The following is a 111144-nucleotide window of genomic DNA, read 5'->3' as shown; positions in this document are numbered from 1 at the left end:
ACCCTGGTGCAGATGGTGGATAACGGCCTGGGCGTCACCCTGCTGCCCGAACTGGCGCTGAGCGCCGGCATCCTGCGCGGCACCGATGTGATCACCCGCCCGGTTGGCAGCAGCCAGGCGCCGCCATCGCGGCAGATCGGCCTGGTCTGGCGTCGTGGCACACAACGCGCTAAGGAATTCCGTCTGTTTGGCGAATCATTGCTCGCCGCCCTCCCCAGCAAAGGCAAGACCGCCGCATGAGCATCCGTGAGTATCGCAGCATCATCCGCACTGCCACCGCCGCCGATGCCGGCGCCATTGTCATGCTGGTGCAGGCCCTGGCGGCCTATGAGCATGAGCCGCCGGAAAGTGTGAAACTGACCGAGGCCGATGTGCTGCGCGACGGCTTCTCGGAGCCGCGCCGCTTTGAGGCCTTGATCGCTGAACTGGACGGCGCGCCTGTCGGCTTTGCGCTGTATTTCCACAATTACTCAACCTGGGAAGGCCGCGCCGGCATCTATATCGAAGACCTGTTTGTGCTGGAAAGCGCGCGCGGCCATGGCATCGGCCGCCAGTTGATCACCGCGGTGGCCGCGATTGCGCATCAGCGCGGCTGCCCGCGGGTGGACCTGAACGTGTTGGACTGGAATCCGACGCGGGAATTTTACCACCGGCTCGACATCACCCATATGCAGGATGAACGCCAGGCCTGGCTGCCCTACCGTATGCGCCGCCCGGCCATCGCCACTTTGGCCGCCGAAGCCGACCCGGCCTGGTTCAAAAGCTAGAGTCCGACTCTAAACCTGCAAATCCGGGATATCGGCCAGGCGGCGGCGCAGCCGGCCAAGCGCCTGGTGTTCCAACTGGCGCACCCGCTCCTTGCTGATGCCGAGCCGCAGCCCAAGCCGTTCGAGTGTCACTTCGCCCTCGCCGAGAAAGCGCGCGCTGACAATGATGCGTTCGCGCTCCGGCAGGCTTTGCAAAGCCGCACCAAGCCAGGCGGCGCGGCGTTTGCTGTCATGGCGCTGGCTGGTGGCCTGTTCCGGATTGGGCCGGTCATCCACCAGCAAATCCTGCCAGTCGGTATCCGCCTCTTCGCCCACCGGGGCGTTGAGTGACCGGTCGCCCGCCGCCAGCCGGCTTTCCATATGCAGCACATCGGCCTCGCTGACCTTCATTTCAGTGGCCAGGCGCTTGCGCCCATCGGGGCTCAGGCTTTCGCGGCCGCCGCCTTCGATCCGCGCCCGCAGCCGGCGCAGATTGAAAAACAGCGATTTATGCGCCGCCGTGGTGCCGGTGCGCACAATCGACCAGTTGCGCAGCACAAAATCCTGGATTGCCGCCCTGATCCACCAGGTGGCATAGGTGGAAAAGCGCACACCGCGCGACGGTTCAAAGCGCGCTGCCGCCTGCATCAGGCCGATATTCCCTTCCTGGATCAGATCATTCAGCGCCAGGCCGTAATGCCGGAACCGCACCGCTGCCGAGATCACCAGCCGCATATGCGGCGCCACCAGGCGGTGCAAGGCGGTCTGGTCCTGGGTCTCGCGCCATTTCTGCGCCAGTTCAATTTCCAGCTCGGGGGTCAGCAAGGGCTGTTTCATCGCCCGTCGCACAAAGGCGCGATCCGCCGCCTCGCCGCCGCCTTGGCTGCTGCGCGGCGCGGCAATCGAAAAGGAACCGGCGCTGTTCTGTGGCATGATCCAATCCCCGCTGCTGTATGCTGCATTTACGCAGCCGGGCGCCGAGTGGATCATCGCCGATGCGAATCAACCTTGCGGATTGCTGGTCAACCTTGCGGATTGCTGGCCGGCGGGCGCCAGGCACCCGGCACATTGCCCACCAGGAAACGGCAGACCTCGCCCTCGGCATTGCCCAGCGGTAGCACCAGGCGGCGCCAGTCGCGCACCGAAACCCGCAGCGGCGGCTCGTGATGGCTGTAGACCGGCCGCCGGCTGAGCCAGGCGGCCCGATATAACGCGCGGAAAAACAGCGAGATGTAATTGCCGTTATCAATCTCGCTGAGCAGCCGGCCGGTCATGTCGCAGCCATACATCTCGGCCACCTTGGTGCCGTAAAGCCGGAAGCGGCCATCCCAGCCCTGCTCCAGCACGTCAATCAGCAGGATGTAGCCCAAGGCCGGGCGCATCTCCAGCGGCGAGATCGCGCTGGCCGGCGGGATGCCATCGGCCGGCTTCAGGCTCTGCCAGTATTGCAGCAGAAAGCGCAGCGGGGTATCCGGGATCTGGGCCGGCTCGGGCTGCCAATGCAAGGCGGCCAGACGGGCGCCATGCTGCACCAGATAGGCATTCAGCGCGGCATGCCGGCCGGCCATGAAATTTGCCGCCAAATCCTCGCGGACTTGGTTCTGCCCCTGCTGCTCCGCCCCCACTTCGCTCATTGCGTGTGGTTATACAGCAAAACTCTCCGCAACAGTACCATCTAAAGTGAAACAGGCCACATTCAGTGGCCCGCCAAAACCGGCACCGCCATCCAGGCAGGCGGTGAAGGCGCCCAGATGCGGCCCTTCACCTTGCGGGTTGGCGCCCGCCACCACGCGGCGGAAACCGGCATAGGGCGCCGCCAGGGCGCGGAAAGCCGGCGAACCCCACCAGAGATGGTCGCCCTGGGCCGGTAGAGGCTGCGCCGGATCGATGCCAGCATGCACAAACAGCAATTCGCCGCCCTGGGTGAAAGCAGCGCGGCGCTGGGCGGCAAACAATTCGTCATGCCCGGGATGCTGGCGGATCGTGGCCCGCAGCCCGTTGGTCCAGCGGCTGATCCGGCTGGCGCCTTCGCGCAGCAGGCCAGGCACCTTGTCGGGGTCTTCACCATAGGCGCGCAAGGTGGCATCCAGGCCGTGGCGCCGCATCCAGTCAAATACCCCGGCCGGGCCAGCGGCAAACTGGATTTGCAGCAGTTTGCGCCACATCTCCTCCTGCGCGCCTTTGAGATAGGCGATATCCTCCGGCATGGCGCCGGGCAGGCAGAGAAAATCGCGCCGGAAAATCACCAGCTCGTCGAGCGTGGCAAGCGCGGCTTCGCCATAGCCGATCATGTTGCCGAGATAGACCAAGCGATCCCCCGGCACCAGCCGGATGGCGAGTTCCTGATGTGCCTCACGCAGCCGATCAATATCGGCACGGATCGCCGCAATCGCCCATACCCGGCGCGCGCCACGCAGCACGGCAAAGGCCTCGGCGCCCGGTATGGCGCCTGACACAGCGCTGAAGCCAACAGCCGGCCCGGCCAGCATCGCCGGCCCGCCCGGCGAACGTGCAGTAAGCCCGCTCGCACCGGCCATGCGGGGCGCGTCGCTCACAGCGCGGTCACGCCGCCTTGAGGTACTTGTCCAGCTTCTTGGCCGCCGAATCCTCGTCGATCCGCTCCACCGCAGCCAGTTCACGCACCAGGCGGTCAAGCGCGCTTTCGTAAATCTGGCGCTCGGAATAGCTCTGGTCGGGCTGGCCGGCATTGCGATGCAGGTCGCGCACCACTTCGGCGATCTGCACCGGATCACCGGAATTGATCTTGGCCTCGTATTCCTGGGCGCGGCGGCTCCACATCGCCCGTTTGATGCGGGCGCGTCCCTTCAAGGTATCCAGCGCGGTACGCATTTTCAGCGGCGTGCTGAGCTTGCGGATGCCAACCGACTGCACCTTGGTGAGCGGGATGCGCACCGTCATTTTGTCGCGTTCAAATTCCACCACCATCAAATCCAGCTCAAAGCCGGCAATCGACTGGCGCTCAATGCGTAACACCTTACCCACACCATGGGTGGGGTAAACAACATGGTCTCCGGCACTAAAATCCACTTTTACCTTCGCTGGAACAGTTTTGGGTTGAACGATCTTGCTCTGCGCGGCAGGCCGGTGATCCACCGGCTTGATCGGCTGCGGCAAGGGCCGTGTCGGCGCGGCGGAAACCGCGAGCGGGCGCACCGGCGCCTTGGCGGCGGCGGCTTTGCTCTCGGTTTTGGCTTCCGGCTTAACGGCTTCGGGTTTTGCGTTCTCGGGCTTGCTGCTGGCCACTTTCGCTTCAGCCGGCTTCTTGGCGGCGGGCGGTGTGGCCGGCTTTGTTGTCACTACGGCCGGTACCTTGGCAACCGGCTTGGCTGCAGGGGTCTTGCCCGGCGCGGATTTGGCTGAAGCTGGCGCCTTGGCGGCAGGCTTGGCAGCAGCCGATTTGGCAGAAGCCGATTTATCCATGCCCGGCTTGGCGGCTGATGTCTTGGCGACAGGGGGTTTGGCGGGTGCCGCCGGCTTCTTCGCAACCGGTTTCTTGGCAGCGGCAGCGGGTTTTTTGGCCGCCGGCTTCACCGGGGCAGTTTTTTTGGCCGGCTTCTTGGCTGCCGCAGCCGTTGCCGCCTTCTTGTCCTTGGCTTTCTTCAAGCTCCACCTCGCATCAACAACCAGCCCCTCATTCTCGGATCGGCCATCCCGGTTCGGACCAGTCTGTTGCCAGATTGGCTGCCCGAACGGCCCCGGCAGGCGGCCAAAGCAGGCGGCCGCCCAGGGACCGGAAACGGGTAAGCGGGAGAATGAAACCCGGCACTTTCCAGCAGAATCCCTGAAAAGCGTTGTTATCCGGTTACAATTATACCACAGCAGCACGGCGATGGACAGAACCCATCACGGCCGCTTTGTCGGTAAATGCCTATTTCTGGTAGTGTTGATGAGTGGGAAACTATCTTGATACTAGCCTTTGCCCGGATTGGGATCGAGCAGGGCCAGTTTGCCCGGCTTGCCCTTCCAGTCATCGGCATCGGCCGGCGCTTCACCCTTCTTGGTGATATTGGGCCATTTGGCCGAATAGTCGCGGTTCAGTTCGAGCCACGCCACCGCCTTGTCGTCGGAATCCGGCAGGATCGCTTCGGCCGGGCATTCCGGCTCGCAGACACCGCAATCAATACATTCGTCGGGATTGATCACCAGCATGTTCTCGCCGACATAAAAGCAGTCGACAGGGCAGACTTCGACGCAATCCATATACTTGCACTTGATGCAATTCTCGGTGACGACATAGGTCATGCGGCTTTATCCTCGGCGGGGGCGGGCATCCGGTAGCATAGTGGTACGGGTCGGTCAATCCCGCCATGGCCAGGACCAGCAGCAAGTCTAGGGTCCGGACCCGTTCTTAATGGGTCCGGGATTGGTCCAGGCAGGCCGCCGGCTAGGAGCAAATCGCAGCGCGTAGTGGGGCTACGGGCAAGATTTGCGACAACGTCCGGCGGCCTGCCTGGGCCAACCCCTGCGGGGCGGTGTGCTTTTCTTGCCTGGCGGCGTCGACAAGCCTCACCGATGTCCCACATCGCTTTCGGCTTGCCTCCTGGCCAGGCAAGAAAATCACGCCGTCACGGACCCACTAATAACGGGTCCGGACCCTAATCCATGCCGCCTCCATCTGGCGCGGCTAGGCCGCCAGGCAAGACCTCGGCATAGCCGGCCTGGGCCTCGGGCGCCGGGCCGCGCCGCTCGGGCAGGCTGAGCAGCCGCAGCACCCGCACCCCGCTGCGCAACGGCAGGGTCAGCACATCACCCACCCGCACCAGCGCATGCGGCTTGTCAACCACGCGGCCATTGATGCGGATGCGGCTTTTCTGGATCATCTGCTGCGCCAGGGCGCGGGTCTTGCAGAAGCGGGCAAAATGCAGCCATTTGTCGAGCCGCAGGCTGGCTTCGCTCATGCCAGCCTCGCATCATGGCAAAAAAATTTCAGGCCAGAAAAAAGGCGCCCACCGCAATGGACGCCTTGTTCTATCGTTACGGTCGCCCGCAGCTTGCGCCTGCCTACTTGGCCTGGGCCGGCTTGGTTTCCACCGCATCATCCGGCTTGGCAGCCATGCTGACGCTGGGCGCGGTCGGCTTCTGCGAGGTCGGGCGGTTCTTGATTTCGTCGGCGCGGCGCTGGCGGTAGATGGTGCGCAGGCTGGCATAAAAATCGAGCGAGGTGCGCTCCAGCGCATCCAGCGAACCGCCCAACTCGTCGCGCGTATCCAGCACGGTAAGGCCCTGGCGCACATAGATGAAGGTGTCTTCATCGATATTGCGGGCATACCAGTTGAACGGATCGGCGGCGGAATCCACCGCCAGGCCGAGCAGGTCACGCGGATTGGACGGGCCAAGCAGCGGCAACATCAGGAACGGGCCTTCGCCGGCACCCCAGGTCGCCATGGTCTGGCCAAAATCCTCGGTATGGCCGGGAATGCCGAACCAGATATCGGCCGGATCCCAGATGCCGAGCAGGCCAACCGTGGAATTGATCGCAAAGCGCGCCGCCGTATTGCCGGCGCGGCCGGTTTCGCCCTGAAGCAGATCATTGGCGAAAATCACCGGCGCCTTCAGATTGAGCAGCGCATTATGCACGCCATCGCGGATCGGCGGCGGCACCAGCTGATAGGTCAGCAAAGCCGGCTTGAGCAGGAAATGATCAACAACCTTGTTGAATTCCAGCACGGCGCGGTTGATCGGCTCCAGCGGGTCGTTGACGGTATCAACCGGCGCGGCAGACGTGGCAGGGCCTTCCGCCGAACCGGAAGCGCAGCCCGCGAGCAGGCCGATTGAACAAACGCTGACCAGGACGAACTTCTTCATCCGGTCCAAAGTTGGGGCTGCGCGCATGTGTCTTACGACCTCTTACTGCTCTCTAGCCTGGAGTTATCCGGCATTCGGCGGGACGAGGCAAGACCATTCGCCACACCAGGATAGGCTGTGGCGGATTTCACCCCGCGTCTTTATCCTTTTTGCCGCCTCTGGTGCAAAAAAGCAACAGTTTACCGGTAAGGTTTTCAAACACTTAATGCAATGTAGGGTCGCGTGCGAAGTCTTCCGCATCGGGATCATCCTGCTCCACCGCCGGAATCGCGTAACCACCGGACAACCAGCGGTGTAAATCCACATCCTTGCAGCGCGGCGAGCAAAAAGGCGCCGATTGCGCCGGGGCTTCGGCGGTGATCACTTTGGCGCAGATCGGGCAGCGTCGCTCAGTCATCTCGGCGTATTGGGCATTTCAGGCCACCCGGTCGATATCAAACACTTCGCGCCGGCGGCCACTTTCCGGCCGCACCGCAATCTGGGCGCCGATGCGGTGCTGCAACTGCCCGAGCAAGGCGCTGTCAAACAGCGCCGCAACATCGGGGGCGCAGCGGATCTCAAACCGGCTGCCGCGCGGGCTTGCGGCGGCTTCCTGCACGGCGCGGCGGATCAGTTCGGCCTGCACCGCCGGCAGCGATGGGATGCGGCCATCGCCATCGCAGGTCGGGCAGGCTTCAAACAGGCGGGCCGAAAGCGGCTCGCCGATGCGCTTGCGCGTCATCTCGACCAGGCCGAGCGCCGACATGCCCAGCACCTTCACCGGCGCCGGATCGCGCGCCAAAGCGCGCCGCAGCGCATTCACCGCCTGGGCGCGGAAGGCCGACGAGGCCATATGCAGGAAATCGATCACCACGATGCCGCCGATGCCGCGCAGCCTTAGCTGGCGTGCAATTTCCTCGGCCGCTTCCAGATTGATACGCAAGGCCAGTTCGTCAAAATCATTGCCGCGCCGCGCCGCCTTGGCCATATCCACGTCAATCGCGGTCAGCGCATCGGTCTCGCCAAACAGCAGCGCGCCACCCGAGGGCAGCACCACCCGGCGCGACAAGGCACTGTCGATATCGCTTTCGATCTCGAACAATTCAAACAGCGGGCCGGGATCGTCATAGCGTTCCAGCTTGCCGACCAGTTCCGGCGCATGTTCAAACAGCCAGGCCCGGGCCTCGGCAAAACCGCGCGCGTCATTCACCCGGATGGTATCCAGCCTAGCGCCGACATGGTTGCGCAGGGCGCGGCCCACCGGACCCATCTCACGCCACAATTCAGCCGGGGCCTGACCCTGGGCCTGCGCCTTGCTGCGGCGCTCCTCGATGGCGATCCAGCGCGCCCGCAGCCGCTGCAAATCGGCCGCCAGCGCCTCCTGTTCGGCCTTTTCGGCGGCGCTATCCACCAGGCAGCCCATCGGCTTGCGCTTGTCATCCTGGCGCCGCTCGGCCAGGCCGGATGCCAGCATCGATAGCGGCGCCTGGCCAACCCGGCGCTCGCCCATGCGGCGCTGCATGCGGGTGCTGACCTGCACCGGGGTCTTGTCACCCAAAGCCAGCAGGCTCTGCATCACGGCGGCCAGCCGCATACGCTCGGCATCCTCGATGATGCGGCGCGACACCCGCACCCGGTCGTCAAACGGGGTCAGCGACAGGAAACGGCCCGGCAGGCTGGGCCGCGCGGTGAGCTTGACGCCCTTCTCGCCGACCGGATCGCGGATCACCTGCACCAGCAGGGCATCGCCCTCGGCCAGGCGCTGCTCAATCGGCCGCGCCGGCTCGCCGTCATGATCCGGTGCCAGATCGGTGGCATTGAGGAAACCGTCACGCGCCAGGCCGATATCGATATAGGCGGCCTGCAAGCCTGGCTCGATCAGCCGCACGCGACCGAGGAAAATTGCCCCGAGCGCGGAATCGCGGTCGGGCCGTTCCAGGTCGAGATGCACCAGCCGGTCTTCCTCGACCAGCGCCACGCGGGTTTCGGTCAGGCCAACATCGATCAGCAATTCATTCGCCATGCCGATCCTATATAACCGGCTGCGCCCACAAGGAATAGCCGAAACCGGCAAGCAGCCCGGCGGTATCCTGCAACGGCAAGCCGACCACGTTGGAATAACTGCCCTGCAACTGGCTGACAAACTGGTCGGCGCGGCCCTGGATGGCATAGCCGCCGGCCTTGCCGATGCCTTCGCCGGCGGCGACATAGCCGGCTATCTCGGCCGCCGACAGGCGCTTGAACTGCACCGCGGTCTGCACCACGCGCAAAGCCTGGCGGCCGCTGGCGCCATGGATCAGGCACAAACCGGTCAGCACGCGGTGGCGGCGGCCGGAAAGTAATTCCAGGCAGGCGGCCACCTCGGCGCCGGTTTCGGCTTTGGGCAGGATACGACGGCCAAGCCCGACCACGGTATCGGCGGCCAGCACCAGATGATCGGGGTGTGTTGCGGCCACGGCCTGGGCCTTGGCAGCGGCCAGCCGGCGCGCCAGCAGGCGCGGGATTTCCCCCGCCAGCGGGGTTTCATCGAGTTCGGCCGGCAATACCAGGGCCGGCACCACGCCGATCTGCCGCAGCAGCGCCAGCCGCCTGGGCGAAGCCGAGGCCAGCAGCAGCGGCGGCATCAGATTTTACTTGAAGCGGAAGGTGATGCGGCCCTTGGACAGGTCGTAGGGGGTCATTTCCACCATAACCTTGTCGCCAGCCAGCACACGGATGCGGTTCTTGCGCATCTTGCCCGACACCTGGGCGAGCAATTCGTGGTCATTTTCAAGCTTCACCCGAAACATCGCATTGGGCAGCAATTCCAACACAACGCCGGGGAATTCCAGCAATTCTTCCTTGGCCATCAGCCCTCTTTTCGATCCGAAATCCGTTGCGCGCCCAGGGACGGATGCCGGCAAATAAGGCCGGCGCAGCGCGAACGGGCCAGAACATGCGTCCAAAGCCCCGGAAAATCAAGCCGTGCCGGCAAGATGGCTCAGCCCTGCGGCAGGCTGATGCTGACTTTGGTGCCTTCGCCAAGGACACTTTCGATCTCCAGCTTGCCGCCATGCAATGCCATCAGGCGCTTGGAAATCGCCAGGCCCAGGCCGCTGCCCTCGGCACGGCGCGCCAGCACCGGGCCGCTCTGATAGAACGGCTCGCCCAGCCGGCGCAGATCTTCGGGCGCGATGCCGGCGCCGGTATCGGCAATACAAAGCCTGATCATGCCGGCCTCGGCAGCACCGCTGACCTGCACCTTGCCGCCCGACGGGGTGAATTTCAGCGCATTGCCGACCAGATTGAGCAACACCTGGCGCAGAGCGGCGCGGTCGCCCTGCACCTCGCCCAATGCCGCCAGGTCCGGCGCCGCCTCCAGCGCCACGCCAGCGCTATCGGCCTGCACCCGTACCAGCGCCAGCACTGCCGCCACTTCTTCGGCCAGCGACAAAGGCTGGCGCTCGATCTTGAAATGGCCGGCCTCGATGCGGCTCATATCCAGAATGGCGTTAATCACTTCCAGCAGATGCCGGCCACCCTCCACAATCATGCCGGCATAATGTTTGTACCGTTCCGAGCCGAGCGGGCCAAAACTTTCGGCGCTGAGCAATTCGCCAAAGCCGATCACGGCATTCAGCGGTGTGCGTAATTCATGGCTCATGAAGGCGAGGAAGTTGGTCTTGGCGCGATTGGCATATTCGGCTTCGCGGCGCGCCTGCTCGGCTTCGTGGCGGGCGCGGTCGAGCAGCAGCGCATCCAGCGCCAAAGCCGCCAAGTCTTGCAGCACGGCGCGTTCAGTGTCACTCAAAACCCGCGGCTGGCGGTCGATGACACAAAGTGTGCCCAGCGCATAACCCTGCGGATCGAGCAAAGTCGCGCCGGCATAAAAGCGGATTTGCGGATCACCCAGCACCAGCGGATTATCGGCAAAACGGGTATCCGCCGTGGCATCCGGCACTTCCAGGAAGGCACCATCGGCAATGGCATGCGAGCAGAAAGACGCATCGCGCGGCGATTCGCGCACGGCCAAGCCATAATGCGCCTTGAACCATTGCCGCTCGGCATCCACCAGGCTGACCAGGGCAATCGGCATGCCCAGCATGCGCGCAGCCAAGGCGGCGATACGGTCGAAACGGGCATCCTCGGGTGTGTCGAGCACGCCATAATCATGCAGAGCGGCCAGACGGGCAGCCTCGTTCGGCGGAAGCGGCGCTGTGATCACGGCGGCCTCTTTATAGTTCGCTCTGGCTTGGCCCGCATTATAGGCTATCCTGACACACAACCCAGATTTTTATAGCGAAAAAAATGCCGCCATGGCTGCGGCCAGCTTTGCCGCCACCGCCGGATCGACATCCGGGGCGGTGACCAGCCCCAATTGGCGCTGCAAATCCAGGCCCTGTACCGGCAAAACCAGCAAGCCCGGATGCTGCACTGCAAGCAGCTGGGGTGCCAGGGTGAGGCCCAGTCCGCCTGCAACCAAAGCGAGAGCCGCCTCATCGCGCCGCACCTGAGCCACCACGCGCACCGCCAGCTTGGCGGCTGCCAGCCTGCGCCCGGCCATGGCGGCCAGTTCACACTGCCGGCGCAGCACAAAATCCTGACCATGCAGATCGGCCAGCGCCAGCCGGCGGCGCCCGGCAAATACATGCTCCCGCCCCACCAGCGCCACATAAGGCTCCGGCGGCAATGGCAAAAGCCGGGCGCCCGGCGGCACGGCGGCAATCTCGGCCGGGCCGACCACATTCAGCGCCGCCTCCAGCCGGCCCTGGCTCAGCAGCCGGGCAAGGCGTTCGGGGCTTTCCTCGCGGCATAACAGCGCCAGCCCGGGCAGGTCGCGGCGCAATCGGGCCAGGAAGGGCGGCAGCCTGGCCGCATGCAGGCTGGGCAGCAGGCCAAGCCGCAGCACGGGCTTGGCCGCAGCATCGGGCTGCACAGCCAGGCTGGCCGCCGCCACGGCGCGCAGCACTGCTTCGGCATGCGGCAGCAGGTCGCGCCCGGCCGTGCTCAGCGCCAGGCCGCCCTGGCGGCGCAGGAACAGTGTCTGGCCAAGCTGGTCTTCCAACGCCTTGAGCATCGCCGATACCGCCGGCTGGCTGCGCCCGAGCCGCGCAGCGGCGCGGGTGACCGAGCCTTCCTCGGCGAGAATGAGAAAGACCTTTAGCTGCCGGCTATCCATAGATAATCCTGATCTTAGAGACCAGGATTATCCATCTTTCTTATGCCACCGCCAATGCCGACCGCGCCCTATTTCAACCGCGCATCGCCATCAACACTGAGCGAAATGGTCTGGCTGCCGGGTTCGGCCACCGGGGCGGCCATCGCCACTTTGGCCGACATCGCCATCTGCATCATGCGCGGCTGCGGCATCGGGCCACTGCCGACCCGCACCTGCTGCCAGCCATCAAAACTCTGGCCGAGCGCCGTGGCGGCCAGCTCGGCGCGGATTTTCAGCCGCGCCAGGGCTTCCTTGGTGAGTTCGTCTTCCAGGCTGCGGCGCAATTCACGCGACACTTCAAAGCCCAGGCCCTGCATCAGCAGGCCATCCTGTTGCAGGCTGCCGGCGGCTTCCAGCAGTTTGCTGCTGTCCTTGGAACTGACGGTAAGCTGCGCATTGGCACGCCAGCGGGCCGGACCTGTGGGTTTGCCATCATTGCCGCGCGGCTGGTCTTCCCAGGTATTGTAGCCGCCGGTGGCAACAGCCAGCCCGGCAGCCTTCAGCTTGGCCACGGCCTTTTCCAGCGCGGCATTGACCTGACCTTGCGCCTTGGCCGGGCTGTCGGCGCTGGCTTCGACGGCAAAACGGGCGCGCAGCAGATCGGGCGTCACCTCACGCTCGGCGGTTTCGCTCAAGGAAAGAATGGTGGCGCGATTTTCATAGCCATGATGGGCGCCATGCATGGCGTGATTTGGCGCCGGCTGGGCCTGGGCCACAAGCGGGCCGGCGGCAAGCAGCAGGGCAAACGGAATGGCGGCAAGGCGCATGATGATTGATCTCCTTCGTTACCCGGCAGGGATATTAGCCAAAGATGGCGGCAATATGGAAAGCCTGTGGCTTTCTCCGCACCCCAGGCTTCAGCCGCCTTGCGTGCCGAAACGCGGAAAACGTTCGCGGATGCGGCGCTGCAACGTATCGCGCACATCACGATAGGCTTGCAGCTTCTGTTCCCGGCTGCCTTCGATCATCGAGGGGTCGAAGGTGTTCCAGAATTCCACGTCGCAGGCCATGGTGCGGGTCATTTCCAACGCCCGGTGATGCGCTTCCGGCGACAGGGTGATGATCAGATCGAAGGAAGAATCCTCCAGATCGTCAAAACTTTTTGGCCGATGCTTGGTGATATCCAGGCCGATCTCGTCCAGCACCTCGGCGGCCAGCGGGTCACGTTCGCCCTTGCGCAGGCCAACGGAATCAACAAACACCTGGCGCGGATACAGGCTTTTCAGGATGGCTTCGGCCATCGGGGAGCGGATGCTGTTCATGGTGCAACAGAACAGCACGCTGCCAGGCAGGGCACCCACCGCCTCAGCCCCGGATATGCAATACGCAGATCAGGGTGAAGAGCCGGCGGGCGGTATCAAAATCGGTTTCGATCTTGCCCTTGAGCCGCTCCATCAGCAGGGTTGAACCTTCGTTATGCACACCGCGCCGCGCCATATCGATGGTTTCGATCTTGGATGGCGTGGCGGTGCGGATCGCGGCGAAATAACTTTCGCAGATCTCAAAATAATCCTTCACGATGCGGCGGAACGGCGACAGGGCCAGGATGATCTTGCCCAGCGGCTGGGTGTCGCCATCGCGGATATCAAACACCAGACGGTTTTCCTCAATGCCGAGGAATAGCGCAAACGGGCCCTGCTGTTCATGCGCGCCGATCGGCGAGAACAGATTCTGTTCCAGCAGATCAAAGATCGCCACCTTGCGCTCATGCTCCACATCGGGGCTGCGGCGCACCAGACTGCGCTCGTCGAGCTGCACATCGACAAGGCGGTGATTGGCGGGCAAGGGCTTCTGGGTCATCGCTCACCGAAGGGGCTGCGCAGCCTGCCGGTGCGGCAGCCTGCCAATTACGGCAATCTGATCGTCACGGAAAGGCCATGCGCATGCAAGCCCTCGGCCGCCGCCAGTTTGGCCGCGGCCGGGCCGATGCGGGCCAGCGAGGCTGCGTCGCATTCGACCAAGGTGGTACGCTTCATGAAATCAAGCAGATTGAGGCCCGAGGCGAAGCGCGCCGCGCCGGCAGTGGGCAGCACATGGTTCGGCCCGGCAACATAATCGCCGATGGCTTCCGGGGTGTGGCGGCCCAGGAAGATGGCGCCGGCATGGCGCACGGCACGTGCCAGGTCATGCGGCGCCGCCACGGCCAGTTCCAGATGCTCGGGCGCGATGCGATCAATCAGCGCCGGGGCTTCGGCCAGGCTTGGCACGGTGATGATGGCGCCGAAATTGGCCCAGGAAGCGGCGGCGATATTGCCGCGCGGCATATGGGCCAGCTGATCGGCCACCGCCTGGCGCACCCGGGCGGCAAAATCGGCATCGTCGGTGATCAGCACCGATTGCGCCACTTCGTCATGCTCGGCCTGGCTCAGCAGATCGGCGGCGATCCAGGCCGGATCGTTGGCATTATCGGCCACCACCAGGATTTCCGACGGGCCGGCCGGATTGTCGATGCCGACCTGGCCAAAGACCTGGCGCTTGGCCGCCGCCACATAGGCATTGCCCGGGCCGGTGATCTTGTCCACCGGCGCAATGCTTTCGGTGCCATAGGCCAAAGCCGCCACGGCCTGGGCACCGCCCAGGCGATAGGCTTCCGTGATGCCGCACAGTTTGAGCGCCGCCATCACCAGCGGATTAAGTTCGCCGCCCGGGGTGGGGACGCAGACCACGATGCGGCGCACGCCGGCCACCACGGCGGGCAAAGCGTTCATCAGCACCGAGGAGGGATAGGCCGCCTTGCCGCCCGGCACATAGAGGCCGACGGCATCCAGCGCGGTCCAGCGATGGCCGAGCTTGACGCCCTGATCGTCGGTGAAAAAATCATCCGCCGGCATCTGGCGAGCATGGAAGGCACGAATGCGCGCCGCAGCGGTTTCCAGCGCCGCCAGGGTATCCGGCGCCACCTGCGCGGCGGCGGCATCAATCTCGGCGGCCGAGATGCGCAAGCCAAGCCGGGCAGAATCCACCTTGTCGAACTTGGCGTTCAGTTCATGCAAAGCCACGTCGCCGCGTTTGCGCACATCGGCGATGATGCCGGCGGCAATGGCGCCGACATCGGCTTCGGCATCGCGCTTGGCCATCACCAGGGCATTGAAGCGCGCGGCAAAATCCGCATCGCTGTAATTCAGTTCAACCGGCATCGACCACCTCGCGGATACGCTCGATCCAGCCGCCCACTTCGATGGGCCGGGTTTTCAGCGCCGCCCGGTTCACCACCAGGCGCGAGGTGACCTGGGCAATCACTTCAACCTCGACCAGACCATTGGCCTGCAAGGTGGCGCCGGTGGAAACCAGGTCCACGATGCGCCGGCACAGGCCAAGCGTGGGCGCCAATTCCATGGCGCCGTTCAGCTTGATACATTCCGCCTGCACGCCGCGCTTGGCGAAATAATCATGTGTCACATGCGGGTATTTCGTCGCCACGCGCACATGGCTCCAGCGCCGCGGATCGTCGGCCTGGCTCAATTCCGCCGGCTCGGCCACACTGAGCCGGCAATGCCCAATGCCCAGATCAAGCGGCGCGTAGATTTCGGGATAGTCGAATTCCATCAGCACATCATTGCCGGCCACGCCAAGCTGGGCGGCGCCGAAGGCAACAAAGGTGGCGACATCGAAGCTGCGCACCCGGATCAGTTCCAGCCCCGGATGGTTGGTGGCAAAACGCAGCTTGCGCGAATTATCGTCGTGAAATTCGGCCTCCGGGATGATGCCGGCGCGCTTCAGCAGCGGCAGCACTTCCTTGAGGATGCGGCCCTTGGGCAGGGCCATGACGAGGATGGCATCGTTTGGCGGGGTCATGACTCTGCTGCGTCGTCGGTACGGTGTTTCGGAACCCGGCGCACCGGGTAGGGCAAGCCGATATCCTGCAATTCGGCGGCAATGCATTCCACATCCAGGCGGATCGCGCCACCCCCGGCGAAAATCAGCGTCAGGCTGGCGGCCGGGTCATCGGCGGCGGCTGCCGGCTGGGCCGGCTCGGCCAGCACCGACAGCAATTCCAGCATCTGGGCGCTGTTGCGCTGATCCAGATTCAGCCGCTGCACCCGCAGCACGCCATCAAAATGCAAGCCGGCCTGGCTGCGGAAATGCGGCTTGGCGCCCAGTTTGCGCAGGCCGCGCAGGGTTTCCTGGGCTTCATCCTCCCAGCGGAACCGCCGCAGCAGCAGGGTAAAGCGGCGCTGGCGCGGCTGCCAGGCGATATCGGCCAGGCTCAGCGTGGCATCCTGCAAACAGGCCGATAATACCGTGATATCCTCGGCATCCTCGGCGCGCAGGCGCAGCGGCGCAAGTTTGGCCTTCATCCCTTGAGCCGCTCGATATCGGCGCCGCAGGCGGCCAGTTTGTCTTCCAGCCGCTCATAGCCGCGATCCAGGTGGTAAACGCGGTTGACCACGGTTTCGCCCTGTGCCGCCAGGCCAGCCAGCACCAGCGACACCGAGGCGCGCAGATCGGTGGCCATCACCGGCGCACCGGTCAGCTGGCCAACGCCGCGTACCAGCGCCGACGAGCCATGCACCACAATATTGGCGCCCATGCGGGTCAGTTCCGGCACATGCATGAAGCGGTTTTCAAAGATCGTCTCGGTGATCATCGCGGCGCCATCGGCCACCGCCATGATCGACATCACCTGGGCCTGCATGTCGGTGGGGAAACCGGGATAAGGCTGGGTGAGGAAATCCACGCCGCGCAGCCGGCTGCCATTACGCTTCACCAGCATGCCGCGCGCCGTCGGCGTGATCTGGCAGCCGGCTTCCACCAGCTTGTCATTCACCGCCTCGGTCAGCGAGGGCTTGGCGCCGACCAGTTCCACTTCGCCGCCGGTGATCGCCACCGCAGCGGCATAGGTGCCGGTTTCGATGCGATCCGGCAGAATGGCATGGCGGGCGCCGTGCAGCGAGGTCTGGCCCTGCACCACCAGGCGTTCCGTGTCGATGCCGTCAATCTCGGCGCCCATCGCCACCAGGCAGCGTGCCAGGTCGCCGATTTCCGGCTCGCGGGCGGCATTTTCCAGCACCGTGATACCCTCGGCCAGGCAGGCCGCCATCAGGATATTCTCGGTGGCGCCCACCGATACCATCGGGAAACGCACCACGGCGCCCTTCAGCCCCTTGGGCGCGCGGGCCTTGATATAACCATTGGCAATATCGATTTCGGCACCCATCTCGCGCAAAGCGGCGATATGCAGGTCCACCGGCCGGGTGCCGATGGCGCAGCCGCCGGGCAGGCTCACTTCGGCCTCGCCGCAGCGCGCCAGCAGCGGCCCCAGCACCAGCACCGAGGCGCGCATCTTGCGCACCAGATCATAGGGCGCCAGCGTTGAGGCGATATGGCCGGCGGTGAGATGGATGGTGCGGCCCTCGGCGGTACCGCGGTCTGCATAGCCCGGGCCGCCATCCATCGCCACATCCACACCATGCTGTTGCAGCAGATGCGCCATGGTGGCGATATCGGCCAGATGCGGCACATTGGACAGTGACAGGGTTTCCGTGGTGAGCAGGCTGGCTGCCATCAGCGGCAAAGCCGCATTCTTGGCGCCGCCAATGGCGATGGTGCCGAAAAGCGGCTTGCCGCCGCGCAACCGAATACGATCCATGGAAAAACTACCCGGGAGGCCGCCCGGAAACGATGCCCGGCACGACACAGAGAATGGAGGATTTAAGGCGGTTTTACCGCATCCCCCCCGGCTTTGCCATGCTTCCCGGCATCAGACTCCGACTGGGGGGCCGGCAGGCCCGGGTATCGCCGGGGATTCCGGCAGATTTGCGGCAAAGCTGCGCGTAATGGCGCAGAAACGCTGAAAATTCTTCGGGTTCGCCCGGTAGTATTTGGTGCGGCCGATATAATCGAGCAGGCTTTCCAGCCCCACCTGGCCGGCTGGCGCCGGCGGTACCGGCTGGCCGTCCAGCGTCACCGGCTCGCCGCGCAGCCAGGCCTTGACGGTGGTGGGGGCGCCGAACTGATTGCAATACAGCGCCAGCGCCACCTGGCCTGCCGGCGACAGCGCATGCCCGGCCTCGGCCGCCGCCGCTGTCGCGCCATCCACCATGGCGCAGACCTCGGCCAGCTGGGCCTGGTCCATGGCATTGATCTGCGGCCGCGACTGGGCATGGCCGAGCGCCTGGTTGATGGCCCGGATCGTGGCGCCGCCATCCTGGAACGGATCACGCGGATTGGGCTTGCCGATCAGGGCCGCGAATACAGCAGCTTGCCGCGCCGCACTGAAACCGGTGACATCGCCACGCTGGCCCAGAATTTTGCGGAAAACCGGCTTGCAGGCAGCATTGGTGTTGAGATCGCCCTGGGTGGCGCCAAACGACGCGCCACTCTGGCCCTTGGCGGCAAAACTGAGCCGATAGGGCAGCTCGGCATCGCCGCCGATTTCATGCTCCAGCAGCAGATGGGTGATGCTGTCCTGCAACGCGGCATCCATGGCGCCCCCGATCCCGCCCTATGGGGGCGGTTTAGGGCCATGATACACCATATACGTCTATTTACAGATGGATTTTCGCCATTCAGAGCTTGGGCAAAGTCACGCCGCGCTGGCCCATATATTTGCCGGCGCGATCGGCATAGCTGGTTTCGCAGGGCTGATCGCCTTTGAGGAACAGGAACTGGCAGGCGCCTTCATTGGCGTAGATTTTGGCCGGCAGCGGTGTGGTGTTGGAGAATTCCAGCGTCACATGGCCTTCCCATTCCGGCTCCAGCGGCGTGACATTGACGATGATGCCGCAGCGCGCATAGGTGCTCTTGCCGAGGCAGATCACCAGCACATCGCGCGGGATGCGGAAATATTCCACCGTGCGCGCCAGGGCGAAGGAATTCGGCGGGATGACACAAACATCGGTGTCGCGATCCACAAAGGAAGCCGGCGAGAATTGTTTGGGATCGACCACGGCGCTGTCGACATTGGTGAAAATCTTGAATTCGCGCGCCACGCGGGCATCGTAGCCATAGGAGGACAGGCCGTAGGAGATGGTGCCTTCGCGCTTCTGCGCCTCCACAAACGGCTCGATCATGTTGTGCCGGCGCGCCATGTCGCGGATCCAGATATCGCTCATCACCGTCATCAGCGGGTTTCCTCCCTGGCATCCTGGGCCACATCCTGCGCCGGCTGCTGGGCTTCGCGGCTGCGGCCCTGCTGCTTGCGGCGCGCCAAATTGGCGCGTAATTGCGCTGCCAGCCGGTCGCGCCGTTCTTCCTGTCTGGCCTGTGTCTGCTCGGTCAGATGCGTCATGCGCCGGTTATACTCATTTCAGCAGGGCGTCGATATAGGTTTGCAATTCGGCATCCACCGCTGCCGGGCCGGCCGGGGCGGCAGCCAGGGCGGCATTGCGATAGGCCGGATCGTTGGTCACTTCGGCGCCGAGCCAGGGCGGCAGGTCAAGCGGGCGGTCGGCGCGGTCCAGTTCAATCTCGGCCAACCACAGGCCGGCATGGTCGCCGTGGAACTGGTCGATCTCCCAGAACAGCCCGGCATGGCCCTGTTCGGCGCGCAGCCGGTAGCGGGTTTTTTCAATCTTGTGCCGGCTCGGGCAGCCGGCCAGCAGGCGGCGCGCCAGGGCGGGTGGAATCTCAGTTTCATATTCCTGGCGCGCGATGCCGGGGGCGTCGCTTTTCACTGTCACCCAGGCTTGTTCCTGCCCGGCCTGGGCTGCCAGCCGGATGCGCAGATGGAACGCGCCGATGGCGCCGAAATAGCCTTGCAGCAATTGCCGGCCGCCCAGGCCGGCAACAATGCCGGGATCGGCCACCAGGAATTTCCGTTCGATTTCAAGCTTTGCCGCCACGCCACAAACCCCATCACACCGATACTGATACGCTTTTGTCCTTTGGCATCCCCTGGATAACGCCTTGTTTCGCCGGGTCAAGCGGCGGCGGTGCCTTTTCGCCGCCGGGGTGCTTGCATCCCGCAAAAGCCTGTGGCACTTTCCGCGCCGTTTTCAGCCGGCACGCTGCCGTAGCTCAGTGGTAGAGCACGTCATTGGTAATGACGAGGTCGACAGTTCAATCCTGTCCGGCAGCACCAGCGGCCCCTTCCCGGGGCGGCCTCTCATAAGAGACGTTTCGCGCATGGCCTGGGAACCACCCTCCACCTTTGAAGAAAAACTCAAATACAGCCTGATCCCGGGCAGCCTCTATATCCGCTATCGGGTGTGGAAGGAGCTGCGGCGTGGCGAACGCGAACTGGCCCTGGTGCCGTTCCTGGTCGATCCGGTCCGCGCCGCGCTGGATGTTGGCGCCAACAAGGGCGTGTGGACCTGGATGCTGGCGCAGCATTGCCGCCAGGTTTTTGCCCTGGAACCAAATCCCAAGCCGTTTCGTGTGCTGCAACGCTGCAAGCCGCAGAATGCCGAAGCCTGGCAGGTCGCGGCCTCCAACGCCACCGGCACCGCCGAATTGCGTATCCCGCTGGGCCGCAAGGGTTATTCCAACCAGGGCGGCTCGCTCAATGCCGCCAAGGTGGGCGCCAGTTATGGCAGTGTCAGCGTGCCTGCCAAGCGGCTGGATGATTGTGGCCTGCCGCCGGTCGGTTTCATCAAGATCGATGTGGAAGGTTTTGAGGCCGAAGTGCTGGCCGGTGCGGCCGACCTGATCCGGCGCGACCGCCCGGTGCTGGTGATCGAGATGGAAGAGGCGCATACGCGCAAGCCGATTGAGACCATGGTGGCCGAGGTGGAAGCGCTGGGTTATGCCGCCTATGCGTTGCGCAAGGGCCAATTGACCCATTTTGCCCGGCTGGACCCCGAAACCAACCATCGCGCGCCGCCGAGCCGGGCGGATTATGTATTCAATTTCATATTCTTGCCGCTCTGAATGGCAACCCGTCAAATTTTTGCATACAATTAACCATGCTTTAGTCACATTGTGTCAAATTCCCCCTGGACGCCGGCCAAAACAGGTCTAGGATGTCCACACGTCCCGCATACCGGGAGGGATCATGCCGCAGAAATATCCATTCGCGAACTTCCAGATTGACGGCAAAGTTGTCACCTTGATCATGGTGGCCGAAGCCGGCATTGCCACGTCCGAGATGGCGCAGCGCTCGATGAGCGCCTTCCAGCAGAAACTCGGCCGGGCTGATCTGGTGCTGGTGGCCCAGGGGGTTAATCTGTCGCCGGTCTATATCGGCGCCAAACCCTTTGTCGAAAAGCTGAAGAACATGCCGCTGGGCAAGGTGGCCTGGCAGCATTTTGAGGCCTGACGGCCCGCCGGCTCATGGCGCTGGCAGCAATGCCAGCACACCGAGAATGATATCGATCTGGTTGCCATCGGTCGCCAGCGGTACTTCTAATGCCTCGAAGCCCAGATAACCCTGGCCGGAAAATTCCATATTGCCAAACGAGCGCAACGGCCGGCGCTCGGCCACGATCCAGCGGAAACTGGCCGAGAAATCCGCCAGCAGCCAGGCCGGATAGACATCCTCAAAAAACCGCCCGGTGACATCACGCCCGGTGCGCTGGGTGATTGCGGTGCCGATCAGGCGATAGCGGAAACGCAGCGCATCGGGCAGGCGCAGCACATCCACCATGTAGAGATCCTGCAACAGATCGCGCATCTCCAGCGGCTCAAAATCGGCCCGGCCCGGCAAGGCGCCACGCACCGCCGCCTTGGCCTGCCACCAATGATGCAAAGCTGCCAGCCGTGCATCGCTGTAATGCAGGCCGGGGTCAAGCCGCACCGTCACGGCCGCCTCAGCGCCGCGACTGCATGCCGGTGCAGTTGATCAATTCGGCACCGGCAAGATTGACCTTGGCGAAAGTGCTGCTGCTGAAATCCACCCCCTCCACCATGGCGCCGCGCAGATCGGCGCCGCTCAGGTCGCTGCCGTCAAAGCGTGGGAACAGCACCTTGCCGGTGCGCTGATTCTGCGCGTTATAGATCGGCACGCCGATCAGCCTGGTGGCGCGAAACAGCGCCCCACCCAGATTGGCGCCGGAGAAATTGGTGCCGCCGCAATCCGCCTGGTCAAAATTGGCCTTGCGCAGATCGGCGCCGATAAAGCTGGTGAACAAAAGCTGGCTGCGGGTGAAAAACGCACCGGCCAGGTTGGTGTCGTGAAACACGGCGGCGCGCAGGTCGCAACTGGAAAAATCCAGCCCCTGCAATTTCATCTGGCTGAACACGGCGCGTTCGCCCTCGGCGCCATTGGACACGATCCAGCGGCCATGCGCCTTGAGCCGGGCTTCCACTTCAGGCGGCAATTGCGCCGAGGCGCCGCGATGGATGGCGCCTTGCAGATTGGCGCCGGTGGTATCGGCCTGACTGAGATCAACACTGCGCAGATTGGCGCCACGCAGATCGGCATTGGTGAAGCGCGCGCCATCCAGCTTGGCGCCAACCAGGGTGGCTTCCTTCAGTTTGGCGCCGGCAAAATCGGCATTGGTCAGGTCGGCCCCGGTCAGGTTGACCGCAAACAGGCTGGCCGAGGCAAAGCTGGCGCCCACCGCCTTGGTATTGCTCAGATTGGCCTGATCCAGATAGGCGCTTTTGAGATTGGCCTCTTCCAGATTGGCGCCGCTCATATTCACCGGCACGTTTTCAGCGGTTTGTTTGCCGGCCGGATCGGCGCGCAGGATCTGGCCCGGGCGCAGATCGGCCTGGCGGAACGAGGTCTGGCGCAGCACCGACATGAGGAAATTGGCGCCACGCAGATCGGCCTTGTCAAACATGGTGCGGGTCAGGTCGGCGCGGGTGAAATCGGCGCTGAACAGGTCGGCGCGCACAAACTGGGCCGAATTGAGCGAACTGTCGGTGAACAGGCAGCCGGACAGGATGGCATCATCGAGGATGGCGCCGCCGAGATCGAGGCCGGAGAAATCCTCATTGCGTCGTTGCAGCCGTTCGCCGCCCTGGCGCCCGGCAAGGAAGGCTGTGTGGCGGGATAGCGCCCAAACAACGGGTTGCGGCGGCAGCCGGGCGGTCATGGCGTCTCGCATGTTACTCTTGCGTGAATAATAGGCAAAGCGCCGCTCGGGCGCCACAGCTTTACCAACGCAGCCAACAAGAAGTCTTTCACAATCGGTGGCGCATGTTTTACTCTGCTGCCAATATTGTTACGGGTATTCGTGGGGCAATCGGCATGGCCGGCAAGGCAGAGCAGCAGCAGGCGTCCAATCGGCGCCGCTTCGAGAGGCGCGACACCACCATCGCCGCCCGCCTGGAACATGCCGGCACGCTATATCCCGGCAGCATCGACAACCTGTCGCTGACCGGCTTCCTGTTCAACCCGCCGCCCGACCTGCCGGCCGGCAGCAAGATCAAGCTGTGGCTGGAGGGCCGCGCCAAGCCGTTGGCTGCCAGTGTGGTGGGCGCCAGCCCGCGCGGCCTGCATGGCAAGCTGCATGTGGCGGCGCCCAAACTGGCGCAGCTTTCGGTGGAAGTGGATGATGTGGCTTTGCTGCTGATCGGCGCCACCCGCCCGCCAGAGGCCAAGCCGGCCGCCGCCAAAAAGTCCGCGCCGAAGAAAACGACTAAAAAAGCCGCCGCCAGAAAAGCTGCTGGCTGAACCGCCTCAGCCGCGAATCTTGGCGATGAAGGCGGCCACCTGGCGCGCCAGGGCGCCGGACTGGCTTTGCAGGCCGGCCGCGCCGCTGGACACTTCCTGCGCCACTTCGCCGCTGCGCTCGATGGTCTGGGCGATATCCTGGATATTGGCGGCAACACTTTCGGTGCCGGCTGCGGCGGACTGGATGTTGTTGGAAATATCGGCGGTGGCGCTGGCCTGCTCCTGCACCGACTCGGCGATATTGCCAACCCGCTCGTCGAGCATCGCCGATTGCTGCTGGATCACCTCGATGGAACGCACGGTGAGCGCCGAAGCGGCCTGGATGGCGCTGATCTGCTGCGCAATATCCTTGGCCGCTTCCGCCGTCTTCTGCGCCAGGCTGCGCACTTCCTGCGCCACCACGGCAAAACCCTTGCCGGCCTCGCCGGCGCGGGCCGCTTCCACGGAAGCATTCAGCGCCAGCAGGTTGGTCTGGAACGCCACGGAGCGGATGAATTCCACCACTTCGTCGATCTTGCGGTTGGCGCTTTCAAGCTGATGCACCGCATCGGTGGCGCGCGAGGCTTCGCTGGCCACACTCTGGCTGGATGCGCGTGATTCACGCACCTGGCGTGTCACCTCGGCCACACTGGCGCTGAGCTGCTCGGCGGCGGCGGCAATCGCCTGGGTGTTGTTGGTGGCCTGCTGCGCCGCCTGGGTGACAATGACCGAGGCTTCGGCGGCGGTGCGGGTATCGCCGGCCAGCTGCACGGCATTGTCCGACAGTGTGTCGCTGGTCAACTTGACCGCTTCGACCACGCCCATCACTTCGGCCTGGAACTGGTCGGCCAGCCGGTTGCGCTCCGCCTTGGCCCGCGCCGCGCTGGCTTCACGCTCGGCGGCCACTTCGGCTTCCAGCCGGGTGGCCTGTTCGGCCTTTTGCCGCATGGCGCCGCGCGCCGCATTGATCTCCATCGCGCCATGGCGGAAATCACCGGCCATGCCGCGCAGCAGGAAGGGGCGGAAAAACTTGCCCTGCGCCGCAAAATGCAGCGAGGCCGAGGATTCACGCACATAGGCATCAACCAGATCCAGTGCACGGTTGAGCGCGATCAGCGTCGGGCCGACATCGCCGTAACGATCGGTATGGATCACGCGCGCTGAAAGGTCGCCCTGCGCGGCGCGTTTGCAGACGTCGTTGATCTCGTTGCATGCGGCTTCCATCTGCCGCTGGCGCTTGGAAAAAAACATCACCACCCCCACAGGATCATACTAGTCGCCGCGCTCAATTTTCCGGCGTGATGCTGAAAACAAATTCATCATACGAGACGCCGGCCTTGGCGAGATGCTGCATCAGCATGGCATAGCCGGCATCCACCGCCGCCTTGCGATCAGCATGGCGCGCTTCCTCTTGCAGCAGGGCGCGATAGATCGGCTCGATCTGCGCCAGGGCGCTGCGATGCGGCGCGCGGCGATTGGAATGATAGCCGGTGATCTGCCGGCCCGGCCCGAAGCTGGGCGTGACATGGGCAAACACCCAGTAATATTCGCCGGTCTTGGCCAGGTTCTTCACATAGGCGAAGATTTCCTCGCCGGCCTTGATCCGCTCCCATAGCAGCCGGAACACCGCGCGCGGCATATCAGGATGGCGCAGGATCGAATGCGGCTTGCCGATCAGTTCTTCCACTGTGAAGGCGCCGATCTTGCAGAACACATCATTGGCATAGGTGATCTTGCCGGCCGGATCGGTCTTGCTGACAATGATCTCGTCCTCGCCAAAATGGCGTTCGCGATCAACTGGTGTAGGCCTTTGCATCCTGCTCTCCTGCAACAAGGCATCCCGCGATAAGTAAGCAGCAGCTTATTTATTATGCGGCGATGGCGGCTTGATCAAAATCAAGCCGCGCGGCAGTTTCGCCTCGGCAGCCATGTCAGGTCAAGAATGCAAACTTGCCGGTGCTGGCAAAGCTTGCGGTTAAAAATATATATCAGGCTGCAATCAGCGCTTGACTGGCAGCCGGATCACGCCGGGTGGCCACCAGCAGATCAAGATCAAGCACCGAGATCATACGGTCGGCGCGGGTCAGCAGGGCGGTGATGAAATTATTCTCGGCGGCAATGCCGGTGGCCGGCACCGGTTGCAGATCAACGCCATCGGCCGAGACAATATCCGACACCGCATCGGCCAGCAGGCCATATTGCGCATTGGTGGCTTCCACCACGATCACCACATTGGTGGCGCTGGGATTGTGCGGTGCAGCGCCGAGGCGGGCACGCAGATCATAGATCGGCACCACCAGGCCGCGCAGGTTGATCACACCGCGCACCGAAGCCGGGCAATTCGGCAGCGGCGTTTCCGGCACCCAGCCGCGAATTTCGCGCACACTCAGAATGTCGATGGCATAATCCTGGCCGGCCACGGTGAGGGTGAGAAATTCATGCGCCAGATTCAAGGCGTCGGATTTCTGGATCGGATCAGTCATAAGAAACACTCCCGGATACGGCAGGGCGACGGCCTGAGGTTGTGGCGCCATCCTGCCTTCTGGCGTCGTCATGGCAAAATTAGCTTTTGCTAACAGCGCCGCCAATAAGCGAAAGCTCACAGCCCGATTGTTTCAAGCCAGCGGCAACGTGACGACAAAGCGGGCGCCGCCCAGCTTTTCGGCGGCGGCGGCATGGATATGGCCGCCATGCGCCTCAACAATGGAGCGGCAGATCGGCAGCCCCATGCCCATGCCGCCCGGCTTGGTGCTGTAGAAACTTTCAAACAACTGCTCGCGCTGCGCTGCGGCAATGCCCGGGCCACTATCCTCGATGCCGAGCTGCACTTCGCCGGCCCGCGGCTGGCGCAGGCTGATATTGATGACGCGCAGCGCACCGGCTTGCTGCTGCATCGCCTGGATCGCGTTGAGCGCCAGATTCACCACCACCTGCTGCAACTGGGTGCGGTCGCCCAGCAAAGCCGGCAGATCGGGTGCCAGATCAAGATTGAGCCGCACGCCCTGGGCCTGCAATTCATGGCGCAGGAACAAGGCGGTTTCCTGCACCACCTCGGCCAGCGCCAGCGACGCCTTCTCGGTCTGCTGCCGGGTTGCCATGCCGCGGATGCGGGCAATGATATCGGCGGCGCGGCGCGCATCGGCCACCATGCGGCGGGTCAGTTGCCGCACTTCGTCGATATCCGGCACGTCGCGCGCCAGCCAGCGCAAGCCGGCCTCGCCATTGGTGGCGATGGCCGCCAGCGGCTGGTTCACCTCATGCGCCAGCGAGGCGGTCAATTCACCCAGCATGGAGATACGCGCCGCATGCGCCATATCGGCCTGCAGGCGGTGCAAAGCCGCCTGTGCCTGCTTGCGCGCCGAGATATCGATCACCCCCACCAGCAGGATGCCCTTGGCTAATGAATCCGGCGGGAAGCAGGCGGTGAACAGGGCATCAAATTCGCTGCCATCCAGTCGGCGCAGCCGGGTTTCGGCGGCATAGCTGGCTTTGCGCGATACCGCTGCCAGCACACTTTCGGCATAGACCATTTCGCTCGCTTCGGGCCAGAACAGGCCAACATGATCGAGCAGCGGCGCCTTGGCGCCTTGGCCGAACAACGCCACGGTCTGATCGTTCACATCGATCACCCTGGTGGCCTGCATCATGGCGCGGATCAGGCCCGGCTGGGCAGCGAAATGCTGCCGCAGATCGGTGATGCCGGCCTGGCGCAGATCGCGCAGCATGGTGCCCACCGGGGCAAAATCCAGTTCCCAGAAGGATGCCGCCATGGCCTGAAACAGGTTGCGGTAGCGGTATTCGCTGATCCGCAGGGCTTCTGCCGTATTGTCCGGTTGGGGCATGGCAGGGGCGGCGTCTTGGGTCATGACAGGTCCGGCAGGGTTATGGCCGGGTCAGTTGGCCAGGGCGCGGTCGATACAGGCAATCAGCATATCCGCCTCGAACGGCTTTTTCAGCAGGCAAAGCGCGCCGCTGGCCTGGGCCTTTTCCGCCAGGCCGGGATCGCTGCGCGCCGTGATCAGGATCGCCGGCAGCCGGTAATGCCGCTCTGTCAGCAAATGCTTCAATTCGATGCCGCTGAGGCCGGGCATCTGGATATCGCTGATCAGGCAGTCATAGCCGGCAATGTCGCCAGCCGCCAGGAAGGCTTCGGCGCTGGCAAAGCCGGCGGCGCGATGGCCCAGCGAACGCACAAAACCTTCCAGCGCCTGGCGCAGGGATTCGTCGTCATCAATAATGGCAATCAGTGACATGATCGACACACGCATTCCTTGTCTGGCGCCCAGACCAGAACCTGGACGGGCGCTCCTGACCCTCTATATGGGCCGCGCCGCCAACCAGTGACATTATACGGAGATATGATTGCCCAGCGGCAGCTTGCCGCAGGTCTTCATGCCCTACATCGCCAGGGCCTCGGCCAACCGCACCAGATCGGCCAGGGTGCGGGCACCCATCTTGCGCATCAGGGTGCCACGATGGATTTTCACTGTGATCTCGCTGAGGCCGAGATCGCCGGCCACCTGCTTGTTCATCTTGCCGGCGCAGACCAGCGCCATCACCTGCTTCTCGCGTGTGGTCAGCGTGGCATACAGCGCCTTGAGCCGGTCATTGCCGGCTTCCTGCTGGCGCCGCGCCTGATCGCGCCCGATGGCGGTGCTGACCGCATCCAGCATGTCCTGGTCGCGGAACGGCTTGGTCAGGAAATCCACCGCGCCGGCCTTCATCGCCCGCACCGTCATCGGAATATCGCCATGGCCGGTCATCAGCACCGCCGGCAGGCGGATACCCAGTTCGGCAAATTGCGCCTGGAAATCCAGCCCGCTCAGGCCCGGCAGGCGCACATCCAGGATCAGGCAGCCGGGCACATCCGGCAGCTTGGCGGCGAGGAATTCCGCCACCGAGGCATATTGCCGGGTTTCCCGCCCCACCGATCGGAACAGGCTATCGAGCGCGGCGCGCAATGAAGCGTCGTCGTCAATGATATGCACCAGGCCGGCATCGCTCATGCCATTGAGCCTAGTAGGTGTATTCTGGGTTGACAAGGCGAGCATCTGCATGCCGGGCAGCGTGCCATGGCTGCGACAGGCTGTCGCCTATACCTGTGTATGGTTTTCGTACCAGCCCCGGCTGGCATTGACGATATAGACCACGCTCAGCATCACCGGCACTTCGATCAGCACCCCCACCACGGTGGCGAGCGCCGCGCCGGATTGCAGGCCGAACAGGCTGATAGCAGCCGCCACGGCAAGCTCAAAGAAATTGCTGGCGCCGATCAAAGCAGAGGGGCCGGCGACACAATGCGCCACGCCGAAACGGCGGTTGAGCCAATAAGCCAGGCCGGCGTTAAAATACACCTGAATCAGGATCGGCACCGCCAGCAGCGCAATCACCAGCGGATGCGCCACGATCTGGCCGCCCTGGAAGGCAAACAGCAGCACCAGGGTGGCCAGCAAGGCCAGCAGCGAAACCGGACCAAGCCGCGCCTGCACAAGCTGCAAAGCGGCTTCACCCTGGCGCAATAGGCGGCGGCGCCAGAGTTGCGCCAGCAGCACCGGCACCAGGATGTAGAGGCCCACCGACAAAAGCAGCGTATCCCACGGCACGGTGATGGCGGAAATGCCGAGTAGCAGGCCAACCAGCGGCGCGAAGGCCACCACCATGATGGCATCGTTCAGCGCCACCTGGCTGAGAGTGAAATGTGGCTCGCCGCGCACTAGGTTGCTCCACACAAACACCATCGCAGTGCAGGGCGCCGCTGCCAGCAGGATCAGGCCGGCAATGTAGGACTGGATTTGATCCTGCGGCAGATAGGGCCGCAGCAGCCAGCCGATAAACAGCCAGCCCAGCAGGGCCATGGAAAACGGCTTCACCGCCCAGTTGATGAACAGCGTGACCCCGATGCCACGCCAATGCTGGCCGACCTGGCCCAAAGCGGCAAAATCGATCTTCAGCAGCATCGGCACGATCATCAGCCAGATCAGGGCGGCCACCGGCAAGTTGACCTGGGCGATTTCGGCGGCGGCGATGACCTGGAACAGCCCGGGCAGCCAATGGCCCAGCGCGATGCCAACCACAATGCACAGCGCCACCCAGAGCGTGAGATAGCGCTCAAAATTATTCACGGCCGATCTCGTTCAGGCGGTTTTGCAGGCTCAGTTCGTCCAGGCTGCGCAGCGGCAGGCTGGCGAAGATGCGGATGCGGTTGCTGAGCAGGCGGAAGGTTTCGGCAAAGGCCAGGCGCTGCGCCACTTCATCGCCTTCCACCGCCGCCGGATCGGGCAGGCCCCAATGCGCCGTCATCGGCTGGCCGGGCCAGATCGGGCAGACTTCATTGGCGGCGTTGTCGCAGACGGTGAAGACAAAATCCATTTTCGGCGCATCGGCAGCGGCAAATTCATCCCAGGATTTGGAACGCAGGCCGGCCACCGGCAGGCCGCTTTTGCGGATCAGGTCGATGGCCATCGGATGCGGTTCGCCCTTCGGCATGCTGCCGGCGCTGTAGGCATGGAAACGGCCGGCGCCGAGATCGTTCATGATCGCTTCGGCCAGGATGCTGCGCGCCGAATTGCCGGTGCACAGGAACAATACATTAAACGACTTTTCGGCGGCGCTGGGCTGGCTCATCGGTTTTTTCCTTGGTCATCGGGCGGCAGAGTTCGGGCTGGCCGCCACAGCAATGGTTGTTGAGAAAGCCGATCACGGCATTCATGCGGTCGATATCGATGCTGTAGATCAGCGAGCGGCTGTCGCGGCGTTGCCGGATCAGCCCGGCCTGGCGCAGATGCGCCAGATGGAACGACAACGTGGTGGCCGGCACACCAAGCCCGGCGGCAATCTCGCCGGCGGCAAGCCCGGCTGTGCCATGGCCCACCAGCAGGCGGTAGATCGCCAGCCGGGTTTCCTGCGCCAGGGCGGCGAAGGCGGCCAAGGCCGTATCGTCGTTGATCATTTCCATATTTCGAGGATTATAGAAATGATGGCCCGACGTCACGTTATTGTTTTGTGACACGCCACCTCAGGATGCCGCCGGATCCGCTGGCGGCGGCATGCGCAGCAACAGCATGGCGACAAAGCCGGCCAGGCAGAGGGCGCTGGAAAACAGCAGCACATGGCTGCCGAAGCGTTCCAGCAGGAAGGCAAACACAAACGGCGAGGCAGCCTGGCCGAAGCGCGCCGGGGCCACCAGCCAGCCCTGGCGCCGGCCATAACCCTGCGGCCCGAACAAGGCCAGCGGCAGGGTGCCTTTGGCGATGGTCATCACGCCATTGCCGGCGCCATGCAGCAGGGTGAACAGATAGGCCAGCGGCCCGCCGAACAGCAGCAGCAAGGCCACGCCGAGCGGATGGGTGATAGAAGCCAGCCGCGCCGAAAGCAGCGGATGAAAGCGCTGCAACACGCTGTATTCCAGAAAACGTGCCGCCACCTGGGCCGGGCCGACCAGGGCGGCGGCGGCGATGGCTTCCGCCTTGGACGCGCCGGCGGCTTCCAGGATACCCGGCAGATGCGCCGCCATCGCCGTGGAGGTGATCCAGGTGACGGCGAAGGCAAAGGCCATCAGCACCATGGCGCGGCTGAAGATGCTCTCATCCGCTGCCGGCACATTGGCCGCACTGGCCGGGCTTGGCTGGGCGGCGGGCGCGGCGATATGGGCGCCGAGCCGGCGCGGGATCAGCAGCCGGTTGAGCGGCAGGCCGATCAGCAGATGCGCCCCGGCCCAGACAAAGCAGGTGGCGCGCCAACCCCATTCGGCATCGACAAAGGCCGTGATCGGCCAGCAGATCGTGCTGGCGAAGCCAGCCAGCAGCGTGATCCCGGTGATGGCACGCCGGGCATTGCTGCCATAAATCGCCGCCAGCGTGGCGAAGGCGGCTTCATACAGCCCGATCGCCATGCCGGCGCCGATCAGCAGCCAGGCCAGGAAAAACAGCGTCAGATTACTTGCCGCACCCAGCAAAGCCAGCCCGGCGGCAAAAACCAGGCTGGACAGCACCAGCACATTGCGCCCGCCGAAGCGGTCGATATGGCCGCCGACACTGGGGCCGATAAAGGCGGTGAGCAGCATGGCGAGCGAAAACGCGCCATAAATCCAGGCGGTGGAAACGCCGAATTCCGCCGCCATCGGCGCCGCCAGGATGGCCGGCAGGTAATAGGTCGAACCCCAGCCCAGGGTTTGCGCGGTGCCGAGCGCCAGCACCACCCGGGTCTGTTTTTCGCCACCCGCCGCCAGCACCGCCTCAGCCACAGCTTGAGCCGGTGCCGCTGGTGGCCTTGACCCGGATACGCGGCTTGGCCGTGCCACAACAGCTTGTTTCCGCCGCTGCCTCTAGCGGCAGATTACTGCTGCACACGCCGGTTTCCGGCAGATTGAGCTGCACATCATCAGCGGCGGCGATATCGCCGGCCAGCGCGGCGGCGATGGAGCGCACCTGTTCATAGCCGGTGGCGAGCAGGAAAGTGGGGGCGCGGCCATAACTTTTGATACCGGCGATGTAGAAGCCCGGCTCGGGCTGTGCCAGTTCACGATGACCATGCGGCCGCACCGTGCCGCAGGAATGTAGATTGGGATCGATCAGCGGCGCCAGCATGCGGGTGCTTTCGGTGGCCGGATCAAGATCAAGCCGGATTTCGCGCAGCATCGCCAAATCCGGCCGCTGCCCGGTGGCGATGATGATGCGGTCTGCCACAATCTCGGTCAAGGCACCGCCGCGATCCCGCAGGCTGACCAGCATGGCGCCATCCTGCCGCCGCAACGCCACCACCTCGGTGCCGAGATGCAGATCAAGATTGCCGGCCTGGGTCAGGCGTTCCAGGTCACGGCCCAGCGCACCACGCGCCGCAAGCTGGTCATTGGCGCCACCGCCAAATAACCGTGCCAGGCTGGCGCCGCGCACCGCCCAGATAATCGTGGTTTCAGGCGTGGCTTGCGCCAGGCGGCCCAGATCAAGCAGCACATTGGCAGCGGAATGCCCGGCGCCCACCACCAACACGCTGCGGCCGGCATACTGCGCGCGCTCCGCCCCCAGCAGATCGGGAATGCCATAGGCCAGTTGCCCGGCAGCGGCGGCTTCGCTCTCGCCCGGCACCGGCAGGCCGCTGGCACCCAGCGGATTGGGCTGGCTCCAGGTGCCGCTGCAATCGATCACGGCGCGCGCCAGCACCTGGCGTTCGGCGCCAGCCTGATTGCGCAGCAGCAGCAGGAACGGCGCCGTCTCGCGCCCGGCGGTTTTCATCTTGTCATGCCCCTGCCGGGCGATGCCCACCACCCGCGCATCGGTTTCGATCAGCGGCTTGAGCTGTGGCAGTTCGGCCAGCGGCTGCACATAGTCGGCAATCAGTTCGGCGCCGGTGGGATGGCGCGCTGGCGGCGGCGCCTGCCAGCCGCTTTGCGCCAGCAGGGCGCGGGCCGCGTCATCGATGTTATACGACCAGGGCGAAAACAGCCGCACATGGCCCCAGGCGCGGATATGGCCGGCAACCTGGCCGGCGGCTTCATAGACCCGCACCGGCAGGCCACGCGCCAAGAGCTGCGCCGCCGCCGCCAGCCCCACCGGGCCGGCACCGATCACGGCCACCGGCAGGGCAGACAAAGCAGGCATGGTTTCAATCCGGTTGATCGCATTCATGACAATCTCCTTCGTTGTTCGCCGAAATACGAATTCATGGGCAAATTTTTACAGGTCGCCCAGCAGATGCTGCAAACGCCGCAATTGCGCCAGGTCAACGCAGTAACACGGCCGCTGATCGTCGATTTCGCCGCGCACCAGGCCGGCTTCCTTGAGGATGCTGAGATGCTGCGAGGCGGTGGAGGCCGCCACCGGCAGCAGATCGGCCAGCCGGCCGAAATAGCAGGTGCCGATCCGCAGCAGGTTGCGCAGGATCAGAATCCGCACCGGATGCGCCAGCGCCTTGGCCAGCATGGCCAGTTCGGCATCTTCGGGGCGCAACGGCTCGGCCAGCTCGGCAGGGGCCAGCACCAGCTTGTCTGCGCCGGGCAGGTCGCAGCAGCCATCCGGCAACGCGGCGGCTGCTTTGCGCGATTTGCGTTTGCTGGCTTGGGTCATTCGGCATTCCATTCGTTATTCGACGAATAACTTATAGATGCCCAGGCAAGAGTCAAGCCTTGATAACAGCCTTGCGGATCAGCCCCTCGATGGCCTGAACCGCCACGCCATAACCTTCCGGCCCCAATCCGGCAATCACGGCGGTGGCGACCTTGGAGACCAGCGAATTGTGGTAGATCGCTTCGCGCTTGTGAATATTCGAGATATGCAGCTCGATGATCGGGCCCGGAAACATCTTCAACGCATCCAGCACTGCAATCGAGGTGAAGGTAAGCGCCGCCGGGTTGATGATGATGCCGGCCGCCGGCAGGTCGATGGCCTGATGCACGAGGTTGACAATCTCGCCTTCAAAATTTGACTGCTGGAACACCACCGGGCGCGCCCCGGCGGCGCCGCGGCACATCGCTTCCACCTCGGCCAGCGTGGTGTAACCATAGATTTCCGGCTCGCGCTTGCCGAGGCGGTTGAGATTCGGCCCGTTGATCACATAAAGCGGCGACATCACATTCTCCCAGAATTATCTCAGCCCTGATAGCCGAGCAGGCGCGGCAGCCACAGCACCAGGCCGGGCAGCAAAGTGATCAGCGTCAGGGCGCCAATCATGGCAAACAGAAACGGCATGGTGTCCTTCACGATGTCGCGCAGCGGCACATTGGCGATGCGCGTCATCACAAACAGCAGCAGGCCATAGGGCGGCGTGATCAGGCCAAGCATGATATTGACCACCACCACAATGCCGAAATGCACCAGATCGATGCCCAGCGCCTTGGCCGCCGGGATCAGCACCGGCACCACCACCAGCAGGATCGTGGTGCCTTCCAGCAGGCAGCCGAGCAGCAACAGCAGGATGTTGACCAGGATCAGGAAGGCCAGCGGCGAAAGCTGCCAGGCTTCGAGCCACAGCTTGATGCCATCGGGGATATTCTCCACCGTGACCACATAATTGAACACCAGCGCGCCGGCGATCAGCATGCCGATGGAAGCCGAGGTGCGGGCGCTGTCCAACACCGATTTGTAGAAGGCGCGGAACGACACACTGCGATACAGCAGCACCGAGATGACCAGCGCATAGGCCGCCGCCACCGCCGCCGCCTCGGTGGGTGTGGTGATGCCGCTGTAGATGCCGCCCAACAGCACCACCGGCATCATCAGCGTGGGCAAGGCCTGCCAGGTGATGCGCGGCAGGTCACGCAACGGCGTGGGCGCTTCCACCGGAAAATTCTCACGCCGGGCGCCAATCGCTACGATCAGCATCTGCGCCGCCGCCATCAGCAGGCCGGGGATCACACCGCCCAGGAACAGGTAGCCGATCGAGGCATCGGAAACCAGGGCATAGAGGATCATCGGGATCGAGGGCGGGATGATCGGGCCGATCACCGCCGTGGCCGCAGTCAGCGCCGCGGCATAGGAGGCGCGGTATTTGCCATTGGCGGTCATCATATTCTGCATCATCTTGCCAGTGCCGGCGGCATCGGCGATGGCCGAGCCGGACATGCCGGCAAAGATGATGCTTTGCAGCACATTGACCTGCGCCAGGCCACCGCGAAAACGGCCCACAATGGCATCGCAGAAACGCAGCAGGCGTTCGGTCATCGAGCCGATATTCATCAGCTCCGCCGCCAGCACAAAGAGCGGCACGGCCAGGATGATATAGTTGGAATACATGCCGTTGAGCATCTGCTCGGCCGCCGTGGCCAAATCCAGCCCGGCCAGCAGCAGATACAGCACCGAGCCGGCGATCATGGCATGGCCAATCGGCAGGCCGAGAAAGGCCAAGGCCGTCATGGCGACAATGGCGAGCGAGAAGGGTGAGGTCAGGTTCATACGCCGGATACCGCCTTGCTGACATCACGTTCCGCCGGCGCTGCACCGGCCAGCGCCCGCCAGCCGAGCCAGAGATACCGCACCAGCACCGCCAGCACGAAAATCACATAGATCGAAAACAGCCAGTCGAAACGGATTTTCAGATAGGCGGTTTTTTCCACCTTCATGAAGCCGACATAATCCACCGTGGCCGGCAGCGAGATGCCATAGAGTGCCACCAGAGCCACCGCCGAGAGCAGCAGCATGATCCGGCGGCGGCGCGGCGGCGCAGCAGAGAGAAACAGGTCGAAGCGGATTTCCTCATCCTCGCGCAGCACAAAGGCGGCGCCCCACAAAACCAGCCACAGCCACAGCACGGCGCTGGCCTCGCTGCTCCAGCCGGTGGGCAGGTTGAGCAGATAGCGGAACACAATCTGGATTAGGAACAGGCCAAACATGGCGGCCAGCATCGCCGCCAGCACATTCTCGGCACGGCGATGCAGCCAGGCCCCGATCCGGTTCAGATTTTGCATCGCGGCACCCCCCCGAAATTTCAGCAGCGGGCCGGTTCAAACTGCCCGGCCCACCGCCTTAAACGATCAAAGCGCGTTGATCTTGTCCAGCATGCCCTTGGGCCATTCCTTGGCCAGATCGGAAGCGAGATACTTGTCCTGGGCGAATTTGCGGAAAGCCGCCTGGTTCGGCTCGTAAATCTGCAAACCCTTGGCCTTGAACAGATCCAGCAACTCCTTCTCGCGCGCCTGATGCTTGGCAGCCGAGAAGGCAATGGCGGCATCAGCGGCAGCCTGGAAATTTTTCTGCTGCGCCGCGTTCATGCCGCTCCACACCTTGCTGGACACGGTGAGCAGATCAAAGCCGACCAGATGCGAGGTCAGCACAATCTGCGACATCACTTCATAGAACTTCATGTTCTCGACATTGGGCAGCGGATTGTCCTGGCCGTCGATGGCGCCGGTCTGTAGCCCGGTATAAACCTCGGCATAGGCCATCGCGGTGGGATTGGCGCCCAGCGACGAGCCGAGGAACTGCCAGGCCTCGCCCGGCGGCATACGCAGCTTGATGCCGGCCAGATCGGCCGGGGTGGTGATCTTCTTGTTCGGCTTCAGGCCAAGCTGGCGCGCGCCGAAATAGGTCGGGCCGAGAATGCGCAGGCCGAGCTTGTCCTCGGTCATCGCCTTCATCTCGGCGCCGGCCGGGCTGTTGAAAAACTTGGTCAGATGCTCGGCATCGCGGAACAGATAGGCGGCGGTGAGGATCGACCAGGCCGGAATCTGCTTGGAAATATCCTGCGGCGCGATATTGCCCATTTCCAGATTGCCGCGCTGCAACGCCACCAGTTCGGTGCCTTGCTTGAACAGGTTGCCGCCGTAATAGCCCTCGAACACAAAATCGCCGGCCACGCCTTCGGCGAATTTCTTCATCATCTCGGCGCGGATATCCTGCTCGGAAAACACTGCCGAGAAACGCAGCTTCGGTTTGCCGGCCTGGGCGTGGGCGGTGAGCGCCGGCAGTGTCGCCAGGGCGGCGGCCATGCCGGTGCCGGCCAGGAAGCGGCGGCGGGTGGTGATGTTGTTCATAATCGTTTCCTCCGTTTTTGGTTTTTGGTTTGTTGACGCTAATCAGACAAATTGGGCCTGGCGGCCAGGAAATGCCGCGCCATCGCCGCCGGGTCGGGCGCGATGCCGCTGAACAGTTCAAACGCCTTCACCGCCTGGAAAATCGCCATGCCGGCGCCCGGCAGGGTGATGCAGCCGCAGGCCCGCGCCGCTTGCAGCAAGGCGGTTTCGGCGGGGAAATAGATGATGTCGGCCACCCATAATTCCGGGCGCAGCCATTCTGTCGGGATCGGGCTGCCGGGATAGCTGGCCATGCCCACCGGCGTGGCATTGACCAGGCCATCGGCCTCCGCCAGCGCGGTTTGCGCATCGCCGGCAGCGGCCAGGCGGCTATCGCCCAGTTGCGCCAGCAATTGCGCCACGCGGGCGGCATCCGTGTCATGCACCAGCAGGCGTTCAACACCCAGATCAAGCAGGGCGCGGGCCACGGCCAGGCCAGCACCGCCGGCGCCGAGCAGCAGCACCTGCCGCTTGCGCGCCTGCGGCAAGCCTTGACGGAAACTTTCGGCAAAGCCCCAGCAATCGGTGTTGTAGCCGATACGCTCGCCATGGCGGAACACCACGGTATTGACCGCACCGATGGCGGCGGCTTCCGGCGCCAGCCGGTGCAGTTGCGGCAGCACCTGTTGTTTGTAGGGATGCGTGATATTGAGGCCGGAAAAACCGAGCCATTCGGCGGCATCAAGCAATGTCGGCAGATGGGCGGCAGCAGGCGGCAGGCAGTCGAGATCAATCAGGCGATAGATATAGGGCAGGCCGAGCCGGGCGCCTTCGGCTTCATGCATGTAGGGGGTGCGCGAGGCCTGGATGCCACGCCCGATCAGCCCGACCAGCATGGCAATATTGCCCTGCGGCGGCGCCAGCCTTGACAGGGCGTCCAGCGCGTTCACCCATTCCTCCCGATCCACAACGCCGCTTCCCGACGGCAAAGTCTGTTACCGGGCCGGAAAAAGCGGTATTTGATACCAGTAGTTTCGGCCCTGCCGGGACTATGTACGAACTAGTTCGTCCGCGCAACAGGGAAGTTGCCGGCTGGCCGGCAAGGTAAGGGCAAGAGGCAATGAAAGCGGCGGAGAAAATGGCGAAGCCGGAAATGCCGGCGGCGCGCAGCCCCAATCCAGAGGCGACGCGGCAGAATATCCTGGCGGTGGCGACCGAGGAATTTGCCCGTAACGGCCTGTCCGGCGCCCGGGTGGACGAGATTGCCGCCAAGACCGGCTCGTCGAAGCGCATGATCTATTATTATTTCAAGGACAAGGAAGGGCTGTATATCGCCGTTCTGGAAGAAGCCTATCGCAAGGTGCGCAGCACCGAGGCGACGCTGGACCTGGAACATCTGCCGCCGGTGGAGGCTTTGCGCAAACTGGTGGAATTCACCTTTGATCATCACGGCGCCAATGCCGATTTCATCCGCCTGGTGATGATCGAGAATATCCATCATGGCGATTATCTGGCGCGTTCCGAGGCGATACAGGAGCTGAATGTCTCGGCCATCGGCGAGGTCGAACGGGTTTATAAACGCGGCGTCAAGGCCGGCCTGTTCCGCAAGGGCCTGACCGCCATCGACCTGCATTGGCAGATCAGCGCCCTGTGTTTCTTCAATGTCTCCAACCGCGCCACTTTCTCAAAAATCTTCCGTGTCGATCTTGGCGCCCGCAAGGCCCAGGCCGCCCTGCGCGAGCAGACGGTGGAAATGGTGCTGCGCAACGTGCTGAAAGGCCCGCGCGACGCCTGACCCCGGCCAGCCGTAATCTGTGGCCTTGACCGGAAGCTCAGTCCTTGCCATTCTATGTACGAACTGGTTCGTACATAGAATCCAGAAAGGCCGGGACCATGCCAGAGGTGAAACCGCAGAGCGCCACCGCTCCGATGCTGACCTCTATCGCTACCGTATCGATTAGCGGCACGCTCACCGAAAAGCTGCAAGCCATCGCGGCGGCCGGTTTCCAGGGCGTGGAGATTTTCGAGAATGATTTCCTGGCCTTTGACGCCCCGGCCCGCGAGGTTGGCCGCATGGTGCGCGATGCCGGCCTGAACATCACGCTGTTCCAGCCCTTCCGCGATTTTGAGGGCCTGCCCGAGCCGCAGCGCAGCCGGGCCTTTGAGCGCGCCGAACGCAAATTCGATCTGATGCAGGAACTCGGCACCGACCTGATGCTGGTCTGCTCCAATATCTCACCCTTGGCTTTGGGCGGCATCGACCGCGCAGCGGCGGATTTTCACGAATTGGGCGAACGTGCCGCAAGGCGCGGCCTGCGGGTGGGCTATGAGGCTTTGGCCTGGGGCCGCCATATCAACGACCACCGCGATGCCTGGGAGATCGTGCGCCGGGCGGCGCATCCGAATATCGGCCTGATCCTCGATTCATTCCACACCCTGGCGCGGCGCATCGATCCGAATTCGATCCGCGCCATCCCGAAGGACAAGATCTTCATCGTGCAACTGGCCGATGCGCCGCGCATCGATATGGATCTGCTGTATTGGAGCCGGCATTTCCGCAACATGCCGGGCCAGGGCGACCTGCCGGTGCTGGATTTCATGCGCGCCGTGGCCGCCACCGGCTATGACGGCGTATTGTCGCTGGAAATCTTCAACGATCAGTTCCGCGGCGGTTCACCGCGCATGATCGCCATGGATGGCCGGCGTTCGCTGGTGGCGCTGATGGATCAGGTGCGGCGGCAGGAGCCGGGCATCGCCATCGCGGTGCCGGAAATGCCGGACCGTATCGCCGTGCAGGGTGTGGAATTCATCGAATTCGCCGCCAGCGAGACCGAGGCGGCAAGTCTGGCGGCCCTGTTCCGCAGCCTCGGCTTCCGCCTGGCCGGCCAGCATAAATCCAAGAATGTCGCCTGGTGGCGCCAGGGCGAGATCAATCTGGTGATCAATACCGAGCCGGAAGGTTTTGCCCATGCCGCCTATCTGCTGCATGGCACGGCGGTATGCGATATCGGCCTCCGCGTTGAGGATGCCGCCGCCACGCTGCTGCGTGCCCGGCAACTGGGCGCCGGCATTTTTGAGCAGGCGGTGGCACCCGGTGAATTGGCCATACCGGCGATACGTGGCGTGGGCGGCGGGCTGCTGCATTTCCTGGATCGCAAAAGCGAACTGGCGCGGGTGTGGGAGATCGAATTCACCCCGGTTGCCGATGACAGCCAGGCGGAAGCCGCTGGCCTGACCCGTATCGACCATGTGGCGCAGACCATGCCGCATGACGAAATGCTGACCTGGATTCTATTTTACACCAGCCTGTTCGCCACCCGCAAAACCCCGCCGGTGGATATTGTTGATCCCGCCGGCCTGGTGCGCAGCCAGGTGATCGAGAATGGCGATGGCAGTTTGCGCCTGACCCTGAACGGCGCCGAGAATGACCGCACGCTGGCCGGTCATTTCCTGGCCGAGCGTTTCGGCTCGGCGGTGCAGCATCTGGCCTTTGCCAGCGACGACATCTTCGCCACCGCCGCCGCCCTCAGCCGCAACGGCTTCAAGCCGCTGCCGTTATCGCCGAATTACTATGACGACCTGGAGGCGCGTTTCGGCCTGGAGCCCGATCTGCTGGACCGGCTGCGCGCCGCTAATATTCTCTATGACCGCGACGAGGCCGGCGAATATTTCCAGCTCTACAGTCCGAATTTCGGCGGCGGCTTTTTCTTCGAGATCATCCAGCGCTGCGGCTATGCCGGCTATGGTGCGCCCAATGCGCCCTTCCGCATCGCGGCGCAGAAACGCCATCTGGCGCCGGCCACTGCCTTATAGCCGTAAAAATATAGTCAATTGTGAGCCATAAGGAAGCGACTATACTGCCGGTCGGGTTTACCCATTTCCGGTATCGACATGAAAAAATTTGCGCCTGTGGTTTTACTTGTGGCCGTGCTCATCCTGGCCGCAGGCGGTGGTGGTTACTGGCTGGGCCGGCAGCAGGCGCAGACCAGCCCGGCGCCACAACAGGCCGCAGCCGGCGAAGCGTTGGAATACCTGCGCCATGCCGTGAAACGCGCCAAGCCGGCGGCGGATGATCCCTATTATTATGTTGATTATGAAGATGATGAGCGTGTGCGCCGGCGCCCGGTGGAACAGGTCTGCCTGGAATTCAGCCACCCGCTGGCCGCCGCCGAGACGTATCAATCCCAGGTCAAGGCCGCCGGCATCGAGCGGCTGAATATCAGCATCGCGCAGCAGGCTTTGTGCCTGGGTGGCTGGCCGGCCAATACCACCAGCCTGGACCTGACCCTGCCGGCCGGCCTGGCTGCGGCCGATGGCGCCCGGCTGGCGCAGGAAGTGCGACTGCGGGTGGATTTCAACCTGCCGGCAACCGAGAAATTTGTCGCCTTTGCCGGCAGCGGTTCGATCCTGCCGCAAGTGGCCGCCACAGGCATTGCCCTGGAAACCCGCAATCTGGACCGTATCCGCCTGCGTGTGCTGCGTGTCACCGATGCCAATGTGATGCGGCAATGGCCGAAGCAGAAGCGCAGCGGCGGCGAGGATGACGAGGATTACTATTACGACAACAGCATCAGCCGGCTGCTGGCCGGCGGCGCCTATGTGGTGTGGGACGGCACCATGGCGGTGCAGAATCGCGGCAATGAGCGTGTTGTCACCAGCTTCCCGCTGACCCGCATCCTGCCTGAGCGCCGCCCCGGCGCCTATCTGCTGGTGGCCGAGGAAGACGGCCGGGCAGCCAACCGCACCTCATTCTATTCTTCCACCCTGCCGGTGACGCGCTGGGTGGTGGAGACCGATATCGGCCTCACCGTGTTGCAGGGCGAAGATGGCTTGCACCTGATCGCGCGCTCCTATGACAGCGCCAAGCCGCTTGGCGGCCTGGATGTGGCCCTGGTGGCGGAGAATGGCAAGGATCTGGGCCGCGCCCGCACCGATCCGGCCGGCCTTGTGCAGTTTGAGCGCAGCCTGTTGCAGGGCCAGGATGGCAACCGGCCGCAGGCGGTGTTTGCCTATGGCGCGGATGGCGCCTTCGCTTTCCTCGACCTGAACCGGCCGGCATTTGATCTGGCGGATCGCGGCGTTTCCGGCCAGCCGGCTTTGCGGCCGATCACGGCTTTTCTCTATGCTGATCGCGGCATCTATCGCCCGGGCGAACGGGTGCAGCTTTCCGCCCTGGTGCGACGTGACAGCGCCGATGCCCTGGCCACGCCGCTGACCCTGGTGATCCAGCGCCCCAATGGCGCCGAATTCCGCCGCCACACCCTGCGCCCCGATGCCGGCGGCGGTGTGCATCTCTCCAGCGAATTGCCGCCCGGCGCGGCACGCGGCCTGTGGAGCGTGCTGGCCTATGCCGATCCCACCGACAAACCGGTTGGCCGGCTCAGCTTTGAGGTGCAGGATTTTGTGCCGCAACGGCTGGCTGTGCGCGGCAGCCTGGATGCGGCGCTTTACGATCCGGCGGCGCCGCCGGCCCTGCTGCTGGATGCACAATGGCTCTATGGCGCCCCGGCCGCCGATTTGCAGGCTTTTGGCGAATTGCGCATCAGCCGCGATGGCACTGCATTTCCGAACTGGCGCGGCTGGCAGATCGGCCGGCATGACGATGCCTTTGAGGATGTGCTGCTGAAACTGGAAGCCGGCAGCACCGATGCCGAGGGCCGCGCCACGATCAAACTGGCCGGCAGCGCGCTGGGCTCAACCTTGCCGCTCAAGGTCAGCACCAGTTTCGGGGTGTATGAGCCGGGCGGGCGGGCCACCGAGGAACGCCTCAGCCTGCCGGTGCGCCATCGGGCGCTGTTCCTGGGCATCAAGCCCGGCTTCGAGGATGGCCGCGTGGCCAATGGCAGCGAAGCTGTGCTGGCAGTGGCGGCGATTGATGCCGAGGGCCGCCAGGCCGAACGCGCTGGTGTGACCTGGCGGCTGGAACGCGAAATCTGGGATTACATCTGGTATCGCGATGAAAAACGCGGCGGGCGCTGGACCTATCGCACCACGGTGCGGCTGGAAGCTTTGCAAGGCGGCGACTGGGCCTTGGCCGCCGACAAGCCGCAGGAATTGCGGTTTGTCACCACACCCTGGACCCGCTATCGCCTCACCGTGGAGGACAAGGCCAGCGGTGCTGCCGCCAGCTATCGCTTTGCCGCCGGCTATGGCAGCAATGCGCCGGACGAGGATATCCCCGACAAGGTGGCGGTGAGCGCCGACAAGCCGCTTTATCCGCTGGGCAGCACGGCGCGGGTGGCGATCAAGCCGCCCTTTGCCGGCGAGGCCATGGTGATGGTGGCCAGCAACCGCATCCTGTGGTCGCAGCAAATCACGCTGCCGGCCGAGGGCGCCAACATCGATGTGCCGGTGGGCGCCGATTGGGGCGCCGGGGCCTATCTGCTGGTGGATCTGGTGCGGCCGCTGCATGGCGGCTCGGCGCGCGATCCGGTGCGCGCCATCGGCCTGACCTGGCTGCCGATTGATAACAGCGCGCGCCAGCTTGCCGTGGCCATGACGGCGCCCGACATCGCCCTGCCGCAAAGCCGCCTGACCCTGCCGGTGGCGATCAGCGGCCTGGCGCCGGGCAGCAAGACCACACTGACCGTGGCGGCAGTGGATGAAGGCATCCTGGCGCTGACACGTTTTGCCAGCCCCGATCCGGTGGAGCATTATTTCGGCAAACGCCGCCTAGGTGTGGATCTGCGTGACGATTACGGCCGCCTGCTGGATGGTCAATTGGGGCCGGCAGGCGCGCTGCGCCATGGCGGCGATGAAATGGGCGGCGCCGGCTTGCAAACCGTGCCGACCAAAACCGTGGCGCTGTTTTCCGGCCCGGTCAGTGTGGATGCCGAGGGCAAGGCCAGCATCGATTTTGAGCTGCCGGATTTTGTCGGCCAGTTGCGGCTGATGGCGGTGGCCTATAACGAAAGCCAGGTGGGGCGCGGCGAGGCCCGGCTGCGGGTGCGCTATCCGCTGGTGGCCGATGCCTATTTCCCGCGTTTCCTGGCGCCGGGCGATACCGCGCGGATGACGCTGTTTGCGCAGAATGTCGACGCCCCGGCTGGTGATTACATGTTCCGCCTCAGCAGCACGGGCACGGTACGGATCAACGGTCAGCCGGAAACAGTGATGGAGTTGCAGCCGCGTGAGGCGCGCCAGGCGGCGTTTGAGATCAATGCCGACACGATTGGCACCGGCACGATACGGCTGGCGGTGAGCGGCCCCGGCGGCATCGGCTTCAGCCGCGAATGGGAAATCGCCAGCCGCTCAGCGCATTACCCGGTGACGCTGGAACAGCGCCACAGCCTGGCGCCGGGCGAAGTATTGACGCTGGCCCCGGAATATCTGGCACCGTTCCATCCCGGCAGTGCCAAGGTGATGCTCAACCTCAGCGCCATCCGGGGCATCGACCTGCCCGGCCTGCTGCAATCGCTGTACCGCTATCCCTATGGCTGCACCGAGCAATTGACCTCGGTGGCCTTCCCGCTGCTCGGCTTTGACGATTTTGCCCTGCTGGGCGCCAGTTCGGCGGCAGAAACCGAAGCGATCCGGCGCCGTGTGCAACAGGCGGTGGACAGCCTGCTCGACCGCCAGGGCGATGACGGCATGATCGGCCTGTGGCGAGCCGGCGACCGCGGCGCCGATTCCTGGCTGATCGTTTATGCGGTGGATTTCCTGCACCAGGCCCGCGAGCGCGGCTATGTTGTGCCCGATGATGCGCTGGCCCGCGCCAAGCGTTTCCTGCGCCAGTTGAGCGAAAACCGCAGCAGCGGCGCCGATGAGGAAATCTATGGTTATGGCCGTGAGGCCCAGGCCAGCCAGCAACGCGCCCGCGCCTATGCGCATTACCTGCTGGCGCGTGGCGGCGAGCCGCAGCGCGATACCCTGCTGCGGCAATTTGGCGATCTGGAACGCAACAATGGCAGCGGCAGTACCGGCGCCTTTGTGGCCGCCACGCTGGCGCTGATCGGCGAGCGCGACCGCGCCCTGGCTCTGTTCCGCCGCAGCATCGCACCGGCTACCGGCCCAGCCGCAGCAAACAACCCCGCCCTGCTGGCCAGCTTCTACGGCTCGGCCTTGCGCGACCAGGCCCTGCTGGTGGCTTTGGCCACCGAAACCCTGGGCACCACCACGGCGGCGCCCTTCCTGGAAGCGCTGGAAAATACCGCGATCAATATTGAACGCCTCAGCACCCAGGAAAAAGCCTGGCTGCTGCGTGCCGCCAATGCGGTGAAACGCAGCGCCGTGCTGCGGCTGGATGATAACGGCCAGGAACGCAGCTTCGGCAATGTGGTAGCAGCCAGCCTGAACCCGGCGGTGAGTGCGATCGGCAGCGGTTATCGCCTTACCAATCTTTCGCCGGCGCCGATCAGCGCCAGCCTGGTGGTGCATGGTGCGCCGCTGACCGCGCCGCGCGCCATGGCCAACGGTTTCAGCCTGAACAAGAGCGTGTTCGACACCGATGGCAAGATGGTGGATCTGAGCGATGCCCGGGCGATCCGCCGGCATGACCGGCTGGTGGTGGTGGTGGAAGGCCAGGTGCGCGACCGGCTGTATCATCAGGCGGTGCTGGCCGATCTGCTGCCGGCGGGCTGGGAGATTGAAACCGTGTTGCGGCCGCCGCGCACCCCGGATGAAGCGCCAGTGCCGTATCCCTGGCTCAAGCCGTTATCGGTGCCGCAGATGCTGGAAGCGCGCGACGACCGCTTTGTTGCCGCCTTCGAGCTGAACAACGCGCAGCGCCAGCAGCGCTTCAGTTTCCTGTTTGAACGCGAGGATGGCTGGCAAAACCGCATTCTCGGCCTGGGCAATGAATTCCGCTTTGCCTATGTGGTGCGGGCGGTGACGGTGGGCCGCTTCACCCTGCCGGCGGCCAGCGTGGAAGACATGTATCGCCCCGAGCGCATGGCGCGCACCGCTGCCGGCAGCATTATGGTGGTGGAATGAAGCTGGCCGGCTTTCTGCTGGCGGGCGCTCTGCTGGTTGGCACCGGCCTGGCCAGTATCGGGCTGGGCTTGGACCGGCTGTTGCCGCTGGATACCACGCGCTACCGGGAGAGCGGCCATCTGGTGCGCGACCGCCAGGGCGAGGCACTGCGTTATCTGCCCGCCCGCGATGGCGTATGGCGGCTGCGCATCTCGCCAGAGCAGGGGCTGGAGCAGGTGGATAGCCAGTATCTGGCCTTGCTGCTGGCCTATGAAGACCGCCGCTTCCATCAGCATCCCGGCATCGATCCGCTGGCGGCGGGCCGCGCCTTGCTGGGCAATCTGCAAGCCGGGCGGATTATTTCCGGCGCGTCCACCCTGACCATGCAGGTGGCGCGGCTGCTGCACCCGCAGCCACGCGGCTGGCAGGGCAAGGCGATGCAGGCTTTCCGCGCCCTGCAACTGGAATGGCATTACAGCAAGGCCGAAATCCTGGCGATGTATCTCACGCTGGCGCCGTTTGGCGGCAATATCGAAGGCGTGCACATGGCCAGCCGGCTGTATTTCGGCAAGGAACCGCACAGCCTCAGTCTGGCCGAAGCGGCTTTGCTGATTGCACTGCCGCAGGCGCCGACCTTGCGCCGGCCGCTGGTCAACCCGGCAGCGGCGCTGGCCGGGCGCGAGCAGGTTCTGCGCCGACTGGCGGCAAGTGGGCAGATCGATGCCGACGGGCTGGCCACGGCGCTGGCGGCGCCGTTGCCGGCCAAGCGCCACCGCCTGCCCTTCCTGGCGCCGCATCTGACCGGCGCCGTGGCCGCGCGCCAGGCGGCGCCGGCCGTGATCGATACCAGCCTGGATGCCGAATTGCAGCGCCGGCTGGAGGGATTGGTGCGGCGTGAGGCCGGCTGGTTCCCCGATCCGGCCAGCATTGCCATCGTGGTGGCGGATCTGCCCAGCCGCAGCATCCTGGCCGCTATCGGCGGGCATGATTTTACCGGTCAGCAGGGCCAGGTAGACATGACCCGTGCTGTGCGTTCACCCGGCTCGGCCTTGAAGCCGTTCATCTATGCGCAGGCGCTGGATGCCGGCCTGATCCATCCGGAAACCGTGATCGACGACCGGCCGACCCGCTTCGGCAGTTATCTGCCGCGTAATTTCGACCGCCATTTCCAAGGCCGCGTCACTATCCGCGACGCCTTGCAGCAATCGCTCAACGTGCCCGCAGTGGCGGTGCTGGAAAGGCTTGGCGCCGGGCAGTTTGTGACTGGGCTGCGGCAATTGGGCATCACCCTGGCGTTGCCGCCGGGGCGTGACGAGGCTGGCCTGGCGGTGGCGCTGGGCGGTGCCGGCATCAGCCTGCGCGACCTGACCGCGCTTTATGCCATGCTGGCCGGCGATGGCGTTTACCACCCGCTGCGCAGTGATGGGGTGGCGCCGGCCGGCAGCGGCCAGGCGGTTTTGCGCCCGGCCGCCGCCCGGCAGATCAGCGATATCCTGGCCGATGCGCCGCGCCCCAACGGCATCCAGGGCAGCGCACATAACCCGGCCGACCGCATCGCCTACAAGACCGGCACCTCCTATGGTTTCCGCGATGCCTGGGCGGTGGGCTATACGGCGCAGCATGTGGTGGGTGTCTGGGTTGGCCGGCCTGATGGCACGCCGCGCCCCGGCGCCTATGGCCGTAACACGGCGGCGCCGATCCTGTTCCAGGCCTTCGACATCCTGGGCGGGCGTGGCAGCATTGCAGCACCGTTCAGCCCCGAGGCGGAAGCCGCCGCGCCGGCCCGGCTGCCGCCGCCGGCCCTGCGCAGCTTTGCGCGCCGCCAGGCCGTTATGGGCCAGGGCGATAGCGGCCAGGACGGCCCGCGCATCCTGTTTCCGCCGGCCCATGTCGAACTGGCCTTGCCGGCGGCTGGCAAACAGCAGGCCGGCAGCGGCGCCGTGGTGCTGGAAGCGCGCGGCGCGCTGCCGCTGCGCTGGTATGTCGATGGCCAGCCGCTTAACAGCGATGCGGCCGGCAGCAGCCAGGGCCGGCAGGTGGAATGGTTGCCGCCGGGGCCAGGATTTTTCCGCATCAGTGTGGTGGATGCCGAGGGCCGCAGCAGCAGCCTGCGCACCCGCCTGGTGGCCGACGAGAAAAGCTGATCACGCTCTAATCCGGCCGTCGTATTTTCGCCCGAATGCACAGGCATTCTGCCCAGCCTGCATTTCCGCTTGGGGGTGCAGGCAAACGGGTGTATGAAGGAATCCGTGTCATAAATCTGTAACATATGATTTGGTCAGGAGTGTTTCACGTCGATGGGTGCCACTGCGCTGCTGCTTGATCTCTGTGCCGGCATTGCCCTGCTGCTCTGGGGGGTACGCATGGTGCGCACCGGCATGACGCGGGCTTTTGGCGCCCGCCTGCGCCGGGTGCTGAGCAGCACCACCCGCAACCGTTTCTCAGCCTTTGCCGCCGGTATCGGCGTTACCGCTTTGCTGCAATCCGCCACCGCCACCGCGCTGCTGGTGGCTTCCTTCGCCGGCCGGCGGCTGATTGCGCCGGTGGCGGCGCTGGCGGTGATGCTGGGCGCCGATGTGGGCACCACGCTGGCGGCGCAGCTTTTGTCGCTGGACCTGCATTGGATGGGGCCGCTGGCTTTGGTGGCCGGCGTGGCTTTGTTCCTCTCCACTGAAACCGGCAACCGCCGCCATGTAGGCCGGCTGCTGATAGGCTTCGGCCTGCTGCTGCTGGCCTTGCGCCTGATCGTGGCCGCTTCCGAACCTTTGCGCACCGCGCCGGCCTTTGCCGCCGCGCTGGCGCCGCTGGAGCAGGAACCTTTGCTGGCGGTGGCGCTGGCTGCCCTGCTGACCTGGGCGGCACATTCCAGCCTGGCCATGGTGCTGATGCTGGCCGGCCTGGCCACCGCCGGCGCAATCAGCGCGCCGCTGGCCCTGGCTTTGGTGCTGGGCGCCAATATCGGCGGCGCCGTGGCGCCGTTTGCCGGCACCGCTGGGCAGCCCGCCGCTGCCCGTCGCGCGCCGCTGGGCAATCTGTTGATGCGTGCGGCAGGCGTGGTGATCGCGCTGCCTTTGCTGCGCTATATGCCCGACTGGCTGGCCTGGTTCGGCGCCGATGGCGCCCGTATGGCAGTGAACTTCCACACGGCGTTCAATATCGCCCTGGCTCTGCTGTTCCTGCCGTTGCTCAACCCGCTGGAAAAGCTGTGCCGCCGCCTGCTGCCGGAAGCGCCGAGCGCCGAGGACGCCACCACGCCGCGCTATCTCGATACCGGCGCGCTTGATAATCCGGGCGTGGCGCTGGCCGCCGCGGCGCGCGAAACCCTGCGCCTGTCGGATATCGTCAGCCGCATGCTGGACGACGCCATCACCGTGTTCAAAACCGACGATGCGCGGCTGGCCAAGGCGGTGGAACAGGCTGACGATCAGGTCGATAAGCTGCATGAGGCGATCAAGCTCTACCTGACGCAGTTGTCGAAGCATGAGATGGATGCCGAGGAAAGCCGGCGCTATGTCGATGTGCTGACCTTCACCACCAACCTGGAGCATATCGGCGACATCATCGACAAGAACCTGATGGAGCTGGCGGCCAAGAAGATCAAGCATCGCCTGCATTTCTCGGCCGAGGGCATGGCTGAACTGGCTGCCTTCCATGGCCGCGTCGCCGGCAACCTGCAAATGGCCTGCAATGTCTTCATGGCTTCCGATGCCAAGCTGGCGCGGCAATTGCTGCAAGAGAAGGCCGGCCTGCGCGAGGCCGAACGCCAGGCCGCCGAGAATCATTACCGCCGCCTGGCCGCCGGCCGCACCGAAAGCATCGAGACCAGCGCCATCCATCTCGATGTGATCCGCGACCTCAAGCGCATCAACAGCCATCTCACCGCCGTGGCCTATCCGATCCTGGAGCAGACCGGCGAACTGACCGCCACCCGGCTGCGCGCCCGCGAGGCCGAGACCAAGGCCGCCAGCGGCAATGCAGGCCATGCCAATCCTGGCCGCGCCAAGCCGGCCTGACAGGCACCGCTGGCGCGATCATTCAATGCAGCCGCCGCGCCGCATGGCATAATGGCGCCATGAGCATGCCTGCCAAAAACCCGCCCAACCATGCCAGTGCCCTGCTCACCCGGCTGGTGCTGCTGGGCCTGGCGGCCGAGAATCCGGCCCTGCTGCCGCCCGATCTTGGCCCGCTGCCCGATGCCTTGCGGCAGGCGCATGTGGATGCCGGGCAAAAACGCCGCCTGCTGGAATATGCCCTGGCGCGTTCGGATGCCGCCACCCTGATCCGTGCCGGGCGCGGCATCTGCCGCCAGGGTTTTGCACCGCCGCTGGCAGTTTTGCTGCGCGCCGCCGATATGGCCGGGCTGGCGCAGCAATGGATGCGGCTGGAGCGGTATTTCCATGCCCGCAACCGCACCCGGCTGACATTTACCGGCAGCAACAGCCTGCGGGCGGAACGCTGGGGCCTGAACGGTCAGGCGCCGGTGCGGGCGGAAAACCTGCTGATCCAGGGCCTGCTCTGGGGTTTGCTGGAGCGTTTCGGCGGCCAGCAGGTGGGTTTGCTGGCCGGGCCGGATGATGCCACCTGGCAGTATACATGGCAGGAGGTGCGACGCCCGGCAGCAGCGGCAGCAATCAGCCAGCGGCTGCCCGAGCCGCCGCCCTTGCCGGTGGGCGCGGCAGGGCAGAAACTGGCGCAGTTTCTCGGCCGCGATCCGGCCCAAAGCTGGCGGCTGGAACAGGCCGCAAGTGCGCTGCGGCAAAGCCCGCGCGGCCTGCAACGGGCCTTGGCTGCCGAAGGCACCAGTTTCCAGGGCCTGCTGCGTGGCCTGCGTATCCGCGAAGCCTGCTTGCTATTGCTGCACGAGGATTGGTCGCTGGCCGAAATCGGCTATGCCTGCGGCTTTGCCGACCAGGCGCATTTCCAGCGCCAGTTCCGCGCCGCCACCAATCTCACCCCGGGCGACTACCGCGCCCTGGGTCAGACGGGTGTCAATCCACAATGAACAGCTTGGCGCCCGTGCTGGTGCTGGAACGGTGCGGCTCGGCATTGTCGGCCACCTGGTAGCTCTGGCCCGGGCCGAGGGTGAAAACCCGGCCATCCTTGAGTTCAGTAACCAACTCGCCTTCCAGCACAAACAGGATATGGCCTTTCACACACCAATGATCGGCCAGATAACCCGGCGTGTAATCCACCCGCCGCACCCGGATCGGGCCGAACTGGCGCGTGCGCCAGGTGGCCATGCCGGTTTCGCCCTGATGCTCGGTTGCCGGCACACTGGCCCAATCGGTGGTGCCAAAGGGAAGCTCGTTGATCTGCATGGTCATAATCCTGGCGGCTGGCGCGGCTTTTCAGCTTTCGATTGCCGTATAATCGGTTTTTTGCCACTTTGGTAGCATTGCGATTCGCCCCATTGGTTCAGCCATGCGCCTTCACTCTACCTTCGGCCTGCACAAGCCTGCGCTGCTGTTGTTGCTGATCCTGGCCGGCTGCAATAGCGGCAACCAGGATACCCGGCCGGTGACCACAGCCCCGGCGGCCAGCACAGCCCAGGAAGCTGTCACAAGGCCGCTGCCGGTGCCGCAATACAGCGCCGCGCTGGATGGCCAGCTCAAGGCTTATGACGAAGCCACCCGGCTTTCCACCAATCCGCAGGTGAAGATCGAAAACCAGTATAACAAGGCCAATGCCCTGCAACGGGCCGGCCGCCCCGCCGAGGCCATTGCCGTGTATGAGGGGATTGTCAAAAGCTGGGGTGATACCACCGAACCGAATCTCAAGCGTTTTGTCATTTCGGCGAAAATGTCCATCGCGCAGCAATATCGGGTGCTGAACCGGCCGGATGATGCCTATGCCGCCTTCGAGGCTGCCGTGGTCAGCGCCGGCAGCGGCAAGGATGATCTTTACAAAAATCACATCGCCACCTCGCGGCTGTTTCAGGGCGAGGTGCTGATCGACCAGCGCAAATTCACCGAAGCCGCGATCCTGCTGCGGCAGAGCATCGCCGATCATTGCACCAGCACCGATCAGCGCCGCATCAACACCTGTGCGCGCAGCCGGCGCCATCTGGCCTGGGCGCTGCAACAGCGTGGCCTGCTGGACGATGCACTGGCGATGCTGAATGAAGTGATCGCGCAGCATGGCCGCGGCACCACGGCGGAATTGCGCCTGGAAACCACCATTGCCCATGCCCGCAAGGGGTTGCTGTTTACCGAGCAGCTGAAACGCCCGAATGATGCCATCGAGGCTTATGGCGAAGCGGTGAAAACCGGCATGCTGGCCAACACCGCCGAAGCGCGTGCCTGGAGCGCATTGGCGCTGGTCAATCGCGGTGTGGCGCTGAGCAATCAAGGCCGGCGCCAGGAAGCCATCGACAGCTATGACCTGGCCATGCTGTATTTCGACAGCTACAACGAGGCAGGACTGGTCAATCCGCTGGGCCGTGCCCTGCTCAACAAGGCCGCGCTGCTCCAGGCCCTGGGCCGACCGGCCGAGGCTTTGCCGGTTTACCAGGCGGTGCTGCGCAAGGCCGGGCAGGCGCGGCCCGGCCCGCAGCTCGATCTGGTTGGCCAGGCGCAGATCGGCAGCGGCCGCGTGCTGCTGCGCTTGCAACGTTTTGATGAGGCGATTGCCACTTTCGACAGCGCCATCAACCAGCTGGGCAACAGCCCGCGAACCGAATTGCGCGAAATAGCCGCCCAGGCCGCCAGCGCCAAGGCCAGCGCCTATCGGTTGCAGCAGGGCCGCATGGATGTGATGAAAGCCCTGGGCAATGTCGAGGCCGAATTGCAGGCCGAACGCGCCAAGCCGGAACCGGACCGCAGCCGGGGCGTGGCATCGAAACAGCTCTTGCGCGCCACCACCTACATGGTGCTGGGCATGCTTGACGAAGCGATCACCGCCTTTGATGGCGTGGATGCGGATTTCGGCACCAGCCAGGACAGTATGGTGCGCGGCTTTGCCGCCCGCGCCTTGCAGGGCAAGGCCCTGGCGCAGCAAAGCCAGGGAAAAAACACTGAGGCAGGCGCAACCATGCGGCATCTGATCGAGCGCCACAAGGATATGCGCGAGGGCACCACGCCGCAGGTGGTGCGCGAAGCCGAACAATGGCTGCGCGCCCATCCGCAGCATGAGCCGGTGGGCTGAAGCCGGCTCACCAGCCGAGTTGCCGGCTGGCCAGGTCTTTCATGATTTCCTCGGCGCCGCCGCCGATGGCATTCACCTTCACCTCGCGGTAGATACGTTCCACCTTGGCGCCACGCATATAGCCGGCGCCGCCAAAAATCTGCACTGCTTCCGAGGCGCAGAAGGCCAGGGTCTGGGTCGCCTGGTTTTTCAGCATGCATAATTCGGCCACCGGGCTTTCGCCCTGATCGAGCCGCCAGGCGATGTTTTCCAGCATCGCCTCGGTGGCATGAATCTGCTGCGCCATATCCACCAGCTTGTGGCGGATCACCTGATGTTTGATCAGCGGTTTGCCGAAAGTCTCGCGCTGGCGCGCATAGGCCACCGCCTCATCATAGGCGGTGCGGGCAAAGCCGGCGCAGGAAGCTGAAAGGCCGAGCCGCTCGTCGTTGAAATTCAGCATGATGCCGAGGAAGCCGGCATTCTCGGCGCCGATCAGATTGGCCGCCGGCACGCGGCATTCGTCAAAATGCAGCGTGGCGGTATCCGATGCCCACCAGCCCATCTTACGCAGCGGCGTGCGCGTGAAACCGGGTGTGTCGCGTTCAATCAGCAACAGCGAGATGCCGCCCATGCCGGGGCCGCCGGTGCGTACCGCAACGGTGTAGTAATCCGCCCGCATGCCCGAGGTGATGAAAGTTTTTTCGCCCTTGACGACATAATCATCGCCATCGCGCCGCGCCGTTGTGCGCAGATTGGCCACATCCGAGCCGCCGCCGGGTTCGGTGATGGCGAGAGCGGAAATTTTCTCGCCGGCCAGAATGCCGGGCAGCACACGCGCCTTCAATTCATCGCTGCCCAGCTTGGCGATTGGCGGCGCGCCGATGGTGTGGCTGAGCAAAGAGGCGCAGACGCCGCCGGCGCCGCCACGCGCCAGTTCCTGCCCGGCAATCACGGCAAAGAAACGGTCGGCTTTCACGCCGCCATAAGCTTCCGGGAAATTCAGTTGCAGCAGGCCGATGGCAGCAGCCTTGCGGTATAACTCGCGCGGAAATTCGCCGGCCTCGTCCCAGGCATCGGCATAAGGCTCGATCTCGCGCGCCACAAAGCGGCGTAGCTGCTCGCGGAAGGCTTCATGTTCGGCGCTGTAATAGGGCGAGGCTTGCGGCATCGGGCTAATCCTGCATCTGTGGCGGCCTGAGCCGCGCCATCATCACCACATCGTCGTAGCGGCCATCCAGCTTGCGGGCGCGGCGCCGCACGCCTTCGGTTTCGAAGCCAAATTTGCGATAGAGCGCGATGGCCGGTTCGTTGGAGGCATAGACCTGCAATTCCACCCGCTCGATGCGGGTGCTGCGCGCCAGATCAAGCGCCACGCGCAGCATGGCGCTGCCCAGGCCGAGGCCACGGAATTTCACATCCAGCCCCATGCCCAGGCGGCCGACATGGCTGTAGCCCGGCCGCAGCTCATCCTCGGTTTCCACATAGATGTCGCACCATCCGACAATGCCATCAATCGGGCATTCCGCCACCACAAAGGGCAAAGCGCGCTTCAGCATGTTGCCTAGGAAAAACTGTGCCTGCTGCACCTTGGGCGCCGCCGTGAAAGCGATATGCACCCGCTCGCGCGCCACACGATCAAGGCAGGCGCGGAATTCCTCCAGATCAGCGGCGCGGATCGGCCGGATGCTGGCCGGCAGCGGTTTTTCGGCTGCATTCATGCGCCAGACTCCAACGGCTTCAGTGCTGCCAGCAATTGCCGCGTTGCCACCTGGTCGCCAGGCTTCACCGGCACGCTATCCAGCACACCGTCGCGCCGCGCCGTCACCTCATGCTGCATCTTCATCGCTTCCAGAATCACGATACGCTGGCCTTTCACTACAGGCTCGCCGGCCTCGGCCAGCACGGCAACAATCCTGCCATTCATCGGTGCGCGCAATTCGGCTTCGCCGGCAACGGCATCGCCGCCACGCGGGCGATAAAGCTGGTCGCTGAGCCGCAGATCCAGCGCACCGAGTTTGAGCAGCAGGTCGTCGCCGTCAAACACCGCCCTGAAATCCATCGCCTCGCCGGCAATCACGGCGCGGCCGGCATCCGGCAGCGTGATATCCAGCGTGGCACCGTTCAGCATGATACGATACCCGGCCGGGCCAAGCGGCAGTATTTCACCCTTCCAGCTTGCCTCACCACAACCCAATTCAAACGGCGAAGCCAGCACGCCATTGCTTGACCAGGCCAGGGCCGGATCGTGGCCGCAGGCGCGGGCGGCGCGGGCGTAACACAACACGGCGGCCAGGCCGATGGCGCGGGCATCCGGGCGCGGCGCGGCGATCTCGGCAAAAAACTGCGGGATGAAGCCGGTGCTGGCGGCGCCCTTGGCAAATTCCGCATGGCTGAGCAGATCGATCAGGAAACCACGATTGGTGGTGATGCCAAGCGCGCCGGTCTGTTCCAGGGCGTTTAGCAGGCGGCGCAAGGCGGTGGCGCGATCCGGCCCATGGGCAATGATCTTGGCAATCATCGGATCATAATAGGGCGTGATCTCCTGGCCTTCGCCAAGGCCGTGATCCACCCGGATACCCTCCAGCCCGAGCGGCGGCTGCCACAGCGCCAGCCGGCCGGATTGCGGCAGGAAACCCTGATGCGGTGCCTCGGCATAAAGCCGCACTTCGATGGCATGGCCGCTAAGCGCCACGGCTTCCTGCACCAGCGGCAACGGCTGACCGGCTGCCACGGCAATCTGCCACGCCACCAGATCAAGCCCGGTGATCGCCTCGGTCACCGGATGCTCCACTTGCAGCCGGGTATTCATTTCCAGGAAATAGAAATCCCGCCCATTGCCATCGAGCAGGAATTCCACCGTGCCGGCGCCGACATAGCCGATGGCACGGGCCGCCGCCACTGCCGCCGCCCCCATGCGGGCGCGCAGATCGGCATTCACGGCCGGGGATGGCGCTTCCTCGATCACCTTCTGATGCCGGCGCTGCACGCTGCAATCACGTTCGCCAAGATGGATCACATGGCCCTGGCTGTCGGCAAAAACCTGGATCTCGACATGGCGCGCATCGATCACCGCCTTTTCCAGGATCAGCTCGCCGGAGCCGAAGGCATTTTCGGCTTCCGACCGTGCACCCTGGATTGCCGCCAGCAAAGCGGCCGGTTCATGCACCAGGCGCATGCCGCGGCCGCCGCCGCCGGCCGCCGCCTTCACCATCACCGGCAGGCCGATGCGCTGCGCCTCGGAAAACAAAGCGGCATCGGACTGATCGTCGCCCTGATAACCCGGCACACAGGGTACGCCGGCTTCGATCATACGCCGTTTTGCTGCCGCCTTGTTGCCCATCGCCGCAATCGCCACAGCCGGCGGGCCGATGAAAACCAGCCCGGCAGCGGCAACGGCGGCGGCGAATGCGGCATTCTCAGACAGGAAACCATAGCCCGGATGGATCGCCTGGGCGCCGCTCTGGCGCGCTGCCGCCAGCAAGGCATCGGGATTGAGGTAACTCTGCTTCGCCTCGGCGCCGCCGATGCACACGGCGGCATCCGCCAGCCGCATATGCGGCGCGCCGGCATCGGCTTCGGAATATACTGCCACACTGCGATAGCCGAGCGCACGCGCCGAGCGGATCACACGGCAGGCAATCTCGCCGCGATTGGCGATCAGGATGGTGTCGAATGTCGGCATGGACGACGCCCCTTTTTTCCTATCGTCATGCGCGGACCTGATCCGCGCATGACGCCTGCGGTTACTGGCCGCTATTTCTTCTTGCCGGGCAGGGTGCCCATATATTTGCAGATGATGCCCAGCATCACCTCGTCGGCGCCGCCGCCGATGGAAGCCAGGCGGTTATCGCGATAGGCGCGGCTGATCGGGGTTTCATTCATGAAACCCATGCCGCCGTAATATTGCAGGCAGGCATCGGTCAGTTCGCGCACCAGCCTTCCGGCCTTCAGCTTGGCCATCGAGGCCAGCTTGGTGACATCCTCGCCATTCAGCATCAGCCCGGCGGCGCGATAACTGATCGAACGCAGCAATTCCACCTCGGTCTGCAATTCGGCAAGGCGGAAATGCACCACCTGATTATCCAGGATCGACTGGCCAAAAGCCTTGCGGTTGCGGGTATACTCGATGGTGTCGGCGATGATGCGATCCAGCGCCACCAGCATCGAGATGGCGCACCACAGCCGTTCTTCCTGGAACTGCATCATCTGGTAGACAAAGCCATGGCCTTCCTGGCCGATGAGATGGCGGCGCGGCACCCGCACATCGTCAAAAAACAACTGCGCCGTATCCGACGAGCGCATGCCGAGCTTGTCGAGTTTACGCGCCACCGTCACGCCCTTGGTTTTCAGCGGCAGCACAATCAGCGACTTGTTCTGATGCATCGGGCCGTCACCGGTATTGGCCAGCAGGCACATCCAGTCAGCCTGCGTGCCATTGGTGATCCACAGCTTGCCGCCATTGATCACGTAGTCATCGCCATCATGTCGCGCCGTGGTTTTGATATTCGCCACATCCGAGCCGGCACCGGGTTCCGACACGCCGATGCAGCTTACCATCTCGCCGGCAATTGCCGGCACCAGGAATTCGCGGCGCAGTTCATCCGAGCCGAAGCGCGCCAAAGCCGGGGTGGCCATATCGGTCTGCACGCCGATCGCCATCGGCACGCCGCCGCAGGTGATATGGCCCAGGGCCTCCACCATCATCATGTGATAGGAATAATCCAGACCCAGCCCGCCATAGGCTTCCGGCTTGTTGATGCCGAGAAAGCCGAGCTGGCCCATCTTGCGGAACAGCTCATGCGCCGGGAAAAATCCGTCGCGCTCCCATTCATCAACATGCGGGTTGATCTCGGCCTCAACAAATTTCTGCACGTTGCGGCGGATTTCTTCATGTTCCTGGGTCAATGCCAGCATTGTGTTTTCCTCCCGTGAATTGTTTTGTCTGTCACATGCGGCCGATGCCGAAAGCGTTGGCCTTGGGCTGGCGCCGATCAGCATCGCGGCAGGCCGCCAGGCAGAGCGCCAGCAGGCGGCGTGAATCACGTGGATCGATCAGGCCGTCATCCCAGAGCCGTGCCGTGGCAAACAGCGCCGTGCTTTCCTTTTCCATCTTCTTGATCACCTTCTGCCGCATGCCCTCGATCATCGCCGCATCGGGTTCGGCGCCGGCGCGGCGGAATTTTTCCTCGGCCACGATGGCCAGCACACCGGCGGCCTGTTCCGGCCCCATCACGGCAATGCGGTTATTCGGCCAGGCGAAGATGAAACGCGGATCATAGGCGCGGCCGCACATGCCGTAATTGCCGGCGCCAAAGGAGGCACCAATATGCAGGGTGAGTTTCGGAACCCGGGCATTGGTGACAGCCTGGATCATCTTCGAGCCATGTTTGACGATGCCGCCGCGTTCGGCTTCCTTGCCCACCATGTAGCCGGTGGTGTTCTGCAGGAATACCAGCGGCATGTCGGCCTGGTCACAAAGCTGGATGAACTGCGCCGCCTTGGTGGCACCCTGGGCATCGATCGGGCCATTATTGCCGATGATGCCGACCGCTTCGCCCTCGATGGTCGCCTGGCCGCAAACCGTGTGGCTGCCATACAAAGCCTTGAAATCCACAAAGTCGGAATCATCCACCAGGCGGGCGATCACCTCGCGCACATCATAGGGCTTGCGATAATCCACCGGCACCACGCCGCAAAGTTCATCCGGGCTGTAGCGCGGTTCGCGCCAGGCTTTCGCCTGGGCCGGCGCCAGCCGTTCATTCCACGGGATTTTCGCCAGGATGTCGCGCGCGATGCGCAGGCCATCGGCATCGTCTTCGGCGAGATATTCCGCCACGCCGGAAATTGTGCTGTGCATCTCGGCGCCGCCCAGTTCCTCGTCGGTGGCGATTTCGCCAGTGGCGGTTTTAAGCAAGGGCGGCCCGGCCAGGAAAATCTTGGCGCGCTGCTTCACCACCACCACATAATCGGATAGCCCGGGCTGATAGGCGCCGCCCGCTGTGGAAGAGCCATGCACCACGGTGATATGCGGAATGCCGGCAGCCGAAAGCCGCGCCAGATTGGCAAAGGTCTGCCCGCCGGCAACAAAGATTTCCGCCTGATAATTCAGATTGGCACCGCCGGATTCCACCAGGCTGACCAAAGGCAGCTTGTTCTTGAGGCAGATTTCCTGGGCGCGCAGGGTTTTCGCCAGGCCCATCGGCGCGATGGTGCCGCCCTTGATGCCGCTATCGGACGCCGTGACCATGCAGCGGATGCCGGAAACATAGCCGATGCCGGCAATGAAGCCGCCGCCCATGATATTCTCGGCGCCATCATCATCATGCATGTTGAGACCGCAGAGTGTGGAGAGTTCCAGCCAGGGCGCGCCGCGATCCAGCAGGAAAGCGATGCGCTGGCGCGGCGTGAGCTGGCCGCGTTTCTGGAATACCGGCAGCTTGGCATTTGAGGTGTCACGCACACGCTGTTCCAGGGCGCGGAACTGCTCGATCAGCGCCAGCATCTCGGCACGGTTTTTCTGGAAAGATTCGCTGCCCGGATCGATCTGCGACTGGATCACCGCCATGGCTCAATCCTCCTGCAACACTTTCGGCATCACGGCACGGTGAAACCCATCAAAGGCGGTCGATTTGCGGTGTTTCGGCAGGGCATAATTCGGCCGTGCATTCGGTACCGCGCCATCCACCCGGATGCAGGAACCGCTGATGAAGCCGGCGGCCGGCGAGAGCAGGAACACGATGGCGGCGGAAACCTCGGCCTCGCTGCCGAGCCGCTGCAACGGCACTTTCTCGCGCATCGAGCGGATCACCGGCCCCATCCAGTCGGGATAGGTATCCATGCCCGAGGAGGCGATCCAGCCCGGCGCCACGGCATTGACCCGCACATTGGCGGCGCCCCATTCGCAGGCGGCGGTTTCGGTGAAATTCAGCATGCCGGCGCGCGCCGCACCACTATGGCCCATATTGGGCATGCCGCCCCACATATCGGCGATGATATTGACAATGGCGCCGCCATGATCGGCCATCCATTGCGTGAAACATTCCCGCGCCATCAGGAAACCGCCGGTGAGATTGTTGCGCACCACGGTTTCCCAGCCCTTCTGGTTGATCTGGCTCAGCGGCGCCGGGAATTGCCCGCCGGCATTGTTCACCAGGCCATCGATACGGCCAAAATGTTTCAGGATATCGGCCACCGTGGCGGCCACTGCCGCCTCGTCGCGGATATCGCAGCTCCAGCCCGCCGCCACCACCTCCGGCACATCCTGGCGCAATTCGGCCAGCACAGTGTCCAGCTTGTCCTGCTTGCGGCCGACCAGGGCGAGGCGGGCGCCCAGGCTGGCCAGTTCATGCGCGGTGCAGCGCCCGATGCCGCTGCCGCCGCCGGTGACAATCACCACCTGGCCGTCAAACAGCCCGGGGCGGAATACCGATGCGTAACCTGCCGTAACCGCGTTATGGGCCATGATAGCCGGCGCTCCCTGGTTTCCTCTTATGCTTTGCCGGGAAAGCTACCTTGACGTTAACGTAAACGTCAAGGTAGCTTGCGCGCCGGATCACATTTCCAGGGAGGAAACAATGTCGCTTGAGCAGATCACCCAGACCATGGCCAGCCGCGTCGCCGCCGGCAGCGGCCTGAATGCCACGGTGAAGTTTGATTTCGGCGATGACGGCATCGTGTTTGTGGATGGCAACAACAACACGGTGTCGAACGAGGATGCCGAGGCGGATTGCACCATCACCATCACGATGGCGAATTTCCAGGCCCTGGCCAGCGGCGACCTGGACCCGACCACCGCCTTCATGATGGGCAAGCTGAAGGTCAAGGGCAATATGGGCATTGCCATGAAACTGCAAAGCCTGCTCGGCTGAACCAGCCTTTTGCTACACCGCTTTGCGCGGCAGCAGCCGACTGGCCGGAAACACCACGCTAACCCGGGTGCCCTGGCCAGGCGCGCTGCTGATCGCCACCTCGCCATCATGCAGCCGCGCCAACGCCCGCACGATGGCCAGGCCCAGCCCGGCGCCCTGATGTTGCCGCCGATACACATTGTCGATCTGGGCAAAGGGCTGCATCAGTTTGGGTATGTCCCGCGCGGCAATGCCGATGCCACTATCCGCCACCCAGAGCGACAGGCCATCCGGGTCAAGTCCGGCACCACATTCGATACGCCCGCCGGCCGGGGTGAATTTCACGGCGTTGGATAACAGGTTGAGCAAAATCTGGCGCAGGCCGCGCTGATCGGCGCGCAGCAGCGGCAGGTTCGGCTGAATGTCAAAATTGAGCGTAAGCTTTGCATCATCGATCTGATGCCGCATCAGGCTCACGGCATCGTTGATCTCATCGCCAAGCTCTACCTCGCCTTCTTCGATGCTGAACTTGCCGGCCTCGATACGGGTCAGGTCAAGCAGATCGTTGATGATGTTGAGCAAATGCAGCCCACTGCCATGGATATCGCTGGCATAGCTGCGCACCCGGTCCCGCTCGGCAACATCGACCACACCGCTTTTCAGTAATTCGGAAAAGCCGATAATGGCATTCAGCGGCGTGCGCAATTCATGGCTCATATTGGCCAGGAACATGGTTTTGGCGCGATTGGCGGTTTCAGCCGCTTCCTTGGCCTGACGCAATGATTCGGCATTCTGGATCGTCGCAGTGATGTCGCTGCTGGTGCCGATCACCGTGGTCACGGCGCCCTCGGCATCACGGCGCACAGTATAATCAACCCGCAGATGGCGCACTTCGCCACTTGGCAGCAGCACACGATGCTGCCATTGCGGCGGCGCCTCGCCTCGCAGCGCCTTGGCATAAACAGCCGCAACCTCGGCACGATCCTCCGGATGCACGCGCCTTAGCCAGGCTTCTATGCCACCTTCAAATGTCGCTTTGTCGATGCCCCAGATCCGGTAGACGCGGTCGTCCACGCTGCCGACCTTACTCGAGGTATCATAAGACCAGATGCCGATGCCGCTGGCATCCACCGCCATGCGCAGATAAAGATTCAGTTCGGCGAGCGCCGCCTCCTGCGCTTTGCGTTCGCTGATATCCACCACCTGGACCACGATATAGACCGGCTGGCCACCGCGATCCCGCACCACCGAACGCGAAACCTGCGCCCATAAGTAATGCCCGTCGCGATGCCGGTAGCGTTTTTCCTGGTAATGGCTGTCGATGCTGCGCCGCGCCAGCCGGTCGTAGACCTGAAGCGTGCCGTCCACATCATCCGGATGGGTGAATTGCCGAAAGCTCAAACCGGTGAATTCAGCCACCTGATACCCAAGCATATCAGCCAGCGCCTGATTGGCGCGGATGCAATCGCCTTCCGGTGTCACCAGCACCATGCCGATGGTGGCAAATTCCATCACGCTGTGAAACAGGCCCTCGCTTTCAAACAATGCGGCTTCGGCGCGTTTGCGGGCGTCAATATCGCGCGCCTGCAAAATCAGAAAACCGGTGCCCTGATCCGGCTTGTGCAAGGCGGCGGTAACATCCACCCAGACCGGCGCACCATCGCCATGCAGCCAGCGCATCGTTGAACGATCCTGGATCACCTGGCCATGCAGCAGCCGCTGCAAGCGCGCCCGCGCCATTTCCTGGTCGGCGGGAAATACGATATCGGTAAATTTCGGCGCATGGTCCTGCGGCCAGCCCAGCATCTGATGCAACGCCGGATTGGCATGCAGCAGGTCGCCATTCAAGGCCAGCACCATGATGCCCAAGGGGGCATGGTGCAGCAGCGGTGCGAGCAGGGCTTCGGCCACGGCCGCCGGCAGGCCTTGGATCTGTGCATTCGTTTCAGACTGCGCTGGCGCCACGGCGCTGCAAGCGCCAGGTTCGTTCTGACTCACGCCACGCGCCTTTCGCTTGAAGTTTTGCTCTGCTTTCATGCGGCGCACGGTACCGCCATACCTTCAAATACTGTAGTTACTTCTTGCTAACTCAGCTTCTGCTTGCAAAGCGGCAACTTCACGATGGTGCAATCCATGACAGAGGTTTAGGCAAAACCGCTGATCATCGCGCCTGGATAATTGCGACTGGCCTTGTCGCCATGCCAATCTGGCGGCAACAGGTACAGGGAGACATAACAATGTCAGCCGAATGGCAGTTTGAAATATCGCGCAGTGATCTTGCCGTCACCCGCATCGCCGAAACTGCCGCCGCGCCGCTATTGCCTGGACAAATCCGGCTACGCATCGAGCGTTTCGCCTTCACCGCCAACAACATCACCTATGCCAGCATGGGCGAGAGCATGGGCTATTGGCAATTCTATCCCGCCGCCGATGCCGCCTGGGGCCGCGTGCCGGTTTGGGGTTTTGCCAGCATTGTGGAAAGCACCTGTGCGGAACTTGGCGAGGGCGAACGCATCTATGGCTACTGGCCGATGGGCAGCCATGTGGTGCTGACGCCGGGGCGCATCAGCGCCAGCAGCTTTGTCGAAAGCACTGCCGGGCGCGCGAAGCTGGCCGCCGCCTATAACCTCTACACACGTTGCGCCGCCGACCCGGCCTATGACGCCGCGCTTGAGGATTTGCAGGCCCTGCTCAAGCCGCTCTACGTCACCTCATTCCTGATCGATGACCTGCTCGCCGCCGAGGATTTTTTCGCCGCCAGCCAGATTGTGATTTCCAGTGCCTCAAGCAAAACCGCCTTTGCCCTGGCGCATGCGCTGCATGGTCGCGCAAACCGGCCGCGCCTGATCGGGCTGACGGCGGCTGGCAATCACGGCTTTGTCGCCGGGCTGGGGCTGTATGACGCTGTAGTGCCGTATGATGCGCTGGACAGAATTGATGCGGCCCAGCCGACGGCTTTTGTTGACATGGCCGGCAACGGCCCGGTGCGCAACGCGCTGCACCGGCATTGCGGCGATAATCTTAAATTCAGCCTGATGGTGGGCCTGGCGCATCGTGACAAACGCGCCAGCATGGAGGGCCTGCCCGGCGCCAAACCGGTGCTGTTCTTTGCCCCCGAAAGGCTGAAACAGCGCGGCCAGGATTGGGGCCGGGCCGGGTTGGAGCAACGTATCGATGCTGCCTGGCGGCCCTTTGTGGCCGCGGCGCGTTCCTGGCTGCATATCCATGAAGGCCATGGCCCGCAGGCCTTTGCCGCCTGTTATGCCCGCATGCTGGCCGGCAACACGCCGCCCGACGAAGCCTGGATGCTGCTGCCAAGTTAGCCGCAGTGTTTCTCGTTGCCGAGTTCTTCCAGGATCGGGCAATGCGGCCGGCCATCGCCATGGCAGGCTTCCGCCAGATGGCTCAGCGTGGCGCGCATGGCGCTCATCTCGGCGATGCGCTGATCCAGTTCGGCGACATGTTTGAGCGCAATCGCCTTCACATCGGCGCTGCTGCGCGCCCGGTCGCGCCACAGCGATAACAGCCGGGCAATTTCCTCCAGGCTGAAACCGAGATCGCGGGCGCGGCGGATGAAGCGCAGGTTATGCAGATCGGCGTGATCGTAGCTGCGATAGCCCGCAGCGGTGCGCCCGGCCTTGGGCAGCAGGCCGATGCTTTCATAATAGCGGATCATCTTGGCCGAGACGCCGGATGCGCTGGCCGCTTCGCCGATGGTTTTCATGACAGCTTATCTCCTTCCGGCCGCCAGCGCCGCAGCCTGAGCGCATTACCCAGCACACTGACACTGGACAGCGCCATGGCGGCGCCGGCAATCGCCGGGTTGAGCAGGCCGAAAGCCGCCAGCGGCAGCCCGACCAGGTTATAGACAAAGGCCCAGAACAGGTTTTGCCGGATCGTTGCTTCAGTGCGTTCGGCAATCTCCAGCGCATCGGCCACCAGGGCCGGATCGCCGCGCATGATAGTGATGCCGGCCGAGCCGATGGCCGCATCGGTGCCGGTGCTCATGGCAATGCCGAGATCGGCGGCGGCCAAGGCCGGCGCATCATTCACGCCATCGCCCACCATGGCGACATGGCCATGCTGCGCCTGCAAGCGGCGCACCGCCTCGGCCTTCTGCGCCGGCAGCACTTCGGCTTCGACATGATCGATGCCGAGCATGGTTGCCACCGCCTGGGCGGCGCCAAGGCTATCGCCGGACAGCATCGCTACCTGCACGCCGCGCGCCTTGAGCCGGCGGATCGCAGCGGCGGCACTGGCTTTCGGCGCATCGGCAAAACCCAGCAGGCCCAGCAGCCGGGCCGGCGCGCCGGGGGTGATATCCGCCAGCCATGACACCGTGCGGCCCTGATCCTGCAAGCTTTTGGCTTGCGCCCGCAGCGGCGCCGCATCCAGGCCGTGGCTTTGCAGCAGCCGGGTATTGCCAAGCAGCAGGGCGCGGCCTTCGATTTCGGCGCCAACGCCGCCGCCGGCAAAATCGCGGAAGGCGCCGGCCGGCGGCAGGCTGATCGCAGCGGCGGCGGCACGCAGGCGCAAAGCCTCGGCCAGCGGATGGGTTGAACCGGCCTGCATCGCGGCGCCCAGGCGCAGCAAGTCATGCTCGCTGATGCCGGGCTGCGGCAGCAGATCGGTAACGGCGGGTTTGCCTTCGGTCAGCGTGCCGGTCTTGTCAAACGCCACCAGCTGGATGCCGCCGGCGCGTTCCAGCACTTCGGCATCGCGCACCAGGATGCCGGCCCGCGCCGCCGCGCCGCTGCCCACCATCAAAGCCGCCGGCGTGGCCAGGCCCAACGCGCAAGGGCAGGCAATCACCAGCACCGCCACGGCATTGATGATGGCGGTTTCAATATTTTCCGCCATCGAGCCGGTACCCAGCGCCGCCCAGAGCGCAAAGGTGAGCAGCGCCAGCAGCACCACCACCGGCACGAAGATGGCGCTGACCTGATCCACCCGGCGCTGGATCGGCGCCTTGGCGGCCTGGGCATCGCTGACACTGCGCACGATGCGCGCCAGCATGGTTTCCTGCGCCACCGCCGTGGCGCGCAGCACCAAGCGGCCATCGCGGTTGAGCGAACCGGCCACCACGGCATCGCCGGGCTGCTTTTCCACCGGCAGGCTTTCGCCGGTCAGCATACTTTCATCCAGGCTGGCCTGACCTTGCAGCACCACACCATCGGCCGGCACGGCTTCACCGCTGCGCACTACCAGATGGTCGCCCTGGCGTAGCAGCCGGGTGGCCACTTCCTGCTCGCTGCCATCGGGCGCCAGCCGCCGCGCCACCGCCGGCTTGAGCCGCAGCAGCGCCTGCAAGGCATCGCCGGTACGCTGCTTGGCGCGCGCCTCCAGCCATTTGCCCAGCAGCACAAAACTGACCACGGCGGCAGCGGCCTCAAAATACAGCATGCCCGGGCTGCCATTCAGCAATTGCCACAGGCTGAGGCCATAGGCCGCCGAGGTGCCGAGCGCCACCAGCAGATCCATATTGCCGCTGCCGGCGCGCAGGGCGCGCCAGGCCCCGGCATAAAACCGCGCGCCAAAGCCAAGCTGCACCACACCGGCCAGCACCGCCTGGCTCCAACCCGGCAGCATCCAGGCATGTTGCCCGGCCCACATCGCGCCCATATCCAGCATCAGCGGCAGGGTGAATAGCATGGCAGCAATCGCCTGCAGGCGCAGCGGCCGCACCGTGTCCGGCCGGCTGGCGGCGGTTTCCGGTTCATCCGGCGGCAGGATGCCGGCGCGGTAGCCGGCTTTCTGCACCGCCGCCAGCAGAGCGGCCTCGCCAACGGTTTTGCCGGCCTCGGCCCAGGCGATGCGGGCGGTTTCAGTGGCCAGGTTCACACTGGCCTGCTGCACGCCCGGCACTTTGCGCAAGGCAGCTTCAACCCGGCCGGCACAGGCGGCGCAGGTCATGCCGTCGATGGTCAGATCGGTGACGGGTTGGGAGATAATCGGTGAGTGGGAGAGCGTGGCTATCTGGGTCATGCCGTAACAGATAGTGCTTCCAATGATGGGAAGGTCAAGCCACATCTTTAACCGGGGCCAGAGGTTCGGAATGCTACCTTCGGCATAGCAAAGCTGCGCGGCATCTGCTAAAGGATGAGTGATTATGATGAAAGATTTATGCCTTTGCCGCGTGACAGATCAGCAACGGAGCCCATAAATGACCGGCCCCAACATCCTGGTTGTTGATGATTCCCCGGTAGACCGGCAATATCTCAAAACCGCGCTCTCAGCGGCCGGCTATCGGGTGATAGAAGCCGCCAGTGCCGCCGCCGCCACCGAGGCGTTGCGCGTTGAAAGTATTGAATTGATGCTGCTCGATCTGGTGATGCCCGAAGTGGGCGGGCTGGACCTGCTGCGGCAATTGCCCGAGCGCCGGGGCTATCCAGTGATCGTGGTTTCCGGCCATGAGGAAATCGAGAACAAGGTGGCGGCGCTGGATGCCGGCGCGGTGGATTATGTCACCAAGCCGTATGATCTGGGCGAATTGCTGGCCCGGGTGCGCGCCGCCCTGCGCCGCAGCGCGGCAAACGAGGAAACCGACACCGTGCGCGCCGGCATGCTCAGCGTGTCGAAATTGCAGCACGTCGCCATGGTGGGGACCCGCCAGGTGCGGCTCAGCGTGATGCAATACCGCCTGCTGGTGCTGCTCGCCACCCGCGCCGGCCAGGTGGTGCCGCTGGATGCCATCGCCAAGGAATTGTGGAACCATGATGGCGAACATGAGCGCCAGTCGCTGCGGGTGCTGGTGAAGAAGCTGCGCGATAAGATCGAACCCAATCCAAGCCGCGCCATGCTGCTGCAAACCGAGCCGGGCATCGGCTATCGCCTGCGCGCCGAGGCCTGACCTGGCAATATTAGCTTAAATTCATACCACGCCGTATTGCAGCGCGGCTTTTGCATCCCCATATCCCTCGCAGTGGCCATTGGCTTCCCCCGCCTGGCCGCAGCCGGAAACCCCCCTTTCCGGCAGTCCCTGCTCAAGGGACGGCGTTCCCCCCGCCGGCCCGGTGTTTGAGCAAACGCCCGGCGTGCGGCTCTGTTTAGCTGGAGCCCGCCGGGCGTTTTTTCTTGCAGCCGCAAGCGTTACAATGCCGCCCGGAGAGGGAGCCGTGATGATGCAGCAGAGTCAGACCTCAGACAGCGATGCCGTATCCGCCGCGCGCCGCGCCTATTACCAGCGGATCGGCGCGCAGCAGATGACACCGCTATGGGAAGTGCTGCATGGCCTGGTGCTGCCGCAGCCAAAAAGCGCCTGCCAGCCGGCCCTGTGGCAGTATGAAGCCGTGCGCCCCTTTGTGCTGGAAGCCGGCGACCTGATCACCGCGCGCGAAGCAGAACGCCGTGTGCTGATCCTGGAAAATCCCGGCCTGCCCGGGCAATCGCGCATCACCACCTCGCTCTATGCCGGGCTGCAACTGATCCTGCCCGGCGAGGTGGCGCCATCGCATCGCCATAGCCAATCCGCCTTGCGCTTTGTGGTGGAAGGCAGCGGCGCCTTCACTGCTGTGGATGGCGAAAAGACCATCATGGAAGAAGGCGATTTCATCATCACGCCATCCTGGACCTGGCATGATCACGGCAATGAGTCCACCGGCCCGATGGTGTGGCTTGATGGCCTCGACATTCCGCTGATCCAGGCGCTGGATTGCTCTTTCATGGAACGCTATCCGGCGGAAAGCCAGCCACTTACCAGGCCAATCGGCGACAGTGCGGCGCGTTATGGCGCTGGCCTGCTGCCGCTGGATTATGAACCGCAGAGCCGCACCTCGCCGATTTTCAACTATCCCTATCGCCGCACCCGCGAGGCGCTGGACACCATGCGCCGCCTGGAAGCCTGGGATCCCTGCCACGGCCTGAAGATGCAATATATCAACCCGGCCAACGGCGACTATGCCATGCCGACCATTGCCAGCTTCATGCAGTTGCTGCCGAAGGGCTTTGCCGGCGAGAGCTATCGCAGCAGCGATGCCACCGTGTTCAGCGTGGTGGAAGGGCGCGGCTACAGCCTGGTGGGCGAGCAGCGCTTTGATTGGGGCAAGCGCGACATCTTTGTGATTCCAAGCTGGGTGCCGCATAGCCACCACACGCCCGATGGCGATGCGGTGTTGTTCAGTTTCTCCGACCGCCCGGTGCAGAAAAAGCTCGGCCTGTGGCGTGAAAGCCGAGGTAACCGCTGATGGCCGGTCCGCAGGATGATGATACCGGCCCGCGCCGCGCGCGGCCCTATGCCAATGACGACGAGCCGGAAACCGACACTTTCGGCATGGCCGAGGCCTGGGACGAGGACGAGGCCCTGGAGGAAGGCGATGCCGCGCTGGACGGCCTGCGCGCCGTGGCCCGGCTGGCCAAGCTGCTGCCCGGCATCAACTGGTTTGGTGCCGCCGGCCGGCCGCTGACCGCCGCCGAGCTGACAGAGGCGGAAAATTATTGCGCCGCCTTGGGCTTTTTTGACACCAGCATCGGCGGCATCGCCACCTGGCGCCAGGCCGCCGATGCCGTGGCCGATCCGGATTGGAGCGGCGAACTCTGGCAAGCCGAGGATCAGGCGCATCAGGCTTTGCTGGAACTGGCCGAACAATTCCTGCCGGTGCATGACCTGCATGTGGCGCTGAATCATGTGTCGCTGCGCGCCGGCGAACTGGCTTTGGCCAGGGCGATCGAGGCGGTGGCGCGGGTTGGGCTGGAGGATGAGGAACTGGTCAAGGCCGCCGGCCAGGCGGCAGCCCAGGCCGCCTATCAGGCCGCCCTGGTGCTGGCGGTGCAGGCGGTGGGCGAGGCGATCACCGGCCTGGATGATGGCGAAAGCCATGCCTTCGCCGCCAAATTCCGCCTCTACGAACAGGGCCGCTGGCCACTTGGCCTGGCCGGCAACACATTCAGTGTGTTTTGATCCGGCAGTGTATTCTGATACGGCAGTGTATTCTGATCGGTAAGAATGCCCGATACAGAACATCGCCGGGGCTGTAGTATAAACTGCTGTTTTCCCCCGCCAATCGCTGCAAGGATTAGGTCATGGCCGTGCTCAAGATCAAATTCCAGGCTGTCTGGGACGATGACGCGAAGGTCTGGGTGGCAACCAGTCCGCCGCAGAACATCACCACCGAGGCAGCCAGCCGCGACGCCTTGCAAAGCCGCCTGCAAAGCATCGTGCCGGATGTGCTGGAAGCACGCGGCTATGCCGGCCAGAGTGAGATTGTTATCGCCATTGACTGGCTGGCACTGACACCTATCGACCACACCGAGCTTGCCGTAGCCTGAGCCGGCGGATGGCGGGCTATTCCAAGCTGGTCAAGGAAATCCTCAAAGCGGCTGGTGCTATCTTGTGCGCCAGGGCAAGGGTGATCAAGAGAGTTGGTATAGCCCGATCAGCGGCACAACATTTCCTGTCGATGGCGATATAAAATCCCGTCATACGGCCAATGGCACCTTGAAAGATGCCGGACTGCCGAAAGCATTTTGAGCCAGGGCGGCTTTATGGCTTCAGCGAGCGGCTGATTTCCTGGCGCCGGCCATAGAGGTAGATGCCCACCACGATGCCGCCAAGCACCAGGCTGAGCAGGATGCCCAGGGTCATCGGAATCACGGCGGCATCTTCCAGATCGGCGCCCATGCCGGTCCAGAACCGCACCGACATGTAGATCGCGCCCAGCAAGGCCCCGATCAGGGCCAGGGTGATGCCGATGGCAAAAATCTTGTCGCTGCGGCTATGCATGATGCTTCTCCTTGCCCATTTCCTGGGCAGTGGGGTGATATTACAGGCATCACGATGGCGCAGTGCAAGGCGGGATCAACCACCTGCGACGAAACAGCGCGCTCTACTCTAATCCGGCACGCCGACGCAGTTGCGATAGCTGACACCGGCCAGGATGGCCTCGGCAAAATCGCAATGGCTGAGATCGACGCCTTCAAATTCGGCGCCGGTGAGATCGGCGCGGCGCAGGATGGTGCCGTGCAATTGTGGATGGCGCCGCCGCCCGGTGGGCCGATTATCCGTGCCATAGATGTCAACTCCGAGGAATTGCGCGCCGCGCAGCCGCGCCCCGGTCAGGTCGGCGCCGGAAAGGTCGACGCCATTCAGCCCGGCATGATCAAACCGTGCGCCGCGCAGATCGGCGCCGGCAAACACCGTGAACATCAATTGCGCATCATCGAAGATGGCGCCGGTCAGTTTGGCGCCGCTTAAATCGGCGGCGCGCAGGTCGCAGCTGCCAAAATTCTGCCCGGTCAGATCGGCGGCGCGGAATTGCGCCCGTTCGCCGCTGGCGCCCTGCGAGGCGATCCACTGACTATGCGCCGCCAGCTTCACCGCCACATCGGCCGGCAGGTCGCTATCCTTGCGGTAGATCGCGCCGTCCAGTTTGGCATTGCCCAAGTTGGCGCGGGCCAGATCAACATTGCGCAGATTGGCGCCGCGCAGATCGGCGCCCTCAAAATTGCAGCCATCCACCTTGGCGCCGAGCAGGTTGGCATCCTTGAGCCGCGCGCCGGCAAAGTTGGCGCCGCTCAGATCGGCGCCGGAGAAATTGCTGGCATAAAGCTCGGCGGCGGCAAAATTGGCGCCCTTGGCCGAGGCCACCGCAAACTTGGCCTGATCAAGCTGGGCACCCTTGAAATCGGCGCCATCCAGATTGGCATCGGTGAGATCGGTGGAGACCAGCCGGCTTTCGCTATGGCCATCGGCGCTGGTGCGCATGAACTGGCCCGGCCGCATGTCGGCCTGGGCGAAGGAAGCCTTGCGCAGCTTGGCGGAACCGAAATAAACGCCGCGCAGATCGGCACGGTCAAAAACCGCCTCGCCCAGATCAGCACGGCCAAAATCGGCACCAAACAAATCCGTGCGGCGGAATTCGGCCTGCCGTAGATCGCTCTGGGTGAAGATGCAGCCGGGCAGCACCGCATCCGAAAAATTGACTTTCGCCAGATTGAGTCCGGACAGCCGCTGGCCGCGCAATTGCAGCCGCGCACCATCGGGGTGCCGGGCCAGAAAGGCGGCATGGCGCGACAGGGTTATCTGCAAATCGCGCGAGGGATTGACCGGGGCGGCGCACATCGTGACGTTGTTATGCCATGCCGCTTTGCGGCTGGCGAGCAGAGCGTGAATTTGCTATGCCTTTTTTCATGCCGATGAAAAAAACTGCTGCCAATCTGCAATCTTCTGTTAGTCAACATCCGCTCACACTGGCAACCTGGAATATCAATTCCGTGCGCGCCCGGCTGGAGCTGATGGACGGCTTCCTGCGTGAACACAGCCCGGACATTCTGTGTTTGCAGGAAACCAAGGTGCGCGATGATGAATTTCCGCATGAGCTGTTTGCCCAGCATGGCTATGAATATCGCCTGATCCGCGGCCAGCCGGGCTATAACGGCGTGGCGATCTTCGGCCGCCTGCCGCTGGAACTGGCTGAAGCCAAGAGCCTGGCCGGGCGCGACGACAAGCGCCATATCGCCGCCCGGCTGCCGGACGGCACGGTGATTCATAACTTCTATGTACCGGCCGGCGGTGATATTCCGGATGCGGCCAAGAATGACAAATTCGCCCATAAGCTTGATGTGCTGGCCGAGATGACCGCCTGGTCGAAGACCCTGAAGGGCCAGGGCCAGCGCCATGTGATGGTGGGCGATCTGAATATCGCACCGCTGGAAAGTGATGTGTGGTCGCACAAGCAGCTGCTTGGCGTGGTGAGCCATACGCCGGTGGAAACCGAGGGCCTGCTGGCGCTACAGGCAGCACATGGCTGGATCGATGCCGTGCGCCAGTTCACCCCGGCGCCGGCAAAACTGTATTCCTGGTGGAGCTACCGCTCGCCGGATTGGGAGAAGGCCGACAAGGGCCGCCGGCTCGACCATGTCTGGGTCAGCCCCGACCTGGCGCCGCGGCTCAAGGCCGCCAGTGTCGCCAAGGCATTACGCGGCCGCGAAAAAGCCTCCGATCACGCCCCGATCCTGGTGACACTCGACCTCGCCTGAGCCTTCAGGCGGCGTAGTTGAAGGCGATGGAAATGCGCTCGCGCGTGCCATTATGCGGCGTTACGGCATGGTTCAGCCAGGCCGGAAACAGCAGCAGCAGGCCGCTGCGCGGATAAACCGTCTCGCCCAGGCCGGCGCTGACGCAGCCCTTGATCGCCATCTTCACCAGCGGCGCATGCAGCAGTGGCATCGGCCCGCGCGGATCGTAAAATCGCAAGCCGCCGCCGCGTTCCGGCTGGCCGGCAATGCCGGCATCGTCAACATAGAAGCAGCCCGACCAGAAGGCGCCGGGATGGCAATGCAGGTCGTTGCTATCACCCGGGCGATTGATATTCGCCCAGGCATTGATGCGCCAGTTCAGCGGCAGGCGCTGCAAACCGCTCTCGGTGCTGACCATGGTGTAATCCCGCACCAGGCGGTCAATATGGTCGAACAGCCGCCGCACCGGGGCGCCGCCCCAATCCAGCAGGCAATCATCGGATTGCCAGCCGCCCTGGTTGGAATGCTGGCGGCCACGATCTTCCGCTGCCCGCGCCAGCAGCAGCGCGCGCAGCTCGGCCAGCAGGTTGGGCTCACCCGCCAGATCCTGCTGGATCAGCGGGGTGGCGAATAACAGGCGCATCGGGTCGGGTTGCGACAGATCGGGCGGCAGCGAGTTCATGGCGCAGCTTTTGCCTTGCCGGGTGCCCGACCGCAAGCCGGCTACCGCTGGTTGGGCATGAAATATTGTTAATGCCTGTATCAACCGTCACCGGCAGCATGGCTTGCGGCTCAGCCGCGCCGCCTGTTAGGCTTGTGGCCGCTGACACATGGCATTTCAGGGGGCGATAATGATCCGGGCGAAGAACAGATTTTTAGCGCTGGCTGCCGTGGCCCTGCTGGGCTTCGGCCTGGCCGGCTGCGTCACCAACAACAAGGAACCGGACTATAACGGCCCGCCGCAGCTCGCCATGCCGCAACCGGCGGCAGCGCAGTTGCAGCCCGGCCTAGCCACCACCTATTTCAGCGGCACCTATGACGACATCGACAACATGCCGCAAGGCGCCAGCGGCAAGGCCACCGGCCGGCCCGGCGCGCCGGTAACGGTGCTGAGCGCCACTTCAGCGCGGGGCAACATCTTTGGTGCGCCGACTGAAATCTTCTACGGTATCCGTTTCGACGGTTATATCCTGCTCGATCAGCCGGGCCGCTATGGCTTTGCCGCCCGCACCAATGACGGCAACCGTTCCTGGATCGGCAATGTGATGGTGTCGGACGATCCGACCACCCATCCGGAACGCACCACGCCGACCAAATTCCTGGATATCACCCAGCCGGGCTGGTATCCGATCCGCATCATGTATTTCCAGAAGCGCGATTCAGCCGGCTTCCATTATTACTGGCAGCCGCCGGGCGCTGCGGCGCCGGTGCTGGTGCCGGCCGACAAGATCAAGCATATCCCCGGGCAGTAACCGCCCGGCGGTGACAAAAACAAAACCGCCCGGGCGCGCTGGCGACCGGGCGGTTTTTCTTTGCGCGGCTCACAACCCCCAATCAGGGTCTGGCACGGTGGCGAAGACCGAGCGCAAGCCCTCGCTCCAGCGCACCCGGATATCGTTGAAATACGGATCATCGGCATCGATGCGGCGATGCAGCGCCGGCTTGAATTCATCCTTGCGCAGGATCAGCAGATCGAGCGGCAGCCCCACCGAGATATTCGAGCGCAGGGTGGAATCCATCGAGATCAGCGCACATTTCGCCGCCTGCAACAGCGAGGTATTGGGCCGGATCACCCGATCCAGGATCGGCTTGCCGTATTTCGCCTCGCCGATCTGCAAAAACGGCGTGTCCTGGGTGGCGCGGATGAAATTGCCGGCATAATAGAGCATGTAAAGCTGCGGCGGCCGGCCCAGGATCTGGCCGCCGAGCAGCATGGAAAGATTGGGCTCAATGCCCTGCTGCTTGAGCGCCTCGCCATCGCGCCGCGCCACTTCGCGGATCGCGGCGCCGACAATGCCGGCAGCCTCGAACATACGGCCGGCCTTGAGCAGATCATGCTCGCGGCCCTCATGATCGACAAAGCCGCCATTGAGCAGCGACACCACCGACTGGCTCAGAGACAGGTTGCCGGCGGTGCACAGGCTGAGCACCCGCTCGCCGGGCTGCTGCCAGAGATGCATCTTGCCGAAAGTGGCAATGCTGTCGACGCCGGCATTGGTGCGGCTATCGGCCAGCATAACCAGCCCGTCCTGAAGGTTGAGGCCAACGCAATAGGTCATGAAACGGCAATCCCGGCTGGTGACATGGTTATGAGTATAGCCGCAGCCGGATGCCGGCTTGAAGCCCCGGCGCCAGCGCAAGATGCTGCCATGGCTTGTTAATTCTCGCTAACAGGGCCGCGTCTTACCTGAAAATCATATGAAAAGCGCCCCTTCCGTTGGCATCTTGCAGTGGAGAACCCAATCACCACTGCACGTTGCCGGCTTGACATGCCGGCAGCCTTCATTTCTGCCGGGAGTTGACCATGTCAAAGCTGAAACTGGGTATCCGGGGCAAGATCGTTGCCACCCTGGTGGCCTTTGCCGTGATCCCCTTGCTGCTGCTGGGCGGCATCCTGTTCTACCAGGTGGAAAAATTCCGCAAGGACGGCATCGACCGGCTGGCGGCAATGGCGATCACGGTATCCGACCTGATCGACCGCAACCTGTTTGAACGCTACGGCGATGTGCAGGCTTTTGGCTATAACAGCGCCGCGCTCGACCCGGCGAATTGGGGCCGCCCGGGCGCCAAGGACAATGCGCTGGTGCAGTCGATGGACCGCTACATGGCGAATTACGGCATCTACAAGCTGATGCTGCTGGTTTCGCCGGAAGGCCGCGTGCTGGCAGTGAACAGCAAGGACGCCCTCGGCAAACCGCTGGATACCGCCGCGCTTTACCAGCGCAGCTATGCCGATGCCGGCTGGCTCAAAGCGGTGCTGGCCGGGCGTTTCCTCCAGGGCCGTGACGGCTTTACCGGCAGCGTGGTGGAGCAGCCGATGCGCCATGCCGAACTGACCGGGCTTTATGCCGGCAGTGATTTTGCCATGATCTTTGCCGCGCCGGTGCAGGACGAAGCCGGCAAGACCGTGGCGGTATGGGCCAATTTTGCCGCCATGGAACTGGTGGAGGACATCGCCGAAGCCGCGCATAAACAATTTGAGATCGGCGGCATGGATCATGCGCTGATCTCGGTGCTTGATCCCAAGGGCGTGTTGCTGGTGGATTATGATGACGGCAAGCTGGTGGGCGGCAAGTATAACCGCGACTGGTCTGCAATCGGACGGCTTAATCTGGCCGAGAGCGGTGTACTTGCGGCGCGCGAGGCGGTGGCGAAACGCTCCGGCGGCATGGAAGGCGTCAATTCCCGCAGCGGCATCAGGCAGGTGACCGGCTATTTCCACAGCGTCGGCGCCTATGGCTATCCCGGCCTGGAATGGTCGGTGCTGGTGCGTGTGCCATCGGCCCAGGTTTTTGAGACCCTGAACGAGGTTGAGCTTGAAGTGCTGGCAGTGCTGGTTGTTGCGTTGATCGCGGCAATCATCATCGGCCTGCCCTATGGCGCCGCCTTTGCCCGCCCGATCCTGCGCCTGGTGCAGGGCATGACCGACCTGTCTGACGGCAAGGTGGAGATCAACACCCAGGGCAGCGAGCGCCAGGACGAAATCGGCACCGCCTTGCGTGGCCTGCTGGTGGTGCGCGACCGCATCGTCACCGGCCTGCAAACCCGCGAAACCCTGAACAGCATGGCCAATCCGGTGATGCTGGTGGATACCGAGCGGCGCATCTTTTTCATCAACCGCGCCGCCCAGGAGACCTTTGGCGCCAAGCAGGCCGCCATTCGTGCCGACCTGCCGCATTTTGACGCCAGCAAGCTGGTGGGCAGCAATATCGACAGCTTCCACAAGAATCCGGCGCATCAGCAGCGGCTGCTGGCTGAATTGCAGGTGCCGTATTTCACCGCATTGAAGCTGGGCGGCATGACCTTCGACCTCACCGTGGTGCCGGTATTTGATGCCACCGGCAAGCGGCTGGGTGCGGCCATGGAATGGCGCGACGTGACCGGCCAGGTGTTGGTGCAGGGCGAGGTGGCAAGCCTGGTGGATGCCGCCAAGCATGGCGATTTCAGCCAGCGCGTGGCGCTGGAAGGCAAAAGCGGCTTCCTGCGCGATGTGGCCGCCGGCATCAATGGCGTGGTGGATACCATGGCCAAGGCGGTGAACGAACTGGATGGCGTGCTGGATGCGCTGGCGCATGGCCAGCTTAACAAGCGCATGAGCGGCAGCTATGACGGCCAGTTGCAGCGTTTGCAGGAAAATTGCAACGCCACCATCGACAAGCTGAGCGAGATCACCGGGCAGATCGGCGTCACCGCCGGCAATGTCAACAACTCGGCCGACGAGATCGCCACCGGCACCCAGGATCTGGCGCATCGCACCGAAAGCCAGGCGGCGACGCTGGAGCAATCGGCGGCGGCGATGCAGCAGGTGACCGAAACCGTGCGGCAAACGGCCGAGAATGCCCAGGCCGCCAATCACCGCGCCGCCACGGCACGCGACACCGCTGCCAAGGGCGGCAGGGTGGTGCAGCAGGCGGTGCAGGCAATGGGCGAGATCGAGGCCGGCGCGCAGCGTATCAGCGACATCATTGGCCTGATCGACGAGATTGCCTTCCAGACCAACCTGCTGGCATTGAATGCTTCCGTGGAAGCGGCGCGCGCCGGCGAGGCCGGCAAGGGCTTTGCCGTGGTGGCGCAGGAAGTGCGCAGCCTGGCGCAGCGTTCCGCCGATGCGTCCAAGGACATCAAGGGCCTGATCTCAAGCTCCAACGCCCAGGTTAAAGTTGGCGTGGACCTGGTGAGCCAGACCGGGCGCGCCTTGGAGGATATTGTCACCGCGATCAAGCAGGCCAGCGACCTGGTGGCGGAAATCGCTGCCGCCAGCGGCGAGCAGGCCCGTGCCATGCAGGAGATCAACACCGCCATCGCCAATATGGATGAGATGACCCAGCGCAACGGCGCGCTGGTGGAAGAAACCAGCGCCGCCACCCAGAATCTGGCTTTCCAGGCCAAGGAACTGGCCGGCTTGGTTGCCTTCTTCGACCGCAGCGGCGCCAGCCTGGCCGAACGTCGCCGCGACAGCCGCTTTGATTGTGGCGCCAATGACAGCGTGACCGTGAATGGCAAAACCTATCGCGCCGAAAACTGGAGCCAGTATGGTCTGCTCTTCGGCCGCATGGAGCCGGCGCCGCGCCTGGGCGATGACCTGCGCCTGCGCGCCGAAATCAAAAGCATCGGCATCAGCTTCGATGCCGCGGCCAAAGTGGTGCGAGTGGAAGACGGCATGGTGGCGGTGCGTTACCAGGCCGATGCGGCAACACAGAACCGCATTGCGCAGCATTTCCGCAATTAGGCGTGATGCCATCACCGTCACCATCGTCATGCCCGGGCGAAGACCCGGGCATCCCATTTTCACAGGAATTCAGCCGTATTTTTGTGAAACGGGATGCCCGCTTTCGCGGGCATGACGACTTTCTGGGCGGTGCGGGGGATGTAGGGGCTGGGGCGCCCAGCCCTCACGTCGAATGCATAAAATCCTGCGCGATCATGCTGCCCAGTTCGATATTCTGGTCGATCGCCTCGGTGAGATATTCGTGCAGGCCCTTGGCCACGATCTCGTCGATACTGCCATAACGCAGCTTCATCAACAGGCGCTCAGCCAGCCGCACTGATTCATAGTCGCGCCGGTAATGCTGGCGCAGATGCTGCATGATCTCGACAATCTCGGCGAAGCAGTTATGCAGGCTGCGCGGCATGTCATCACGCAGGATCAGCAATTCCGCCACGCGCAGCGGCGTGATGCTGTCGCGGTAGATCTGCCGGTAGATGCGGAAGGACGAGACCGAGCGCAACAGCGCGCCCCATTGATAATAATCCACGGCGCCGCCAACATCGCGCGGGCTGGGCAGCAGGATATGGTATTTCACATCCAGGATGCGCGCGGTGGAATCGGCGCGTTCAATCAGCGTGCCAAGCCGCATGAAACGATAGGCATCGCCACGCTGCATGGTGCCTTCCGCCACACCGCGAAACAGATGCGAGCGATCCCGCACCCAATCAAAAAAGCCGCGCAGGCCATCGGCTTCCACCTTGTCGAGCGTCAGGGTGCGCATTTCCAGCCAGGCGGCGTTGATGCTTTCCCAGGCTTCGTTGGTGATCTGCGCCCGCATGGCGCGGGCATTTTCGCGCGCGCCCTTGAGGCAGGCGGCGATGGAGGAGGGATTATCCGGCGCGAAGGCGAGGAAATCGATCACCGAGCGCGGCGTGGCGCTGCCGCCGCGCAGCGCAAACGGCTTGTCGGCGCCGGCAATGATCAAGGCTGCATCCCACTGATTCATGCCGGTATCGGCACCCATCAGCGACATGCGATGTGTCACATCCAGCATGCGCGCCATATTCTCGGCGCGTTCCACATAACGCATCATCCAGTAGAGATTATCGGCGGCGCGGCTGAGCATTTCAGGCGCCTCCCGCCGACTGCGACTGGCCCGCCTGGGACTGACTCTGTGACTGACTCTGGGATTGCGACTGGCTCTGCGACTGGCTCTGGCCCTCGGCCATATCCTCTTCCGGCATCTTTTCGCCGGGCAAGGGTTCCAGCACCCAGGTATCCTTGGTGCCGCCGCCCTGGCTGGAATTCACCACCAGCGAGCCTTCGCGCAGGGCCACGCGGGTGAGGCCGCCCGGCACGATGCGGGTGGTGTTGCCTGAGAGCACAAAGGGCCGCAGGTCAACATGGCGCGGCGCCAGGCCCTGCTCAACAAAGGTGGGGCAGGTGGAAAGTGCCAAAGTCGGCTGCGCGATATAGGCTTCCGGCTTGGCGATGATCTTGGCGCGGAAAGCCTCGATCTCGGCCTTGCTGGCACGCGGCCCGACCAGCATGCCGTAGCCGCCCGAGCCATGCACTTCCTTCACCACCAGCTCCGCCAGATGCTCCAGGGTATATTTCAGATCATCCGGCCGGCGCAGGATATGGGTGGGCACATTGGCCAGCAAAGGTTCTTCGCCGAGATAGAACCGCACCATGTCGGGCACATAGGGATAGACCGACTTGTCATCCGCCACGCCGGTGCCGACTGCGTTGGTGATGGTGATATTGCCGGCCTTGTAGGCGGCGAACAGGCCCGGCACGCCGATCATCGAATCCTTGCGGAAAGCCTGCGGGTCGAGGAAGGCATCATCCAGCCGGCGGTAGATCACATCCACCCGCTTCAGCCCGCCGACCATGCGCATGTAGACGATGCGATCCTTCACCACCAGGTCGGAGCCTTCCACCAGCTCGATGCCCATCTGCTCGGCCAGGAAAACATGCTCAAAATAGGCCGAGTTGTAGACGCCCGGTGTCAGCAGCGCGACGGTGGGTTCTTCATTGCAGTTCGGCGGCGCTGCCTCGCGCAGGGTTTGCAGCAAGGCATCGGCATAATGGCCAACCGGCGCCACCCGCACCTGGCCGAATAGATCCGGGAATAGCCGCATCATGGCTTCGCGGTTTTCCAGCATGTAGCTGACCCCGCTGGGCGTGCGGGCATTATCCTCCAGCACAAAAAAATCATTCTCGGCCGTGCGCACCACATCGATGCCGGCGATATGGGTGTAGATGCCATGTGGCACGCGGAAGCCGGCCATGGCGGTGGTGAATTGCTCATTGCCCAGGATCAGGTCGGCCGGAATCTTGCCGCCGCGGATGATCTCCTGGTCATGGTAGATATCGTGCAGGAAGGCATTCAATGCCTTGACCCGCTGCTCCAGGCCACGCTTGAGGCGCGCCCATTCCGAGGCGGCCAGGATACGCGGCACAATATCAAAGGGGATCAGGCGTTCGGTGTCGCCGCCCTCGCCATAAACGGCGAAGGTGATGCCGAGGCGGCGGAACAGCGTGTCGGCTTCGTGGCGGCGCTTCGCCGGCATGTCCGCCGGGGCGTTTTTCAGCCACTTGGCATAACCCTGGTAGGGAAGGCGCACGCCACCCGCGGCGTCGGTCATTTCATCGAAGGCGGGCATCGCATTCCCCTGAAGATCTTTGCTCTGCAATTCGACTATGACTGGTAATCACACACTGAGAGTAGGGGATTGGCTAGGCGGCGGGAAGAGAAAAGATGCAGCCCGGGCAAACGGGTGGGTGTGTCGGCCCGGGCTGCAAGTATGCGCGTCTTACTGCACCGTCTCGCCGTGCAGATTGAGATCGAGGCCGTCACGTTCGGTGGCCTCGTCGACACGCAGACCGATGGTCCAGTCAACGATCTTGAGGATGATCAGGGTGACCACAGCGGTGAACACGATGGTGATCAGCACACCGTAGATCTGGGTCAGCACCTGGCCGCCATTGCCGTCCAGCAGGCCGAGCGGGGCATCCTTGCCGGCAATCGCCGCCTTGGCGAACACACCGGTGAGGATGGCGCCGACGATGCCGCCAACACCATGGACACCGAAGGCATCCAGGCTGTCGTCATAACCAAGCGCATTCTTGATGCTGGTGGCAGAGACAAAGCAGACCACGCCGGAGATCAGGCCGATGATGAGCGAACCCATCGGATCGACAAAACCGGCAGCCGGGGTGATGGCAACCAGGCCGGCAACGGCGCCGGAGATGATGCCGAGCACGCTGGGCTTGCCACGGGCAATCCACTCGGCAAACATCCAGGCCAGGGCCGCAGCGGCGGTGGCGATCTGGGTCACCAGCATGGCCATGCCGGCATTGACATTGGCACCGGCGGCAGAGCCGGCATTGAAGCCGAACCAGCCGACCCACAGCAGGCTGGCGCCGATGATCGACAGCGTCAGGTTATGCGGCGCATGGCTGGACTTGCCATAGCCCATGCGCTTGCCGATGACGATGCAGGCCACCAGGCCGGCGATACCGGCATTGATATGCACCACGGTGCCGCCGGCAAAGTCGAGCACGCCCATCTCGCCCATCAGACCGCCGCCCCACACCATATGGGCCACCGGCGCATAGACGAAGATCAGCCACAGGCCGATGAACCACAGCATGGCCGAGAATTTCATGCGGTCGGCAAAGGCGCCGGTGATCAGCGCCGGGGTGATGATGGCGAAGGTGAGCTGGAAGGTCAGGAACACCGATTCCGGGATGGTCTTGGCCAGATCGTTCACGCTGTCGATGGCAATGCCGGACAGGAACAGGTTGCCGAAGCCGCCGATGATCGCGTTGCCCGGCGAGAAGGCCAGGCTGTAGCCGATGATCATCCACAGCACCGTCACCAGGCAGGTGATGGCGAAGGACTGCATCATGATGGTGAGCACGTTCATCTTGCGGACCATGCCGCCGTAGAACAGGGCCAGGCCCGGGATGGTCATCATCAGCACCAGCACGGTGGAGGTGAGCATCCAGGCGGTGTCGCCGGTATCAAACTTCGGCGCTTCATCGGCGGCGAAGGCATGGAACGGCAACAGCGCCAGCATTGCTGCCAGCGCAAGCATCAGCCAGCCGAGTTGGCGGCCGTAAGTCTGGGAAACGGCGGGCATCGCCGAAACGGAAAGACGTGGCATTGTCGATAACCTCCTGCTTGGTGACCCGCACCACCTGCCGATCGCCGCCCGTCGCACTTTGTCCGGACCGGCTGACCCACCCTGGTGCGCGCCTCGGAATATGGGTTTACAAGAACCGTGCCACTGCTCTGCGGTGCAACAAATCGGGATTCCATATCGATTCGTGGGCGAATCCACAGCGAATCGCGCCGGCTTTTTATCCACCGCCTATATATGATGCATAATTATACAGCATCTTCTGCCCAATTGCTCACTAAATAGGCTGCATTATGGCGATTGTTTGGCGCTGCCTGTCTTGGAGTCGGCCAATACAATGTCGGCTGGCTGACCGCCGATGCTCCACAAGCCTGGCGGGATGTGACAAAAAACCCGCTTTGGTCAATGATCGGGTCAATCGGGCAGGGACGGGGGTGCAATAGCAGATGAATCAGGTCGCCACCGAATTGCGCAGCCTGCTGGGCGGGCCGGCGCCCTGGGGCATCCTGTCTGACTGGCAGAGCAGCGGCCGGCTGGCGCGCGACCTGCCCGAAATTGCGGCGTTGTTCGGCGTGCCGCAAAACCCGCTGCATCATCCCGAGATTGATACCGGCCGGCATAGCCTGCTGGTGCTGCGCCAGGCCTGCGGCCTGAGCGCCGACCCGGCCCTGCGTTATGCCGCCCTGGTGCATGATCTGGGCAAGGCCCTCACCCCGCCGGCTGAATGGCCGCGCCATCTCGGCCATGAGGAAAGCGGCCTGGCGCCGATTAGCGCGCTGGGCGCCCGGCTCAACCTGCCGGCAGACTGGACCGACCTGGCACTGGCGGCCTGCCGCTGGCATCTGCTGGTGCACAAGGCGGCTGAATTGCGCCCGGCCACCGTGCACGATCTGCTGGCAGCATTAAGCCATGACTGGCAGGACGAAGCCCGGCTGGAAAAGCTTTTGCTGGTCTGCCAGGCCGATGCACGCGGCCGGCTTGGCCTGGAGCAACGACCCTATCCGCAAGCCGATCTGCTGCGCCGGCTGTATGTTGTGGCTGCGCCGGCAGGCGGCGGCAACACGCCGGCACAAAGCCGTGAACGCCGCATCGCCGCCATCCGCACAACCGCCAAGGCAATGACACAATGACAGATGCAGACATGCCCCGCCGTATCGAGGCCGAGCTGGCCGGGCTGGAAAACCAGCATGGCATCCGCATCCTGTTTGCCATTGAATCCGGCAGCCGGGCCTGGGGTTTCCCCTCGCCCGACAGCGATTATGATGTGCGCTTTGTCTATGCCCGGCCGGTGGCGGATTACCTGCGCCTGGAGCCGCTGCGCGATGTGGTGGAACGGCCGGTCGATCCGGTGCTGGATATCAATGGCTGGGATATTGCCAAGGCGCTCAAACTGCTGGCGCGCGGCAATCCCACTTTGCTGGAATGGGTGGTGTCGCCGATTGTCTATCGCTGCGACGGCATCACCCGCGCCAACCTGCTTCGCCTGAGCGATCACACCAATTGGGGCCGCGCCGCTGGTTATCATTACCACCAGCTTGCCGAACGCCAGGCGGCGCGGCATTTCGACGGCAAGGCCACCGTAAAACTTAAGACCTATTTCTATGTGCTGCGGCCGCTGCTCAATCTGCGTTTCCTGCGGCGCAATCCGGGCAGCGCGTTGCCGATGCATCTGGCCGGCCTGGTGGCCGGCTGCGCCCTGCCCGGCGCGGCGGCCGAGGCGCTGGAGGATTTGCGCCGGCTGAAGGCCACCACCGTCGAACTCGGCAGTGGCCCGCGCTGGCCGCTACTGGATGCCTTCATCCAGGCCGAGCTGGCCGAGCCGATGCCCATGATTGCGGATAACCACAGCCCCGATATGGCGGCCCGGCTTGATGCCGAATTCCACCGCGCCATCGGCTTCACTCCGCAGGCCGGCTCCTGATGCCGTTCATCGCGACCGTGGATTGAGGCCAATCAGAGCCGGGTGTTTTGGCTGGTAGCCTTCCGGCAGACCCTCCACCGGCATATGCCGGCTGATGAGCCACAGGATGTCATCCACATCCAGAGCCAGTGATGTGCCGCCGGTTTGTGACAGGCCGACGCGGCGCTGCCAGGATTCGGCGCGTGATAGCCAGCCGCTTTTCGGCAGCCATTGTTTGTCTGCCATGGTGCCGAGCCAGTCGTCGAGCCGGTCGCGCTCCAGCCGCACCGCCGGGCGCAGGAACCAGTTCGACTTGCCGCGCCGGGCGCGGATATAGGTCCAGGGAATGGTGCCGATGCCGAGCCAGTGATCCATCAGGCCCTCGCGGGACAAAACCAACGCCGGCCCGGCATGCTGCATCCGCTTGAAAACCCGCATCGCCCGATAGGCACCGACAAACAGAAAGAACACCGCAGCAACGAAGGCGGCAAAGCCAGCGATAGCCGGCCGGCCCCGCTGGAACTTGAAGATGAACAACATCACATAGCCGGCAGCGTATAGCAGCGGCGGAGCGGCGGTGGTCAGCAATAGCCAACCACCGAATTCCCAATGCAGTTTATTTGACGAATCGTAAATCCGTACAACGCCGCTTGCGGCATCAACCTCGATATCCGGCCGGCCCCGCATTATCTGCGGCTGAGTTTTTTCGCCAGATCGTCGAGCTGTTCAAGGCGGCGGTAATTCAGGATCAGGCGGCCGCTTTCGCCATCCTCGCCCACCTCCACCTCCACCACCAGGCCCAGCGCCTGGCTCAGGCTGCGCTCGAAGGCCAGGGTGTCGGCATCCTTTTTCCTCGGCGCCACAGCAACAGCGGGATTGGTATTACCGCCCGGCTTCGGCGCCTTGCCGGCGGTGTCGCCGCCTTGCAGCGCCTTGCTGACCTTGGCCATGTTTTCCGCCTGGCGCGCGGTGAGTTTGCCCTCGGCGATCTGGCGCGCCAGCTCGGCGGCCTGCGGATGGCCGATCAGCGGCCGCGCCTGGCCGGCGGTCAATGTGCCATCGATCAGCAACTGCACCACGCTTTCGGGCAGCTGCAACAGCCGCAGGGTATTGGCGACATGGCTGCGGCTTTTGCCGATGGCTTCGGCGATGCTTTCCGGCGTGTAGGCGAATTCATCGGTCAGGCGGCGATAAGCCTGGGCCTCTTCCAGCGGGTTGAGGTCTTCACGCTGCACATTCTCGATGATGCCGATTTCAAGCGCCTGGCGGTCGTCGATCTCCTTCACCACCGCCGGCAGATGATGCAACCGCGCCATCTGCGAGGCGCGCCAGCGCCGTTCGCCGGCGATGATCTCATACATGCCGGCTTTGGCCAGCGAACGCCGCACCACCAGGGGCTGCAACACGCCGCGTTCCTTGATCGAGGCGGCCAGCGCGGCAATCGCCGTGGCGTCAAAAGTCTTGCGCGGCTGATACGGGTTCGGCATCAGCTGCTCTATCGGCAATTCGCGCAGGCCGCCGCGCGACCCCGCCTCGCCTGCCGCCGTGCCGCCGCCGCCATCGCCCATCAGCGCCGCAAGGCCGCGGCCCAGGCCACGCTTGGCCGGCATCTCGCCCAGCCGCTTCTTCGGATCGTCGATCATGATTGAGACTCGCTTTCAGCAGCAGCGATCAAGGCATCAGCATCAGCCTCGAATAGCGCGCAGGTTTCGCGGAACAGCAATTCAGCTTCGGCCATGATGGCCGGCAGCTTAGCCAGATCGGGGGCATGCAGTTCGCCGTAATCAGCCCAGCTTTTGAAGCCAAAGGCCCGAGCCGGCAGGTTCAGCAGCGCAGCAGAGAAATCGCCACGCTCGGCCGCAAGTTCACTGAAGGCGCGATGCGTGCCGGTATGGGTTTTGGTGAATTTGAAGGTCAGTTCGACAATATACGCCCGGGCAGTATGCAACGAGACAAAGTAAGCCTCACGCCCCGCCAACCGCATCATGCGGATATCGATCATGCTTTTGCCATCGGCCAGTGAGCGCGCCGCCAGCGTCAGTAGATGCGCCGCTTCCGGTTTCACAATACGCGCCCTTCGCGGCGGATATTTTCCAGCAGCATGGTACTGCGCTGGTCCTGTTCGGCGGCGTCGAAAACCACGAATTGCGCCACCCGGCCGCCACTGCGGAACAACAGGGATGTGCTCAAATCGGCAAGCAGAAAAGCCGGGTCGTCCAGCGCGGCGCGTTCATGCAGAAACACGGCAACATCATAATCTGATTCCGGCTGGGCATCGCCACGGGCGCGTGAGCCGAACAGGGTTACCTTGGCAAGCCGGGCGCCAAAAAGTTCGACCAGGGCGACGCGCAATGCGGCCAGATATTGTGCTTCACTCCATGGCTTGGCCCTGTTGTACTGGCCCAGCGGCGGCAGCCGCCGATCCCAGGGAAAAGCCGAATCGAACTGAGGCATGGCAGTTCACGCCGCGTCGCGCAAAGCCTGTTCGCGGCGGATCACTTCGCGCGCCAGGCTCATATAGGCGGTGCTGCCAGGGCAGCGGAAATCATAGATCAGCGCCGGCACGCCGAAGCTGGGCGCTTCCGACATGCGCACATTGCGCGGGATCATGGTGTCATACACCTTGTCGCCAAGGAAACCGCGCACATCGGCGGCAACCTGTTCGGAGAGATTGTTGCGCTTGTCGAACATGGTCAGCACCACGCCCTGCACTTCCAGCGCCGGATTGAGCGAGCCGCGCACACGCTCGACGGTGCGCAGCAACTGGCTCAAACCTTCGAGCGCAAAGAATTCGCATTGCAGCGGCACCAGCACGGCATCGGCCGCTGCCATGGCATTCACCGTCAGCAGGGTCAGCGAGGGCGGGCAATCAATCAGGATATGGTCAAAATCCAGCGCATCATGCGCAGCATCAAAGGCATCGGCCAGGCGATGCTGGCGCCGCTCCATGTCGATCAGTTCCAGTTCGGCGCCTGAAAGGTCCACCGTGGCCGGCACCAGGAACAGGTTCGGCACGCTGGTGCGGTGGATGGTCTCCTGCAAGGTCGCCTCGCCCATCAGCAGCTGATAGGTGCCGGCGCCACGATCCTCATGGCCGATGCCCAGGCCGGTGGAAGCGTTGCCCTGCGGATCGCTATCCACCAGCAGCACACGCTCGCCCACCGCCGCCAGGGCCGTGGCCAGATTGATCGCCGTGGTGGTCTTGCCCACACCGCCCTTCTGATTGGCCACCGCAAGAATACGCGGCTGGCGCTGCGGCATCGCGGCGCTGGATAGGATTTCGGGGGGTTGTTCTTGTTCCGTGCTCATTTTGCTTCGAGGCCCATGATCCGGATGATGCGCGCCGCCTGGTCGGTCTGGCTCGGCAGGCTGTCGAGCCGCTGCATTGTCCAGGATTTGCCGGCAAGCGTCAATTCATCCTCTGCCTGACGGCCCTTGGGAAACAGCAGCATTGTGTCGGTATCAGCGAAACGCGCCGACCAGGCCAGCAATTCAGCCAGCGGCGCCAAAGCGCGGGCCGAGATCACCGCCACGCGCGGCAACAGGGTTTCGCGTGAAACCGCCTCGATACGCTGGCTCAGAACCGTTACCGGCACATCCATCGCCCGCGCCGTCTCACGCAGGAACACCGCCTTGCGGGTATCACTTTCCACCAGCACAAAAGCCCGCCCCGGCAGCATCGCCGCCAGCACCAGGCCGGGAAAGCCGCCGCCCGCGCCGAGATCGAGCCAGATGCCGGGCTGACCGGCCACAGGTTCGGCCAGCGGCAATAGCTGCGCGCTATCAAGGAAATGCCGACGCCACAAATCCGGCAGAGTGTTGGGCGCCACCAGATTGATCGCCTTCTGCCATTTCACCAATTGGGCGGCATAGATTTGCAGCCGCGCCAGTGCCGCAGCATCGCAGCCGGTGGCCTGCTGGAATTCATGCGGGGTCATGCTGCCGCCTGGTTACGTCTGCACGGGATCGCCGGGTCAAGCCCGGCGATGACGCGGGTATATACTGTCATCGCCACCGCCGCCCGTGTTTCACGTGAAACGCCGGTTTGGGCCGGCAAGCCGATGCCGCTACAGGATTTTTGCCCCGGCACATGAAACAGCAGTTCAGGCAGCATTCGGACGCCGCGCCCGGCGCTTTACATGGCCCAGCAGGGCAATCAGCGCCGCCGGGGTAACGCCGGAAATCCGCCCGGCCTGGCCCAACGTGGCCGGTCGGGCCTGTTTCAGCTTCAGCCGCACCTCAGCGGACAGGCCGCCAACGGCGTCGTAATCCAGGTTTTCCGGCAGGGCCAGGCTTTCATCCTTGCGGAAAGCCAGGATATCAGCCTCCTGGCGCTCCATATAACCGGCATAGCGGGCATCTATCTCGATCTGCTCCACAATCGCCGGCGCCAGATTGCCCAATTCGGGCCAGATCAACGCCAGACGCGGCATGTCGATGCCGGGATAACCGAGCAGATTCATCACCGAACGCGGCTGACCATCCTGGTTCACCGCGATGCCGTCGCGCGCCAGGGCGGCCGGGCTTTTACTCAGGCCATGCGCCAGGCGGCGGGCTTCGGCCAGGACTTCCGCCTTGGCGGTGAAAACCTGCTGGCGCGGGCTGGCGATACAGCCGATGGCCAGACCCAGCGGGGTCAGACGCTGATCGGCATTATCGGCGCGCAAGCTGAGGCGATATTCCGCCCGGCTGGTGAACATGCGATAGGGTTCGCGGGTGCCTAATGTCACCAGATCGTCGATCAGCACGCCGATATAGGCGTCGGCGCGGTCAAGGATGAAGGGTTCCTCCGCGCCGCCTGCTGCCAGGGCCGCATTCAGCCCGGCAATCAGCCCCTGGGCCGCTGCTTCCTCATAGCCGGTGGTGCCATTGATCTGGCCGGCGAAATACAGCCCCTTCTGGCGCTTGGTTTCCAGGCTGGGCAGCAATTCACGTGGATCAACGAAGTCATATTCGATGGCATAGCCCGGCCGCAGCATCACCGCCCGTTCCAGGCCGGGGATGGTTTTCAGCAGATCAAGCTGCACATCGCGCGGCAGCGAGGTGGAAATACCGTTCGGATAGATGGTCGGATCGTCCAGCCCTTCCGGTTCCAGGAAGATCTGGTGCCGCTGTTTCTCGTGAAACCGCACCACCTTGTCCTCGATCGAGGGGCAATAACGCGGCCCGGTGCCTTCGATCTGGCCGGAATACATCGGCGCCCGGTGCAGATTGGCGCGGATCAGGTCGTGGCCGGCCTCGGAGGTATAGGTGATGCCGCATTCGATCTGCGGCACGGTGATCCGGTCGGTCAGAAAGCTGAACGGGATCGGCGGATCGTCGGCGGCCTGCATCTCCAGGCCGGACCAGTCAATACTGCGGCCATCCAGGCGCGGCGGCGTGCCGGTCTTGAGCCGGCCGAGCGGAAAGCCCAGCCGCGCCAGGGTTTTTGACAGGCCCAGAGCCGGCGCCTCCCCTACCCGCCCGGCCGGAATCTTCTCCTCGCCGATATGGATCAGGCCGGAGAGAAATGTGCCGGTGGTCAGGATCACCCGGGGCGCGGCGATGAAGTCGCCATTTCCCGTGAAAACCCCCTTCAGTTCGCCATCTTCGATGCAAAGGTCTTCCACCGCCCCGGCGCGGCAATCCAGGTTGGGCTGTTCGGCCAGAATGGCCTGCATCGCCTGGCGATAGAGTTTGCGGTCGGCCTGGCTGCGCGGGCCACGCACTGCCGGGCCTTTGGAACGGTTGAGCATGCGGAACTGGATGCCGGCACGATCCGCCGCCCGCGCCATCACGCCATCCAGCGCGTCGATCTCGCGCACCAGATGGCCCTTGGCCAGACCGCCGATGGCCGGGTTGCACGACATCTCGCCGATGGTTTCCAGCTTGTGGGTCAGCAGCAGGGTGCGGGCGCCAAGCCGCGCCGAGGCCGCCGCCGCTTCGCAGCCGGCATGGCCGCCACCGATTACGATCACATTATAGCTATGCTTCATGGCGCCGGGTTCTACCCCCAGGCAACAGCGGCGTCAAAAGGATTCATCCACAGACGTGGCACAGCCCGGGAGTAACCAGCCTTTCTGTTTCACGTGAAACAGTAACCGGCAAATCCTGACTTCTGTTTCACGTGAAACAGAGGCTGTGAATAACTATGCCAGGCCGGCTTTGTTTCACGTGAAACACATAAAAGTACATTTAGTGAACACTTAGGTATTATCCCGCGATTTAGTATTACTTCCGTACTTATGGCCAGGATTGACAATATATATAGCGGTGCCATCCTGGGCTTATGAGCCAGATCAGCCTAAGCCGCATCAGCCGTTATCCCGTCAAAGGCCTCGACGAGCAGAGCCTGCAACAGACCGAGCTGAAGCCCGGCCAGGCATTGCCCGGCGACCGCCGCTTTGCCCTGGCGCATGGCGCATCAAGCTATGATGCTGCCGCCCCGGCCTGGGCCAAGAAGGCGCATTTCCTCAATTGGGCGCGCACACCCGCGATTGCCAGCCTGCGCAGCCAGTTCGATGCCAGCGGCTGTCGCCTCAGCCTGCGCGAAAACGGCCAGGACGTGCTTGCAGAGGTCAACCTCACCGAGCCGGCCGGACGCGACGCGCTCTGCGCTTTCCTGGTTGCCCGCCTGCCCAACGAAACCCGCGGCAAGCTCAGCCTGGCCGAAGCACCGGGCATCAGTTTCAGCGATGTGGATTTACCCCTGATCTCGATCCAGAACAGCGCCAGCCTCGCCGATCTTGCGATGCATGCCGGGCGTGAGGTCGATCAGCGCCGCATGCGCGGCAACCTGCTGCTCGATAGCGCCGCGCCCTGGGCAGAAATGGCCTGGATCGGCAAGCAGCTTCGCATCGGCGGCGCTGTGCTGGAGGTGATCGAAGCCATCGGCCGCTGCCCGGCCACCATGGTCAATCCCGAGAGCGGCCAGCGCGACCTCGAAACCCTCGACCTGCTCAACAAGCATTACGGCCATCAGGATTGCGGCATCTATGCCAAGGTGATCCAGGGCGGCATGATAAAAGTCGGCGATGCCGCCAGCCTGCTTTAATCCCGGGCCGGATTGAGCAGGCCATACAGCACACTATCGCGCCACTGGCCGCGCAGGTTAAAATTCTGCCGCAGCAGCCCTTCGCGCGCAAAGCCGCAGGCCTCGGCAATATGCTGCGAGGCGATATTCTCCACATCCACCAAGGCGCTCAGCCGATGCAGCCCAAGCTCGGCAAAGCCAAAGCCGACCAGCGCCGCCAACGCCTCGCGCCCTAAGCCTTGGCGCCAGGTGTCGCTATCCAGCGAAACCGCCACGCTGCCGTTGTTATGCTCGCGGCTCTGGATACTCAGCCGCGCCGTGCCGATCATGCAGCCGCTGTCGCGCTGCTCAACGGCAAAATGCCAGTCGCCGCTCTGGCCCAGCGCCTGGGCCTGTAGCCTGGCCTCATGATAGGCCGCCACCAATTCAGCCGTCGGCTCCGGCCCGGGCAGATAACGCCACAAAGCCGGCCGCAGCGCAAAAACCTGCATAAAAGCTAGGTCATCGTCGCGAAAACCACGCAGCAACAGCCGCGGCGTGTCGAGCTGGGGGTAGTCGCCGTGCGACTGCAACATGAATCTCAATCCCGCAAAAACGGTTTGTTGCCGTGTCGGCAAACTGGCCGCACCCAATCCAGTCTTAATAGCTTGCCTAATTCTGTATCAGGGCGGGTCATCCTAGAGCCTCACTGCTGCCTGTCAGCTAGCAATATCACTTCCCGATGCAAAAATCCCGGAACACCACGTCGAGCACGTCTTCCACATCCACCCGGCCGGTGATGCGGCCCAAGCCACGGGCGGCGAGGCGTAAATCCTCGGCGGCGAGTTCGGCATCCGGCGCGGCGCCGCTCAGGAATCGCGCCAAGGCAGCGGCGCAATGCTGCAAAGCTTCACGATGCCGGGCGCGGGTCAGGCTGGCGTCACCGGTCTGGCCATAACGCGCCGCAACCGCCGTTTCCAATGCCGTCAGCAAGGCATCGAGGCCCTGGCCGCTGCTGACCGAAAGCGGCAGCAGCTTATGCCCGGCCAGGCTGGCATCGGGCGGCAACGGTGTCTGGTCAATCTTGTTGGCAATCAGCAGGCAATTATCGTCAATCAACGCGGTTATTTCCGCCGGCAGGTTTTCAAGTGCAGCGGCATCCAGCAACAGCAGCTTCAGATCGGCGCTTTCGGCGCGGGCCAGGGCGCGGCGCACACCCTCGCCCTCGATACGGTCGGCGGTTTCACGCAGGCCCGCGGTGTCGGCCAGCACCACCGGATAGCCGCCGAGATCAAGCTGCACTTCAATAATGTCGCGCGTGGTGCCGGCGATATCGGAGACAATCGCCGCCTCGCGCCGCGCCAGGGCGTTGAGCAGGCTGGACTTGCCGGCATTGGGCGGGCCGAGGATCACCACCGCCACGCCGTCGCGTAATCTTTCGCCGCGCCGGTTATCAGCCAGATGCGCCGCGATCTCGCCCTGTAGCCGGGCAATCTCGGGTGCCACGGCAGCGGCGATGCCGGCCGGCAGGTCTTCTTCCGGGAAATCGATATCGGCTTCCACATGCGCCAGGGCGCGCAGCAGCCGGGCGCGCCAGCCATCATAAAGCCGGCCCAGTTCGCCCTGCATCTGGCGCAAACCCTGGCGGCGCTGGGCTTCGGTTTCAGCGTCAATCAGATCGGCCAGGCCTTCGGCGGCGGTGAGATCCAGCTTGCCATGCTGGAAGGCGCGGCGGCTGAATTCGCCAGGCTCGGCCAGCCGCAGGCCGGGCAGACGCGCCAGGGCGGCAAACAGCGCCGCCAGCACCGCCTTGCCGCCATGGATATGGAATTCGGCCACATCCTCGCCGGTGAAACTGGCCGGCCCGGGAAACCACAACACCAGGGCATCATCAATCGGCCCGGTCATCTGGTCATGCAACAAGGCCCGGCTGGCCAGGCGCGGCGGCGGCAGCCGGCCGGCCAGAGCCAGCAAAGCCGGCCCGGCGCCCGGCCCGGATAGCCGCACCACCGCCAGCCCGGCCCGGCCCGGGGCGCTGGACAGGGCATAGATGCTATCAGTCATCGGTAAGGCAGTTTGTTCAAGGGAGGTTGGTTCAGGGGCCGTCTTCCGGCCGCAGCATCAGGCCCGGCACACGGCCGCCGGCCTTCACATGCTGTTCCAGGATGGCGTCGATATCGGCAAAAGTCTCGGCCTTGTACCAGATGCCCTCGGGATAGATCACCAGGGTCGGCCCCAGCTCACAGCGGTCGAGGCAGCCGGCATTGTTGATCCGCACCCCTTCGAGGCCGAGTTCCTTGGCCCGCACCTTCATGTAATTCCGCAGTTTTTCGGCATCCTTGGCCTTGCAGCAGCCGCGCGGATGGCCGGCCGGGCGTTCATTGGTGCAAACAAAGACATGGGCGCTGTAATACGGCGCCGGATCGTCGGGAAGCTGGGTCATACGGGCCTTTGTCTATTTCTTGCCGTTGCCGCCGGCAGCGCTGTTGAACTGTGAGAGGAAAAAGCGCTGAATCTGCTCCATGCTCTGCAAGCCCAGCGGCGCCCAGGTCTTGAGCAGGGATTCCGGGTCCATGGCATTGAGCGAATTCATTACGCGGTCCTGCATTTGCGCCATCACCGCCTCTTGCAGCGGCTGCACATCGGGCAGGCCAAGGAAAGCACGGGCTTCCTCTGGCGTACAATCCACGTTCACTGTTATCTTCATCCGGCGCTCCTGTGCTGGGATAACACCAACCAAGCCAAAGGCATACCTAGCATGACCGATGTCCCTTTGTCAGGCGACCCGTTGCTGCTGGCAAACCGCAACAACCTGGATCACGCCGCTTCGCCCTATCTGCTCCAGCACAGGGATAACCCGGTGCATTGGCAGCCCTGGGGCCCTGGCGCGCTGGCCGCTGCCAAGGCGCTGAACAAGCCGATCCTGCTTTCTGTGGGTTATGCCGCCTGCCATTGGTGCCATGTGATGGCGCATGAGAGTTTTGAGAATCCCGCCATCGCCGCCGAGATGAACCGGCTCTTCGTCAATATCAAGGTTGATCGTGAAGAGCGGCCGGATATCGACACGCTGTATATGAATGCGCTGCATCTGCTGGGCGAGCAGGGCGGCTGGCCGCTGACCATGTTTCTCACCCCGGAAGCCGAGCCGTTCTGGGGCGGCACATATTTTCCGCCCGAGGCGCGTTATGGCCGCGCCGGCTTCATGGACGTGCTGCATCGTGTGGCCGATGCCTACCACACCAAGAAGGATGCCATCGCCAAGAACAAGACCATGCTGGTGCAGGGCCTGCGCCAGATGGCCCGGCCGCAGAATCTGGAAAACATCGCCATCGACCGCGCCAGCCTGGACCAGATGGCCGAGCAGGTGCTGAGCCATGTTGATCCGGTGCATGGTGGCCTGGGCGCAGCGCCGAAATTCCCGCAAAGCGGCGTGTTTGAATTGCTCTGGCGTGCCTATTTGCGCAGCGGGCGGCCGGATTATGCCGCTGCCGTGCTGACCACGGCAGTACGCATGGCGCAGGGCGGCATCTACGATCATCTTGGCGGCGGCTTTGCGCGCTACTCGGTGGATGCCGAATGGCTGGCGCCGCATTTTGAGAAGATGCTCTACGACAATGCCCAGCTGATCGAGCATTTTGCCCTGCTGGAAGCCGAAACGCATGAGCCTGTGCTGCGCCAGCGTATCGAGGAAACCGTGGCCTGGCTGGAACGCGAGATGATCGCCGGCGGCCCGGGCGACAAGGGCGGCGGCTTTGCCGCCACGCTGGATGCGGATTCTGAGGGTGAGGAAGGCAAGTTCTATGTCTGGAGCCAGGCCGAGATCGATGCCCTGCTGGGCGCTGATGCCGCATTCTTTGCCGAACATTACGATGTGACGCCGGAAGGCAATTGGGAACACAAGACCATCCTGCGGCGTTCGCTGCTGCCTGATCTGCTGGACGAGGCCGGCGAGGCCCGGCTCGCCGCCTGCCGCGCCAAGCTGCTGGCGGCACGCGAAAAGCGGATCCGGCCAGGCTGGGACGACAAGGTGCTGGCCGATTGGAACGGCCTGATGATCGCCGCCCTGGCCGGCCTGGCGCGACAATACAAAAAGCCGCATTGGCTGTCCTTGGCCGAACGCGCCTATGGCTTTGTCACCGGCACCATGATGCTGGGCGGCGACCGGCTGGGCCATAGCTGGCGCCAGGACCAGTTGATCTATCCCGGCCTGCTGGATGATTACGCGGCGATGGCGCGCGCTGCCCTGGCGCTGTTCGAGGCCACCGGCAATCCGGCCTATCTGGAGCAGACGCGCAAATGGGCCGAAGTGTTGCAGCGCGATTATGCCGATCCGGTGCATGGTGGCTTTTTCCTCACCGCGCAGCAGGCCGAAACCCTGGTGGCGCGCAGCCGCATCATTGCCGATAATGCCACGCCTTCGGGCAACGGCCTGCTGGTGGGTGTGTTCGCCCGGCTGTGGTATCTCACCGGCGATGTCGCCTGGCGCGAGGCGGCGGAAAGCCAGATCGCGGCTTTTTCCGGCGAGGCCGGGCGCAACTTCTTTGCCCTGGCCAGCTTCCTCAATGGCGCCGATCTTTATGCCCATGCCGTGCAGGTCACCATCCTGGGCCATCGCGGCGAGGCCGCCACCGAAGCGCTGATCGATGCTGCCTATAGCGTGTCGCTGCCCAACCGCATCCTGATGGTGGCCGATCCCGATGCCACTTTGCCGGAAAGCCATCCGGCGCATGGCAAAACCCAGCTCGGCGGCCAGCCCACCGCCTATGTCTGTGTCGGCCAAACCTGCGGCCTGCCGGTGACTTTGCCGGATGAACTGGCGGCGCAATTACGCGGCACCAGAGCGGTCTAGCCGGCAGCCGAAAATGCGCATAGACTATGCGCATATCAGCAGGAGGGTGGCATGAATGCTCCCATTCGCCGCAAGCCGACCAATCTGTCCTTGCAGGAAAACCTGGTGGCCGAGGCCAAGGCGCTGGGCCTGAATGTCTCGCAGATCGCCGAGGCAGCGCTGGCAGCAGCCGTACGCGAAGCCAAGGCCGCCGCCTGGCTTGCCGAAAACCGCGAAGCGATTGAGGCCTATAACCGCCATGTTGAGCAGCATGGCATGTTCATCGACGACATCCGCAGCCTTTGATGGCGCAGTTTGATATCCATCGCCTGCCTTCCGCCAAGCTGGCGCAGCGGCTGATGCTGGATATCCAAAAAAATCACTTCTCATTGCTGGCCAGCCGGCTGGTGATCCCGCTGATTCCAGCCCGGGCCATACCGCAGCCGATAGACCGGCTGAACCCGATTTTCCAGATTGGCGGCGATGATTACGTGCTGACGACGCAGGAAATGACCTCGGTGCCGAAAACCCTGCTTGGCCCCATAATCGGCTCGCTGCGCAGCGAACGGGATGCCATTCTGGGCGCATTGGATTTTCTGGTGATCGGGTATTAAGCGCCATGGCAGCAGCGGCAAAACCTGGCAGCAAACGCGCAGAGTTACGTGATTTCAAACGCGGCCAGATTCTGGCGGCGGCGCGGCGCATCTTTGCCGAACGCGGCATGGAAGCCGCCACCATGCGCGAAATCGCCGCTGCGGCCGGCTGCACCACCGGCGCGATCTATCCGCTCTTTCCGGGCAAGGAGGAAATCTACGCCGCCTTGCTGCGGGATTCACTGACCCAGGCCGAGGCGGCCCTGCTCGCCGCCCTGGCATTACCCGGCAATGACGGCGAAAAGCTCAAACGCGGCGTACTGGCCTGGTTCGGCTATTACGCGGCGCGGCCGGCCGAAGTGGCGCTTGGCCTGCACCTGTTTCGCGGTGGCCGGCAGCAGGCAGGACTAGGGCCACATGGCCTGGGCGAAACCATCGACCGCGACCTGAATGCGCGCATGCTGCGGCAGCTGGATGCCTTTGGCGCGCTGCTCGGCGGCATCGGCAAACTCTCGCCCAGCCTGCAACAGATCGAAACCGCCAGCCTGTTCGCGCATCTGCTCGGACTGTTGATGGCGCAGCATACCGGGCGGCTGAAAACCCTTGGCCAGCCGGCGGAAACCCTGCTCAATCATCATCTCGATGCGCTGATTGCGCGGCTGCAATGGGAATGATGCGCGGCCTTGGCGCATTGCTGCTGCTGGCGGCCGCGCCGGTTGCGGCGGCAGAGCAGATGCTGGAACTGACACCGCGTCCCGGCGCGGTTTTGCGCCTGCTGTCCGATCAGCCCGAGGGTGATATCAAAGGCAGCGTCATCCTGCTGGCCGGCGGCAATGGTCAGCTTGATATCGGCGCCGATGGCAGCATTGGCGCATTGCGCGGCAATCAGTTGGTGCGCAGCCGCAATGGCTTTGTCGCTGCCGGCTATGCCTATCTACTGCCGGATATCGCCAGCGACCTGAAACAGCAGCCTTCCTATCGCTACAAGCCGGCTTTTGCCGATGACATGGCGGTGCTGGTGAGCGAGGCGCGCAAGCTGCAAAAGCCGGTGCATGTGATCGGCACCAGCCGGGGCGCCATTTCAGCCGCAGCGCTGTTCAACGGTGCCAGCCCGCAGCAACCCGATAGTCTGGTCATCACCTCGGGCATGCTGATCAGCTACAAGATTCCGGCTGCCGATAGCCTGTCGCCAGGCCGTATCGCTGTGCCGGTGCTGCTGCTGCGCCATCGCGACGATGCCTGCAGCGTCACCCCGCCGCATGATGCCGAGCGTTATGCCAAGCTGCTCAAGGCCGCGCCGCGCGTAGATATCCTGACCCTGACCGGCGGCGCGCAGCCGAAAAGCGATCCCTGCGATGCCGCGCATTACCATGGCTTCTGGGGCCTGGATGCCGAGGTGGTGCGCAGCATCACCAGCTGGTTTGCAACACTGAATCCGTAACACTGATATTATAGTGTAACGGCGTTACGATAGTTAGGGTGCGGACCCATTATTGGCGGTTCCTTGACGGTGTGATTTTCTTGCCTGGCCAGGAGGCAAGCCGAAAGCGATGTGGGGCATCGGTGAGGCTTGCCGACGCCGCCAGGCAAGAAAAGCACACCGCCCCACAGGGGTTGGTCCAGGCAGGCCGCCGGACGTTGTCGCAAATCTTGCCCGTAGCCCCACTACGCGCTGCGATTTGCTCCTAGCCGGCGGCCTGCCTGGGCCAATCCCGGACCCGCTAATAATGGGTCCGCACCCTAGATCAGCCGCATCTCGTCATATTCAAACCGCCCCATGCTTTCGCCATAGGACAATCTCTCACCCACCAGCGCACCCAGCATCATGTCGGCGCCGCTGCCGGTTTCAGGCCGGTTGCGCAACGGCGTCAGCAACGCTTCAAAAGCCACTTCGCGGTCGGTCGGCAGGGTGCGATAGCGGCCGCGCGCATAGGCCGGGCGGGCATGGGCAACACAGAGTTCAAAATAGCGGATCACGTCATCGGCGCGGTCGGCAAACAATTCGGCATCGGCGAAACGCGCCGTCACCTCGCGCCCGGTATGGCCCACCACACCGGTGCCGACGAGGCGAAACTTGAAGCGGCGCGGCGCCTCCAGAACATCGATCAGGGTGACAAAAGGCAGGAAGCCGATCATCTGCTCCGGCGCCAGATCGGCGCGCGCCGGCAAGCGGCCCAGTTCGGTGCAGCGCTGGCGCCAGAAAGCCAAGAGCGCGTTCAGCGGTGCGGCGCGGGCCGGCACATCTTGCTGCGCAAAGCCATTCACTTCACCGCCGGTAGGGATCGCTTCTGCCACCCGCCTGCCCTTATTTGCTGCATTACCAGCAACAACCTAGCCGGCTTGGTGTGGCTTTGCCACCCCTGATATGACCTCAAACAAGGCAAGCTGGCTGGTGCCCGCTGCCGGACTCGAACCGGCACGGCCTTGCGGCCTCGGGATTTTAAGTCCCGTGCGTCTACCGGTTCCGCCAAGCGGGCAGGCAGCCTGAAGCGTTGTCTAACATGCCAGGCTCACACCCGAAAAGCCGCTTGGGCAAAGGCAATTGCAGTGGCCCGGGCCTGGGCATCATCCAGCGGCGGCGGCACGGCATCGGCCTGACGATGCAGCGACAACCAGGCCACCATTTCCAACAGGGCGCGAACACTGCCGGCCGCATGCGGCCCCGGCAATGCAAGCCGGCCGCGCTGTTGCTGCTGTACCAGATACTGTTCCAATTCCTGGATATAACGCTGCTTGATGTGAATGATGAATTGCCGCGCCAGCATGGGCATATGCAACGCGCAGGCATCCAGAAAACGGATCAGCCGGCGCTGGCGCAGCGTCATGTCAAACAACTCACCGATAATCGCCGCCAATTCGGCCATGGTGTCGGCCGGCGCTGCCGGCTGCGCCAGCGCCTGGGCCAGCAGCGGCCATTGGCCACGCGCGGTTATCAATTCGGCCAGGTGCTTTTCCTGCTCAGGCCCGGCGGCAAAGGGCAGGGCCAGATTCTGCAACGGCTGCTCCAGCAGATGCAGCAAGGCCAATTGCGCCAGCGCTTCCTTGCCGGTGGCATAGGAATACAGGCTGCCGACAGAAACGCCCAGTTCAGCCGCAATATCCGCCACCTGGCAGCGGCGATAACCCTGGCGGGTGAAAACCAGAATCGCGGCCTCGGCTATCTCGGCCAGGCGACCGGGCGGCTTGCGGCGCATGGCTCAGCACCGAATTGATATTGAATGAATCATTCATTCAATATAAAGAATAGGCCTGCCCGAAGCAAGCCAGCAAAGCGCCAGCGAGGAAAACCATGAGCCATGCCGCGAGCATCACGCCCGTATCGCCCCCGGCCGGTCGCCGTCTGGATATCGACAATCTGCGCAACATCGCCGTGCTGCTGCTGATCCTGTTTCATACCGCGCGGCTGTTTGATGCCCAATCCTGGCATATCAAGGATGCAGTGCATGCCGGCTTTGCCGATAATCTGGTGCGGCTGATGAATCAGTGGCATATGCCGGTGCTGTTCCTGCTCGCCGGCATCAGCCTGGCCTATGCCTTGCAGCGCCGGGCGGCGCTGGCTGTGGCGCGCGAGCGGGTCAAGCGCCTGCTGCTGCCGCTGGTTTTCGGCATGCTGGTGATTGTGCCGCCGCAAGTCTATGTCGAGCGTATCTCGCCGCAGATCGCCAATCGGCAAAGCCCGCTGGATTTCCATGGCAGCTACTGGGATTTCCTGCCGCAGATTGTTGATTGCTGCTATCCGCAGGCCAATTTCAGCTGGCATCATCTCTGGTTCATTGCCTATCTGTTTGTCTATGCCCTGCTGGCGCTGCCGCTGATTGCGTTGCTGCTGCGCAGCGGCCTGGCTGAAAAACTGGCCGGGCATCTGGCCCAGGGTTATCGCCCGCTGCTGCTCGGCCTGCCGGTCTTGCTGGCGGAATTGCTGCTGCGGCGCAGTTTCCCGAGCAGCCACGACCTGACGCATGACTGGGCCAATCACGCGCATTATTTCTATCTGCTGCTGCTCGGCTGGCTGATCGGCGCGCAGCCGCGCCTGGAAGCGGCGATCCATGCCCTGCTGCGGCCGGCGGCTTTGGGCGCAATGGTTTTCACATTTTTATGGCTGGCCGGGCGCGACGGCACGATCCAGTTGCCCGAAAGGGTGATTTTCCTCTGCCGCTTTGCCGGCGAGATGGCCTGGCTGTTTGCCTTTATCGGCTGGGCCAAATTGAGGCTGGACCGCCCGGTGAAATTCCTCACCGGCTTCAGCCGCCTTGCCTATCCGTTTTATATCCTGCACCAGACCGTGATCATCCTGCTCGGCTGGGCGCTGCTGGATTGGGCGGTATGGTGGCCGGTGAAGTTTGTGGCGGTGGCGCTGGCCGCCACGCTGATCAGCTATGCGCTGTGCCGCGCCGCCGATAGCAACCCGCTGAGCCGGCTGGCCCTGGGATTGGTACCGCCGCGCCGTAACAAAGCGTCTCGGCGCGGCGGGTAGAATTTTACTCGGCCGGGCCGGGATGGATCACGGCGGCATTGGAGATTTTGCGCGGGCTGGTGAAACGGCGCAGCACCACATAAAACACCGGCGTGAGGAACAGCCCCACCAGGGTGACGCCAATCATGCCGGCAAACACCGCCGTGCCGAGCGAGCGACGCATTTCAGCGCCGGCACCGGTGGCAATCACCAGCGGCAACACGCCGAGGATGAAGGCCAGAGCAGTCATCAGGATCGGACGCAGGCGCAGGCGGCAGGCTTCGATCACCGCATCCACCGCGCTTTTGCCCTCATGTTCCAACTGGCGGGCAAATTCCACGATCAGAATGGCGTTTTTAGCCGCCAGACCGATCAGCACCACCAAGCCGATCTGCACCAGCACGTTATTGTCCAGCCCGGCCAGTTTCACACCGGTGAGGGCAAACAACATGCTCATCGGCACAATCAGCATGATCGCCAGCGGCAGAACCCAGCTTTCATATTGTGCCGCCAGCGCCAGAAACACGAACACGATGGCCAGGGCAAAGACAAATAGCGCTGTGTTGCCGGTCATGCGTTCCTGCAAGGCAATCTCGGTCCATTCAAAACCCTGGCCGGGTTCCAGCACCTGAGCCGCCAGTGTCTCCATGGCCTGTAGCGACTGGCCGGTGGACACGCCGGGCGGTGTGTTGCCTTGCAGCGGCACCGAGACATACATGTTGTAGCGCTGGATCAGATCCGGCCCGGAAGCCTCCTTGATTTCCACCAGGCTGCCCAGCGGCACCAGCGAACCGGTGGCCGAACGCACCTTGAGATTCAGGATGTCCTCCTTCTCCAGCCGGAACTGTGCATCGGCCTGCGCCCGCACCTGGAAGATGCGGCCAAAGGCGTTGAAGTCGTTCACATAGGCCGAGCCGAGATTGATTTGCAGGGTCTGGAACACATTGCTCAACGGCACATTCAGCATCTGCGCCTTGGTGCGGTCGATTTCCAGAAACACCTGCGGCGAGGCGGCCGAGAAGGTGGTGAATACACCGGTAACGCCCGGGGTCTGCTGCGCCCGGCCCATGATCTGATAGGCCGAGGCCAGAAGCGGCCGCACATCGTCGCTGGTGCGGTTCTGCAACTGCATCTTGAAACCACCGCCCGAGCCGATGCCCGGCACCGCCGGCGGCGGAATGGCAATGACAAAGGCTTCCTCGATCGGCATCAGCTTGCCGATCATCTGGCCGATGATGACATCCGCGGTAAGGCCATGCGGCAACCGTTCCTCAAACTTGGTGAACGGGGTGAAAATCACCGCCGCGTTGGAGGAATTGGTGAAAGTGGCACCGTTAAAGCCCGGAATCGCCACCACATTGGCCACACCCGGCGTACCTTCAATCAGCTTGGTCGCCTTTTGCGTCACTTCATCGGTGCGGCTGAGCGAGGCGCCGTCCGGCAACTGGATCACCACGATGGCATAGCCACGATCCAGCGGCGGGATGAAACCCTGCGGCACAGTGCGGAACATGAAGGCGGTGGCACCCACCAGCAGGGCATAGAAACCAAGCATCAGGAAACGCCGCTTGACGATGCCGCCCACCCCGCGCGCATAGCCGTTGCTCATCTTGTCGAAGCCGGTATTGAACCCCCCGGCCAGGCGGCCGAAGAAACCCGGCTTGTAGCCGGCATCGCGCTTGGCATGGGCCTTAAGCAATATGGCGCCCAAAGCCGGCGACAAGGTGAGCGAGTTGAAGGCCGAGATGATGGTGGCGCCCGCGATGGTGAGCGCAAACTGCTTGTAGAACTGGCCGGAAATACCGGGGATGAAGGCGGTGGGAATGAACACCGCCGACAGCACCACGGCAATCGCGATCACCGCCGTGCCAACCTCGTCCATCGTCTCATGCGCGGCATCGCGCGGACTTAAGCCCTCAGCGATGTTGCGCTCGATATTCTCCACCACCACGATGGCGTCATCCACCACGATGCCGATGGCCAGAACCAGACCAAACAGGCTGAGCACATTGAGGGTGAAGCCAAAGGCCAGCATCACCGCGAACGTGCCGATCAGCGAAACCGGGATGGCCAGGATCGGGATCAAAGCGGCGCGCCAGTTCTGCAGGAAAATCAGCACCACCAGTGCGACCAGGATGATGGCCTCGATCAGTGTCTTGTAAACCTCGTCCACCGACTGGGCGATGAATTCGGTCGGGTTGTAGACGATGGTGTATTCCAGGCCGGGCGGGAAATCCTGCTTCAGCTCGTTCATGCGGTTGATCACCGCCTGCGCGGTATCAAGCGCGTTGGTGCCTGGGCGCTGGAAAATGCCAAGCGCCACCGCAGTCTGACCATCGAGATACGAGCGGCTGTTATAATCCTTGGCGCCGAGTTCAACCCGGGCCACGTCGCGCAGCCGCACCAGGCGGCCGCCCTCGCCGCTTTTGATGATCACTTCGCGGAATTGCCGCACATCCTCGAAACGGCCTTGCGTGGTGACGATGGCTTGCAGCGCGTTATTGTCAGGCGCCGGCTGCTGGCCCAGCGTGCCGCCGGAAACCTGCACATTCTGCGCCTGCAACGCGGTCACCACATCACTGGCTGACAGGCTGTAGGCCGACAGCCGATCCGGATCGAGCCAGATGCGGATTGAATATTCGCTGCCGCCGAACACGATCACATTGCCAACACCATCCAGCCGCAGCAATTGCTCGCGGATACGCATCTGCATGTAATTGGCGATATACAATTCGTCATAGCGCTTATCGGGTGAGAGCAGATGCACCACCATGATGAAGTCGCCGGCCTGCTTGTTGGTGGTGATACCCTGGCGCCGCACTTCCTCAGGCAAACGCGGCTCGGCAATCGAGACACGGTTCTGCACCTGCACCTGCGCCGTATCCAGATTGGTGCCTGGGCGGAAGGTGATGGTGAGCTGCATCACGCCATTGGCAGTCGAGTAGCTCGACATATAGAGCATGTTCTCAACGCCGTTGATCTCCTGCTCGATCGGTGTCGCCACAGTGCGCGCCACGGTCTCGGCATCGGCACCGGGATAGGCGGCGGTCACATTGATCTGCGGCGGCGCGATTTCGGGATATTCCGTCACCGGCAGGAAACGGAAAGCGATGACCCCGAGAATCACCGTCACGATGGAGACAACCGCCGCGAAGATCGGGCGGTCGACAAAGAAATGGCCGAATTTCATGGCTTCTGCCTTACTGCTTCGGTGCGGCTTGCGGCGGCTGCGGTGCCGGCAGGGCCATCAAACCAGCCCAGACCTGCGGCAATTGCACCGGCATCGGCGTTACCTTGCCGCCACCCATACGCACGCGCTGCAAGCCATTGATCACCACGGTTTCGTCACCCTTCAGGCCCTGACGCACGATGCGGTAATTGTCGGTGCGTGAACCAAGCTGCACCGGCTGCTGACGCACGCTGCCATCGGCTTCCACCACATAAACAAAACGCCGGCCAAGATCGGTCAGGATCGCTTCATCCGGCACCAGGATGCCGCTATAGCTCGGGCTACCCGGCACCGCGATGCGGCCGAACAGGCCCGGCTGCAGGAACAGATCCTTGTTCTCCAGCGTAGCCCGCAGCCGCATCGTGCCGGTGGCCGGATCAAGCCGGTTATCGGCAAAGGTCAGCAGGCCCTTATGCGGGAAACCCTTCTCGTCGGTCAGGCCGATTGCCACCTGCAGGGCACGGCCGCCATTGCCGTTTGACGTGGCGGCGCCTTCGCGGGACAGGCGCTGATAGGCCAGGAAGGACCGCTCATCGATGTCGAAATAGAAATAGATCGGATCCTGCGCCACGATGGTGGTCAGCAGGGTCTCGTTCTCGCGCACCAGGTTGCCCTCGCTCACCAGCTTGCGGCTGATGCGGCCGGAAATCTGGGCGCGGATTTCAGTGAAGCTGAGATTGAGCCGCGCGGTTTCCACCGCTGCGCGGGTGCCAACAATTTCAGCCTGGGCCGAAAGCAGCGCCTGGCGCCGTGCATCCAGCGTGGCTTCCGCCGCCGTGCCGCTGCGCGCCAGCCGCTCATACCGCTCGAATTCGATCCGCGCCAGATCCAGCCGGGTCTGCACCACATTGAGATTGGCCTGGGCCTGGTTCAGCACCGCCTGATAGGGCCGGCGGTCGATGACGAACAGCAGCTCGCCTTCCTTTACCAGGGCGCCATCCTTGAAATTCACACTATCGAGATAGCCATTGACCCGGGCGCGCACATCAACGCTGGCGGAAGCCTCAAAACGGCCGACAAATTCGTCCATCTCGATGATGTTCTTCACCACCGGCTTGGCCACGGTGACCGGCGGTGGCCCGCCTGGACCCATCTGGGCCAGGGCCGGCTTGGAGTTGGCAAGAGTGGTGACCGCCAGCAGGGCCAGCGCGGCCAGGCTTGCGGAGCGGAGGATGTGCTTGCGGTTTTGCATGGCGCCACAATAGGGCGGCAAAGCCAGTTCGCAAGTGCGAAATTGGCGATTAACTCATACCTAGAGATGATTGCGGCTTAAAATGGCTTCACTATGACAAGTATCACAATGCCGATCATGAGCAGTGTGGGAACTTCATTCATGATGCGGTAGAAGCGCGCGTCATGCGTATTCGCATCCTCGGCGAAATGCCGGCGCCAGCGCGCATAACCGGCATGGATGATCTGCATACCCAGCAACAGCAGCAACTTGCCGTGAAACCAGCCGGCCGAGAAATGATTACCTTGCCATGCCAGCAAAAGGCCGAACACCCAGGCTGCCAGCATCGCCGGATTGATGATGGCGCGCAAAAGCCGGCGCTCCATGATCTTGAAGGTCTCGGATAACTCCGAGCCCTTGCCGGCCTTGCAGTGATACACATACAGCCGCGGCAAGTAGAGCATGCCCGCCATCCAGGCGATCACGCTGATCACATGCAGCGCCTTGAGCCAGTCATAAGGGATCGGGAAGGTCATTTATGCTGGCTCCGTAGGATTGATCAAGCGGCCTGGCAGGGGCAGCCGGCAAAACGCCCGGCCGGGCAGGGTTCGGCGCCCGGGCCGGGATGGATGCAGGCATCATAGCGGCCCTGGCGCACCAGATCGGCCAGGCCGCCGATAAAAGCCGGCGTCACACCCACGGTCGGCACCCGGTGATAGGCCGGCACGCCATGCTCATGCGCCAGTTCGGCATATTCGATATCCAGCTCCACCAGGGTTTCGGAATGCTCCGAAACAAAGGCCAGCGGCACCAGCAGGATCGCCTTGCCATCCTGGCCGGCACGGCGGATTTCGGCATCGGTGGCCGGGCCGATCCATTGCAGCGGCCCCACCCGGCTCTGATAGCAGATGCCCCAATCCAGACCGGGCAGGTTCAGGCCGGCCACAATGGCGGCGGCGGATTGCTCCACTTGGCGCTGATACGGATCGCCGGCATCAACAATCTTTTTCGGCAGGCCATGGGCGGAAAACAGCAGGCGGAAATCCTGGCCGGCCAGTTTCGGCAGATATTGCCGGATCAGCGCCAGCTGCGCGGCGATGAAACCCGGCTCGGCCGGATAACAGCCGATGCTGGCGGTTGGCTTGTCCAAGCCTATGGCGGCGGCGGCGCGGCGCCAATCCTTCAGCGAAGAACCCGACGTGGTGGTGGAGAATTGCGGATAAAGCGGCAGCAGCAGAATACGATCCGGATTCCAGGCCAGCACCGCGCGCGCCGTCTCGTCGGCAAACGGCTTCCAGTAGCGCATGGCAATGAACACACGAAAATCCGCACCAAGCGCCAACTCCAGCGCACGGGCCTGGGCCTCGGTCTGTGGCAGGATTGGCGAACGGCCACCCATATGGCCGTAGATTTCGCTGGCGGTTTTCTCCCGCCGACGCGAGATCAGTTGCGCCAGCAGCCAGCGCATCGGCTGCGGCAGCCGGATGATGGCCGGATCGTTGAACAGGTTGAACAGAAACGGCCGGATTGCCGCCGGGCTGTCCGGGCCACCCAGATTGAACAGGATTATCGCGGTTTTTGCCATATCTTCACGCCATACGGGTGGCCCCGCGCAACAGCTGCATCAGTTGTTCCACATGCTGCGGCGGGGTTTCCGGCAGGATGCCGTGGCCCAGATTGAAGATATAGTTGCGGCCGGCGAAATGGCGAAGCAGGCGCTGCACTGCCTGGGCCATCTGCGGCCCGCCCACCAGCAGCAGGCGCGGGTCCAGATTGCCCTGCACGGTGATGCCCCGGCTCCACAGATGATCACGCGCCCAGGCCAGCGGCATGGTGTAATCCAGCCCCAGCGCATCCACCCCTGTGGCGGCGGCATAACCGTCCAGATGCAGGCCGGCACCGCGCGGGAAAGCGATGATCTTGAGATCAGGATGCAGCGCCTTCAGCCGGTTGACGATCATTTTCACCGGCAGCACACAATAGCGCTGGAATTGCTCATCCGGCAGCACGCCGGCCCAGGTATCAAACAGCTGCACCACTTCGGCGCCGGCCCGCACCTGCTGGTCCAGATAGGCGCAGGTGGCTTCCACCAGCAGACTGATCAGGCGGTCCAGCCCGGCCGGATTGCCGAAGGCCCAGGTCTTGGCCGCTGCCTGCTCGTTGCCGCCGCGGCCTTCCAGCATGTAGGTCGCCACGGTCCAGGGCGCCCCGGCAAAGCCGATCAATGCGGTTTCGGCTGGCAGGGCAGCCTTGATGCGCGACACCGCCTCGTAGACCGGCGCCAGGCGCTGGTGCAGGCCTTCCAGCCGCAGCTTGACCAATTCGCCTTCGGTGCGGATCGCGCCCAGCACCGGGCCCTCGCCTTCGCGGAAGGCCAGTTCCTGACCCAGGGCATGCGGAATCAGCAGGATATCGGCAAACAGGATGGCGGCATCAAAGCCATAGCGCCGGATCGGCTGTAGCGTCACTTCCGCCGCCAATGCCGGATTGTAGCACAGGTCGAGGAAGCTGCCGGCCTCGGCCCGGGTGGCGCGGTATTCCGGCAGGTAACGCCCGGCCTGGCGCATCAGCCAAACCGGCGGCCGCTCGGAAGCCTCGCCGGCCAGAGTGCGGAGAAAGGGTTTCAGGATCGGTCTCGGGGTCACGTTCATGGCCTTATTCCTTTCCTATTTATATTTAAAAAGAAAGAGTTGGAGTTGTTGTTGGTGCGGTGGATAACGGTAATTCATTCTTCAGGCCCGGCCATGCTGGGATTCATCCACCCAGGCTGCCAACCTGCCGCAAAACTGACTTCCTCCTGCAACAACTTGTGCGACTCCCTGCAAAACCAATGGCTTAAAACTGGGGATAAGTGGGATAAAGCCGCCCCAGCCGGCTCTAATTCAGTTGTGCACATGATCCACAGGGGCGTAATCCTTTCATCACCAGGGCGAAGCATTACTTGCAAGAAATCGCCTAAGCGGGCATGAAAAAGCCCACACCGTGGATAAGTTCAGGCTTATCCACCTGATTCCGGCTTATCAACAGGATCATTCCTTGTCGCCAGAGGCTTCCAACGCCGCGCGCCGGCCGCATATCCACCTGGTTTCCGATGCCACCGGCGAGACGTTGAATGCGGTGGCCACGGCCGGTCTGGTGCAGTTTCAGAAATCGCATGAGGAAGTGGAGGTCCATAGCTGGACCATGGTGCGCAGCGCGGCGCAGATGCAGCGCAGTGTGGAGGCGATTGCCAAGATCGGCGGCCTGGTGCTGTTCACCATTGTTGATCCGCAATTGCGCGATGTGCTGGTGAAGGGCTGTGCCAAGCACCGCATCGGCTATATCGCCGTGCTCGATCCGGTGATCCATGCCATGGGCAAGTTCTTTGGCGAAAAGGCGCGTAACCTGCCCGGCCGCCAGCATGAGCTGGATGCGGAATATTTCGCCCGTATCGATGCCATGCATTACACCATCGCGCATGACGACGGCCAGCAGGCCGACGATCTCGACAAGGCGGATATTGTGCTGGTGGGTGTGTCGCGCACCTCCAAGACGCCAACCTCGATCTATCTTGCCAATCGTGGCTATAAAACCGCCAATGTACCGATTGTGCCCGGTCTGGCGCTCCCCGCCGATCTGCATGGCACCTGCCATCCGCTGGTGGTGGGCCTCACTACCTCGCCCGACCGGCTGGTGATGGTGCGGCGTAATCGCCTGCTGGCGATGAATGAAAAGGCCGAGACCGACTATGTTGATATCGAGCAGGTGCGGGCCGAGATCGCCGAGGCGCGCAAACTCTGCACCAGATATAACTGGCCGATGATCGACGTGACCCGGCGTTCGATTGAGGAAACCGCCGCCGCCATCCTCAATCTGTATAATCGCCGCCAGGAACAGCTACGCGAAAAACTGGCCGAGGGAGATGGGCCATGAGCCTGATCCTGGCTTCCTCAAGCCCGGCCCGCCGCGCCATGCTGCAAGCCGCCGGGCTTGAGGTGGAAGCAATGCCGGCGCATGTCGATGAGGAAGAAATCAAGCTGGCTTTGCGCGCCGAACAGGCCCCGGCGCGCCAGGTGGCGGAAGCCCTGGCCGAATTGAAGGCGCGCCGCATCGGCCATATCGCAGCGCAGACCGGCGACCAGCGTTTCATCATTGCCGCCGACCAGATGCTGGTTTGTGGTGATGACTGGTTCGACAAGCCGGCCGATCTGGCCGCGGCACGGATACAATTGCAGCGCCTGCGCGGCAAGCCGCATCAGCTTGTCAGCGCCGTGGTGGCGGCGCGGGCCGGCGGCATCGTGTGGCGTCATATTGCCAGCGCCACACTCACCATGCGTGATTTTTCCGATGATTTTCTGGATGCCTATCTGGCCCAGGCCGGCGATGCGGTTTTGGGATCTGTGGGCGCCTACCAGCTTGAAGGCCTGGGGGTGCAATTATTCAGCCGGATCGAGGGCGATTATTTCACCATCCTGGGTCTGCCCCTGCTGCCGCTGCTGACTTTCCTGCGGGATAATCAGGTTCTGCGCTCATGAGTGAAGACAAACCCCTGCCGCGCGCCGGCGTGATCGGCTGGCCGGTGGCGCATTCGCGCTCACCCAAACTGCATGGCTACTGGCTCAAACAGTATGGCCTGGAAGGGCGGTATGATCGCCTGCCGGTGCCGCCCGAAGGTCTGGCTGATTTCATGGCGGCCTTGCGCGCCGGCTGGAATGAAGGTTTTCGCGGTGTCAATGTCACCATCCCGCATAAGGAAGCCGTGTTGCCTTTCCTGGATGAAGTGGATGAGCGGGCCCGCCGCATCGGCGCGGTCAACACCATCACGTTGCGCCCGGATGGCAGCCTGCATGGCCAGAATACCGATGCCTTCGGCTTTTATGAAAACCTGATTGCCGGTGCGCCGCATTGGCAGCCCGGGGCGGCGCCGGCTGTGGTGCTGGGTGCCGGCGGCTCGGCGCGGGCGATCTGCGTGGCCTTGCTGGATGCCGGCTTGCCGGGTATCACCCTGGTCAACCGTTCGGTAGACCGCGCCGAAGCGCTGGCTGACAGCCTGGGCGGCCCGATCTCGGTGGCCAGTTGGGCGGCGGCACCGCTGGCCTTGCAGGGCGCCGGCCTGCTGGTCAATACCACGGCTTTGGGCATGACCGGCCAGCCGCCGCTGGACCTGGCTTTGGATGAATTGCCGGCCGAAGCGGTGGTCAACGACATCGTTTATGCCCCGCTGCAAACCGACCTTTTGCGCCGGGCGGCGGCGCGCGGCAACCGGGTGGTGGATGGCCTTGGCATGCTGCTGCATCAGGGCCGGCCGGGTTTTGCCGCCTGGTTCGGCACCTGGCCGGAGGTGACCGATGGCCTGCGCGCGGCAGTGCTGGCAGATTAGCTTAGCTAACTTAGCTAGACTAGCTAAGCTAAGGTGGCTAAGCTGCTGCCATGACCATCAAGGTGAATATCCACGAGGCCAAGACCACGCTGTCAAAGCTGATCCAGGCCGCCAAGCAGGGCGAGGAGGTTATCATCTCCCGCGCCGGCATGCCCGAAGTGCGCCTGGTGCCGGTGAACATGCCGGAACAGAAGCCGCGCCGGCGTTTTGGCGGCGAATGGGCCGGCAAGGTATGGTATGCGCCGGATTACGATCAGGTCGATGCCGAGATCGAGCGTGATTTCCTCGAAAGCAAAATCTTTCCCGATGGTGACGTTTGAGATTGCTGCTCGATACCCATGCCCTGCTGTGGTGGCGCAGCGATCCCAAACGCCTGCAACCCCTTGCGCATGAAGCGATAGCCGGCGGTGAGCATGAGATATGGCTGTCTTATGCTTCGGTGTGGGAAATTGCCATCAAAAAAGCCCTCGGCAAACTGAACGCGCCGGATAACCTGCTTGAACTCTGTGCCAGCGACGGCTTTCATTTATTGCCGA

115 protein-coding genes and 2 tRNA genes (2 of these 117 running past the window's edge) are annotated in these 111144 nt (G+C 63.6%); 37 read left to right on the top strand and 80 right to left on the bottom strand.

From position 1 onward, the window contains the following. A protein-coding gene (locus KBB36_RS02840; protein ID WP_290976562.1) for a hydrogen peroxide-inducible genes activator crosses the window boundary here: on the top strand, nucleotides 1–240 show its 3' portion. Its footprint begins 699 nt before the window's first position; only the last 240 of its 939 coding nucleotides appear in the window; its start codon lies off the left edge, out of view; the stop codon is at nucleotides 238–240. Further along, nucleotides 237–767 (top strand): GNAT family N-acetyltransferase, encoded by a 531-nt coding sequence (locus KBB36_RS02835; RefSeq protein WP_290976559.1) that lies wholly within the window; start codon nucleotides 237–239, stop codon nucleotides 765–767. The genes KBB36_RS02840 and KBB36_RS02835 overlap by 4 nt, the downstream gene beginning before the upstream one ends. 9 nt (nucleotides 768–776) lie before the next feature. Here KBB36_RS02835 and KBB36_RS02830 read toward each other — a convergent pair whose 3' ends face one another. From KBB36_RS02830 to KBB36_RS02815, 4 genes are all read right to left on the bottom strand, one after another. After that, the gene (locus tag KBB36_RS02830; RefSeq protein ID WP_290976557.1) at nucleotides 777–1679 is read right to left on the bottom strand and encodes an RNA polymerase factor sigma-32; all 903 of its coding nucleotides are present in this window, start codon (nucleotides 1677–1679) and stop codon (nucleotides 777–779) included. A gap of 89 nt (nucleotides 1680–1768) precedes the next feature. After that, nucleotides 1769–2380: a PAS domain-containing protein gene (locus KBB36_RS02825; RefSeq protein WP_290976554.1), complete on the bottom strand. Its 612-nt coding sequence runs from the start codon at nucleotides 2378–2380 to the stop codon at nucleotides 1769–1771. 9 nt (nucleotides 2381–2389) lie between these two features. After that, on the bottom strand, nucleotides 2390–3301 hold the full coding sequence (locus tag KBB36_RS02820; RefSeq protein ID WP_290976552.1) for a hypothetical protein: 912 nt from the start codon (nucleotides 3299–3301) through the stop codon (nucleotides 2390–2392). Nucleotides 3302–3308: 7 nt separating this feature from the next. Then, a complete protein-coding gene (locus KBB36_RS02815) occupies nucleotides 3309–3794 on the bottom strand; it encodes a CarD family transcriptional regulator (protein WP_290976549.1) in 486 nt (161 codons plus the stop codon). Nucleotides 3795–3864: 70 nt separating this feature from the next. Here KBB36_RS02815 and KBB36_RS02810 point away from each other — a divergent pair, with 70 nt between their 5' ends. Continuing rightward, the gene (locus KBB36_RS02810; RefSeq protein ID WP_290976547.1) at nucleotides 3865–4674 is read left to right on the top strand and encodes a hypothetical protein; all 810 of its coding nucleotides are present in this window, start codon (nucleotides 3865–3867) and stop codon (nucleotides 4672–4674) included. Nucleotides 4675–4676: 2 nt separating this feature from the next. On the opposite strand, the gene fdxA is transcribed toward KBB36_RS02810, so the two are convergent. The 20 genes from fdxA to KBB36_RS02710 all read right to left on the bottom strand — a co-directional run bounded on the left by fdxA (nucleotide 4677) and on the right by KBB36_RS02710 (nucleotide 19532). Further along, on the bottom strand, nucleotides 4677–5009 hold the full coding sequence (gene fdxA, locus KBB36_RS02805) for a ferredoxin FdxA (protein ID WP_290976544.1): 333 nt from the start codon (nucleotides 5007–5009) through the stop codon (nucleotides 4677–4679). 353 nt (nucleotides 5010–5362) lie between these two features. Continuing rightward, nucleotides 5363–5665, bottom strand: coding sequence for an RNA-binding S4 domain-containing protein (locus KBB36_RS02800; RefSeq protein WP_290976542.1), 303 nt, complete (start codon nucleotides 5663–5665; stop codon nucleotides 5363–5365). Nucleotides 5666–5768: 103 nt separating this feature from the next. Then, nucleotides 5769–6572 carry a VacJ family lipoprotein gene (locus tag KBB36_RS02795; protein WP_290976540.1) on the bottom strand — a complete coding sequence of 268 codons (804 nt, stop codon included), beginning with the start codon at nucleotides 6570–6572 and terminating at the stop codon, nucleotides 5769–5771. Between the two features lie 202 nt (nucleotides 6573–6774). After that, the gene (yacG, locus tag KBB36_RS02790) at nucleotides 6775–6969 is read right to left on the bottom strand and encodes a DNA gyrase inhibitor YacG (RefSeq protein WP_290976537.1); all 195 of its coding nucleotides are present in this window, start codon (nucleotides 6967–6969) and stop codon (nucleotides 6775–6777) included. Nucleotides 6970–6987: 18 nt separating this feature from the next. Beyond that, nucleotides 6988–8574, bottom strand: a complete 1587-nt coding sequence (locus tag KBB36_RS02785) for a ribonuclease E/G (protein ID WP_290976534.1) — start codon at nucleotides 8572–8574, stop codon at nucleotides 6988–6990. 7 nt (nucleotides 8575–8581) lie between these two features. Then, the gene (locus tag KBB36_RS02780; RefSeq protein WP_290976531.1) at nucleotides 8582–9175 is read right to left on the bottom strand and encodes a Maf family nucleotide pyrophosphatase; all 594 of its coding nucleotides are present in this window, start codon (nucleotides 9173–9175) and stop codon (nucleotides 8582–8584) included. A 6-nt stretch (nucleotides 9176–9181) separates the two neighbouring features. Further along, nucleotides 9182–9400, bottom strand: a complete 219-nt coding sequence (infA, locus tag KBB36_RS02775; RefSeq protein WP_290976529.1) for a translation initiation factor IF-1 — start codon at nucleotides 9398–9400, stop codon at nucleotides 9182–9184. 131 nt (nucleotides 9401–9531) lie between these two features. Then, complete coding sequence (locus KBB36_RS02770; RefSeq protein ID WP_290976526.1) at nucleotides 9532–10755, bottom strand: GAF domain-containing sensor histidine kinase; 1224 nt, start codon at nucleotides 10753–10755, stop codon at nucleotides 9532–9534. Between the two features lie 69 nt (nucleotides 10756–10824). After that, complete coding sequence (locus KBB36_RS02765) at nucleotides 10825–11709, bottom strand: LysR family transcriptional regulator (RefSeq protein WP_290976522.1); 885 nt, start codon at nucleotides 11707–11709, stop codon at nucleotides 10825–10827. A gap of 68 nt (nucleotides 11710–11777) precedes the next feature. Next, a complete protein-coding gene (locus KBB36_RS02760; protein WP_290976519.1) occupies nucleotides 11778–12515 on the bottom strand; it encodes an SIMPL domain-containing protein in 738 nt (245 codons plus the stop codon). Between the two features lie 90 nt (nucleotides 12516–12605). Continuing rightward, the gene (locus KBB36_RS02755; RefSeq protein ID WP_290976517.1) at nucleotides 12606–13049 is read right to left on the bottom strand and encodes a low molecular weight phosphatase family protein; all 444 of its coding nucleotides are present in this window, start codon (nucleotides 13047–13049) and stop codon (nucleotides 12606–12608) included. 4 nt (nucleotides 13050–13053) lie between these two features. After that, nucleotides 13054–13533, bottom strand: a complete 480-nt coding sequence (locus tag KBB36_RS02750; RefSeq protein ID WP_290976599.1) for a UPF0262 family protein — start codon at nucleotides 13531–13533, stop codon at nucleotides 13054–13056. Nucleotides 13534–13595: 62 nt separating this feature from the next. Then, the gene (gene hisD, locus KBB36_RS02745) at nucleotides 13596–14885 is read right to left on the bottom strand and encodes a histidinol dehydrogenase (RefSeq protein WP_290976514.1); all 1290 of its coding nucleotides are present in this window, start codon (nucleotides 14883–14885) and stop codon (nucleotides 13596–13598) included. Beyond that, entirely contained in the window at nucleotides 14875–15543 is a 669-nt protein-coding gene (gene hisG, locus KBB36_RS02740) for an ATP phosphoribosyltransferase (RefSeq protein ID WP_290976511.1), read from the bottom strand. Before hisG ends, hisD begins: the two co-directional genes overlap by 11 nt. Further along, the gene (locus tag KBB36_RS02735; RefSeq protein WP_290976508.1) at nucleotides 15540–16046 is read right to left on the bottom strand and encodes a DUF2948 family protein; all 507 of its coding nucleotides are present in this window, start codon (nucleotides 16044–16046) and stop codon (nucleotides 15540–15542) included. Before KBB36_RS02735 ends, hisG begins: the two co-directional genes overlap by 4 nt. After that, a complete protein-coding gene (gene murA, locus KBB36_RS02730) occupies nucleotides 16043–17338 on the bottom strand; it encodes a UDP-N-acetylglucosamine 1-carboxyvinyltransferase (RefSeq protein WP_290976505.1) in 1296 nt (431 codons plus the stop codon). The genes KBB36_RS02735 and murA overlap by 4 nt, the downstream gene beginning before the upstream one ends. A 111-nt stretch (nucleotides 17339–17449) precedes the next feature. Then, the gene (locus tag KBB36_RS02725; protein WP_290976502.1) at nucleotides 17450–18175 is read right to left on the bottom strand and encodes a hypothetical protein; all 726 of its coding nucleotides are present in this window, start codon (nucleotides 18173–18175) and stop codon (nucleotides 17450–17452) included. An 82-nt stretch (nucleotides 18176–18257) separates the two neighbouring features. Further along, nucleotides 18258–18812 (bottom strand): dCTP deaminase, encoded by a 555-nt coding sequence (gene dcd, locus KBB36_RS02720; protein ID WP_290976500.1) that lies wholly within the window; start codon nucleotides 18810–18812, stop codon nucleotides 18258–18260. Continuing rightward, complete coding sequence (locus KBB36_RS02715) at nucleotides 18812–18979, bottom strand: hypothetical protein (protein WP_290976498.1); 168 nt, start codon at nucleotides 18977–18979, stop codon at nucleotides 18812–18814. The genes dcd and KBB36_RS02715 overlap by 1 nt, the downstream gene beginning before the upstream one ends. 13 nt (nucleotides 18980–18992) lie before the next feature. Continuing rightward, nucleotides 18993–19532, bottom strand: coding sequence for a CYTH domain-containing protein (locus KBB36_RS02710; protein WP_290976495.1), 540 nt, complete (start codon nucleotides 19530–19532; stop codon nucleotides 18993–18995). Between the two features lie 164 nt (nucleotides 19533–19696). Between KBB36_RS02710 and KBB36_RS02705 the strand changes: the two genes are divergently transcribed. From KBB36_RS02705 to KBB36_RS02695, 3 genes are all read left to right on the top strand, one after another. After that, a tRNA-Thr gene (locus KBB36_RS02705) sits at nucleotides 19697–19771 on the top strand. Nucleotides 19772–19815: 44 nt separating this feature from the next. Further along, nucleotides 19816–20559, top strand: coding sequence for an FkbM family methyltransferase (locus KBB36_RS02700; protein ID WP_290976492.1), 744 nt, complete (start codon nucleotides 19816–19818; stop codon nucleotides 20557–20559). A 124-nt stretch (nucleotides 20560–20683) separates the two neighbouring features. After that, nucleotides 20684–20947, top strand: coding sequence for a hypothetical protein (locus KBB36_RS02695; protein WP_290976489.1), 264 nt, complete (start codon nucleotides 20684–20686; stop codon nucleotides 20945–20947). Nucleotides 20948–20959: 12 nt separating this feature from the next. On the opposite strand, the gene KBB36_RS02690 is transcribed toward KBB36_RS02695, so the two are convergent. Next, nucleotides 20960–21430 (bottom strand): PAS domain-containing protein, encoded by a 471-nt coding sequence (locus KBB36_RS02690; protein WP_290976486.1) that lies wholly within the window; start codon nucleotides 21428–21430, stop codon nucleotides 20960–20962. A gap of 7 nt (nucleotides 21431–21437) precedes the next feature. After that, the gene (locus tag KBB36_RS02685; RefSeq protein WP_290976483.1) at nucleotides 21438–22670 is read right to left on the bottom strand and encodes a pentapeptide repeat-containing protein; all 1233 of its coding nucleotides are present in this window, start codon (nucleotides 22668–22670) and stop codon (nucleotides 21438–21440) included. Nucleotides 22671–22825: 155 nt separating this feature from the next. Between KBB36_RS02685 and KBB36_RS02680 the strand changes: the two genes are divergently transcribed. Next, nucleotides 22826–23251, top strand: a complete 426-nt coding sequence (locus tag KBB36_RS02680; RefSeq protein WP_290976480.1) for a PilZ domain-containing protein — start codon at nucleotides 22826–22828, stop codon at nucleotides 23249–23251. Nucleotides 23252–23257: 6 nt separating this feature from the next. On the opposite strand, the gene KBB36_RS02675 is transcribed toward KBB36_RS02680, so the two are convergent. The 17 genes from KBB36_RS02675 to KBB36_RS02595 all read right to left on the bottom strand — a co-directional run bounded on the left by KBB36_RS02675 (nucleotide 23258) and on the right by KBB36_RS02595 (nucleotide 37621). Continuing rightward, nucleotides 23258–24481 carry a methyl-accepting chemotaxis protein gene (locus tag KBB36_RS02675; protein WP_290976477.1) on the bottom strand — a complete coding sequence of 408 codons (1224 nt, stop codon included), beginning with the start codon at nucleotides 24479–24481 and terminating at the stop codon, nucleotides 23258–23260. 34 nt (nucleotides 24482–24515) lie between these two features. Further along, the gene (locus KBB36_RS02670) at nucleotides 24516–25046 is read right to left on the bottom strand and encodes a PAS domain-containing protein (protein ID WP_290976475.1); all 531 of its coding nucleotides are present in this window, start codon (nucleotides 25044–25046) and stop codon (nucleotides 24516–24518) included. A gap of 172 nt (nucleotides 25047–25218) precedes the next feature. Then, nucleotides 25219–25713, bottom strand: coding sequence for a chemotaxis protein CheW (locus KBB36_RS02665; protein ID WP_290976472.1), 495 nt, complete (start codon nucleotides 25711–25713; stop codon nucleotides 25219–25221). A 132-nt stretch (nucleotides 25714–25845) separates the two neighbouring features. Beyond that, nucleotides 25846–27072, bottom strand: coding sequence for an ATP-binding protein (locus KBB36_RS02660; protein ID WP_290976469.1), 1227 nt, complete (start codon nucleotides 27070–27072; stop codon nucleotides 25846–25848). A 51-nt stretch (nucleotides 27073–27123) separates the two neighbouring features. Further along, entirely contained in the window at nucleotides 27124–27483 is a 360-nt protein-coding gene (locus tag KBB36_RS02655) for a response regulator (RefSeq protein WP_290976595.1), read from the bottom strand. 144 nt (nucleotides 27484–27627) lie between these two features. After that, nucleotides 27628–28236, bottom strand: a complete 609-nt coding sequence (locus tag KBB36_RS02650) for a response regulator transcription factor (RefSeq protein ID WP_290976466.1) — start codon at nucleotides 28234–28236, stop codon at nucleotides 27628–27630. A gap of 87 nt (nucleotides 28237–28323) precedes the next feature. Further along, complete coding sequence (arsB, locus tag KBB36_RS02645) at nucleotides 28324–29352, bottom strand: ACR3 family arsenite efflux transporter (RefSeq protein WP_290976463.1); 1029 nt, start codon at nucleotides 29350–29352, stop codon at nucleotides 28324–28326. Further along, complete coding sequence (locus KBB36_RS02640; RefSeq protein ID WP_290976460.1) at nucleotides 29345–29854, bottom strand: arsenate reductase ArsC; 510 nt, start codon at nucleotides 29852–29854, stop codon at nucleotides 29345–29347. Before KBB36_RS02640 ends, arsB begins: the two co-directional genes overlap by 8 nt. Next, nucleotides 29820–30179: a metalloregulator ArsR/SmtB family transcription factor gene (locus KBB36_RS02635; RefSeq protein ID WP_290976457.1), complete on the bottom strand. Its 360-nt coding sequence runs from the start codon at nucleotides 30177–30179 to the stop codon at nucleotides 29820–29822. Before KBB36_RS02635 ends, KBB36_RS02640 begins: the two co-directional genes overlap by 35 nt. 66 nt (nucleotides 30180–30245) lie before the next feature. Continuing rightward, nucleotides 30246–31472 (bottom strand): MFS transporter, encoded by a 1227-nt coding sequence (locus KBB36_RS02630; RefSeq protein ID WP_290976454.1) that lies wholly within the window; start codon nucleotides 31470–31472, stop codon nucleotides 30246–30248. Then, complete coding sequence (locus tag KBB36_RS02625; protein WP_290976451.1) at nucleotides 31465–32853, bottom strand: FAD-dependent oxidoreductase; 1389 nt, start codon at nucleotides 32851–32853, stop codon at nucleotides 31465–31467. Before KBB36_RS02625 ends, KBB36_RS02630 begins: the two co-directional genes overlap by 8 nt. A 48-nt stretch (nucleotides 32854–32901) precedes the next feature. Then, on the bottom strand, nucleotides 32902–33291 hold the full coding sequence (locus KBB36_RS02620) for a winged helix-turn-helix domain-containing protein (RefSeq protein WP_290976448.1): 390 nt from the start codon (nucleotides 33289–33291) through the stop codon (nucleotides 32902–32904). A 52-nt stretch (nucleotides 33292–33343) separates the two neighbouring features. Next, nucleotides 33344–33793: a type II 3-dehydroquinate dehydratase gene (locus tag KBB36_RS02615; protein ID WP_290976445.1), complete on the bottom strand. Its 450-nt coding sequence runs from the start codon at nucleotides 33791–33793 to the stop codon at nucleotides 33344–33346. Between the two features lie 20 nt (nucleotides 33794–33813). Further along, nucleotides 33814–35115 carry a TRAP transporter large permease gene (locus KBB36_RS02610; protein WP_290976442.1) on the bottom strand — a complete coding sequence of 434 codons (1302 nt, stop codon included), beginning with the start codon at nucleotides 35113–35115 and terminating at the stop codon, nucleotides 33814–33816. Beyond that, nucleotides 35112–35627 (bottom strand): TRAP transporter small permease subunit, encoded by a 516-nt coding sequence (locus tag KBB36_RS02605; protein WP_290976440.1) that lies wholly within the window; start codon nucleotides 35625–35627, stop codon nucleotides 35112–35114. The genes KBB36_RS02610 and KBB36_RS02605 overlap by 4 nt, the downstream gene beginning before the upstream one ends. Nucleotides 35628–35693: 66 nt before the next feature. Continuing rightward, a complete protein-coding gene (dctP, locus tag KBB36_RS02600; protein ID WP_290976437.1) occupies nucleotides 35694–36692 on the bottom strand; it encodes a TRAP transporter substrate-binding protein DctP in 999 nt (332 codons plus the stop codon). Nucleotides 36693–36730: 38 nt separating this feature from the next. Next, the gene (locus tag KBB36_RS02595) at nucleotides 36731–37621 is read right to left on the bottom strand and encodes a shikimate dehydrogenase (RefSeq protein ID WP_290976435.1); all 891 of its coding nucleotides are present in this window, start codon (nucleotides 37619–37621) and stop codon (nucleotides 36731–36733) included. Nucleotides 37622–37809: 188 nt separating this feature from the next. Here KBB36_RS02595 and KBB36_RS02590 point away from each other — a divergent pair, with 188 nt between their 5' ends. The 6 genes from KBB36_RS02590 (at nucleotide 37810) to KBB36_RS02565 (ending at nucleotide 50583) form a co-directional block, all read left to right on the top strand. Next, entirely contained in the window at nucleotides 37810–38466 is a 657-nt protein-coding gene (locus KBB36_RS02590; RefSeq protein WP_290976433.1) for a TetR/AcrR family transcriptional regulator, read from the top strand. A 98-nt stretch (nucleotides 38467–38564) separates the two neighbouring features. Beyond that, the gene (locus KBB36_RS02585; RefSeq protein ID WP_290976431.1) at nucleotides 38565–40484 is read left to right on the top strand and encodes a sugar phosphate isomerase/epimerase and 4-hydroxyphenylpyruvate domain-containing protein; all 1920 of its coding nucleotides are present in this window, start codon (nucleotides 38565–38567) and stop codon (nucleotides 40482–40484) included. Between the two features lie 108 nt (nucleotides 40485–40592). After that, entirely contained in the window at nucleotides 40593–45602 is a 5010-nt protein-coding gene (locus tag KBB36_RS02580) for an alpha-2-macroglobulin (protein WP_290976429.1), read from the top strand. Then, on the top strand, nucleotides 45599–47725 hold the full coding sequence (gene pbpC / locus KBB36_RS02575; RefSeq protein ID WP_290976426.1) for a penicillin-binding protein 1C: 2127 nt from the start codon (nucleotides 45599–45601) through the stop codon (nucleotides 47723–47725). The genes KBB36_RS02580 and pbpC overlap by 4 nt, the downstream gene beginning before the upstream one ends. Nucleotides 47726–47878: 153 nt before the next feature. Beyond that, nucleotides 47879–49594, top strand: a complete 1716-nt coding sequence (locus KBB36_RS02570; protein WP_290976423.1) for a Na/Pi cotransporter family protein — start codon at nucleotides 47879–47881, stop codon at nucleotides 49592–49594. A 59-nt stretch (nucleotides 49595–49653) separates the two neighbouring features. Further along, nucleotides 49654–50583, top strand: a complete 930-nt coding sequence (locus tag KBB36_RS02565; protein ID WP_290976420.1) for an AraC family transcriptional regulator — start codon at nucleotides 49654–49656, stop codon at nucleotides 50581–50583. Here the strand turns inward: KBB36_RS02565 and KBB36_RS02560 are convergent. Continuing rightward, on the bottom strand, nucleotides 50570–50899 hold the full coding sequence (locus tag KBB36_RS02560) for a DHCW motif cupin fold protein (RefSeq protein WP_290976417.1): 330 nt from the start codon (nucleotides 50897–50899) through the stop codon (nucleotides 50570–50572). The two genes, KBB36_RS02565 and KBB36_RS02560, sit on opposite strands and share 14 nt — an antisense overlap. Before the next feature lie 103 nt (nucleotides 50900–51002). Here KBB36_RS02560 and KBB36_RS02555 point away from each other — a divergent pair, with 103 nt between their 5' ends. Next, on the top strand, nucleotides 51003–52724 hold the full coding sequence (locus tag KBB36_RS02555; RefSeq protein ID WP_290976415.1) for a tetratricopeptide repeat protein: 1722 nt from the start codon (nucleotides 51003–51005) through the stop codon (nucleotides 52722–52724). Between the two features lie 7 nt (nucleotides 52725–52731). Here KBB36_RS02555 and KBB36_RS02550 read toward each other — a convergent pair whose 3' ends face one another. The 6 genes from KBB36_RS02550 to KBB36_RS02525 form a co-directional block, all read right to left on the bottom strand. Continuing rightward, complete coding sequence (locus tag KBB36_RS02550) at nucleotides 52732–53874, bottom strand: acyl-CoA dehydrogenase family protein (protein WP_290976413.1); 1143 nt, start codon at nucleotides 53872–53874, stop codon at nucleotides 52732–52734. Between the two features lie 4 nt (nucleotides 53875–53878). Further along, a complete protein-coding gene (locus KBB36_RS02545; RefSeq protein WP_290976410.1) occupies nucleotides 53879–54424 on the bottom strand; it encodes a GNAT family N-acetyltransferase in 546 nt (181 codons plus the stop codon). After that, nucleotides 54421–56388 carry a biotin carboxylase N-terminal domain-containing protein gene (locus KBB36_RS02540; RefSeq protein ID WP_290976407.1) on the bottom strand — a complete coding sequence of 656 codons (1968 nt, stop codon included), beginning with the start codon at nucleotides 56386–56388 and terminating at the stop codon, nucleotides 54421–54423. The genes KBB36_RS02545 and KBB36_RS02540 overlap by 4 nt, the downstream gene beginning before the upstream one ends. Nucleotides 56389–56459: 71 nt before the next feature. Continuing rightward, entirely contained in the window at nucleotides 56460–57617 is a 1158-nt protein-coding gene (locus KBB36_RS02535; protein WP_366933163.1) for an acyl-CoA dehydrogenase family protein, read from the bottom strand. Between the two features lie 34 nt (nucleotides 57618–57651). Further along, nucleotides 57652–59271: a carboxyl transferase domain-containing protein gene (locus tag KBB36_RS02530; RefSeq protein WP_290976401.1), complete on the bottom strand. Its 1620-nt coding sequence runs from the start codon at nucleotides 59269–59271 to the stop codon at nucleotides 57652–57654. A 3-nt stretch (nucleotides 59272–59274) separates the two neighbouring features. Next, entirely contained in the window at nucleotides 59275–60168 is an 894-nt protein-coding gene (locus tag KBB36_RS02525; RefSeq protein ID WP_290976398.1) for an SDR family oxidoreductase, read from the bottom strand. A 112-nt stretch (nucleotides 60169–60280) separates the two neighbouring features. Here KBB36_RS02525 and KBB36_RS02520 point away from each other — a divergent pair, with 112 nt between their 5' ends. Then, entirely contained in the window at nucleotides 60281–60574 is a 294-nt protein-coding gene (locus KBB36_RS02520; protein WP_290976396.1) for an SCP2 sterol-binding domain-containing protein, read from the top strand. Between the two features lie 12 nt (nucleotides 60575–60586). On the opposite strand, the gene KBB36_RS02515 is transcribed toward KBB36_RS02520, so the two are convergent. After that, nucleotides 60587–62551, bottom strand: a complete 1965-nt coding sequence (locus tag KBB36_RS02515; RefSeq protein WP_290976393.1) for a PAS domain S-box protein — start codon at nucleotides 62549–62551, stop codon at nucleotides 60587–60589. 239 nt (nucleotides 62552–62790) lie between these two features. On the opposite strand from KBB36_RS02515, the gene KBB36_RS02510 reads away from it, so the two are divergent. Beyond that, a complete protein-coding gene (locus KBB36_RS02510) occupies nucleotides 62791–63876 on the top strand; it encodes a DUF2855 family protein (protein ID WP_290976390.1) in 1086 nt (361 codons plus the stop codon). Here KBB36_RS02510 and cueR read toward each other — a convergent pair. Together cueR and KBB36_RS02500 are read right to left on the bottom strand one after the other, a co-directional pair. Then, nucleotides 63873–64277, bottom strand: a complete 405-nt coding sequence (cueR, locus tag KBB36_RS02505; RefSeq protein ID WP_290976387.1) for a Cu(I)-responsive transcriptional regulator — start codon at nucleotides 64275–64277, stop codon at nucleotides 63873–63875. The two genes, KBB36_RS02510 and cueR, sit on opposite strands and share 4 nt — an antisense overlap. Beyond that, on the bottom strand, nucleotides 64274–66538 hold the full coding sequence (locus tag KBB36_RS02500; RefSeq protein ID WP_290976384.1) for a cation-translocating P-type ATPase: 2265 nt from the start codon (nucleotides 66536–66538) through the stop codon (nucleotides 64274–64276). Before KBB36_RS02500 ends, cueR begins: the two co-directional genes overlap by 4 nt. Before the next feature lie 178 nt (nucleotides 66539–66716). Between KBB36_RS02500 and KBB36_RS02495 the strand changes: the two genes are divergently transcribed. From KBB36_RS02495 to KBB36_RS02480, 4 genes are all read left to right on the top strand, one after another. Next, nucleotides 66717–67403: a response regulator transcription factor gene (locus KBB36_RS02495; protein WP_290976381.1), complete on the top strand. Its 687-nt coding sequence runs from the start codon at nucleotides 66717–66719 to the stop codon at nucleotides 67401–67403. A 268-nt stretch (nucleotides 67404–67671) separates the two neighbouring features. Further along, nucleotides 67672–68736: a gentisate 1,2-dioxygenase gene (gtdA, locus tag KBB36_RS02490; protein WP_290976378.1), complete on the top strand. Its 1065-nt coding sequence runs from the start codon at nucleotides 67672–67674 to the stop codon at nucleotides 68734–68736. Further along, nucleotides 68736–69449 carry a hypothetical protein gene (locus tag KBB36_RS02485; protein ID WP_290976375.1) on the top strand — a complete coding sequence of 238 codons (714 nt, stop codon included), beginning with the start codon at nucleotides 68736–68738 and terminating at the stop codon, nucleotides 69447–69449. The genes gtdA and KBB36_RS02485 overlap by 1 nt, the downstream gene beginning before the upstream one ends. Nucleotides 69450–69571: 122 nt before the next feature. Continuing rightward, complete coding sequence (locus KBB36_RS02480; protein ID WP_290976372.1) at nucleotides 69572–69817, top strand: DUF1902 domain-containing protein; 246 nt, start codon at nucleotides 69572–69574, stop codon at nucleotides 69815–69817. Nucleotides 69818–70031: 214 nt separating this feature from the next. Here the strand turns inward: KBB36_RS02480 and KBB36_RS02475 are convergent, their stop codons facing one another. Both KBB36_RS02475 and KBB36_RS02470 read right to left on the bottom strand, forming a co-directional pair. Beyond that, nucleotides 70032–70271, bottom strand: coding sequence for a hypothetical protein (locus KBB36_RS02475; protein WP_290976370.1), 240 nt, complete (start codon nucleotides 70269–70271; stop codon nucleotides 70032–70034). 108 nt (nucleotides 70272–70379) lie between these two features. Next, nucleotides 70380–71609 (bottom strand): pentapeptide repeat-containing protein, encoded by a 1230-nt coding sequence (locus KBB36_RS02470; protein WP_290976367.1) that lies wholly within the window; start codon nucleotides 71607–71609, stop codon nucleotides 70380–70382. 68 nt (nucleotides 71610–71677) lie between these two features. On the opposite strand from KBB36_RS02470, the gene xth reads away from it, so the two are divergent. Then, nucleotides 71678–72526 carry an exodeoxyribonuclease III gene (gene xth / locus KBB36_RS02465; RefSeq protein WP_290976364.1) on the top strand — a complete coding sequence of 283 codons (849 nt, stop codon included), beginning with the start codon at nucleotides 71678–71680 and terminating at the stop codon, nucleotides 72524–72526. A gap of 4 nt (nucleotides 72527–72530) precedes the next feature. On the opposite strand, the gene KBB36_RS02460 is transcribed toward xth, so the two are convergent. Beyond that, nucleotides 72531–73187, bottom strand: a complete 657-nt coding sequence (locus tag KBB36_RS02460) for a TIGR02466 family protein (protein WP_290976361.1) — start codon at nucleotides 73185–73187, stop codon at nucleotides 72531–72533. A gap of 169 nt (nucleotides 73188–73356) precedes the next feature. On the opposite strand from KBB36_RS02460, the gene KBB36_RS02455 reads away from it, so the two are divergent. Further along, on the top strand, nucleotides 73357–73977 hold the full coding sequence (locus KBB36_RS02455; RefSeq protein WP_290976358.1) for a PA14 domain-containing protein: 621 nt from the start codon (nucleotides 73357–73359) through the stop codon (nucleotides 73975–73977). Between the two features lie 69 nt (nucleotides 73978–74046). Here the strand turns inward: KBB36_RS02455 and KBB36_RS02450 are convergent, their stop codons facing one another. Continuing rightward, on the bottom strand, nucleotides 74047–74784 hold the full coding sequence (locus KBB36_RS02450) for a proteasome-type protease (protein ID WP_290976355.1): 738 nt from the start codon (nucleotides 74782–74784) through the stop codon (nucleotides 74047–74049). A gap of 245 nt (nucleotides 74785–75029) precedes the next feature. Here KBB36_RS02450 and KBB36_RS02445 point away from each other — a divergent pair, with 245 nt between their 5' ends. After that, nucleotides 75030–77954, top strand: coding sequence for a methyl-accepting chemotaxis protein (locus KBB36_RS02445; RefSeq protein ID WP_290976351.1), 2925 nt, complete (start codon nucleotides 75030–75032; stop codon nucleotides 77952–77954). 163 nt (nucleotides 77955–78117) lie between these two features. On the opposite strand, the gene KBB36_RS02440 is transcribed toward KBB36_RS02445, so the two are convergent. From KBB36_RS02440 to KBB36_RS02430, 3 genes are all read right to left on the bottom strand, one after another. Then, nucleotides 78118–79059 (bottom strand): alpha-E domain-containing protein, encoded by a 942-nt coding sequence (locus KBB36_RS02440; protein ID WP_290976348.1) that lies wholly within the window; start codon nucleotides 79057–79059, stop codon nucleotides 78118–78120. A 1-nt stretch (nucleotide 79060) separates the two neighbouring features. Beyond that, a complete protein-coding gene (locus KBB36_RS02435; RefSeq protein ID WP_290976345.1) occupies nucleotides 79061–80602 on the bottom strand; it encodes a circularly permuted type 2 ATP-grasp protein in 1542 nt (513 codons plus the stop codon). 150 nt (nucleotides 80603–80752) lie between these two features. Beyond that, on the bottom strand, nucleotides 80753–82021 hold the full coding sequence (locus KBB36_RS02430) for an ammonium transporter (RefSeq protein WP_290976592.1): 1269 nt from the start codon (nucleotides 82019–82021) through the stop codon (nucleotides 80753–80755). Between the two features lie 509 nt (nucleotides 82022–82530). Between KBB36_RS02430 and KBB36_RS02425 the strand changes: the two genes are divergently transcribed. After that, the gene (locus tag KBB36_RS02425; RefSeq protein WP_290976342.1) at nucleotides 82531–83214 is read left to right on the top strand and encodes an HD domain-containing protein; all 684 of its coding nucleotides are present in this window, start codon (nucleotides 82531–82533) and stop codon (nucleotides 83212–83214) included. 11 nt (nucleotides 83215–83225) lie between these two features. Beyond that, on the top strand, nucleotides 83226–84005 hold the full coding sequence (locus tag KBB36_RS02420; protein WP_290976340.1) for a nucleotidyltransferase domain-containing protein: 780 nt from the start codon (nucleotides 83226–83228) through the stop codon (nucleotides 84003–84005). Between the two features lie 6 nt (nucleotides 84006–84011). Here the strand turns inward: KBB36_RS02420 and KBB36_RS02415 are convergent, their stop codons facing one another. From KBB36_RS02415 to mnmG, 8 genes are read right to left on the bottom strand one after another with little or no spacing between them, the layout of a single operon-like run. Then, nucleotides 84012–84671, bottom strand: a complete 660-nt coding sequence (locus KBB36_RS02415; protein WP_290976337.1) for a hypothetical protein — start codon at nucleotides 84669–84671, stop codon at nucleotides 84012–84014. Next, nucleotides 84671–85627, bottom strand: coding sequence for a ParB/RepB/Spo0J family partition protein (locus KBB36_RS02410; RefSeq protein WP_290976334.1), 957 nt, complete (start codon nucleotides 85625–85627; stop codon nucleotides 84671–84673). The genes KBB36_RS02415 and KBB36_RS02410 overlap by 1 nt, the downstream gene beginning before the upstream one ends. Beyond that, nucleotides 85624–86049 (bottom strand): hypothetical protein, encoded by a 426-nt coding sequence (locus KBB36_RS02405; protein ID WP_290976331.1) that lies wholly within the window; start codon nucleotides 86047–86049, stop codon nucleotides 85624–85626. The genes KBB36_RS02410 and KBB36_RS02405 overlap by 4 nt, the downstream gene beginning before the upstream one ends. Next, complete coding sequence (locus KBB36_RS02400) at nucleotides 86046–86438, bottom strand: nucleotidyltransferase family protein (RefSeq protein WP_290976328.1); 393 nt, start codon at nucleotides 86436–86438, stop codon at nucleotides 86046–86048. Before KBB36_RS02400 ends, KBB36_RS02405 begins: the two co-directional genes overlap by 4 nt. Before the next feature lie 6 nt (nucleotides 86439–86444). Next, a complete protein-coding gene (locus KBB36_RS02395) occupies nucleotides 86445–87245 on the bottom strand; it encodes a ParA family protein (protein ID WP_290976589.1) in 801 nt (266 codons plus the stop codon). 44 nt (nucleotides 87246–87289) lie between these two features. Next, a complete protein-coding gene (rsmG, locus tag KBB36_RS02390) occupies nucleotides 87290–87922 on the bottom strand; it encodes a 16S rRNA (guanine(527)-N(7))-methyltransferase RsmG (protein ID WP_290976325.1) in 633 nt (210 codons plus the stop codon). Beyond that, on the bottom strand, nucleotides 87919–88098 hold the full coding sequence (locus KBB36_RS02385; RefSeq protein WP_290976322.1) for a hypothetical protein: 180 nt from the start codon (nucleotides 88096–88098) through the stop codon (nucleotides 87919–87921). The genes rsmG and KBB36_RS02385 overlap by 4 nt, the downstream gene beginning before the upstream one ends. Continuing rightward, complete coding sequence (gene mnmG, locus KBB36_RS02380; protein ID WP_290976319.1) at nucleotides 88088–89959, bottom strand: tRNA uridine-5-carboxymethylaminomethyl(34) synthesis enzyme MnmG; 1872 nt, start codon at nucleotides 89957–89959, stop codon at nucleotides 88088–88090. The genes KBB36_RS02385 and mnmG overlap by 11 nt, the downstream gene beginning before the upstream one ends. Before the next feature lie 293 nt (nucleotides 89960–90252). Between mnmG and KBB36_RS02375 the strand changes: the two genes are divergently transcribed. Then, the gene (locus KBB36_RS02375) at nucleotides 90253–91017 is read left to right on the top strand and encodes an MOSC domain-containing protein (RefSeq protein WP_290976316.1); all 765 of its coding nucleotides are present in this window, start codon (nucleotides 90253–90255) and stop codon (nucleotides 91015–91017) included. On the opposite strand, the gene KBB36_RS02370 is transcribed toward KBB36_RS02375, so the two are convergent. The 4 genes from KBB36_RS02370 to KBB36_RS02355 form a co-directional block, all read right to left on the bottom strand. Further along, a complete protein-coding gene (locus KBB36_RS02370; RefSeq protein WP_290976313.1) occupies nucleotides 91014–91571 on the bottom strand; it encodes a GNAT family protein in 558 nt (185 codons plus the stop codon). The genes KBB36_RS02375 and KBB36_RS02370 overlap by 4 nt on opposite strands. A 136-nt stretch (nucleotides 91572–91707) precedes the next feature. Further along, a complete protein-coding gene (mnmE, locus tag KBB36_RS02365; protein WP_290976310.1) occupies nucleotides 91708–93039 on the bottom strand; it encodes a tRNA uridine-5-carboxymethylaminomethyl(34) synthesis GTPase MnmE in 1332 nt (443 codons plus the stop codon). Between the two features lie 31 nt (nucleotides 93040–93070). After that, nucleotides 93071–93418: a (2Fe-2S) ferredoxin domain-containing protein gene (locus KBB36_RS02360; protein WP_290976308.1), complete on the bottom strand. Its 348-nt coding sequence runs from the start codon at nucleotides 93416–93418 to the stop codon at nucleotides 93071–93073. A 12-nt stretch (nucleotides 93419–93430) separates the two neighbouring features. Then, on the bottom strand, nucleotides 93431–93682 hold the full coding sequence (locus tag KBB36_RS02355; RefSeq protein WP_290976306.1) for a DUF6489 family protein: 252 nt from the start codon (nucleotides 93680–93682) through the stop codon (nucleotides 93431–93433). A 51-nt stretch (nucleotides 93683–93733) separates the two neighbouring features. Between KBB36_RS02355 and KBB36_RS02350 the strand changes: the two genes are divergently transcribed. The 5 genes from KBB36_RS02350 to KBB36_RS02330 are packed head-to-tail and all read left to right on the top strand — an operon-like array spanning nucleotide 93734 to nucleotide 97837. Then, complete coding sequence (locus KBB36_RS02350; protein ID WP_290976303.1) at nucleotides 93734–95824, top strand: thioredoxin domain-containing protein; 2091 nt, start codon at nucleotides 93734–93736, stop codon at nucleotides 95822–95824. Between the two features lie 51 nt (nucleotides 95825–95875). Beyond that, on the top strand, nucleotides 95876–96109 hold the full coding sequence (locus tag KBB36_RS02345) for a type II toxin-antitoxin system CcdA family antitoxin (RefSeq protein WP_290976301.1): 234 nt from the start codon (nucleotides 95876–95878) through the stop codon (nucleotides 96107–96109). Beyond that, on the top strand, nucleotides 96109–96417 hold the full coding sequence (locus tag KBB36_RS02340; protein WP_290976298.1) for a CcdB family protein: 309 nt from the start codon (nucleotides 96109–96111) through the stop codon (nucleotides 96415–96417). The genes KBB36_RS02345 and KBB36_RS02340 overlap by 1 nt, the downstream gene beginning before the upstream one ends. A 5-nt stretch (nucleotides 96418–96422) precedes the next feature. Beyond that, the gene (locus KBB36_RS02335) at nucleotides 96423–97070 is read left to right on the top strand and encodes a TetR/AcrR family transcriptional regulator (protein WP_290976295.1); all 648 of its coding nucleotides are present in this window, start codon (nucleotides 96423–96425) and stop codon (nucleotides 97068–97070) included. Beyond that, the gene (locus KBB36_RS02330; protein ID WP_290976293.1) at nucleotides 97067–97837 is read left to right on the top strand and encodes a hypothetical protein; all 771 of its coding nucleotides are present in this window, start codon (nucleotides 97067–97069) and stop codon (nucleotides 97835–97837) included. Before KBB36_RS02335 ends, KBB36_RS02330 begins: the two co-directional genes overlap by 4 nt. Before the next feature lie 299 nt (nucleotides 97838–98136). On the opposite strand, the gene KBB36_RS02325 is transcribed toward KBB36_RS02330, so the two are convergent. The 3 genes from KBB36_RS02325 to KBB36_RS02315 all read right to left on the bottom strand — a co-directional run bounded on the left by KBB36_RS02325 (nucleotide 98137) and on the right by KBB36_RS02315 (nucleotide 99590). Next, nucleotides 98137–98691 (bottom strand): PAS domain-containing protein, encoded by a 555-nt coding sequence (locus KBB36_RS02325; RefSeq protein ID WP_290976290.1) that lies wholly within the window; start codon nucleotides 98689–98691, stop codon nucleotides 98137–98139. A gap of 95 nt (nucleotides 98692–98786) precedes the next feature. Next, nucleotides 98787–98873 (bottom strand) — tRNA-Leu (locus KBB36_RS02320). A gap of 33 nt (nucleotides 98874–98906) precedes the next feature. After that, nucleotides 98907–99590, bottom strand: a complete 684-nt coding sequence (locus KBB36_RS02315) for a TetR/AcrR family transcriptional regulator (RefSeq protein ID WP_290976287.1) — start codon at nucleotides 99588–99590, stop codon at nucleotides 98907–98909. A gap of 95 nt (nucleotides 99591–99685) precedes the next feature. Between KBB36_RS02315 and KBB36_RS02310 the strand changes: the two genes are divergently transcribed. Continuing rightward, nucleotides 99686–100870 (top strand): acyltransferase, encoded by a 1185-nt coding sequence (locus KBB36_RS02310; protein ID WP_290976285.1) that lies wholly within the window; start codon nucleotides 99686–99688, stop codon nucleotides 100868–100870. Between the two features lie 4 nt (nucleotides 100871–100874). Here the strand turns inward: KBB36_RS02310 and KBB36_RS02305 are convergent, their stop codons facing one another. The 5 genes from KBB36_RS02305 to hemE form a co-directional block, all read right to left on the bottom strand. Further along, a complete protein-coding gene (locus tag KBB36_RS02305; RefSeq protein WP_290976283.1) occupies nucleotides 100875–104039 on the bottom strand; it encodes an efflux RND transporter permease subunit in 3165 nt (1054 codons plus the stop codon). 10 nt (nucleotides 104040–104049) lie between these two features. Further along, a complete protein-coding gene (locus KBB36_RS02300) occupies nucleotides 104050–105270 on the bottom strand; it encodes an efflux RND transporter periplasmic adaptor subunit (RefSeq protein WP_290976280.1) in 1221 nt (406 codons plus the stop codon). A gap of 77 nt (nucleotides 105271–105347) precedes the next feature. Further along, nucleotides 105348–105785 carry a protoporphyrinogen oxidase HemJ gene (gene hemJ, locus KBB36_RS02295; protein WP_290976277.1) on the bottom strand — a complete coding sequence of 146 codons (438 nt, stop codon included), beginning with the start codon at nucleotides 105783–105785 and terminating at the stop codon, nucleotides 105348–105350. A 23-nt stretch (nucleotides 105786–105808) separates the two neighbouring features. Then, nucleotides 105809–106834 (bottom strand): ferrochelatase, encoded by a 1026-nt coding sequence (hemH, locus tag KBB36_RS02290; protein ID WP_290976275.1) that lies wholly within the window; start codon nucleotides 106832–106834, stop codon nucleotides 105809–105811. A gap of 4 nt (nucleotides 106835–106838) precedes the next feature. Continuing rightward, nucleotides 106839–107900 (bottom strand): uroporphyrinogen decarboxylase, encoded by a 1062-nt coding sequence (gene hemE, locus KBB36_RS02285; RefSeq protein WP_290976273.1) that lies wholly within the window; start codon nucleotides 107898–107900, stop codon nucleotides 106839–106841. Nucleotides 107901–108285: 385 nt separating this feature from the next. On the opposite strand from hemE, the gene KBB36_RS02280 reads away from it, so the two are divergent. The 5 genes in view from KBB36_RS02280 to KBB36_RS02260 are tightly spaced (at most 50 nt apart) and all read left to right on the top strand, a layout consistent with a single transcriptional unit that may run on beyond the window. Then, nucleotides 108286–109161, top strand: coding sequence for a pyruvate, water dikinase regulatory protein (locus KBB36_RS02280; RefSeq protein WP_290976270.1), 876 nt, complete (start codon nucleotides 108286–108288; stop codon nucleotides 109159–109161). Continuing rightward, the gene (locus KBB36_RS02275; protein WP_290976268.1) at nucleotides 109158–109763 is read left to right on the top strand and encodes a Maf family protein; all 606 of its coding nucleotides are present in this window, start codon (nucleotides 109158–109160) and stop codon (nucleotides 109761–109763) included. The genes KBB36_RS02280 and KBB36_RS02275 overlap by 4 nt, the downstream gene beginning before the upstream one ends. Continuing rightward, on the top strand, nucleotides 109760–110608 hold the full coding sequence (locus tag KBB36_RS02270; RefSeq protein ID WP_290976265.1) for a shikimate dehydrogenase: 849 nt from the start codon (nucleotides 109760–109762) through the stop codon (nucleotides 110606–110608). Before KBB36_RS02275 ends, KBB36_RS02270 begins: the two co-directional genes overlap by 4 nt. A 50-nt stretch (nucleotides 110609–110658) precedes the next feature. Next, nucleotides 110659–110928, top strand: coding sequence for a type II toxin-antitoxin system Phd/YefM family antitoxin (locus tag KBB36_RS02265; protein WP_290976263.1), 270 nt, complete (start codon nucleotides 110659–110661; stop codon nucleotides 110926–110928). A 2-nt stretch (nucleotides 110929–110930) separates the two neighbouring features. After that, nucleotides 110931–111144 carry the 5' portion of a type II toxin-antitoxin system VapC family toxin gene (locus KBB36_RS02260; RefSeq protein WP_290976260.1) on the top strand. 158 nt of this gene lie beyond the right edge of the window, so only the first 214 of its 372 coding nucleotides appear in the window; it begins with the start codon at nucleotides 110931–110933; its stop codon lies beyond the right edge, outside the window.

The sequence above is a fragment of the Ferrovibrio sp. genome (assembly GCF_017994015.1).
In the GTDB taxonomy this organism is placed as follows: domain Bacteria; phylum Pseudomonadota; class Alphaproteobacteria; order Ferrovibrionales; family Ferrovibrionaceae; genus Ferrovibrio.
This window is presented reverse-complemented; position numbering and strand designations above follow the sequence as displayed.

Coding starts and splice junctions, on each gene's coding strand:
- KBB36_RS02835 (WP_290976559.1), top strand. CDS start 237: ATGAGCATCCGTGAGTATCGCAGCATCATCCGCACTGCCACCGCCGCC.
- KBB36_RS02830 (WP_290976557.1), bottom strand. CDS start 1,679: ATGCCACAGAACAGCGCCGGTTCCTTTTCGATTGCCGCGCCGCGCAGC.
- KBB36_RS02825 (WP_290976554.1), bottom strand. CDS start 2,380: ATGAGCGAAGTGGGGGCGGAGCAGCAGGGGCAGAACCAAGTCCGCGAG.
- fdxA (WP_290976544.1), bottom strand. CDS start 5,009: ATGACCTATGTCGTCACCGAGAATTGCATCAAGTGCAAGTATATGGAT.
- KBB36_RS02800 (WP_290976542.1), bottom strand. CDS start 5,665: ATGAGCGAAGCCAGCCTGCGGCTCGACAAATGGCTGCATTTTGCCCGC.
- KBB36_RS02795 (WP_290976540.1), bottom strand. CDS start 6,572: ATGAAGAAGTTCGTCCTGGTCAGCGTTTGTTCAATCGGCCTGCTCGCG.
- yacG (WP_290976537.1), bottom strand. CDS start 6,969: ATGACTGAGCGACGCTGCCCGATCTGCGCCAAAGTGATCACCGCCGAA.
- KBB36_RS02785 (WP_290976534.1), bottom strand. CDS start 8,574: ATGGCGAATGAATTGCTGATCGATGTTGGCCTGACCGAAACCCGCGTG.
- KBB36_RS02780 (WP_290976531.1), bottom strand. CDS start 9,175: ATGCCGCCGCTGCTGCTGGCCTCGGCTTCGCCCAGGCGGCTGGCGCTG.
- infA (WP_290976529.1), bottom strand. CDS start 9,400: ATGGCCAAGGAAGAATTGCTGGAATTCCCCGGCGTTGTGTTGGAATTG.
- KBB36_RS02765 (WP_290976522.1), bottom strand. CDS start 11,709: ATGGATAGCCGGCAGCTAAAGGTCTTTCTCATTCTCGCCGAGGAAGGC.
- KBB36_RS02760 (WP_290976519.1), bottom strand. CDS start 12,515: ATGCGCCTTGCCGCCATTCCGTTTGCCCTGCTGCTTGCCGCCGGCCCG.
- hisD (WP_290976514.1), bottom strand. CDS start 14,885: ATGCCGGTTGAACTGAATTACAGCGATGCGGATTTTGCCGCGCGCTTC.
- hisG (WP_290976511.1), bottom strand. CDS start 15,543: ATGACCCCGCCAAACGATGCCATCCTCGTCATGGCCCTGCCCAAGGGC.
- KBB36_RS02735 (WP_290976508.1), bottom strand. CDS start 16,046: ATGAAGGCCAAACTTGCGCCGCTGCGCCTGCGCGCCGAGGATGCCGAG.
- murA (WP_290976505.1), bottom strand. CDS start 17,338: ATGGATCGTATTCGGTTGCGCGGCGGCAAGCCGCTTTTCGGCACCATC.
- KBB36_RS02725 (WP_290976502.1), bottom strand. CDS start 18,175: ATGGATGCCGCGTTGCAGGACAGCATCACCCATCTGCTGCTGGAGCAT.
- dcd (WP_290976500.1), bottom strand. CDS start 18,812: ATGACGGTGATGAGCGATATCTGGATCCGCGACATGGCGCGCCGGCAC.
- KBB36_RS02715 (WP_290976498.1), bottom strand. CDS start 18,979: ATGACGCATCTGACCGAGCAGACACAGGCCAGACAGGAAGAACGGCGC.
- KBB36_RS02700 (WP_290976492.1), top strand. CDS start 19,816: ATGGCCTGGGAACCACCCTCCACCTTTGAAGAAAAACTCAAATACAGC.
- KBB36_RS02695 (WP_290976489.1), top strand. CDS start 20,684: ATGCCGCAGAAATATCCATTCGCGAACTTCCAGATTGACGGCAAAGTT.
- KBB36_RS02685 (WP_290976483.1), bottom strand. CDS start 22,670: ATGACCGCCCGGCTGCCGCCGCAACCCGTTGTTTGGGCGCTATCCCGC.
- KBB36_RS02680 (WP_290976480.1), top strand. CDS start 22,826: ATGGCCGGCAAGGCAGAGCAGCAGCAGGCGTCCAATCGGCGCCGCTTC.
- KBB36_RS02675 (WP_290976477.1), bottom strand. CDS start 24,481: ATGTTTTTTTCCAAGCGCCAGCGGCAGATGGAAGCCGCATGCAACGAG.
- KBB36_RS02670 (WP_290976475.1), bottom strand. CDS start 25,046: ATGCAAAGGCCTACACCAGTTGATCGCGAACGCCATTTTGGCGAGGAC.
- KBB36_RS02665 (WP_290976472.1), bottom strand. CDS start 25,713: ATGACTGATCCGATCCAGAAATCCGACGCCTTGAATCTGGCGCATGAA.
- KBB36_RS02660 (WP_290976469.1), bottom strand. CDS start 27,072: ATGCCCCAACCGGACAATACGGCAGAAGCCCTGCGGATCAGCGAATAC.
- KBB36_RS02655 (WP_290976595.1), bottom strand. CDS start 27,483: ATGTCACTGATTGCCATTATTGATGACGACGAATCCCTGCGCCAGGCG.
- KBB36_RS02650 (WP_290976466.1), bottom strand. CDS start 28,236: ATGAGCGATGCCGGCCTGGTGCATATCATTGACGACGACGCTTCATTG.
- KBB36_RS02640 (WP_290976460.1), bottom strand. CDS start 29,854: ATGAGCCAGCCCAGCGCCGCCGAAAAGTCGTTTAATGTATTGTTCCTG.
- KBB36_RS02635 (WP_290976457.1), bottom strand. CDS start 30,179: ATGATCAACGACGATACGGCCTTGGCCGCCTTCGCCGCCCTGGCGCAG.
- KBB36_RS02625 (WP_290976451.1), bottom strand. CDS start 32,853: ATGAATGCGATCAACCGGATTGAAACCATGCCTGCTTTGTCTGCCCTG.
- KBB36_RS02620 (WP_290976448.1), bottom strand. CDS start 33,291: ATGACCCAAGCCAGCAAACGCAAATCGCGCAAAGCAGCCGCCGCGTTG.
- KBB36_RS02615 (WP_290976445.1), bottom strand. CDS start 33,793: ATGTCGCCGCTTTATGTGATCAACGGGCCGAATCTCAACCGCCTCGGC.
- KBB36_RS02610 (WP_290976442.1), bottom strand. CDS start 35,115: ATGAACCTGACCTCACCCTTCTCGCTCGCCATTGTCGCCATGACGGCC.
- KBB36_RS02605 (WP_290976440.1), bottom strand. CDS start 35,627: ATGCAAAATCTGAACCGGATCGGGGCCTGGCTGCATCGCCGTGCCGAG.
- dctP (WP_290976437.1), bottom strand. CDS start 36,692: ATGAACAACATCACCACCCGCCGCCGCTTCCTGGCCGGCACCGGCATG.
- KBB36_RS02590 (WP_290976433.1), top strand. CDS start 37,810: ATGGCGAAGCCGGAAATGCCGGCGGCGCGCAGCCCCAATCCAGAGGCG.
- KBB36_RS02585 (WP_290976431.1), top strand. CDS start 38,565: ATGCCAGAGGTGAAACCGCAGAGCGCCACCGCTCCGATGCTGACCTCT.
- pbpC (WP_290976426.1), top strand. CDS start 45,599: ATGAAGCTGGCCGGCTTTCTGCTGGCGGGCGCTCTGCTGGTTGGCACC.
- KBB36_RS02570 (WP_290976423.1), top strand. CDS start 47,879: ATGGGTGCCACTGCGCTGCTGCTTGATCTCTGTGCCGGCATTGCCCTG.
- KBB36_RS02565 (WP_290976420.1), top strand. CDS start 49,654: ATGAGCATGCCTGCCAAAAACCCGCCCAACCATGCCAGTGCCCTGCTC.
- KBB36_RS02560 (WP_290976417.1), bottom strand. CDS start 50,899: ATGCAGATCAACGAGCTTCCCTTTGGCACCACCGATTGGGCCAGTGTG.
- KBB36_RS02555 (WP_290976415.1), top strand. CDS start 51,003: ATGCGCCTTCACTCTACCTTCGGCCTGCACAAGCCTGCGCTGCTGTTG.
- KBB36_RS02550 (WP_290976413.1), bottom strand. CDS start 53,874: ATGCCGCAAGCCTCGCCCTATTACAGCGCCGAACATGAAGCCTTCCGC.
- KBB36_RS02545 (WP_290976410.1), bottom strand. CDS start 54,424: ATGAATGCAGCCGAAAAACCGCTGCCGGCCAGCATCCGGCCGATCCGC.
- KBB36_RS02540 (WP_290976407.1), bottom strand. CDS start 56,388: ATGCCGACATTCGACACCATCCTGATCGCCAATCGCGGCGAGATTGCC.
- KBB36_RS02530 (WP_290976401.1), bottom strand. CDS start 59,271: ATGGCGGTGATCCAGTCGCAGATCGATCCGGGCAGCGAATCTTTCCAG.
- KBB36_RS02525 (WP_290976398.1), bottom strand. CDS start 60,168: ATGGCCCATAACGCGGTTACGGCAGGTTACGCATCGGTATTCCGCCCC.
- KBB36_RS02520 (WP_290976396.1), top strand. CDS start 60,281: ATGTCGCTTGAGCAGATCACCCAGACCATGGCCAGCCGCGTCGCCGCC.
- KBB36_RS02510 (WP_290976390.1), top strand. CDS start 62,791: ATGTCAGCCGAATGGCAGTTTGAAATATCGCGCAGTGATCTTGCCGTC.
- cueR (WP_290976387.1), bottom strand. CDS start 64,277: ATGAAAACCATCGGCGAAGCGGCCAGCGCATCCGGCGTCTCGGCCAAG.
- KBB36_RS02500 (WP_290976384.1), bottom strand. CDS start 66,538: ATGACCCAGATAGCCACGCTCTCCCACTCACCGATTATCTCCCAACCC.
- KBB36_RS02495 (WP_290976381.1), top strand. CDS start 66,717: ATGACCGGCCCCAACATCCTGGTTGTTGATGATTCCCCGGTAGACCGG.
- gtdA (WP_290976378.1), top strand. CDS start 67,672: ATGATGCAGCAGAGTCAGACCTCAGACAGCGATGCCGTATCCGCCGCG.
- KBB36_RS02485 (WP_290976375.1), top strand. CDS start 68,736: ATGGCCGGTCCGCAGGATGATGATACCGGCCCGCGCCGCGCGCGGCCC.
- KBB36_RS02480 (WP_290976372.1), top strand. CDS start 69,572: ATGGCCGTGCTCAAGATCAAATTCCAGGCTGTCTGGGACGATGACGCG.
- KBB36_RS02475 (WP_290976370.1), bottom strand. CDS start 70,271: ATGCATAGCCGCAGCGACAAGATTTTTGCCATCGGCATCACCCTGGCC.
- KBB36_RS02470 (WP_290976367.1), bottom strand. CDS start 71,609: ATGTGCGCCGCCCCGGTCAATCCCTCGCGCGATTTGCAGATAACCCTG.
- xth (WP_290976364.1), top strand. CDS start 71,678: ATGCCGATGAAAAAAACTGCTGCCAATCTGCAATCTTCTGTTAGTCAA.
- KBB36_RS02460 (WP_290976361.1), bottom strand. CDS start 73,187: ATGAACTCGCTGCCGCCCGATCTGTCGCAACCCGACCCGATGCGCCTG.
- KBB36_RS02455 (WP_290976358.1), top strand. CDS start 73,357: ATGATCCGGGCGAAGAACAGATTTTTAGCGCTGGCTGCCGTGGCCCTG.
- KBB36_RS02450 (WP_290976355.1), bottom strand. CDS start 74,784: ATGACCTATTGCGTTGGCCTCAACCTTCAGGACGGGCTGGTTATGCTG.
- KBB36_RS02445 (WP_290976351.1), top strand. CDS start 75,030: ATGTCAAAGCTGAAACTGGGTATCCGGGGCAAGATCGTTGCCACCCTG.
- KBB36_RS02440 (WP_290976348.1), bottom strand. CDS start 79,059: ATGCTCAGCCGCGCCGCCGATAATCTCTACTGGATGATGCGTTATGTG.
- KBB36_RS02435 (WP_290976345.1), bottom strand. CDS start 80,602: ATGCCCGCCTTCGATGAAATGACCGACGCCGCGGGTGGCGTGCGCCTT.
- KBB36_RS02430 (WP_290976592.1), bottom strand. CDS start 82,021: ATGCTGGCGCTGTTGCCGTTCCATGCCTTCGCCGCCGATGAAGCGCCG.
- KBB36_RS02425 (WP_290976342.1), top strand. CDS start 82,531: ATGAATCAGGTCGCCACCGAATTGCGCAGCCTGCTGGGCGGGCCGGCG.
- KBB36_RS02420 (WP_290976340.1), top strand. CDS start 83,226: ATGCCCCGCCGTATCGAGGCCGAGCTGGCCGGGCTGGAAAACCAGCAT.
- KBB36_RS02415 (WP_290976337.1), bottom strand. CDS start 84,671: ATGCGGGGCCGGCCGGATATCGAGGTTGATGCCGCAAGCGGCGTTGTA.
- KBB36_RS02410 (WP_290976334.1), bottom strand. CDS start 85,627: ATGATCGACGATCCGAAGAAGCGGCTGGGCGAGATGCCGGCCAAGCGT.
- KBB36_RS02400 (WP_290976328.1), bottom strand. CDS start 86,438: ATGCCTCAGTTCGATTCGGCTTTTCCCTGGGATCGGCGGCTGCCGCCG.
- KBB36_RS02395 (WP_290976589.1), bottom strand. CDS start 87,245: ATGCCGCAGCGCCAGCCGCGTATTCTTGCGGTGGCCAATCAGAAGGGC.
- rsmG (WP_290976325.1), bottom strand. CDS start 87,922: ATGACCCCGCATGAATTCCAGCAGGCCACCGGCTGCGATGCTGCGGCA.
- KBB36_RS02385 (WP_290976322.1), bottom strand. CDS start 88,098: ATGCTGCCTGAACTGCTGTTTCATGTGCCGGGGCAAAAATCCTGTAGC.
- mnmG (WP_290976319.1), bottom strand. CDS start 89,959: ATGAAGCATAGCTATAATGTGATCGTAATCGGTGGCGGCCATGCCGGC.
- KBB36_RS02375 (WP_290976316.1), top strand. CDS start 90,253: ATGAGCCAGATCAGCCTAAGCCGCATCAGCCGTTATCCCGTCAAAGGC.
- KBB36_RS02370 (WP_290976313.1), bottom strand. CDS start 91,571: ATGTTGCAGTCGCACGGCGACTACCCCCAGCTCGACACGCCGCGGCTG.
- mnmE (WP_290976310.1), bottom strand. CDS start 93,039: ATGACTGATAGCATCTATGCCCTGTCCAGCGCCCCGGGCCGGGCCGGG.
- KBB36_RS02360 (WP_290976308.1), bottom strand. CDS start 93,418: ATGACCCAGCTTCCCGACGATCCGGCGCCGTATTACAGCGCCCATGTC.
- KBB36_RS02355 (WP_290976306.1), bottom strand. CDS start 93,682: ATGAAGATAACAGTGAACGTGGATTGTACGCCAGAGGAAGCCCGTGCT.
- KBB36_RS02350 (WP_290976303.1), top strand. CDS start 93,734: ATGACCGATGTCCCTTTGTCAGGCGACCCGTTGCTGCTGGCAAACCGC.
- KBB36_RS02345 (WP_290976301.1), top strand. CDS start 95,876: ATGAATGCTCCCATTCGCCGCAAGCCGACCAATCTGTCCTTGCAGGAA.
- KBB36_RS02340 (WP_290976298.1), top strand. CDS start 96,109: ATGGCGCAGTTTGATATCCATCGCCTGCCTTCCGCCAAGCTGGCGCAG.
- KBB36_RS02335 (WP_290976295.1), top strand. CDS start 96,423: ATGGCAGCAGCGGCAAAACCTGGCAGCAAACGCGCAGAGTTACGTGAT.
- KBB36_RS02330 (WP_290976293.1), top strand. CDS start 97,067: ATGATGCGCGGCCTTGGCGCATTGCTGCTGCTGGCGGCCGCGCCGGTT.
- KBB36_RS02315 (WP_290976287.1), bottom strand. CDS start 99,590: ATGCGCCGCAAGCCGCCCGGTCGCCTGGCCGAGATAGCCGAGGCCGCG.
- KBB36_RS02310 (WP_290976285.1), top strand. CDS start 99,686: ATGAGCCATGCCGCGAGCATCACGCCCGTATCGCCCCCGGCCGGTCGC.
- KBB36_RS02305 (WP_290976283.1), bottom strand. CDS start 104,039: ATGAAATTCGGCCATTTCTTTGTCGACCGCCCGATCTTCGCGGCGGTT.
- KBB36_RS02300 (WP_290976280.1), bottom strand. CDS start 105,270: ATGCAAAACCGCAAGCACATCCTCCGCTCCGCAAGCCTGGCCGCGCTG.
- hemJ (WP_290976277.1), bottom strand. CDS start 105,785: ATGACCTTCCCGATCCCTTATGACTGGCTCAAGGCGCTGCATGTGATC.
- hemH (WP_290976275.1), bottom strand. CDS start 106,834: ATGGCAAAAACCGCGATAATCCTGTTCAATCTGGGTGGCCCGGACAGC.
- hemE (WP_290976273.1), bottom strand. CDS start 107,900: ATGAACGTGACCCCGAGACCGATCCTGAAACCCTTTCTCCGCACTCTG.
- KBB36_RS02275 (WP_290976268.1), top strand. CDS start 109,158: ATGAGCCTGATCCTGGCTTCCTCAAGCCCGGCCCGCCGCGCCATGCTG.
- KBB36_RS02270 (WP_290976265.1), top strand. CDS start 109,760: ATGAGTGAAGACAAACCCCTGCCGCGCGCCGGCGTGATCGGCTGGCCG.
- KBB36_RS02265 (WP_290976263.1), top strand. CDS start 110,659: ATGACCATCAAGGTGAATATCCACGAGGCCAAGACCACGCTGTCAAAG.